At 39.6% G+C, this 115,343-nt stretch carries 106 protein-coding genes (1 of these 106 only partly in view); 45 read left to right on the top strand and 61 right to left on the bottom strand.

Annotated elements, in window-relative coordinates:
* Nucleotides 1-2,618, top strand: the 3' portion of a protein-coding gene (locus Q7657_RS05725; protein WP_107166225.1) for an AAA family ATPase. 298 nt of this gene lie to the left of the window's left edge; 2,618 of the gene's 2,916 nt are visible here — the last part of the coding sequence; its start codon lies beyond the left edge, outside the window; the stop codon is at nt 2,616-2,618.
* A 333-nt stretch (nt 2,619-2,951) separates the two neighbouring features.
* Here Q7657_RS05725 and Q7657_RS05720 read toward each other — a convergent pair whose 3' ends face one another.
* From Q7657_RS05720 to Q7657_RS05710, 3 genes are read right to left on the bottom strand one after another with little or no spacing between them, the layout of a single operon-like run.
* Nucleotides 2,952-3,575 (bottom strand): TPM domain-containing protein, encoded by a 624-nt coding sequence (locus Q7657_RS05720; protein WP_008989083.1) that lies wholly within the window; start codon nt 3,573-3,575, stop codon nt 2,952-2,954.
* A complete protein-coding gene (locus Q7657_RS05715) occupies nt 3,576-4,358 on the bottom strand; it encodes a TPM domain-containing protein (RefSeq protein ID WP_107166224.1) in 783 nt (260 codons plus the stop codon).
* The gene (locus tag Q7657_RS05710; protein ID WP_045065740.1) at nt 4,358-4,957 is read right to left on the bottom strand and encodes a LemA family protein; all 600 of its coding nucleotides are present in this window, start codon (nt 4,955-4,957) and stop codon (nt 4,358-4,360) included. Before Q7657_RS05710 ends, Q7657_RS05715 begins: the two co-directional genes overlap by 1 nt.
* Nucleotides 4,958-5,537: 580 nt before the next feature.
* On the opposite strand from Q7657_RS05710, the gene Q7657_RS05705 reads away from it, so the two are divergent.
* From Q7657_RS05705 to Q7657_RS05690, 4 genes are all read left to right on the top strand, one after another.
* Nucleotides 5,538-6,116, top strand: a complete 579-nt coding sequence (locus Q7657_RS05705) for a hypothetical protein (protein ID WP_107166223.1) — start codon at nt 5,538-5,540, stop codon at nt 6,114-6,116.
* Nucleotides 6,109-7,428 (top strand): DUF2135 domain-containing protein, encoded by a 1,320-nt coding sequence (locus Q7657_RS05700; RefSeq protein ID WP_258178262.1) that lies wholly within the window; start codon nt 6,109-6,111, stop codon nt 7,426-7,428. The genes Q7657_RS05705 and Q7657_RS05700 overlap by 8 nt, the downstream gene beginning before the upstream one ends.
* A 140-nt stretch (nt 7,429-7,568) precedes the next feature.
* Nucleotides 7,569-7,787 (top strand): hypothetical protein, encoded by a 219-nt coding sequence (locus tag Q7657_RS05695; RefSeq protein WP_053989263.1) that lies wholly within the window; start codon nt 7,569-7,571, stop codon nt 7,785-7,787.
* A 141-nt stretch (nt 7,788-7,928) separates the two neighbouring features.
* Nucleotides 7,929-8,960, top strand: coding sequence for a potassium channel family protein (locus Q7657_RS05690; protein ID WP_053989262.1), 1,032 nt, complete (start codon nt 7,929-7,931; stop codon nt 8,958-8,960).
* A gap of 323 nt (nt 8,961-9,283) precedes the next feature.
* Here Q7657_RS05690 and Q7657_RS05685 read toward each other — a convergent pair whose 3' ends face one another.
* On the bottom strand, nt 9,284-9,535 hold the full coding sequence (locus tag Q7657_RS05685) for a DUF2999 family protein (protein ID WP_053989261.1): 252 nt from the start codon (nt 9,533-9,535) through the stop codon (nt 9,284-9,286).
* Between the two features lie 221 nt (nt 9,536-9,756).
* On the opposite strand from Q7657_RS05685, the gene Q7657_RS05680 reads away from it, so the two are divergent.
* Nucleotides 9,757-10,191: a septal ring lytic transglycosylase RlpA family protein gene (locus Q7657_RS05680; RefSeq protein WP_107166222.1), complete on the top strand. Its 435-nt coding sequence runs from the start codon at nt 9,757-9,759 to the stop codon at nt 10,189-10,191.
* A gap of 44 nt (nt 10,192-10,235) precedes the next feature.
* Nucleotides 10,236-10,994: a hypothetical protein gene (locus tag Q7657_RS05675; protein WP_107166221.1), complete on the top strand. Its 759-nt coding sequence runs from the start codon at nt 10,236-10,238 to the stop codon at nt 10,992-10,994.
* 79 nt (nt 10,995-11,073) lie between these two features.
* On the opposite strand, the gene Q7657_RS05670 is transcribed toward Q7657_RS05675, so the two are convergent.
* The 3 genes from Q7657_RS05670 to Q7657_RS05660 all read right to left on the bottom strand — a co-directional run bounded on the left by Q7657_RS05670 (nt 11,074) and on the right by Q7657_RS05660 (nt 13,386).
* A complete protein-coding gene (locus Q7657_RS05670) occupies nt 11,074-11,865 on the bottom strand; it encodes a DUF2076 domain-containing protein (RefSeq protein WP_107166220.1) in 792 nt (263 codons plus the stop codon).
* 342 nt (nt 11,866-12,207) lie between these two features.
* Nucleotides 12,208-12,909 carry an HAD family hydrolase gene (locus Q7657_RS05665; protein ID WP_107166219.1) on the bottom strand — a complete coding sequence of 234 codons (702 nt, stop codon included), beginning with the start codon at nt 12,907-12,909 and terminating at the stop codon, nt 12,208-12,210.
* Nucleotides 12,910-13,062: 153 nt separating this feature from the next.
* Entirely contained in the window at nt 13,063-13,386 is a 324-nt protein-coding gene (locus Q7657_RS05660) for a hypothetical protein (RefSeq protein WP_107166218.1), read from the bottom strand.
* Between the two features lie 228 nt (nt 13,387-13,614).
* Here Q7657_RS05660 and Q7657_RS05655 point away from each other — a divergent pair, with 228 nt between their 5' ends.
* Nucleotides 13,615-15,354 (top strand): amidohydrolase, encoded by a 1,740-nt coding sequence (locus Q7657_RS05655; protein ID WP_107166217.1) that lies wholly within the window; start codon nt 13,615-13,617, stop codon nt 15,352-15,354.
* 73 nt (nt 15,355-15,427) lie between these two features.
* Here the strand turns inward: Q7657_RS05655 and Q7657_RS05650 are convergent, their stop codons facing one another.
* Entirely contained in the window at nt 15,428-15,919 is a 492-nt protein-coding gene (locus Q7657_RS05650; protein WP_053989254.1) for a hypothetical protein, read from the bottom strand.
* A gap of 455 nt (nt 15,920-16,374) precedes the next feature.
* On the opposite strand from Q7657_RS05650, the gene Q7657_RS05645 reads away from it, so the two are divergent.
* Nucleotides 16,375-16,662: a PepSY domain-containing protein gene (locus Q7657_RS05645; protein ID WP_237760348.1), complete on the top strand. Its 288-nt coding sequence runs from the start codon at nt 16,375-16,377 to the stop codon at nt 16,660-16,662.
* Nucleotides 16,663-16,719: 57 nt separating this feature from the next.
* On the opposite strand, the gene Q7657_RS05640 is transcribed toward Q7657_RS05645, so the two are convergent.
* The 4 genes from Q7657_RS05640 to Q7657_RS05625 all read right to left on the bottom strand — a co-directional run bounded on the left by Q7657_RS05640 (nt 16,720) and on the right by Q7657_RS05625 (nt 21,433).
* Nucleotides 16,720-16,905, bottom strand: a complete 186-nt coding sequence (locus tag Q7657_RS05640; RefSeq protein WP_053989252.1) for a hypothetical protein — start codon at nt 16,903-16,905, stop codon at nt 16,720-16,722.
* A 462-nt stretch (nt 16,906-17,367) separates the two neighbouring features.
* Nucleotides 17,368-18,609, bottom strand: coding sequence for a GGDEF domain-containing protein (locus tag Q7657_RS05635; RefSeq protein WP_107166216.1), 1,242 nt, complete (start codon nt 18,607-18,609; stop codon nt 17,368-17,370).
* Between the two features lie 146 nt (nt 18,610-18,755).
* A complete protein-coding gene (locus tag Q7657_RS05630) occupies nt 18,756-19,337 on the bottom strand; it encodes a DUF1415 domain-containing protein (RefSeq protein ID WP_181319856.1) in 582 nt (193 codons plus the stop codon).
* A gap of 71 nt (nt 19,338-19,408) precedes the next feature.
* On the bottom strand, nt 19,409-21,433 hold the full coding sequence (locus Q7657_RS05625) for an exoribonuclease II (protein ID WP_107166215.1): 2,025 nt from the start codon (nt 21,431-21,433) through the stop codon (nt 19,409-19,411).
* A gap of 742 nt (nt 21,434-22,175) precedes the next feature.
* On the opposite strand from Q7657_RS05625, the gene Q7657_RS05620 reads away from it, so the two are divergent.
* Nucleotides 22,176-24,038 carry a DEAD/DEAH box helicase gene (locus Q7657_RS05620; RefSeq protein WP_107166214.1) on the top strand — a complete coding sequence of 621 codons (1,863 nt, stop codon included), beginning with the start codon at nt 22,176-22,178 and terminating at the stop codon, nt 24,036-24,038.
* 432 nt (nt 24,039-24,470) lie between these two features.
* Entirely contained in the window at nt 24,471-33,272 is an 8,802-nt protein-coding gene (locus Q7657_RS05615) for a retention module-containing protein (RefSeq protein WP_107166213.1), read from the top strand.
* 79 nt (nt 33,273-33,351) lie between these two features.
* On the opposite strand, the gene Q7657_RS05610 is transcribed toward Q7657_RS05615, so the two are convergent.
* The gene (locus Q7657_RS05610) at nt 33,352-34,329 is read right to left on the bottom strand and encodes a GlxA family transcriptional regulator (RefSeq protein WP_107166212.1); all 978 of its coding nucleotides are present in this window, start codon (nt 34,327-34,329) and stop codon (nt 33,352-33,354) included.
* Nucleotides 34,330-34,485: 156 nt separating this feature from the next.
* Here Q7657_RS05610 and Q7657_RS05605 point away from each other — a divergent pair, with 156 nt between their 5' ends.
* Entirely contained in the window at nt 34,486-36,336 is a 1,851-nt protein-coding gene (locus Q7657_RS05605; RefSeq protein WP_107166211.1) for a beta-ketoacyl synthase, read from the top strand.
* Nucleotides 36,337-36,412: 76 nt separating this feature from the next.
* Nucleotides 36,413-37,435: an HAD family hydrolase gene (locus Q7657_RS05600; protein WP_258178261.1), complete on the top strand. Its 1,023-nt coding sequence runs from the start codon at nt 36,413-36,415 to the stop codon at nt 37,433-37,435.
* A 79-nt stretch (nt 37,436-37,514) separates the two neighbouring features.
* On the opposite strand, the gene Q7657_RS05595 is transcribed toward Q7657_RS05600, so the two are convergent.
* Nucleotides 37,515-38,813 (bottom strand): DEAD/DEAH box helicase, encoded by a 1,299-nt coding sequence (locus Q7657_RS05595; protein WP_107166210.1) that lies wholly within the window; start codon nt 38,811-38,813, stop codon nt 37,515-37,517.
* A gap of 337 nt (nt 38,814-39,150) precedes the next feature.
* Here Q7657_RS05595 and Q7657_RS05590 point away from each other — a divergent pair, with 337 nt between their 5' ends.
* A complete protein-coding gene (locus Q7657_RS05590) occupies nt 39,151-40,545 on the top strand; it encodes an EAL domain-containing protein (protein WP_107166343.1) in 1,395 nt (464 codons plus the stop codon).
* A 78-nt stretch (nt 40,546-40,623) separates the two neighbouring features.
* Here the strand turns inward: Q7657_RS05590 and Q7657_RS05585 are convergent, their stop codons facing one another.
* Nucleotides 40,624-42,270 carry an ABC-ATPase domain-containing protein gene (locus Q7657_RS05585; RefSeq protein ID WP_107166209.1) on the bottom strand — a complete coding sequence of 549 codons (1,647 nt, stop codon included), beginning with the start codon at nt 42,268-42,270 and terminating at the stop codon, nt 40,624-40,626.
* A gap of 236 nt (nt 42,271-42,506) precedes the next feature.
* Between Q7657_RS05585 and Q7657_RS05580 the strand changes: the two genes are divergently transcribed.
* Complete coding sequence (locus Q7657_RS05580; RefSeq protein WP_107166208.1) at nt 42,507-42,854, top strand: gamma-glutamylcyclotransferase family protein; 348 nt, start codon at nt 42,507-42,509, stop codon at nt 42,852-42,854.
* 74 nt (nt 42,855-42,928) lie between these two features.
* Here the strand turns inward: Q7657_RS05580 and Q7657_RS05575 are convergent, their stop codons facing one another.
* Together Q7657_RS05575 and Q7657_RS05570 are read right to left on the bottom strand one after the other, a co-directional pair.
* Nucleotides 42,929-43,306 (bottom strand): DUF2541 family protein, encoded by a 378-nt coding sequence (locus Q7657_RS05575; RefSeq protein WP_053989242.1) that lies wholly within the window; start codon nt 43,304-43,306, stop codon nt 42,929-42,931.
* 449 nt (nt 43,307-43,755) lie between these two features.
* Nucleotides 43,756-45,684, bottom strand: a complete 1,929-nt coding sequence (locus Q7657_RS05570; protein ID WP_107166207.1) for a S9 family peptidase — start codon at nt 45,682-45,684, stop codon at nt 43,756-43,758.
* A gap of 389 nt (nt 45,685-46,073) precedes the next feature.
* On the opposite strand from Q7657_RS05570, the gene Q7657_RS05565 reads away from it, so the two are divergent.
* The 3 genes from Q7657_RS05565 to Q7657_RS05555 all read left to right on the top strand — a co-directional run bounded on the left by Q7657_RS05565 (nt 46,074) and on the right by Q7657_RS05555 (nt 48,577).
* Entirely contained in the window at nt 46,074-46,559 is a 486-nt protein-coding gene (locus Q7657_RS05565; RefSeq protein ID WP_107166205.1) for a GNAT family N-acetyltransferase, read from the top strand.
* Between the two features lie 352 nt (nt 46,560-46,911).
* On the top strand, nt 46,912-47,808 hold the full coding sequence (locus Q7657_RS05560) for a phosphotransferase (RefSeq protein ID WP_053989239.1): 897 nt from the start codon (nt 46,912-46,914) through the stop codon (nt 47,806-47,808).
* Nucleotides 47,809-47,884: 76 nt separating this feature from the next.
* Nucleotides 47,885-48,577, top strand: coding sequence for a putative ATP-dependent zinc protease (locus tag Q7657_RS05555; protein ID WP_258178260.1), 693 nt, complete (start codon nt 47,885-47,887; stop codon nt 48,575-48,577).
* 89 nt (nt 48,578-48,666) lie between these two features.
* On the opposite strand, the gene Q7657_RS05550 is transcribed toward Q7657_RS05555, so the two are convergent.
* Nucleotides 48,667-49,479 (bottom strand): DUF2797 domain-containing protein, encoded by an 813-nt coding sequence (locus tag Q7657_RS05550; protein WP_107166204.1) that lies wholly within the window; start codon nt 49,477-49,479, stop codon nt 48,667-48,669.
* A gap of 272 nt (nt 49,480-49,751) precedes the next feature.
* On the opposite strand from Q7657_RS05550, the gene Q7657_RS05545 reads away from it, so the two are divergent.
* The 3 genes from Q7657_RS05545 (at nt 49,752) to Q7657_RS05535 (ending at nt 51,533) form a co-directional block, all read left to right on the top strand.
* Nucleotides 49,752-50,117: a DUF3703 domain-containing protein gene (locus Q7657_RS05545; protein ID WP_053989237.1), complete on the top strand. Its 366-nt coding sequence runs from the start codon at nt 49,752-49,754 to the stop codon at nt 50,115-50,117.
* Nucleotides 50,118-50,304: 187 nt separating this feature from the next.
* On the top strand, nt 50,305-50,994 hold the full coding sequence (locus Q7657_RS05540) for an SDR family oxidoreductase (protein ID WP_107166203.1): 690 nt from the start codon (nt 50,305-50,307) through the stop codon (nt 50,992-50,994).
* A gap of 29 nt (nt 50,995-51,023) precedes the next feature.
* The gene (locus Q7657_RS05535; protein ID WP_107166202.1) at nt 51,024-51,533 is read left to right on the top strand and encodes a GNAT family N-acetyltransferase; all 510 of its coding nucleotides are present in this window, start codon (nt 51,024-51,026) and stop codon (nt 51,531-51,533) included.
* 89 nt (nt 51,534-51,622) lie between these two features.
* Here the strand turns inward: Q7657_RS05535 and Q7657_RS05530 are convergent, their stop codons facing one another.
* From Q7657_RS05530 to Q7657_RS05505, 6 genes are all read right to left on the bottom strand, one after another.
* Nucleotides 51,623-51,955 (bottom strand): DMT family transporter, encoded by a 333-nt coding sequence (locus tag Q7657_RS05530; RefSeq protein WP_181319861.1) that lies wholly within the window; start codon nt 51,953-51,955, stop codon nt 51,623-51,625.
* Between the two features lie 149 nt (nt 51,956-52,104).
* Entirely contained in the window at nt 52,105-53,790 is a 1,686-nt protein-coding gene (locus Q7657_RS05525) for a bifunctional diguanylate cyclase/phosphodiesterase (RefSeq protein WP_107166201.1), read from the bottom strand.
* A 247-nt stretch (nt 53,791-54,037) separates the two neighbouring features.
* Nucleotides 54,038-54,970 (bottom strand): amino acid ABC transporter permease, encoded by a 933-nt coding sequence (locus Q7657_RS05520; protein ID WP_107166200.1) that lies wholly within the window; start codon nt 54,968-54,970, stop codon nt 54,038-54,040.
* A gap of 5 nt (nt 54,971-54,975) precedes the next feature.
* Nucleotides 54,976-55,788 carry a transporter substrate-binding domain-containing protein gene (locus Q7657_RS05515; protein WP_023934725.1) on the bottom strand — a complete coding sequence of 271 codons (813 nt, stop codon included), beginning with the start codon at nt 55,786-55,788 and terminating at the stop codon, nt 54,976-54,978.
* 28 nt (nt 55,789-55,816) lie between these two features.
* Complete coding sequence (locus Q7657_RS05510) at nt 55,817-56,635, bottom strand: amino acid ABC transporter permease (RefSeq protein WP_107166199.1); 819 nt, start codon at nt 56,633-56,635, stop codon at nt 55,817-55,819.
* 7 nt (nt 56,636-56,642) lie between these two features.
* Complete coding sequence (locus Q7657_RS05505) at nt 56,643-57,383, bottom strand: amino acid ABC transporter ATP-binding protein (protein ID WP_107166198.1); 741 nt, start codon at nt 57,381-57,383, stop codon at nt 56,643-56,645.
* 450 nt (nt 57,384-57,833) lie between these two features.
* Here Q7657_RS05505 and aroG point away from each other — a divergent pair, with 450 nt between their 5' ends.
* Nucleotides 57,834-58,886, top strand: coding sequence for a 3-deoxy-7-phosphoheptulonate synthase AroG (gene aroG / locus Q7657_RS05500; protein ID WP_053989228.1), 1,053 nt, complete (start codon nt 57,834-57,836; stop codon nt 58,884-58,886).
* 88 nt (nt 58,887-58,974) lie between these two features.
* Here the strand turns inward: aroG and Q7657_RS05495 are convergent, their stop codons facing one another.
* On the bottom strand, nt 58,975-59,163 hold the full coding sequence (locus Q7657_RS05495; RefSeq protein ID WP_008989514.1) for a hypothetical protein: 189 nt from the start codon (nt 59,161-59,163) through the stop codon (nt 58,975-58,977).
* A 294-nt stretch (nt 59,164-59,457) separates the two neighbouring features.
* Here Q7657_RS05495 and Q7657_RS05490 point away from each other — a divergent pair, with 294 nt between their 5' ends.
* On the top strand, nt 59,458-59,931 hold the full coding sequence (locus Q7657_RS05490; RefSeq protein ID WP_107166197.1) for a hypothetical protein: 474 nt from the start codon (nt 59,458-59,460) through the stop codon (nt 59,929-59,931).
* Between the two features lie 27 nt (nt 59,932-59,958).
* On the opposite strand, the gene Q7657_RS05485 is transcribed toward Q7657_RS05490, so the two are convergent.
* Entirely contained in the window at nt 59,959-61,398 is a 1,440-nt protein-coding gene (locus Q7657_RS05485; RefSeq protein WP_107166196.1) for a hypothetical protein, read from the bottom strand.
* 186 nt (nt 61,399-61,584) lie between these two features.
* On the opposite strand from Q7657_RS05485, the gene Q7657_RS05480 reads away from it, so the two are divergent.
* Both Q7657_RS05480 and Q7657_RS05475 read left to right on the top strand, forming a co-directional pair.
* Entirely contained in the window at nt 61,585-62,178 is a 594-nt protein-coding gene (locus Q7657_RS05480) for a rhomboid family intramembrane serine protease (protein WP_107166195.1), read from the top strand.
* A gap of 77 nt (nt 62,179-62,255) precedes the next feature.
* Nucleotides 62,256-62,588: a DUF1840 domain-containing protein gene (locus Q7657_RS05475; RefSeq protein WP_053989224.1), complete on the top strand. Its 333-nt coding sequence runs from the start codon at nt 62,256-62,258 to the stop codon at nt 62,586-62,588.
* Nucleotides 62,589-62,610: 22 nt separating this feature from the next.
* Here Q7657_RS05475 and Q7657_RS05470 read toward each other — a convergent pair whose 3' ends face one another.
* Nucleotides 62,611-63,228, bottom strand: a complete 618-nt coding sequence (locus Q7657_RS05470; RefSeq protein ID WP_107166194.1) for a DJ-1/PfpI family protein — start codon at nt 63,226-63,228, stop codon at nt 62,611-62,613.
* Between the two features lie 176 nt (nt 63,229-63,404).
* On the opposite strand from Q7657_RS05470, the gene Q7657_RS05465 reads away from it, so the two are divergent.
* A complete protein-coding gene (locus tag Q7657_RS05465) occupies nt 63,405-63,617 on the top strand; it encodes a DUF2986 domain-containing protein (RefSeq protein WP_053989452.1) in 213 nt (70 codons plus the stop codon).
* A 146-nt stretch (nt 63,618-63,763) separates the two neighbouring features.
* A complete protein-coding gene (locus Q7657_RS05460; protein WP_107166193.1) occupies nt 63,764-65,248 on the top strand; it encodes a DEAD/DEAH box helicase in 1,485 nt (494 codons plus the stop codon).
* A 139-nt stretch (nt 65,249-65,387) separates the two neighbouring features.
* On the opposite strand, the gene Q7657_RS05455 is transcribed toward Q7657_RS05460, so the two are convergent.
* Together Q7657_RS05455 and Q7657_RS05450 are read right to left on the bottom strand one after the other, a co-directional pair.
* A complete protein-coding gene (locus Q7657_RS05455) occupies nt 65,388-66,446 on the bottom strand; it encodes an endonuclease/exonuclease/phosphatase family protein (protein WP_107166192.1) in 1,059 nt (352 codons plus the stop codon).
* Between the two features lie 56 nt (nt 66,447-66,502).
* Nucleotides 66,503-67,147: a 3'-5' exonuclease gene (locus tag Q7657_RS05450; RefSeq protein WP_107166191.1), complete on the bottom strand. Its 645-nt coding sequence runs from the start codon at nt 67,145-67,147 to the stop codon at nt 66,503-66,505.
* A 222-nt stretch (nt 67,148-67,369) separates the two neighbouring features.
* Here Q7657_RS05450 and mrdA point away from each other — a divergent pair, with 222 nt between their 5' ends.
* Entirely contained in the window at nt 67,370-69,349 is a 1,980-nt protein-coding gene (gene mrdA / locus Q7657_RS05445; protein WP_053989219.1) for a penicillin-binding protein 2, read from the top strand.
* A gap of 103 nt (nt 69,350-69,452) precedes the next feature.
* Here mrdA and Q7657_RS05440 read toward each other — a convergent pair whose 3' ends face one another.
* The 3 genes from Q7657_RS05440 to Q7657_RS05430 all read right to left on the bottom strand — a co-directional run bounded on the left by Q7657_RS05440 (nt 69,453) and on the right by Q7657_RS05430 (nt 72,400).
* Nucleotides 69,453-71,183, bottom strand: coding sequence for an ATP-binding protein (locus tag Q7657_RS05440; RefSeq protein WP_107166190.1), 1,731 nt, complete (start codon nt 71,181-71,183; stop codon nt 69,453-69,455).
* A complete protein-coding gene (locus Q7657_RS05435; RefSeq protein ID WP_107166189.1) occupies nt 71,183-71,719 on the bottom strand; it encodes a heme NO-binding domain-containing protein in 537 nt (178 codons plus the stop codon). The genes Q7657_RS05440 and Q7657_RS05435 overlap by 1 nt, the downstream gene beginning before the upstream one ends.
* A gap of 159 nt (nt 71,720-71,878) precedes the next feature.
* Complete coding sequence (locus Q7657_RS05430) at nt 71,879-72,400, bottom strand: hypothetical protein (protein ID WP_107166188.1); 522 nt, start codon at nt 72,398-72,400, stop codon at nt 71,879-71,881.
* 301 nt (nt 72,401-72,701) lie between these two features.
* Here Q7657_RS05430 and Q7657_RS05425 point away from each other — a divergent pair, with 301 nt between their 5' ends.
* Entirely contained in the window at nt 72,702-73,145 is a 444-nt protein-coding gene (locus Q7657_RS05425; protein ID WP_107166187.1) for a lipoprotein, read from the top strand.
* 526 nt (nt 73,146-73,671) lie between these two features.
* On the opposite strand, the gene Q7657_RS05420 is transcribed toward Q7657_RS05425, so the two are convergent.
* On the bottom strand, nt 73,672-74,463 hold the full coding sequence (locus tag Q7657_RS05420) for a nitroreductase family protein (RefSeq protein ID WP_107166186.1): 792 nt from the start codon (nt 74,461-74,463) through the stop codon (nt 73,672-73,674).
* 186 nt (nt 74,464-74,649) lie between these two features.
* Here Q7657_RS05420 and Q7657_RS05415 point away from each other — a divergent pair, with 186 nt between their 5' ends.
* On the top strand, nt 74,650-75,618 hold the full coding sequence (locus Q7657_RS05415; RefSeq protein ID WP_107166185.1) for a nucleoside hydrolase: 969 nt from the start codon (nt 74,650-74,652) through the stop codon (nt 75,616-75,618).
* A gap of 149 nt (nt 75,619-75,767) precedes the next feature.
* Here the strand turns inward: Q7657_RS05415 and Q7657_RS05410 are convergent, their stop codons facing one another.
* Complete coding sequence (locus Q7657_RS05410) at nt 75,768-76,106, bottom strand: cytosolic protein (RefSeq protein WP_107166184.1); 339 nt, start codon at nt 76,104-76,106, stop codon at nt 75,768-75,770.
* Between the two features lie 590 nt (nt 76,107-76,696).
* On the opposite strand from Q7657_RS05410, the gene Q7657_RS05405 reads away from it, so the two are divergent.
* Together Q7657_RS05405 and Q7657_RS05400 are read left to right on the top strand one after the other, a co-directional pair.
* Nucleotides 76,697-77,041: an antibiotic biosynthesis monooxygenase family protein gene (locus Q7657_RS05405; RefSeq protein WP_009705215.1), complete on the top strand. Its 345-nt coding sequence runs from the start codon at nt 76,697-76,699 to the stop codon at nt 77,039-77,041.
* A 674-nt stretch (nt 77,042-77,715) separates the two neighbouring features.
* A complete protein-coding gene (locus Q7657_RS05400) occupies nt 77,716-78,366 on the top strand; it encodes a hypothetical protein (protein ID WP_107166182.1) in 651 nt (216 codons plus the stop codon).
* Between the two features lie 315 nt (nt 78,367-78,681).
* Here Q7657_RS05400 and Q7657_RS05395 read toward each other — a convergent pair whose 3' ends face one another.
* On the bottom strand, nt 78,682-79,698 hold the full coding sequence (locus Q7657_RS05395) for an IS110 family RNA-guided transposase (RefSeq protein WP_107167511.1): 1,017 nt from the start codon (nt 79,696-79,698) through the stop codon (nt 78,682-78,684).
* A 114-nt stretch (nt 79,699-79,812) separates the two neighbouring features.
* On the opposite strand from Q7657_RS05395, the gene Q7657_RS05390 reads away from it, so the two are divergent.
* From Q7657_RS05390 to Q7657_RS05375, 4 genes are all read left to right on the top strand, one after another.
* Nucleotides 79,813-80,472 (top strand): AbiU2 domain-containing protein, encoded by a 660-nt coding sequence (locus Q7657_RS05390; protein ID WP_146146405.1) that lies wholly within the window; start codon nt 79,813-79,815, stop codon nt 80,470-80,472.
* Nucleotides 80,473-80,969: 497 nt separating this feature from the next.
* Nucleotides 80,970-81,560 (top strand): SMI1/KNR4 family protein, encoded by a 591-nt coding sequence (locus Q7657_RS05385; RefSeq protein ID WP_107165911.1) that lies wholly within the window; start codon nt 80,970-80,972, stop codon nt 81,558-81,560.
* A gap of 115 nt (nt 81,561-81,675) precedes the next feature.
* Nucleotides 81,676-81,936, top strand: coding sequence for a hypothetical protein (locus tag Q7657_RS05380; RefSeq protein WP_107165910.1), 261 nt, complete (start codon nt 81,676-81,678; stop codon nt 81,934-81,936).
* Nucleotides 81,937-81,990: 54 nt separating this feature from the next.
* The gene (locus tag Q7657_RS05375; protein ID WP_107165909.1) at nt 81,991-82,455 is read left to right on the top strand and encodes an ASCH domain-containing protein; all 465 of its coding nucleotides are present in this window, start codon (nt 81,991-81,993) and stop codon (nt 82,453-82,455) included.
* Nucleotides 82,456-82,571: 116 nt separating this feature from the next.
* Here Q7657_RS05375 and Q7657_RS05370 read toward each other — a convergent pair whose 3' ends face one another.
* The 3 genes from Q7657_RS05370 to Q7657_RS05360 all read right to left on the bottom strand — a co-directional run bounded on the left by Q7657_RS05370 (nt 82,572) and on the right by Q7657_RS05360 (nt 85,622).
* Nucleotides 82,572-83,669, bottom strand: a complete 1,098-nt coding sequence (locus tag Q7657_RS05370) for a YdcF family protein (RefSeq protein WP_107165908.1) — start codon at nt 83,667-83,669, stop codon at nt 82,572-82,574.
* A 246-nt stretch (nt 83,670-83,915) separates the two neighbouring features.
* Entirely contained in the window at nt 83,916-84,605 is a 690-nt protein-coding gene (locus Q7657_RS05365) for a hypothetical protein (protein WP_107165907.1), read from the bottom strand.
* Between the two features lie 153 nt (nt 84,606-84,758).
* A complete protein-coding gene (locus tag Q7657_RS05360) occupies nt 84,759-85,622 on the bottom strand; it encodes a LysR family transcriptional regulator (protein WP_107165906.1) in 864 nt (287 codons plus the stop codon).
* 191 nt (nt 85,623-85,813) lie between these two features.
* On the opposite strand from Q7657_RS05360, the gene Q7657_RS05355 reads away from it, so the two are divergent.
* From Q7657_RS05355 to Q7657_RS05345, 3 genes are all read left to right on the top strand, one after another.
* The gene (locus Q7657_RS05355; RefSeq protein ID WP_498826470.1) at nt 85,814-86,407 is read left to right on the top strand and encodes a glutathione S-transferase family protein; all 594 of its coding nucleotides are present in this window, start codon (nt 85,814-85,816) and stop codon (nt 86,405-86,407) included.
* A gap of 97 nt (nt 86,408-86,504) precedes the next feature.
* Nucleotides 86,505-86,822, top strand: coding sequence for a divalent-cation tolerance protein CutA (gene cutA, locus Q7657_RS05350; protein WP_107165905.1), 318 nt, complete (start codon nt 86,505-86,507; stop codon nt 86,820-86,822).
* Nucleotides 86,823-87,086: 264 nt separating this feature from the next.
* The gene (locus Q7657_RS05345) at nt 87,087-88,109 is read left to right on the top strand and encodes a methylenetetrahydrofolate reductase (protein ID WP_061014062.1); all 1,023 of its coding nucleotides are present in this window, start codon (nt 87,087-87,089) and stop codon (nt 88,107-88,109) included.
* A gap of 120 nt (nt 88,110-88,229) precedes the next feature.
* Here Q7657_RS05345 and Q7657_RS05340 read toward each other — a convergent pair whose 3' ends face one another.
* The 3 genes from Q7657_RS05340 to Q7657_RS05330 form a co-directional block, all read right to left on the bottom strand.
* Complete coding sequence (locus Q7657_RS05340) at nt 88,230-88,529, bottom strand: hypothetical protein (RefSeq protein ID WP_008989477.1); 300 nt, start codon at nt 88,527-88,529, stop codon at nt 88,230-88,232.
* 152 nt (nt 88,530-88,681) lie between these two features.
* Nucleotides 88,682-90,154, bottom strand: a complete 1,473-nt coding sequence (locus Q7657_RS05335) for a DASS family sodium-coupled anion symporter (RefSeq protein ID WP_107165904.1) — start codon at nt 90,152-90,154, stop codon at nt 88,682-88,684.
* 119 nt (nt 90,155-90,273) lie between these two features.
* Nucleotides 90,274-91,149 carry a LysR family transcriptional regulator gene (locus Q7657_RS05330; protein WP_107165903.1) on the bottom strand — a complete coding sequence of 292 codons (876 nt, stop codon included), beginning with the start codon at nt 91,147-91,149 and terminating at the stop codon, nt 90,274-90,276.
* Nucleotides 91,150-91,252: 103 nt separating this feature from the next.
* Between Q7657_RS05330 and Q7657_RS05325 the strand changes: the two genes are divergently transcribed.
* Nucleotides 91,253-91,627: a YybH family protein gene (locus Q7657_RS05325; protein WP_107165902.1), complete on the top strand. Its 375-nt coding sequence runs from the start codon at nt 91,253-91,255 to the stop codon at nt 91,625-91,627.
* A gap of 91 nt (nt 91,628-91,718) precedes the next feature.
* On the opposite strand, the gene Q7657_RS05320 is transcribed toward Q7657_RS05325, so the two are convergent.
* From Q7657_RS05320 to Q7657_RS05305, 4 genes are all read right to left on the bottom strand, one after another.
* The gene (locus tag Q7657_RS05320; protein WP_107165901.1) at nt 91,719-93,335 is read right to left on the bottom strand and encodes a M91 family zinc metallopeptidase; all 1,617 of its coding nucleotides are present in this window, start codon (nt 93,333-93,335) and stop codon (nt 91,719-91,721) included.
* Nucleotides 93,336-93,337: 2 nt separating this feature from the next.
* A complete protein-coding gene (locus Q7657_RS05315) occupies nt 93,338-95,638 on the bottom strand; it encodes a hypothetical protein (protein WP_107165900.1) in 2,301 nt (766 codons plus the stop codon).
* Between the two features lie 435 nt (nt 95,639-96,073).
* Nucleotides 96,074-96,571 carry a cyclin-dependent kinase inhibitor 3 family protein gene (locus tag Q7657_RS05310; RefSeq protein ID WP_107165899.1) on the bottom strand — a complete coding sequence of 166 codons (498 nt, stop codon included), beginning with the start codon at nt 96,569-96,571 and terminating at the stop codon, nt 96,074-96,076.
* Between the two features lie 92 nt (nt 96,572-96,663).
* Nucleotides 96,664-97,530, bottom strand: a complete 867-nt coding sequence (locus Q7657_RS05305; RefSeq protein ID WP_107165898.1) for a lipase family protein — start codon at nt 97,528-97,530, stop codon at nt 96,664-96,666.
* 372 nt (nt 97,531-97,902) lie between these two features.
* Between Q7657_RS05305 and Q7657_RS05300 the strand changes: the two genes are divergently transcribed.
* Nucleotides 97,903-99,603 (top strand): SgrR family transcriptional regulator, encoded by a 1,701-nt coding sequence (locus Q7657_RS05300; protein ID WP_107165897.1) that lies wholly within the window; start codon nt 97,903-97,905, stop codon nt 99,601-99,603.
* A gap of 64 nt (nt 99,604-99,667) precedes the next feature.
* On the opposite strand, the gene Q7657_RS05295 is transcribed toward Q7657_RS05300, so the two are convergent.
* The 6 genes from Q7657_RS05295 to ltaE all read right to left on the bottom strand — a co-directional run bounded on the left by Q7657_RS05295 (nt 99,668) and on the right by ltaE (nt 104,214).
* On the bottom strand, nt 99,668-99,886 hold the full coding sequence (locus Q7657_RS05295) for a helix-turn-helix domain-containing protein (protein ID WP_008989466.1): 219 nt from the start codon (nt 99,884-99,886) through the stop codon (nt 99,668-99,670).
* A gap of 9 nt (nt 99,887-99,895) precedes the next feature.
* Nucleotides 99,896-100,444, bottom strand: coding sequence for a DUF2975 domain-containing protein (locus Q7657_RS05290; RefSeq protein WP_107165896.1), 549 nt, complete (start codon nt 100,442-100,444; stop codon nt 99,896-99,898).
* A gap of 201 nt (nt 100,445-100,645) precedes the next feature.
* Nucleotides 100,646-101,101 (bottom strand): DUF2753 family protein, encoded by a 456-nt coding sequence (locus tag Q7657_RS05285; protein WP_107165895.1) that lies wholly within the window; start codon nt 101,099-101,101, stop codon nt 100,646-100,648.
* Entirely contained in the window at nt 101,098-102,060 is a 963-nt protein-coding gene (locus Q7657_RS05280; RefSeq protein ID WP_023935165.1) for an ABC transporter ATP-binding protein, read from the bottom strand. The genes Q7657_RS05285 and Q7657_RS05280 overlap by 4 nt, the downstream gene beginning before the upstream one ends.
* Complete coding sequence (locus Q7657_RS05275; RefSeq protein WP_107165894.1) at nt 102,060-102,902, bottom strand: ABC transporter ATP-binding protein; 843 nt, start codon at nt 102,900-102,902, stop codon at nt 102,060-102,062. Before Q7657_RS05275 ends, Q7657_RS05280 begins: the two co-directional genes overlap by 1 nt.
* A gap of 304 nt (nt 102,903-103,206) precedes the next feature.
* Nucleotides 103,207-104,214, bottom strand: a complete 1,008-nt coding sequence (gene ltaE / locus Q7657_RS05270) for a low-specificity L-threonine aldolase (protein ID WP_107165892.1) — start codon at nt 104,212-104,214, stop codon at nt 103,207-103,209.
* Between the two features lie 244 nt (nt 104,215-104,458).
* Between ltaE and Q7657_RS05265 the strand changes: the two genes are divergently transcribed.
* Complete coding sequence (locus tag Q7657_RS05265; RefSeq protein ID WP_053989186.1) at nt 104,459-104,752, top strand: hypothetical protein; 294 nt, start codon at nt 104,459-104,461, stop codon at nt 104,750-104,752.
* A 91-nt stretch (nt 104,753-104,843) separates the two neighbouring features.
* Here Q7657_RS05265 and Q7657_RS05260 read toward each other — a convergent pair whose 3' ends face one another.
* The 3 genes from Q7657_RS05260 to Q7657_RS05250 are packed head-to-tail and all read right to left on the bottom strand — an operon-like array spanning nt 104,844 to nt 107,180.
* Nucleotides 104,844-106,184, bottom strand: a complete 1,341-nt coding sequence (locus Q7657_RS05260) for a sensor histidine kinase (RefSeq protein ID WP_107165891.1) — start codon at nt 106,182-106,184, stop codon at nt 104,844-104,846.
* A complete protein-coding gene (locus Q7657_RS05255) occupies nt 106,174-106,833 on the bottom strand; it encodes a response regulator transcription factor (protein ID WP_023935160.1) in 660 nt (219 codons plus the stop codon). Before Q7657_RS05255 ends, Q7657_RS05260 begins: the two co-directional genes overlap by 11 nt.
* Nucleotides 106,830-107,180 (bottom strand): PepSY domain-containing protein, encoded by a 351-nt coding sequence (locus tag Q7657_RS05250; protein ID WP_107165890.1) that lies wholly within the window; start codon nt 107,178-107,180, stop codon nt 106,830-106,832. Before Q7657_RS05250 ends, Q7657_RS05255 begins: the two co-directional genes overlap by 4 nt.
* 248 nt (nt 107,181-107,428) lie before the next feature.
* Here Q7657_RS05250 and Q7657_RS05245 point away from each other — a divergent pair, with 248 nt between their 5' ends.
* Complete coding sequence (locus Q7657_RS05245) at nt 107,429-107,755, top strand: peptidylprolyl isomerase (protein ID WP_045062305.1); 327 nt, start codon at nt 107,429-107,431, stop codon at nt 107,753-107,755.
* Nucleotides 107,756-107,921: 166 nt separating this feature from the next.
* A complete protein-coding gene (locus Q7657_RS05240; RefSeq protein WP_107165889.1) occupies nt 107,922-108,581 on the top strand; it encodes a tellurite resistance TerB family protein in 660 nt (219 codons plus the stop codon).
* 42 nt (nt 108,582-108,623) lie between these two features.
* Here Q7657_RS05240 and Q7657_RS05235 read toward each other — a convergent pair whose 3' ends face one another.
* The 4 genes from Q7657_RS05235 to Q7657_RS05220 all read right to left on the bottom strand — a co-directional run bounded on the left by Q7657_RS05235 (nt 108,624) and on the right by Q7657_RS05220 (nt 111,304).
* A complete protein-coding gene (locus Q7657_RS05235) occupies nt 108,624-109,121 on the bottom strand; it encodes an alpha/beta family hydrolase (RefSeq protein WP_107165888.1) in 498 nt (165 codons plus the stop codon).
* Between the two features lie 184 nt (nt 109,122-109,305).
* A complete protein-coding gene (locus Q7657_RS05230) occupies nt 109,306-109,623 on the bottom strand; it encodes a hypothetical protein (protein WP_053989181.1) in 318 nt (105 codons plus the stop codon).
* Nucleotides 109,624-109,775: 152 nt separating this feature from the next.
* Nucleotides 109,776-110,054: a hypothetical protein gene (locus tag Q7657_RS05225; protein ID WP_107165887.1), complete on the bottom strand. Its 279-nt coding sequence runs from the start codon at nt 110,052-110,054 to the stop codon at nt 109,776-109,778.
* Nucleotides 110,055-110,203: 149 nt separating this feature from the next.
* The gene (locus Q7657_RS05220; RefSeq protein ID WP_107165886.1) at nt 110,204-111,304 is read right to left on the bottom strand and encodes a hypothetical protein; all 1,101 of its coding nucleotides are present in this window, start codon (nt 111,302-111,304) and stop codon (nt 110,204-110,206) included.
* A 391-nt stretch (nt 111,305-111,695) separates the two neighbouring features.
* Here Q7657_RS05220 and Q7657_RS05215 point away from each other — a divergent pair, with 391 nt between their 5' ends.
* Complete coding sequence (locus tag Q7657_RS05215) at nt 111,696-111,974, top strand: hypothetical protein (RefSeq protein ID WP_053989178.1); 279 nt, start codon at nt 111,696-111,698, stop codon at nt 111,972-111,974.
* Nucleotides 111,975-111,976: 2 nt separating this feature from the next.
* Here the strand turns inward: Q7657_RS05215 and Q7657_RS05210 are convergent, their stop codons facing one another.
* From Q7657_RS05210 to Q7657_RS05200, 3 genes are read right to left on the bottom strand one after another with little or no spacing between them, the layout of a single operon-like run.
* Nucleotides 111,977-112,924 carry a hydroxymethylglutaryl-CoA lyase gene (locus Q7657_RS05210; RefSeq protein ID WP_107165885.1) on the bottom strand — a complete coding sequence of 316 codons (948 nt, stop codon included), beginning with the start codon at nt 112,922-112,924 and terminating at the stop codon, nt 111,977-111,979.
* Nucleotides 112,905-113,711, bottom strand: coding sequence for an enoyl-CoA hydratase-related protein (locus Q7657_RS05205; protein WP_498826413.1), 807 nt, complete (start codon nt 113,709-113,711; stop codon nt 112,905-112,907). Before Q7657_RS05205 ends, Q7657_RS05210 begins: the two co-directional genes overlap by 20 nt.
* Nucleotides 113,712-113,726: 15 nt before the next feature.
* Nucleotides 113,727-115,343 (bottom strand): carboxyl transferase domain-containing protein, encoded by a 1,617-nt coding sequence (locus tag Q7657_RS05200; protein ID WP_107165883.1) that lies wholly within the window; start codon nt 115,341-115,343, stop codon nt 113,727-113,729.

Raw genomic sequence — 115,343 nt, 5'->3', positions numbered from 1 at the left:
TAGAAAGTGGGAAGTTTATTCACAGAGAAACTAAGCCCAAAAATAATAGAAACCATGATTATTGTGAAGGAATCTTGAATGGTTCTATAAAGGATATTGGACGTTTTAGTAATAATATTCTTAGTCAAGGTACAATTAGCAAATTTTCATATGAAGCAAGTAGCGGTAGTCTTTTTCAATCGCTAATTAATAATAAAGGTAACTCAGAAGATGTTGAGATTTATGATAAGCTCAACTCAATTAAAAATAATATAGATAAATCCAACTCAGAGAAAAGAACTGAAATATCATATATAAAATCTCTAATATCTAAAGAAAATAAAGATATTACTTCACTTGAGAAAAATTTCATAGAGGATTCGGACTTTTATTACTCTGAAGAATACATTTTATTTAAGAATAATTTTAAGTTTTTTCAAGATATTTCTAAAAAGAATGTTAATGATTCTATTAGCTATCTGACAGAAATAAAAACATCATTTGAAAACCTAAAGTCAAAACTAATAGATTTTGATCTTGATGATTATAGAGGGCACTCTAAAGATTACTTTAATGCATCTAAAGTGATAGAACTAGAAAGTGAGCTTATAGATAAAAATGCGGAGTTTGAACGTTTTGAAAATCAATATATTAATATCTCTTCGAGAAAAGAATCATTAAATGAGTTTCTTTTGCCTGAAAATATTGAAAATATTAACATTAAAATATCAAAATATAATGAGCTGAAGCTTAATATTGGTGAGTGTAACTCCTATATTTATAAAATATCAAATCTGAATGATTTAGTTCATGATAAATTAAAGAGTATTAATTTATTAGACTTGAAAGAAAAAGATAAAAAACTATCTGCTTCAGAAGGATTGATTAAGGTACTATTTGGAAATGTTGATAATGATGAAATTACGCTTTTAGATGAAAAGCAGTTTATAAGTAAAATAAATGAGAAAATAAAATCTAAGTCTAGCTTACTTAGCTCTATCACAAAACAATCATTTATTACAGAAAACCAAGATCTTAAATATGTAGTAGAATTGAACAAAAAAACGTTTGATCTTGAGCAACTAAATATAAAGATAAAAGACTTATATAGTGAGAAGAAAAAAATAATTTCATTTGAAGAAAAACTTGGAATCATAAAAACTTATGTTATTGAAGTTATAAATGAAAGAGCCTTGAGTAGCTGTCCAGCCTGTGGAGCTAACTATGAAGAATCAAATAAACTCATAGAGTCGGTCAACAGTTTAAAAACTGACTCAAACCAACTCATTGATGGGGCGATAGAGACTCTTAATAAACAAAAACTAAAACTAGTTGCTGAAATTAAAAATTTAAACGATATTATCGACAATTTAGTTTCTGAGAAAAAACAAGGATTGAATAAAGAGATAGAGAAATTTAGGGAAAGAAAACAGCAAACATTGAATCTTTACTCTTGTTTGTCCGAACTTAACATCCAGTATACGCAAAGAAATATAGTTGGTTTGTTAAAAGAAATATCATTTATCAAAAAGTCTGTTGAAAGGCGATTATTTGTACTTTCTAGAAAAAAAGATAAATATGAGGGATGGTTTAGAAGGATTGGTTTTCAGTTGGCTGAAAAATCTAAAGAGTTATCTATATATGAGCGAGAACTTAATTTTTTAATAGTTAGTATCAAAACAAAATTTGATCTAAGTATCAATGAATTAATTATAATATCAAGTTCTTACCATGTTTGTCTTTTCGAATATAACGAATTGGCCGAAGAAGAAAATAAAGTAACAAATAATCTTAAATCTATTAAAAAACAGTTGGCAGAGCTAAATGAAAAAATCTCTAATTTGAAAGTTCGTGCAGGTTTTTCTAAAGACTTGATTATGAGGGATGTTATTGAATTGGCACAGAAAAATAAAAGGATTATTAGAGCTAATTATAACTATATAAATAATCAAATTGTATCCTATAGAACTAGGAATAATTTTATTTTTGTTGAACTCATAACTCGCATTGAACAAAAGTTATCGGCATTTTCAGCAAATCTTTTAACTTCACAAAACATAATAAACAAGAAAGAAAATGTTATCGAAAATAGAAAGCTATTGGAAGCTAAGAATAGAGAGTTGAGAGAAGGTATCTCAAAATTAGGAAAAGTTAACCTTGCATTAAATGATGCAATATCTTATTTCTCAGAATTGGCAAGTGATAGTATTAATAGTGATGTTCTTAATGATATGTTTATGTACATTGAACCTCACTTAAAATACGATGAAATATCATTTCGTGTTGACCTGAATGGTAATAATAAAGGTATTTATATTCAAGCTAGATCCAATTCTATGGATGATGACAATACACCTATTTATTATCTAAGTGAAGCTCAGATTAATATATTATCGATTTGTATTTTTCTTGCAGATCATGCGAGAGAGGTAGAGTCCTCTATCAATGCAATTGTAATCGATGATCCAGTTCAAAGTATGGATGATTTAAATAGCTATGCTTTGATAGATTTATGCAAAATATTTTCAAGACGATTTAAGAAGCAAATAATAGTAACTACTCATAATAGAAGTTTTTTCAATTTATTTAGAAACAAACTGCCTGAAGAGCGATATTCTACAAAGTTTATTAGTCTTTAATTTTGAAAGAGCCTGTAGTTGGCTCTTTTCTTAGTAAAAATAAAATAATATTTGCGCGTAACTCTTATAGTAAATGAGCATACCTAAAATTTAGCAATTATTAAATAATGTATTTTTTACAAACTTACTCAACATTATCACATGATAATTACTTAATTCATCTTTACTAATCAGAAATGTTATAAAGTTGTTTTGAAATACATAAGGTACTAATTTAATATTTTCATTGACGTGTTTCTTCCTCAAAATATCCTACATGCCCATGTACGCACAAATCATGGTAAAGAAAAAGGCGCTCAATGAGCGCCTTTATTATTATATATCGAGTGTAAATCAGGCTTCGCCAATGACCACTAAACAGTTAGGTAATTCGTTTTTAGCCTCTGTAAGTGGATAAGCATTCGCTAATAACTTACTCGATTGCTCTAAGCATTGCAGAAAGCCTTCGTAAGTTTTGCCATCACGCACATTATGGGTAAAGTCGGAGACAATCGAGCTCCATGCTTCATCGCTAATGTGTTCGCTAATGCCGTAATCAGTGATGATTTCAACATAATGCTCAGCTTCACAAACAAAGATCATCACACCTAAATGCTGCTTAGTACGGTGAATGCCGTTGGCAAGAAATTGCTCTCTTGCAACTAAGCTCGCACGACGATGTTTGACGGACTTTGGCACTAGGCGGTATTTAATCGCTGGTATTCTAAATAGCAAAGTAAAGACGATAAAGCCTGCTAATTGACACATTAGAATATCGTTTAGCTCTAACCAAAAAGGTGTGAAGTTGAGTAGGGCAGGGATAAATAATGCAATGATCGCCGCCCATAACGTCGGCACAAAGTAATAATCGTCAGCTTGGGTAGCCACAACGGTCATTAACTCGGCATCGGTTGTTTTCTCAATATCACCAATGGTTTGGCTAATGGTTTCTAGTTGTTCATTTGTAAATAGCTTCACTTACCATCCTCCTGATGCGCCGCCGCCACCAAAGCCGCCACCGCCACCACCAAAGCCGCCACCGCCACCACTAAAGCCGCCGCCGCTGCTGCTTCCACCACCGAAACCACCATTACCACCAGAGTGTGGGAAGTGATTTGATGAACCAAAGCCACCGCTACTAAAAACATCGCCATTACGACGGTAATAGCGTGAACGGTTACTACGACGTCGACTAAAGGCAATGATTTGAATAACAATCACAAACAGAATAAACAAGTAGAGATCGTACGGTGGTTGCTCTTCTTGAATAACGGGTTTGTATTCGCCTTTAATTGCACCAATGATGGCTAATGTGCCTTTTTCGATACCTTGGGCAAAGCGACCAGCTTTAAATTCAGGTTTGATTTCATGGTTAATGATGCTGATTGCGGTTGCGTCAGGCAATGCACCTTCTAAACCGTAACCGACTTCAATTCGGATTTTCTTGTCGTTATAAGCAACAATCAATAACACGCCATTGTCATGTTGCTTGGTGCCAATGCCCCATTTACGCCCCAGTTGATAACCGTAGTCAGCAATAGGGACGCCATTAGTAGAAGGAACAGTCACCACCACTACTTGGTTTGATGAGGTTTTTTCTTCATCAGCAAGCAGCTGTTCTAGCTGCTGCTTTTGCGTGGCATTGAGTATATGCGCTTCATCAACTACTCGACCCGTGAGTTTAGGAAACACGGGTTGAGCAAAGCTAGCATGGCTTATGAATAACAAGAGTCCGGCAAATAACAGGACTTTTTTCATCATTAGAAGGCTACCTTAGGTGCAACATCAGCATTTGGCGTAGTTGCTGAGAAGTTTGGTTTTGCTTTTAGATCGCTGTACATGATCCAGTGCCAAATACGACCAGGGAAGGTGCGGATTTCAGTATTGAATGCTTTTACGCTGTTGATGTAATCGCGACGTGCAACAGCAATACGGTTTTCTGTGCCTTCAAGTTGTGCTTGTAGGGCTACGAATTGCTCGTTTGCTTTTAGATCAGGGTAGCGCTCTGAAACTACCATTAAACGAGACAGCGCACTGCTTAGCTCGCCTTGGGCTGCTTCAAACTTCTTAAATGCTTCAGGGTTATTTAATGTCTCTGGTGTGACTTGCATAGAAGAGACTTTTGAACGCGCTTCAGTCACAGCAGTTAATGTGTCTTTTTCATGGCTTGCATAACCTTTCACGGTCGCAACAAGGTTAGGGATAAGATCTGCACGACGTTGGTAGTTATTTTCTACCTGTGCCCAGTCTGCGTTTACTTGCTCATCAAGTGTCGGGATGGTGTTGATACCACAACCGGTTAATTGAAGAAGTAGAGCAAGGCTAAATACCCATTTCAGCATTTTTGGAAATTTAAACATCAGTATCCCTTATGTTATGTACTGTTTCAGTGATATTTGCTTTGTTTATAGGTAATTGAACAATGCAAAATTGCACTATTCTATACATATTAAGCATAAATAAAACTAAACAAGTGTTATAAATATGTCATTGTTATTTTTAGTATAAAAAATGAAACATCAGCAATATTTATTATTAAGTTACGCTAGATAATGGTTAGTTTTGTTAGGAATGAGATAAATGAAAACAGCTCAAGAAGGGGAAAACTTGAGCTGTTTGGTTGAATTGAAACACTTAGTACGTATGAGCTGTTTTTAGACATCTCTCACATCAAACATAGTCAGCTAAAAACGCATTTACAAATTAAATTGGTTGGTTGACGTTTACTTTTCTTTCTCCAGATCTTATCAACGATATTCTATCCTTGTATTAGTGTTTTGTAGCATATATGAAGCATTTTCTTTTCTGTTCTTTTTCTATATTCATTTGGGCGGGGCGTCATTATTAAGTAGAAGTGTTGAAGCTATGCTGTGGCAGTGTTGTGGTGATCATCAATCATGGTCAGCTTTAGTGCTTCATGTGCTAGAAAAGGAGTCGAACGTGAAGAGTAAGTTGCTAATTATTCCCATCATTCTTCTATTGTCTGCATGTGGCGGTGGTGGGGGCGGTGATGGAGATACCAATACACCTGCTGCGGATAATCCTACAACACCTAATGAACAAACAGTGCCACAAGATGGAACACCATCTGAGCAATTAACTGCATTAGAGGAGTCTGGCAGTATTCCGAAATTGGAAAGAGAGCCAACCTTAACAGGTACTGATGCGGATTCTAATGGTATTAGAGATGATATTGATCAGTATATTGCTGATCATTACACCGGTGCTCAGCAAGTTGCCGCAGCCACACAAGCAGCAAAAGCATTTCAAGAAACTTTAATGGTGGATACCACCGATCCTGCGGCAGTAAAGAGTGCCAATAAAAAGCTATCAGAGGCTGATCACTGTATCTATCAGCAATTTGATGGCAGCAACAATACCCCACAGCCAGCACAAGTGTCCCAAGAGTTAGAAGCGATAACCACGAATACCAAGGAAAGACTGCTCGCTTATCTCGCTTTTGCTAAAGCCTTAGACGGAACGTCGTGGTCCATTCCAGAAGGAGATACTTGTGAATAGTCTTATGCATTATTTTAAATCAACCGCTTATCTTCTTCTTTCTGGTTGTTTACTCAGTTCTACAGTTCATGCTGATGAAAATCATGAGAATAATATTTGTCATAACACAGATGTTGTTATTGCGTTTTTCAATGGGGTGCAAACAACGCCAAGCGGTGCAAACCGTGGTAAAGAAGAATTAAAACGTATCCACGGTGACAAGTCAGAACAAGGTGACGATATTCGTTACGAAGTAATGTACAACTACACCAATGGGTTAGAAGACTTTGCTGAGACGTTTGAGCAGCGTCTACAGGAGCAAGAGCAGCTATTAAATGGTCGTTATGAGCTATTTTTTGAAGCATTACGTGGTGGCGGGACGTGGTGGCAAAATATCACTAATACCATTTCGTCTGCTTCTGATATTTTAGATGCGATAGCAGAGCGAGATAAAGCCGAGCTAATTCAGAAACTCTCATCCCTTTTAGGCGATCCACCATCGATTAATAATTACCAAGAGCATCAAGCCAAAATTGATAACTGGGTATTGAAAGGATTTAAATTACTCTACGTGGCACATTCACAAGGTAATTTATTCGTTAATGAAGCTTATCGCTATACCACCACGAAAGTGGATGCCGAATCTGTAAAAGTCGTTCATATCGCGCCTGCATCACCCATTGTTAATGGCCCACATACCTTGGCAAATTTAGATTTGGTGATTAATGGGTTACGTTTGGTAGGTAACGTCGTGGAAAATACTGATGATATTCCCGGTTACTTATTTAGACCTGCAGGGGTTAATGGCGGAAAAGATATTCTTGGTCATGGCTTGATTGAAATTTATATAAACCAAGGACTAGATATTGCCAATCGAGTGAAAACACACATTAACGACGCTTTAAATACCTTGGTTGCACCGACGGCAACCGCCTCTCAAGGTTTCTTTACCGCTCAACTAACATGGGATGGTACAGGTGATGTGGATTTACATGTTTATGAGCCTAATGGTTCACATGTTTATTATTCCGATTCAAACGGTGATTCTGGCTATTTAGATGTGGATAACACAACATCTTATGGCCCTGAGCATTACTTTGCATCATGTGAGTCCGATAAACTGCAAGTTGGTACTTATAAAGTTTCAGTGGCGAATTACTCGGATGCGGAAGGACGACGTGCGACGGTTCAAATTGACTCTTCACAAAATGGGGTATTAGGAACGAAAGAAGTCACGTTAGGTGCTGAAACGGGCGATGATCCTGCCTATGATCTGTTTAATGTGACAGTCTCTAAAGATGATCAGGGTAAGTACTCGGTTAATTTAAATTAGCTTTGTGGCTGTTGTGGTAACTACAAGGATGTAGTTACTGTTATTACACACTGTAATAGCAGTTATTTGATTGACTTATTTAACTGTGAATAGGAAAAATAGCTTAAGCTTAAATTATGTCATCAGTGCGAAGGAATGTGATGAGTAATTTGTATATTGAAGTGAAAGCAGAGTTAGAGCAAGGCACTGTTGTGAAGGTCGATTCCTCACTGGTTCCCCGTGTTGGCGAGGTAATTGATATATCAGGAGCCAGTAACTCTAAAGCCTTTGGTTTAGTGGTCGTGGTCGAAGTTTATTATAAAATCGTTCATAGCCATCTTGATGCATGGGTGATCGCTAAACGTATTAGTGGCCGATAAATTATTCATTGTTTCTATTTCTCCATCCTTGTTAGTCCATTTCATAAGTCTTAGTCAAAAAAGTCCTATTAATGAAAAAAGTTTTTTCCTCAAAGCACTACGCTTAAAGAAACAACTCATAATGTCATGCTTAGGTGTTGTATGGGGCTATGGTTATTTCTTCAACGATTTACAGTTAAATATTTTTCACGCTTAACTGGGCAAAATATTGTGGTACTGACTGGAATATATATTGCCTTAAGTTGGTTATTACTGTTTCTTGCTGGCGAGCATCAATTAAGCGACTCACTGTCGACGTTTTTCTATTACATCGTTGTGACGGCTTCCACGGTAGGCTATGGCGATCATTCCCCTGAATCGGCATTAGGTAAGTGGGTCGCTGCCTTATTTATTATCCCCGGTGGATTAGGTTTATTTGCCATTGTGGTTGGCAGAGTTGCGACTGTATTTGTCACTGTGTGGCGAAGAGGTTTATTGGGTAAAAGGAGTATCAAAATGGAGCAACATATTTTATTGCTTGGCTGGAATGAAAACAGAACTTTAAGCATGTTACGTATGTTGCTTCACGAAGAGCATGGGCGACGCACCATAGTGTTATGCTCGCGATCTGACATTGAAAACCCGATGCCTGATAAGATCGAATTTGTTCGAGTGAGTAGCTACACCAACGTAGAAGAAATGGCGAGAGCCAGTATTTCCAAAGCCAGTTGTATTATCGTTGATGCACTGCATGATGATATAACACTCACAGCAGCGTTATTTGCTGCAGGACAAAACCCTAATGCCCATTTACTGGCATATTTTGATGATGAAGGGTTAAGCCAGTTATTAAAGTTACACTGCCCGAATGCGGAATGTATTCCTTCTGTCGCCGTTGAAATGTTAGCAAAATCAGCGGTAGATCCAGGCTCAAGTATCTTGCATCAAGAGTTGTTAAGTACCGACAAGGGGATGACGCAATACGCAATTGATTATCCTCACTCACAACAATCGACTACATTTTCTGCATTATTTGAGCATTTTAAACATCGACATGATGCGATTTTGATCGCTTGCGATAGTGGACAAGGTATTCAGGTTAATCCACCGTTATCACTGTCTATTACACCTGAGACGCGGTTGTTTTATATTGCTGATGAACGTGTAAATAACATGACATGGCCTGATGTTTAGTTGACTCATTGTTGTGCAAGTAAGCTTATTCTTGGTGCTTTGCTAGCTATGAGATAATTAAATAACTAATGTTTGGTTTGTAACGTGTTGTTTATTAGGTTTATTTCTTATTTTTTCGATTTGGCATAGTCGCTGCATTAGTCTTAATGCACTTCCACTATAGATGTATGGCATTAGCGCTTATCTCTCCTCGGGGTAGGCGCTTTTTTTTATCTGTGGTGGTAATAGAAAAGAGAAATGGATAGTAAGCGTTTAGCTAATAAAATGCCGTTATAAAAACAGAATACTGTATTTAATAACGGCATTTTGTATGCGAGGAAAACTTATTGGTTCAGTTTTGCTTTTGCTTCTTCTACTTTAGCGAAATCTAAGCCTAATTCTTCAACCGCTTCTTTGATAAGGATTGGGTTCTGCATTACCTGCGCCATTAATGCTTGTAGCTTATCTTGTGGTAAGCCTAGCTGGCTAATTGTTGTCATTGCTGCAAGAGGATTTTGCGTCAACGTTAGGAAGATCTCGTTGATTTGCTCATCGCTGATATTGTTCTCTTTCAACAGTGCAATAATTGGGTTCATCACATTACCTTTCACAACTTAATAAAATAAGCGTTTAGTTTAGCATTTGGCACCATGAGAGTGTACTGAGAACTTTAATGACGCGATGAATTTAGCTTTGAATTTAATGAATTAAATTTCGAGTAAACATAATTGTGAGTTATAACTTTTACATTGCGCTTACATATCCGCAATCAAATGGTTATATGATTGCGTTTAATTGCTTCGCATAAGGATAAATAATGTTCACACCTAAATTGACACTTCAGCGATGGGCCATAGTTGGTACTTGTTTGTTGGCGGTAGTGAGTTGTGCGCAAACGAAAACGACAAGTTCACATAAGCTTCGTCCTGTACTGATAAAGCCGCAGAGCGTCAAGCAACAGCATGGTGAAGTTGGTAAAGCTTCATATTATGCGGACAAATATCAAGGACGTAAAACAGCTAGCGGGCAGCGTTATGACAAGAATAAACGTACAGCAGCCCACCGAACCTTGCCATTTGGTACGCGCGTAAAAGTGACTAATTTAGCCAATAACAAGAGTGTGATCGTGACGATTAATGATCGTGGTCCTTACTCAAAAGGGCGTGTTATCGATCTATCTCGTTCTGCTTTTAGTGCGATAGGTAAGACTTCATCTGGAATACTAAAAGTGAAGGTTGAGACGCTAAATTAAGCCATTTTAGTTTACCGCCATCACCATAACTTAAAGGATACAAAATGATTTTAGAAACACTGCACCATTCAGTTCAAACTGTTTTCGCCAATAAAGTGCGATTAGTGAAAGCCTTATTGATCCCGTTTGTTGTAACGTATTTCCTGCGTTCACTTAAGGTTTCAATGGCTGGTAGCGAACTGTATGAAGAGGTGCTGGTATTTGTATTAAATATTGCGATATTTCTTGTTTCTTCAATCATATGTATGAGAACTCAGCAGATCTTAGATAGCCATGGTAGCGATGATACGCGTTTTTCTCGTTGGCAAGGGATCAGCTTTGATGCTCAGCAACGTCGTTATAGTGCCTATTTGTTTTTAATGTTTGGATTATTGAATGCCATTTGGGCATTGTTTCAGATTGATTATGAATGGGTAAATAACGGAATTTTATATACGTTGTTTCTTGTGCTTGGTGTTGTGGGTTGGGTTATTTTTTCTCGTTTATCTTTTGTATTACCGGCAATTGCTGCTGGGAAAAAAGCTTCATTTCAAGACGCACTGACTATAACGAAAAATAAAAAGCTCTACGCTTTTGTCATCGCAGGCTTGTTACCAGTAGCCTTTTATATGCTGTTTATTGGCTTACCGATTTTCATGTTATTTGCTAATCCTAAGTTCGCCATGAGTCTGAAGTTTATTTACGTATTTATTTGGGGTCTTATTGTTATTGCGATCCCATTTATTATCGCAGCCATTGAAGGAACTGCTTATCGAGAGCTAACAGAGAACTCGGAAGCAACAGAATTAACGTCGATTGAATAAACTACTGCTGTAGGTTTGAATATGTAATAAAAAAAGAGCGCTATCAGCGCTCTTTTTTGGTTATCGTGTTATGACTTTTTTATAGGTCGTCATCAAAGTCGCCGAAGCCACTGTCATCACCACCTAAGAAGCTATCGTCACCGCCACCGAAGCCATTGTTAGCGTAGGTATCATCGTCGCCAAAGCCATTATCATCAGAGCCAAAGCCAGAATCACCGAAACCGCTTTGGTTATCATCAAAACCAGCGTTACCAAATCCACCTGTGTAATCAGAAGTGAAGTTGTTTGCTGTGTTATCAAGGAAGCTACCTTGATCATCAAACGCAGGGTTTGCTACATCATCAGTTGGTACTGATTGATCTGTTGATGTATCTGCTGCAGCTGTATCAGGTGTCGCGTCTTGTGTTGCATCAGCTGTAGGATCTGCGGCAGGCGCTGGATCAGCTGCTGCAGTTTCTGCTGGTTGATCGTGGTCAAATAGCATATTGCTGATCACGCTACCTGCAACCATACCTGCTGCTACACCCGCTGCTGTTTGCATGAAACCACCAAAAGCACTTGGTTGACGAACTGGTGGCTGTGGTGGTTGCGGAGCAGGACGAGAACCACCGAACATGCGGCTTAGTGAGCCACGGTTAGACTCTTCTTTGTAGTACTCAGCGTTCTTTTCTAGGTAATCGTTCTTTTCTTTAAGCTGTTTTAATGCCATTTCTTGCACAAGTACAGCTTGAGTTAATTTGTAGATAGCATCAGGTTGTGATGCGATTTCATCTGCAATGAATTTTTCAGCATCTGCATCTTTTTTGCTTTCTGGGCTTTGTTTGAGCTTAGTAGCAACGCTTTGAATAAGATCTTTTTCTTGTGGAGTCATGGTTTTTACCTTCTCAATACCCTATGTGCAGGGGGGAGCTTTAACTGCTTAGTTGATAATTATATTAATACAACACATCAACCTTGCTGTATAGGTTAGTCTATATTGCATTATTCTCATTATATTCTTGAACAATAGCTGAATAATGCCATATAAGACTTAAATTCAAATAGATTGCGCAGGTAATGTATTACTAAATCTGTAACACATCTAGTACCTGCTACAAGAATTAAATGTGATTATTGTTACTATCTGTAAATGCGGTCGGTAATGATTTTTATCAAGCGCGGTAATAATACGATTTTATGTTTTAGTTTTTAACTTTCTAATAAATAACAAAATTTACCGCAGAATATTATTATCATGTCGCCAATCCATGATCGTCCACTCATTCATTTGGGCATGTAATGCCAATGCAGGATCTGGGTTTACAGCAAAAGGTTTGTTCACGTGTTGTAATAGTGGTAGGTCATTAATGGAATCACTGTAACCATAACTGCTTCTAAATTGATTTGGATGATTATTGAGCCATGACTGTAATCGCTCGATTTTTCCTTGGCGGAAGCTGAGTACGCCATGAGTTTGCCCTGTGTAAACACCATTTATGGTTTCTAGGTTGATCGCAATACTGTTTTCTACTCCTAAATACTTAGCAATAGGTTGCACTAAATGTTCAGCAGAGGCTGAAATGATCAGAATTACGTCTCCTCGCTTTTTGTGCCATTCAATACGGGCTAAAGCATCGGGGTAAATAGCAGGAACAATCTCTGATGCGATGAATGATGACACAAGGCTTTCAATTTCCTGCTGAGTTTTTCCTACCATCGGTGCCAGTGTTGCTTGCATATAATCAGCCATGTCCAATTTACCTTGAGCATAAGCTTTCATCATTGCTTCTTCCTGCTGTTGCAACTCAGCACTGGCTAGATTGTGTTTAACCATGTAAGCGAGCCATAAACTGGCAGAGTCAGCAGCGATTAATGTTTCATCAAGATCGAAAATAGCTAAACAAGGGTGAATGTGACGCTGAGGGTTAAATGACAAATTGAATTCCTTTATCGGCTTTGTAAGTGAGGTGAAGAGTGAGAGTAGGAGGAGGAAATGACATTTTAGTGTCGCAATCATGTATTTTTTACTAATTCATGATCACGACAATAGGTAGAGATAAATGAGTCTGGTGATTCGCTGAGTTACTGATTAAAACAAGCTTTCTTGGATCAGTTTATTGTTGAGGTATTTGCATTGATGATGTTCTGGAGGTTGATCATCAAACTCTTTTTTCATCGTAAAAGGTGTACCTTTAGAAAAGTACCAAAAGTATTTTTCTAACTCTTTGTCAAAATGATCTTCATTACAGTGTGGTGCTGGTGCGAAGAAGGCTAACGTCACTGTTTTATTTTTACTTGAATGAATGAAACTACGCTCAAAACCATGAAAGCCGAACTCTTTATAATCAGGAGTCGGAAGTCCTCCTGGAACTAAGTGTGAAGGGATTGTGATCGTGACACTTGTCATACTCATCGCGTCAACTCCATTGATTATTGATGTTAAGTATACTCTACCGAAAAAAATTCAAGATCACTATATAAATAATCAATTGCTTAATTGGTATAAGTGGTTGATATAAATGAATTATTGTCAGGAAGAAGTAAAATTGTGATCGCCTTATCTAATTTGAATCGAAAAAGAGAATTTTTCTGCTACTAGTCTACAGTGGGCTTAAGGTTATTCTTCTATAGAAAAGGTATTATGAAATATTCAAAGCTTACATCATCAATCATGTTACTGCTTTCTGCGGCTTCTACTGCGGTATATGCATCATCTGATTCTGACTCTAAAACAACGATTTTCTATGGTGGTCCAATCATTACTATGGAAAAAGCACAACCGAGTGCTGAAGCTGTTGTGACTAGTGAGTTTGGTAAAATTGTTTATGTAGGCTCTGAAAAAGAGGCGCTAAAACAATACCCTGACTCTAAGAAAGTAGATTTAGACGATAAAGTGCTAATGCCGGGCTTTATTGAGCAACACGTACATCCATTCCTTGCTGCACTGACACTAAACATGCCTGTTATTGCACCGGAAGAATGGAAGTTACCTAATCAAACGTGGCCTGCCGTTACGAATCACGATGATTATATTGCAGCGTTAAAAGCACAAGAGAAAGCACTGAAAGATCCTAACGAAGTGCTATGGACATGGGGCTTTAATAACTTTTTTCATGGTAAGTTATCTCGTCAAGAATTAGATAAAATTTCAGACACTCGTCCTATTGGTGTGTGGCACCGTTCAGCGCATGAGTTTTATGTTAACTCGGCATTTATTAAAAAGTTTGGTCTAAATCAAGCTGATATTGATAAGTTAGGTAAAGAAGTTGCGGATCAGGCAAACCTTGAACAAGGTCACTTCTATGAAGGTGGTGCACTGATTTATTTATTACCTCGCATAGCACCTGAGTTAGCAAATAAAGAACGTTTTGAAGCGGGCCTAAAGCAAATGGTAACCATGTTGCATCAGAAAGGTGTAACGGCTTACAACGAGCCTGGCGCATTTATTCCTGACTATATGATTGATACATATCTAGATATTTTAGGTAATAAATCGACGCCAATGTATTCTTACTTTACTCCTGAAAGTAAAACACCGTTCATTGCTAAGGGTAAAGAGGGCGTATTACAAGAAGTTAAACGGATCACAACGACCTTACCTGAAGAAGGTAAAGTGCGTTACTTTGATGACCAAATCAAATTACTGTTTGATGGTGCAATTATTTCTCAGTTAATGAAAATGAAAGATGGTTATACCGATGGTCACCATGGTGAGTGGATTCAAACACCGGAAGATGTGGAAACTATCACTAAGATTTTCTGGGATAATGACTATCAAATCTTAGTACATGTGAATGGTGATGAAGGTGTTGAAAAACTGATTAAGATCCTAGAAAAACGTCAGGCTGAATACCCACGTAAAGATCACCGTTTTACTATTGTTCACTTTGCAAACTCAACTGACGAGCAAGTGGCTAAGCTGAAGAAGTTAGGTGCGATAATCAGTGTTAACCCATATTACGTAACTGGCTTTAGTGAAAAGTTTGGTGAGGTTGGTTTAGGTAAAGAGCGTGCACATGCCATGGTTCGTTTAGGCACCATTGAGAAAGAGGGGATCTCCGTATCTCTGCACTCCGATGCGCCAATGGCACCGTCGGATCCTCTATTGTTAGCATGGAGTGCGGCAACGCGTATTACCAATGAAGGAACCGTTGTTCGCCCTGATTTGGTGTTATCACGTGATGCAGCGTTACGTGGTATCACGATTGAAGCCGCATACTCTTGGGGCGAAGAAGACCGTCTAGGTAGTATTAAAACAGGTAAAGTGGCTAACTTTACTATCCTAGAGCAAGACCCGTATAAGGTAGATCTGAAGAAGCTAAAAGATATTCCAATTTACGGTACGGTTTTCGAAGGAAAAGTATTCCCAATTGATAAGTAATATCTGCCAATAAAACTAAAAACGCCTATGCAGCAATGCTGAATAGGCGTTTTTCTTTAGGTAGGAAAAGAGATTAGTCTTTAACCCATTGATCGTTTACTTTTTTCAAAGAAACGTCTTCAGAGATCGTATCAACCACTTGACCTGCTTTGAAGTTACCGTATTTTGCGCCGTAAGCAACAACCATAACTTCAGCTGATAGGTTGTTCTTCAAGCTGTTAAGCGCTGAACCTAAATCATCTTTAGTTTGGTTTGCCGCATTGTTTTCTTGTGCTGGCTGCTCGGCAACTTTGCGCATTGACGCTTTAAATTCATCTAAGCTCTTGGTTGCAACAAGATCATAAGTCACTTTCGCTTTATAGTCAGTTTTTGTATCAAGTAATACTTTGTCGATCTTTAAGTTTTTAACTTCAAATGGTGTTGTGTCAGCAGTTATACCAAGATTAGGCTGTTCGTATTGGCTTGATTGAACAACATTACTGATTGTTGATTCGTCTACTTTATCGCTACATCCTGCAAGAAGTAATGATGATGCAATGGCTGCCGCTAAAACAATCTTTTTCATTTATAACGCTCTTTAAACGATGAAATATGCCATATTTTATACCCCTTGTATGACAAAGGGGCAAGCCTGTACTTGCAAATCTTTCCTAATGCTAACAATTGAATAATAAGCTAGATACTTGTATTAACTTATTGCATCTATTCAATATTTTATTTTGTTACATCTTGGTTGATTCATGTTATATCTACTCATTAACGCATGTGGTTGAGCTACGGCGTTGATCAAATGCGGTTATTGTATACTTTTTACATTAGTATCGATTCTCTTAATCGAGAATTTCATTATTGATTAATTAGTTACACTTAAGTGAGATAAGAAGCGTTGTAAAGGTAGTGTAGGATTTACTTCTAAGTATGGTGTTTGGGCTAGGACTTGATAACAAGAACTAGTGCAAATCAGTTAGTTAAACGTAATTTATCAAGCATGATTTATTCGTTCATGCTGCGGTTCATGTAATGATGAAGAATATGAAATTGAAGTCTATTTTACTGTTGTGTAGCGCAACAAGTGTATTTTGTGCTTCACATGCTTTTGCTGATCCCATTGATGATGCACCAGAAGTGATAAGTGTTCCAAAGGCGATGAAAATTCTGGAAAAAGAAGGATATTACGATTTTCGTAAAATTAAAGTTGTGAGGGAATACAATGAGATTGCAGTTGATGCGAGAAATAAGGATGGGCATCGCGTTGAACTTGAATTGGATTTGTATACTGGTGAAGTGGTACAAGAACAATTAGATTAGCGATAAAAACGGCGACGAGATCATGAGATCGCACCGCCTGATTAATAAAGAGTGTGTTTAGTCGTGATCATCGTAATAAAAACGGCCTTCGAGTGAATAAGGATCGTTTTGATCATATAAATTATGGTGCCCACGTAATTTTTTGAGTTGTTTTTCGAGGGCTCTGGCCTGTTCGAAATGACCTTCCTGATAGGCAATCGATATTTTTTGCTCGATATCTTCAATTCTATCTTGGTTATTCATCTTCAGTCCTCCATCAAATCATTACTTATGCCACGATGAATGGCTGCTCATAGCAGCTGACTTTATAATTTTATACTAAAACCAGCATGTTCATCTGGGTATGGGGCATTTTTAGTGCTGTGAAGTAATAAATATGGCGATAAAAGTTGCTCTGAAAAGAGGGAGAGTTCCAGAATAAATACATATTATTCTGATGTTTGCATTTTTTAATGTAATGTAAAAATAATGTGATATATTTGATTTGTTGATGATTTTAATGTTTTTGATAGAGACATGAGTAAAAAATAGAAGATACGTCTTTAAGTGTTCCAATTAAAATTTCAATCATTTCACTCCTATTATGGTATTGACTAAAAGTGTGGCCGCTGATTATCAATATCGTTGTTATTCTCGTTACAAGCAGCTGTTTATCGCTTTGCATTAGTAACAAGCCCGAGTTGCTCGGGCTTTCTTATCTATCAACTAACAAGATTGTTGGACGCAGTTTCGTCCTGCATTTTTTGCTTCATATAAAGCATTATCAGCGAGCTTCAAGACATTTTCGGGCTCATGCTCGATATAATTCTCAGCAACTCCAATACTGACAGTTACCTTGACCGATTTGGATTTTTTACGTTGTCCACGTTCTTTCGTGCCAGCACGATCACTACTTGGTCGATTTTCTTGATCACGAATGATCATTTTATATTTGGCAATTTTTTCTCGTAACTCTTCTAGTAAAGGCAAACATTGTTCAATGGTTTTACCTTTAAATAAAATCGTGAATTCTTCGCCACCATAGCGGAATGCTTTACCACCACCATCTATTTCTTTTAAAAGGCTGGCAACAAGCTTTAGAACATCATCACCGGTTTCGTGGCCGTATTTATCATTAAACTTTTTAAAGTGATCGACATCGATCATCGCTAAGGTAAATGTTCTACCTAGATGTTTGAGTTCATTATCAAGTGCTCTACGTCCTGGAATTTCAGTCAGTTGATCAATAAAAGCAAGTTCATGGCTACAACTAATGATGTTAATTAATAGCAATAGAGCAACGATGCTAAAAGCAACGCTGGAGATAAAGGGATAGTGGAAAAAGGTAAAGGTGAGAAAGCTAAACAGTAAACAAATGAACACTGCTTGATCTGAGCTATGATTACGTTTCAGGATCGTAGAAGCACTGCTACACGTTAGCGCTAAATTTAATACTAATAAGATCAAAGGCAAAGGAGATAAATTGCGATAGGCAAATAGGTAGATATCCCACCAAGCTGTTAGATCTGAACTTTTGAAATGATAATAAACGAGTGCAGCCCAACCAATTTGTAGCAATAAAAAAACTGCAAATAATGCGCCAAAGCGAGAGAACAGGCGTTTGTCAGGCATGATATGTACTTGCAGAAGATTAAACGGTAGTAACCCTGCTAGTAAGCTGAAAACAAGTTTAATTTCGTCATTGGTGAGAGGAGATTGTAATTGGTTGATGATGATGGTGTATGCCACCAACATGATAAGAGCGACGAAACCAGTTCTACTTTGATTAAATGGCTGGCTAAGAAAGATAACAACAGAAAATAGAATGTAAGGGATATTAACAAGCAAATTTTGATAGTTTGCGAGTGTGGCAGTACAGAATGGTAAAGCAATGAGCATTAAGGTTGCAATCGTCAGCGGGATCAGCAACCGCATGCCAGCAGAACGAAAGTGTGAAAAAAAGAGCATGAATCTAAAACCTTAATTAAGAATAAATACGAATACCAGTGAGCTAATATAAGCTGAAAATCTATCGTATTTGTAATCTTCCATGAATGAGTAGCCGTTACAACCCGTTATTGTAGTTATATCGGCTACCACATCAATAACTTAAGTTACTGATCTTTATTTAAATAAGGAAACAGTGTTTTAATTTGCTCTTCGGTTAAATTTTCAACACATTCAATATTACGTTCAGGTATCGCTTCAGGATCTGGGTAATGCTTTAAGACTTTTTCCATACTATCTTCACGGATCAGGTGAAAAACAGGATACGGAGAGCGGTTAGTGAGGTTTTCTGCATCATCCGGTTCTGTTCCATAGAAGCAGTAATTAGGGTGGAAACTAGCAATTTGATAGACACCACTTTTACCTAATTGAACGACGAGCCCTTCAACAAGATCTAAGAACTGATTGTAATCATCAAATTCTTCAAACAGGTAAGGGGCAACGACTAAAGTGGTTTCTAATTCAGAAACTGGTGTTTCATCCAGCTCTTTCAGCTGGAGATAGATTGATTCTAGTAAATCATTTTCAGTTGTATCGGTACTAACAAATATTTTGATCTGCTTGTTACGTTGCGGTTTAGCGGCAAAAGGGCAGAGGTTGAGACCGATCACTACATCGTTTAACCATTGTTCAACGGCTTTTTCAATCTCGTTGATCTGTTGAGTATTCTGTTTTCTTGTTGAGTTCATGGACTGACTTTCCAATATTTTTATTATAAAAAAGGCCAGCAAAGGCTGGCCTTTTGAGAGGTTAATAACGATTATGCTTTAACTTCTTCTTTATTTTCTTCTGTAACAGATGCATCAGTATTCTCTGTCGCTTCTGGTGCAGGGAATTGCTTTACAGGTTTTGCAATTAGCTGGCGAGTTGCACTGCGAATTTCAGCCAATGTAACATCGAAAGTGTCACCTAGTTGGTACTCTTTCACACCATCAATCGTAATAATACCAAGCTCACCGCTACAGCTGATACGCTCTTTGTTATCTAAGATTAATGGGCTTGGAATAAACGCAGATGCACCGTTTTCAAGTAGACGTACACGCATACCTGCACGGTTGATATCAAATACTTCAGCGTTAAAAACTGTTGCATTTTTCACTGCATCTTTTAATAGACGCACATATAACCAATCAGACACGTCACGCTCTGCCATACGGTGATGACGACGGTGTAGTGCAATTTCATCACCCACATTATCATCAGGTTTTTGGCTTGGCTCATTACCTGTGATTAATGCTTTTAATAGGCGGTGGTTGATCATATCGCCGTACTTACGAATAGGTGATGTCCAAGTTGCGTAAACATCTAGACCCATTGCATAGTGAGGAGCAGGCGTATTGGCAACTTCACTGTAAGCTTGGAACTTACGTAGACGGTTATCTAGGTAAGTTGTATCAAGAGTATTTAACCAGCGACGTAGAGCACTGAATCCTTCTAGCTCAAGTAGCTGTTCTTTATCGAATGGTGCTTGAGCCTCTGTTAGGAATTCCATTGCAGTATCCAGTTTTTCTGGATTGAAACCGCTATGAACGTTAAACACACCTGTGCCGAATTTCTCTTGTAGCGCACGACCAGCACAAATGTTTGCAGTGATCATGGCTTCTTCGATCATACGGTTTGCTGTGCGACGTGCATCGGTATGAATGGCAATAACGTCGTTATCGTCGCTTAGTTCAAAGCGGTAATCTGGACGGTCTGGGAAGACAACTGCATTCTCTTTACGCCACTTGCTACGCGCATCAGCAAATGCATGTAGTGTACGAACTTGTGCTTCAATGATGTCGTTTGGTGCCCAGTTTTCAGTGCTACCGTTTTCAAGGAAATCAGACACATTATCGTAAGATAGACGACCTTGAGACTTAATCCATGCTGCGAAAAATTTGATGTTATCTTGGATAATGCCATCTTTATCGACAGTTACACGACAACAAATAGCTGGACGCTTTTCGTTTTCGATCAGTGAACATAGCTCATCACTGAGTTCACGGGGTAGCATTGGGATATTACGACCAGGTAGGTAGATAGTAAAACCACGTTCACGTGCTTCATCATCCATCTTATCGCCAACAGCAATGTAAGAGGTTGGGTCGGCAATCGCAATGGTGATATCAAAACTACCGTCATCATTAGCAACGGTGTAGATTGCATCATCCATATCTTTCGTTGATTCACCATCAATAGTGATAAACGGTAAATCAGTGAGATCTTGGCGCTCAAGACCTTCATCTAACATATTCCAGCTTTCTTGTGGTGCTGGCTCTGCGTTAGGAAGGTTGTGATGTGCAAGCGTTACCCACCAAGGTGCAATCTTATCGTTGCTATCGGTGATTTTTTCTTTGATATCGCAGAAGAAAGTCTTGTTGTTATCAACAAGAGGGTGGCGAGTTAGGTAAGCCACAACCCAGTCACCTTCTTTTAGTGACTCTGGATTTAGTCCTTTAACTGCTTTTGCTTTAATCGCTTCTTTTAACTGAGGATGATCAGGCACAACGTGCAGACGATCACGAATAAGTTTTACACGACCAATGAAACGAGTGATGGATTGTTCAATCAACTCTTGTGGCTCTGCCACTTCACGTTCTTTTTCTGTACGGATAACTGCCATAACACGGTCACCGTGCATGACATTTTTCATGTATGCAGGCGGAACGAAAAAGCTTTCTTTATTATCAGTTTCTAGAAAGCCAAAACCACGATCAGTCGCTTTGATATTACCTTCCTTTTTAGGAAGTGTTTCTTGAATTTGCTTTTTAAGCTGTGCTAACAGCGGATTATCTTGAAACATTATGCCTGGTCTCAGATTAGTAACGCTGACACTATACTTTTTTGGGTTGATAAAACCAATATTTGGCTAATGAAATTTTACGTTAACCTTGATAACAGGATAAGCCATTAGCAAATAGAAGAATGAAATTATCATGGTGAAGGGAGTTTTATGGTTATTCGAAAATATAAGAGAAAATGTAATAATATGAAAAAATAAGCTTTGTGATTAATAATCATGATAGATGAATGTTTTGCCGCATTTAGTATGTCGAAAGACTGTTTTGAAAAGTATTGAATTCTGTGTGCTATATTTATTTTTTATAAAATTCAATTGTTTATTGTGTTTTTATTAGTTAGGGTTCTAAAGTTGTAAATAGGCTGCATTTTCATCAATTATCAAAAAAATAAAATTAATAATAAGAAAAGGAAATACTAGGTAGGGGATTAGGAAGGGTACAATATAAAAACACTTTTATTGTAGTTTAACCTTAGTTTAATGCATGTATTGCAAGTGTTTACAATGACATAGTGAATATAAGCGTCGCTTTATAAAGCAGTGTGTTTGTCTGTTGCACTAATTGTTCAATAAATGGTTGCTTGGTCGGTGTTTTGTGACGTTCCTCAATTTTTTCTGGCTTTTTATCAAGTATTAGCGCACAATGCGTTCCCTATTAGTCGAGGCCCGTGCTTGAGGTTGCTGTTGCAGAACCCTTGGTAGCAAAGGGGCCCCGTTTTTAAGTTGATCATATATTGGGATCCCAATGCAAGAAACTGTTACAGAATTTCGCCAACTAGACTTGGCCGACACACTATTATCTGCACTAGACAACATGGGCTTTGTTGCTCCTACGCCTATTCAGGCTGCATCTATTCCTCTTCTATTAACAGGTGTTGATGCTTTAGGTAAAGCACAAACTGGTACAGGTAAAACAGCAGCTTTCTCACTTCCAGTTCTAAATAAAGTAAACCTATCTCAGCATAAACCTCAAGCAATTGTTATGGCTCCAACACGTGAGCTTGCGATTCAGGTTGCCGCTGAAATGAAAACGCTTGGTCAAAACATCCAAGGTCTTAAAGTTCTTGAGATCTACGGTGGTGCATCAATCGTTGATCAAATGCGCGCACTAAAAAATGGTGCACACATTGTAGTTGGTACTCCTGGTCGTGTTAAAGACCTTATCTCTCGTAAGCAACTTCACCTAGACGAAGTACACACTTTCGTTCTTGATGAAGCTGATGAAATGCTGAAGATGGGCTTCGTTGACGACGTAACTTGGATCATGGAACAAGCACCAGAAAGTGCACAGCGTGTACTATTCTCTGCAACTATGCCTCCAATCGTTAAAGAAATCGTTGACCGCTTCCTACGTAACCCTGAGCGTATTGACGTTGCTGGTGAAAACCGCACTGTTTCTAAAGTAGAGCAGCAGTTCTGGGTTGTTAAAGGCGTAGAGAAAGACGAAGCAATGAGCCGTCTTCTTGAAACCGAAGATACAGATGCTTCAATCGTATTCGTACGTACTCGTCAAGATACTGAGCGCCTAGCTGATTGGCTATGTTCTCGTGGCTTTAAAGCTGCGGCACTTCACGGTGATATTCCTCAGTCTCTACGTGAGCGTACTGTTGATCACATCAAACGCGGCGTGATTGATATCCTAGTTGCAACTGACGTTGTTGCTCGTGGTCTTGATGTGCCACGTATTACACACGTATTTAACTACGATATCCCATTTGATGTTGAATCATACATCCACCGTATCGGTCGTACAGGTCGTGCAGGACGTACAGGTAAAGCGATCCTACTAGTTCGCACTAACCAAATCCGTATGCTACGTACTATTGAGCGTGTAACTAAGTCTCGTATGGAAGAAATCCAACTTCCTCTACGCGATGTGGTTGCAGCAGCTCGTCTAAGCCGTTTAGGTGAAGAGTTACAAGCTCAGAAAGAACAAACTAACGTTGATGCATTCGTTGAGCTTGTTGAAAAACTACAAGAGTCAATTGAAGTTGATGCAGCAACACTAGCCGCTATGCTTCTTCAGCGTCAGCAAGGTAACCGTCCTTTATTCTACAAAGGTCCAGATCCAATGATCGCTGCTATTGAGCGTGAAGCACAACGTCGTGAGCGTCGTGGTAACGATCGCGACCGTGGCGAACGTCGTGATCGTGGCGAGCGTCGTTCATTCAACAGTGCTGACTGGGATACGTACCAGTTACAAGTTGGTCGTGAGCAAGGTGTTCAGGTTAAAGACATCGTAGGTGCTATCGCTAACGAGCTTGGCCTAAGCAAAGAGTTCATTGGTGCAATTAAACTTGCTCCAACGCATACTTTCGTTCAACTTCCTAAGAAGATGACTGCAGAAGTTTCAGCTCAGCTTAAGAAACTACGTATCCGTCAAAACGAAGTTAAAGCTGTAGTTGTTGAAGGTGAAGTACTTCGCGAACACCGTCCTCGTGGTGGCAACCGTGATAACAACCGTGGTGGTTACCGTGGTAACCGCGACAATAACCGCGGTGGTGAGCGTCGTTTCGACCGTAACCGTGGTAATGATAACCGTGGTGGTTACCGTGGTAATCGTGATGGTGCTCCTCGTGGTGACCGTAAGCCTCGCTCAGAAGCATAATCATTGCTGATAAGCTAGAATAAATAAAAGCCGAGTTTTTAACTCGGCTTTTTTGTATCTGAAGGAAATATAAGTTTATATATATCGTCTTTATTAAATAAAAAATCGATTATATTGCTTATTTATTTTCTCGTTTTTTTCAATTCAGATAATGTAACCAACTTTGCGTTTTAATGAATAGTGTTCGATAACTATTTAAATATCATTAATAATGCTTTTTTATTGAAACAATTCTATACATCTAATCGTTTATATGTGAATGGATAATTAATAAAAAATCATAAGATTATGATTTATAAGGATTTTGTCTGTTGTTTAGATTTTCGCTCATTATGTTTTGAATTATAAATTATCAGCATTTTATAAGGTGCCAATTAATTGACTGCTCTCTCCTCTTTGATACTGTCACGGTATCTAATATGAGGATATAAAATGAAAGTCATTTCTTTACTAGCTAATTGTTCAGTTGTTTCTGTAGATAGTAATATTTTAATTAAAAATTCAGAAGGACAAACAATTAAGCTTGAACCAGGGATGGAACTTCATAGTGGTGATATTTTGTTGCTGCCTGATGATTCTAATGTTGTATTACATTCGAATAATCAGTCTGTAAAAATTACAAATACTGACGGCTTTATTCAGCATGTTTCAACTGGTGCTGCAACTCAGAATGTTGCGATTTACCAGCAGTTCACATTTGATGGTGTAAACGAGCATCATCAACCTACTAATGCACAGGATAGTGTTATTTCAGATACCTCCGTTGATCCAGAGGTAGCTGCGCTACAACAAATCATTCTTGGCGACCAAGATCCGACAAAACAGTTTAAAGCGCCTTCTGCGGGTCCATCTACCATTACAAGTTCCTCTATTGATGGTTATGAGCTTATTGATTATGACAATGATCAAATGCTTGCAAAGGCTGGTTTTGATACTGCTTATATTCCAAGTGAACATCGTGATCGTCATGACGACTCATATCCTCAATTACATAAAGCATTAACTGCAGTAATTACTATCGACACTATTGCGCAAGATGACATTGTCGATGCCACTGAATCACACCAAAAACAAACCATCACAGGTACTGTGGGTGGTGATGTGAAGGTAGGTGATACGGTAGAAGTGACCCTTGATGGAAAATCACTGGGTACAGCTAAAGTAGTACAGGGTGTTCATGGCTTAGTGTGGTCACTGGATGGTGTCGATGGTAATACCTTATTAACAGCAGGTGTTGATAAGGTACAAGCATCTGTAACGATCGCAGATACTGTAGGCAATAGTGCTAGTGCACATACAACTCACGATTACTCGGTGAAAGTAGAAGCGGCGATCACGATTAATCCGATCACTGGCGATAACGTGATCACTCAAAAAGAAGGTCATGAGCCACAACTGCCTATCACAGGTACAGTGGGTAAAGACGTTGAACCGGGTGATACCGTTACAGTTACTGTCAATGGTCACCAATACACGACGACAGTCACGTCAGATAAGACGTGGACAGTCGAGGTGAAAGGCGACGATATTCTGAACGCTGATAAAGCGACAGCAACAGTCACCACCAGTTACGGTGTAGCACACGAAGCGACAGCAACGGCTGATGAACCTTACAAGGTTGATATTCAAGCGACCATCAAGATCACCAACATTGGTGGTGATGGCGTCATTAACAAAGAAGAATCCCACAGCAAAGTGCCAGTAACAGGTACGGTGGGTGGTGACGTTAAGCCGGGCGATACCGTAACGGTTCACATTGGTGGTCATGATTACACGACTAAAGTGGGTGGTGATAAGACGTGGACTGTTGGCGTAGATGGTTCAGATTTAGTTAATAATCCTAACCATGATGTTACAGCCAGCGTGACAACTGATGATGGTGCAGGTCATAGCACAACTGCAAACGATCATAAGCCATACGATGTGGATACGAGTATCAATGCCAGCATCACAATCGATACGATTGCCCATGATGATGTCGTGGATGCCACTGAATCACACCAAAAACAAACCATCACAGGTACTGTGGGTGGTGATGTGAAGGTAGGTGATACGGTTGAAGTGACCCTTGATGGTAAATCACTAGGCACAACTAAAGTCGTGCAAGGTGCGCATGGTTTAGTGTGGTCACTGGATGGTGTTGATGGTAATACGCTATTAACTGCACCCACCGATAAAGTGGAAGCAACGGTTTCGACTGAAGATAAAGCAGGTAATACGGCAACAGCTCATGCGACGCACGATTACTCTGTGAAAGTAGAAGCAGCGATCACCATTAATCCAATTACTGGCGATAACGTGATCACTCAAAAAGAAGGTCATGAGCCACAACTGCCTATCACAGGTACAGTGGGTAAAGACGTTGAACCGGGTGATACAGTTACGGTTACTGTTAATGGTCACCAATACACGACGACAGTTACGTCAGATAAGACGTGGACAGTGGACGTGAAAGGCGACGATGTTCTGCACGCAGATAAAGCGACAGCAACAGTCACTACCAGTTACGGTGTGGCACACGAAGCGACAGCAACGGCTGATGAACCTTACAAGGTTGATATTCAAGCGACCATCAAGATCACCAACATTGGTGGTGATAGCGTCATTAACAAAGAAGAATCTCACAGCAAAGTGCCTGTTACAGGTACTGTTGGTGGTGACGTTAAGCCGGGCGATACTGTAACGGTTCACATTGGTAGCCATGATTACACGACTAAAGTGGGTGGTGACAAGACGTGGACGGTGGATGTTGATGGCTCTGCATTGGTTGAAAACAAAGGTCATGATGTGACTGCTAGCGTGACAACCAGCGATGAAGCAGGTCACCACGCTAGTGCCCATGATGATAAGTCATATGATGTGGATACGAGTATCAATGCCAGTATCACAATCGATACGATTGCCCATGATGATGTCGTGGATGCCACTGAATCTCACCAAAAACAAACCATCACAGGTACTGTGGGTGGTGATGTAAAGGTAGGTGATACGGTTGAAGTAACCCTTGATGGCAAATCACTAGGCACAACTAAAGTCGTGCAAGGTGCGCATGGGTTAGTGTGGTCACTGGATGGTGTTGATGGTAATACGCTATTAACGGCACCCACCGATAAAGTGGAAGCAACGGTTTCGACTGAAGATAAAGCGGGTAATACGGCAACAGCTCATGCGACGCACGATTACTCTGTGAAAGTAGAAGCGGCGATCACTATTAATCCAATTACTGGCGATAACGTGATCACTCAAAAAGAAGGTCATGAGCCACAACTGCCTATCACAGGTACAGTGGGTAAAGACGTTGAACCGGGTGATACAGTTACGGTTACTGTTAATGGTCACCAATACACGACGACAGTTACGTCAGATAAGACGTGGACAGTGGACGTGAAAGGCGACGATGTTCTGCACGCGGATAAAGCGACAGCAACAGTCACCACCAGTTACGGTGTGGCACACGAAGCGACAGCAACGGCTGATGAACCTTACAAGGTTGATATTCAAGCGACCATCAAGATCACCAACATTGGTGGTGATGGCGTCATTAACAAAGAAGAATCCCACAGCAAAGTGCCCGTAACAGGTACAGTGGGTGGTGACGTTAAGCCGGGCGATACCGTAACGGTTCACATTGGTAGCCATGATTACACGACTAAAGTGGGTGGTGACAAGACGTGGACGGTGGATGTTGATGGTTCTGCATTGGTTGAAAACAAAGGTCATGATGTTACAGCCAGCGTGACAACCAGCGATGAAGCAGGTCACCACGCTAGTGCGCATGATGATAAGCCATATGATATCGATACCACGATTAATGCCAGCATCACAATCGATACGATTGCCCATGATGATGTGGTGGATGCTACAGAATCTCACCAAAAACAAACCATCACAGGTACTGTGGGTGGCGATGTGAAGGTAGGTGATACGGTTGAGGTCACTCTTGATGGAAAATCACTAGGCACAACCAAAGTCGTGCAAGGTGCGCATGGGTTAGTGTGGTCACTGGATGGTGTTGATGGTAATACGCTATTAACTGCAGGAGTGGACAAAGTAGAAGCGTCTGTAACGGCAGAAGATAAAGCAGGTAACACGGCAACAGCTCATACAACGCACGATTACTCTGTGAAAGTAGAAGCAGCGATCACCATTAATCCGATCACTGGCGATAACGTGATCACCCAAAAAGAAGGTCATGAGCCTCAATTGCCTATCACAGGTACGGTAGGTAAAGACGTTGAGCCGGGTGATACGGTTACGGTTACTGTCAATGGTCACCAATACACGACGACAGTCACGTCAGATAAGACGTGGACAGTTGATGTGAAAGGCGACGATATTCTGCACGCGGATAAAGCGACAGCAACAGTCACCACCAGTTACGGTGTACCACATGAAGCAACGGCAACCACTGAAGAGCATTATTCTGTAGGTATCGAAGCGACCATCAAGATCACCAACATTGGTGGTGATGGCGTCATTAACAAAGAAGAATCCCACAGCAAAGTGCCTGTTACAGGTACAGTGGGTGGTGACGTTAAGCCGGGCGATACCGTAACGGTTCACATTGGTAGCCATGATTACACAACCAAAGTGGGTGGCGATAAGACGTGGACGGTGGATGTTGATGGCTCTGCATTGGTTGAAAACAAAGGTCATGATGTGACTGCTAGCGTGACAACCAGCGATGAAGCAGGTCACCACGCTAGTGCCCATGACGATAAGCCATATGATATCGATACCACGATTAATGCCAGCATCACTATTGATACGATTGCCCATGATGATGTCGTGGATGCAACTGAATCTCACCAAAAACAAACCATCACAGGTACTGTGGGTGGTGATGTGAAGGTAGGTGATACGGTTGAAGTGACCCTTGATGGCAAATCACTAGGCACAACCAAAGTTGTGCAAGGTGCGCATGGTTTAGTGTGGTCACTGGATGGTGTTGATGGTAATACGCTATTAACTGCACCAACCGATAAAGTGGAAGCAACGGTTTCGACTGAAGATAAAGCAGGTAATACGGCAACAGCTCATACAACGCACGATTACTCGGTGAAAGTAGAAGCAGCGATCACCATTAACCCGATCACTGGCGATAACGTGATCACCCAAAAAGAAGGTCATGAGCCACAACTACCTATCACAGGTACAGTGGGTAAAGACGTTGAACCGGGTGATACGGTTACAGTTACTGTTAATGGTCACCAATACACGACGACAGTCACGTCAGATAAGACGTGGACAGTCGATGTGAAAGGCGACGATATCCTGCACGCAGATAAAGCGACAGCAACAGTCACCACCAGTTACGGTGTACCACATGAAGCAACGGCAACCACTGAAGAGCATTATTCTGTAGGTATCGAAGCGACCATCAAGATCACGAATATTGGTGGTGATGGCGTTATCAACGAGAAAGAATCACACAGCAAAGTGCCTGTTACAGGTACGGTGGGTGGTGACGTTAAGCCGGGCGATACCGTAACGGTTCACATTGGTAGCCATGATTACACGACCAAAGTGGGTGGTGATAAAACGTGGACGGTGGATGTTGATGGCTCTGCATTGGTTGAAAACAAAGGTCATGATGTGACTGCTAGCGTGACAACCAGCGATGAAGCAGGTCACCACGCTAGTGCCCATGACGATAAGCCATACGATGTGGATACGAGTATCAATGCCAGCATCACTATTGATACGATTGCCCATGATGATGTCGTGGATGCCACTGAATCACACCAAAAACAAACCATCACAGGTACTGTGGGTGGTGATGTGAAGGTAGGTGATACGGTTGAAGTGACCCTTGATGGCAAATCACTAGGCACAACCAAAGTTGTGCAAGGTGCGCATGGTTTAGTGTGGTCACTGGATGGTGTTGATGGTAATACGCTATTAACTGCACCAACTGATAAAGTAGAAGCGTCTGTAACGACTGAAGATAAAGCGGGTAATACGGCAACAGCTCATGCGACGCACGATTACTCTGTGAAAGTAGAAGCAGCGATCACCATTAATCCGATCACTGGCGATAACGTGATCACCCAAAAAGAAGGTCATGAGCCACAACTGCCTATCACAGGTACTGTAGGTAAAGACGTTGAGCCGGGTGATACGGTTACGGTTACTGTCAATGGTCACCAATACACGACGACAGTCACGTCAGATAAGACGTGGACAGTTGATGTGAAAGGCGACGATATCCTGCACGCGGATAAAGCGACAGCAACAGTCACTACCAGTTACGGTGTGGCACACGAAGCGACAGCAACAGCTGATGAACCTTACAAGGTTGATATTCAAGCGACCATCAAGATCACCAACATTGGTGGTGATGGCGTCATTAACAAAGAAGAATCCCACAGCAAAGTGCCTGTTACAGGTACAGTGGGTGGTGACGTTAAGCCGGGCGATACCGTAACGGTTCACATTGGTAGCCATGATTACACAACCAAAGTGGGTGGCGATAAGACGTGGACGGTGGATGTTGATGGCTCTGCATTGGTTGAAAACAAAGGTCATGATGTGACTGCCAGTGTGACAACCAGCGATGAAGCAGGTCACCACGCTAGTGCCCATGACGATAAGCCATATGATATCGATACCACGATTAATGCCAGCATCACTATTGATACGATTGCCCATGATGATGTCGTGGATGCAACTGAATCTCACCAAAAACAAACCATCACAGGTACTGTGGGTGGTGATGTGAAGGTAGGTGATACGGTTGAAGTGACCCTTGATGGCAAATCACTAGGCACAACCAAAGTTGTGCAAGGTGCGCATGGTTTAGTGTGGTCACTGGATGGTGTTGATGGTAATACGCTATTAACTGCACCAACTGATAAAGTAGAAGCGTCTGTAACGGCAGAAGATAAAGCAGGTAATACGGCAACAGCTCATACAACGCACGATTACTCTGTGAAAGTAGAAGCAGCGATCACCATTAATCCAATTACTGGCGATAATGTAGTAACACAGAAAGAAGGTCACCAAGCACAGTTACCTATTACAGGTACTGTAGGCAAAGATGTACAGCCAGGTGACAGCGTTATTGTTACTATCAACAAGCATGAATATGAGACGAAAGTAAAAGCTGATAAAACATGGACTGTGAATGTTATTGGTGCTGATGTACTTCATGCCGATCAAGCAACAGCAACAGTAACAACAAATTACGGTGTAGCACACGAAGCAACAGCAACAGCGCATGAGTCTTACAAGGTGATTATTGATGCTAGCATTAAAATCACATCGATAGCTGATGACGATATTTTAACGCCAAATGAAGCGAAATCTGATCACGTAGCGATAGTAGGTGATGTTGGCCAAGATGTTGAGAATGGTGACAAGGTAAAGTTAACCGTTAATGGTCATGAATACGAAGGTGAAGCGAAAGATGGTCACTTTACTATTGATGTACTAGGTAAAGACTTACTTGATGATCCTGATCGTATTGTAGAAGCGAATGTTACTGCAATGGATGATGCTCATCATACGGCTTCAGCATCAACATCTCACCACTACCAAGTAGATGGTGTAGTAATACAAGGCGATAACGGTGATAACACCATTACAGGTACTAATGGATCTGACTTGTTAATTGGTGACTTAACGCCACCACAAGCTGAACAACAGCCTGTGAATGTCAACTATGTGATTGATATATCAGGTAGTATGTATTACGGTCGAATGCTGACACTTGATGCAGTGCATGGCCATGTTGCAAAAAGTTATGAAGTGTATGTGGATTCTAATTCAACATTAACGGCATCTGATGGTACTAAGTTATCAGATAGACCTGGCTGGGTTACAGTTACATACGATCAGTTAAAATCGGGTTTACAGTATGATGCTGGTACTCGTGGTGGTATCGATATTAAAGCATCTGATGGTGAATACTTTACTGCTAAGTTTGATTCATTACCTTATTTGATGGATATCGTTAGAAAGTCATACTTATCACTAACAGAAGACATTCTTCACAATTTTGATGATAAATCGAAGATTCAATTTAACATTGTGACGTTTAGTAATGCGGTAAGAGGTAATAAGACTTTCCATTATGATGAGTCGACACATCAATTTGTTAATAAACAAAATGTGACGATTGAAAATTACATTCATGACTTAACCGCAGGTGGTGGTACACAGTTTGAGTGGCCTCTTAAAGATGCTAGTGCACACATAACAGATAGTAGTAAGCGTAATGTCGTGTACTTTTTAAGTGATGGTAAGGATGAAGATAAGCTTAATACTGCAGGTATTCATTTCTTAAAAGGAACTGAGATTGTATCGATTGGTGTTGGTGCATCCGCAGATGCTAAGCAGATGGATGAAATCGCTCAATTAGGTACGGGTTATGATAAAAATAACCCTAACGCGCCAAGTTACTCCAAGGTAATCACCAATGGTTCAGAGTTGAATGATATCTTTCATAACATTGGCCTACATTTTACGCCTGGTAGTGACACGATGACCGGTGGTATGGATGATGATGTACTGATTGGTGATGCACTAAACCTTGATTGGATGCATCATGCAGGCATGTTAGATAACATTCATTTAGATCACGATGCAGCACAGAAACCAGCTGAAGTATTAAAAGCGTATTTACATGAAAAACTAGGCCGTGACGTTCATACTATCGATTTAGACCATTTCATTACAGAGAATGCAGATAAGTTTTTAGGTGGTCAGCATGGTGGTAACGACATTTTAAATGGTAATGGCGGTAACGACATTCTATTTGGTGACGGTGGTAACGATACCCTTAACGGTGGTGATGGCCATGACTTACTTCTCGGTGGTTATGGTAATGATATGCTATCTGGCGGTGACGGTGATGATATCTTAACTGGTGGTGCGGGCAGTGATTTATTCCTGTTTGATACTATTAGTAAAGATAAAGTATCGACTGATCACATCACTGATTTTAATGTCAAAGAAGATAAGCTAAACATTAGTGAGTTATTAGATAAGTATGAACACGCAAATAGTATTGATACGCTATTAAGCCATGTTAGTGCGAAGTTTGTTGATGATGACGCTAATGTTAAGAAAGATCTTGAACTGACAGTGAAGACTGTAAGTGGCAAAGAGCAGAATATTATTTTAGATAATGTTGATGTTAATGGCCTATCTCTAAGTGATAGCAGCAGTTCTCATGATATTGTTAAGTCATTGTATGATCATCATATCTTTACTATTGTGAATCACTCATAAGCTGTAATTTGTTGAGAAAAAAGCCTGTAACGATATATGGTTACAGGCTTTTTTATTATCTAGATTATGACTAATTGCTTTAAGCGTTATAGGTTTTGGCTTTGACCATATTTCGGTATTGACTAGGTGTGATATCAAACTCTTTTTTAAAGCGAGTCGAGAAGTGATAAGCATCTTTATAGCCCACTTGCTCAGAGACATCATTAATGGACATCCCAAAGTCTCGTAGCAGCTCTTTTGCAATTGCCATACGTGTTTTTTGCAAATATTGATGTGGTGCTAATCCAACTTGATCTTTGAATTTACGATTAAAGGTTCTTAATGGTAGTTGGCAGTGTTCTGCCATGCTTTTGGCTGTTATTGGCTTACTTAGATTTAGCCTGATCCAGTCTTGAGCAACCGCAATAGATTCATCAAACTGTACTTGTCCACCTATCTCATAAAAAGGTTGATGATCGGATTTACTGATCTCATGTCCGTAATGGGTTTCAATGATCTTAGCGATATTCTGACCAAAATTATTGGTAATGAAATACAGCACCATTTCTGTTTGTGAGTTGATACTTTCGGTGCAATACAGCCCATTAGCAGAGGTTATTGAGGCTTGTTTATTCAGTCTGATCTTAGGATATAGCTGTGAGAATTTATCGTAAAAATACCAATGTGTAGTGGCGGTTTGATCATCAAGTAAGCCCGTTTCAGCTAGCCAAGTGACACCTGTACCTGTGGCAATGATTTTTGCGCCACTTTGATATTGTTTGATCAGCCAGTTAGGGATCTCTGGATGTTTGCTCAGAGAGGCAAGAGGATTGCCCCACATAGGAGGCAAGATGATCACATCAAAAATATCTTCATTAGCAAATGTGATATCTGGCTGAATGCGAATACCTGCTGTTAGCTTAGGTGATGTCAGGCTTGGTGCGATGATTTTAATAACAAAAGGGTCCGCTTTTTGGCTTTTTCTATCTCTAAGGCTTGCGGCACTTGATAACATTTCAGCACTGAGGGAAATACCTGTGATCAAAGCGCGTTGATAGAGCACAAATCCAATTTTCATACCTTCCTCTTTGTGATCAATGTATTAGTTATCAAGATGATTAATTATTGATATGGCATAAATGTCAGTTATTTTGGCACAAATACAAGGTGATAAACAATATAATGCTGTTATCCTGAATTAAAACAGTGTTTAAATAAAAGTCAGGGATTTTAAATGGCAAAGTTACCGCTGATTGTTGGTTTAGGTGGCATTAATGCTGCGGGCCGTAGCTCAGGTTTTCATAGTTATAAACTAATGGTTGCTGATGTGCTTTCAGAGCAAGTAATGCAATCAACGTGGCAGGATTTAGCTGCACGTATGGGGCTTGATGTTCAAGATGGTATGACTGAGAACGTGATTGTGGCAATTAAAGCGGGCACGTTTGTACGTCGTATTGATTCATTCGATCCCGATAACCTGTTGTACCAATACAAAGCCAACTTAAATACTGACAACGACAAGATTTGCTTTACTTTGCGTAAGTCTAAACTACCGACAAAAATTCCAGCTAACTGGGAAGTGGTAGAAGAAGGTAGCAAAGTTCATATCACCGTTAACGGTAATCTTGATGCTTTGATTGAAGATCGTGTTGCTTTCCCTGTAACCAGCGGCGGTAATATTCCAGCTGGCTTCAATCCTGCCTCTTTGTATAACTCTCGTTTTCACCCTCGTGGCTTAAGTTTAACGATTTACGGTGCATCTGACGCGCTTAATTCTTTAGGTGTTGAGTGGGATGAAATTTTACGCCATATCAAGCCTGATGAAGTCTCTGTTTATGCTGGTAGTGGTTTAGCTCAGATTGATGATAACTCGCTAGGTGGAATGCTAGCCGCGCACCTTACTGGTGGGCGAGTTAGCTCTAAAATGATGGCGTTATCATTGGCTGAAATGCCTGCTGATTTTATCAATGGCTATGTCATTAACAGCGTCGGTACAACCGGTACCAACATGGGCGCATGTGCCACATTCTTATATAACCTTCGTCAAGGTATGTACGACATTCAATACGGAAAATCAAAAGTGGTGATTGTGGGTAATGCGGAAGCGCCAGTGATCCCTGAGATCATGGAAGGTTTCCGTGTTATGGGCGCACTTGCAGAAGATGCTCAGCTTAAAGCACTTGATAATAGCGATGTTGTTGATAATCGTCGTGCTTGCCGCCCATTCTCTGCAAATGCTGGCTTTACCATGGCAGAGTCAGCACAGTTTGTTGTGCTGATGGATGATGAATTAGCATTAAAACTTGGCGCAAACATTTACGGCTCAGTAGCTGATGTGTTTGTTAATGCTGATGCAAACAAGAAATCGATTTCAGCACCGGGTGTGGGTAACTATGTCACTGTGGCAAAAGCGACAGCACTGGCGAAAGCGATTTTAGGTGAAGAGGGCGTTAAGCAAACATTCGTTCAAGCCCATGGTACAGGTACCCCACAAAACCGTGTAACTGAAAGCCATATTCTGAATGAAGTAGCAAAAACCTTTAAGATTGATCATTGGCCTGTAACGGCAATTAAATCTTATGTCGGTCACTCAATGAGTGCAGCAGCAGGTGATCAGTTAGTAGCCTCGTTAGGTGTATGGCAACATGGCTGGATCCCGGGAATTAAAACCATCGATCATATTGCTGATGATGTTCATCATTCAAACCTAAATATCTTGATGGATCATCAGTTCGCTGGTGATAAAGGACTAGATTACAAAGCAGTGATCTTAAATGCGAAAGGCTTTGGCGGTAACAATGCGACTGGTCTAGTGTTATCTCCTGAGCAAACGTTAGCAATGCTTGGTGCAAAATACGGTGATGATGTGATCGCAAGTTATCATCAACGTAATCAAGCCGTATTAGATATTACAACTGCCAATGATAAAGCAGCCTGTCATGGTGATGAGAAAATTCGTTATTACTTTGGTGAAGCGGTGATGGATGAAAACTCTGTCACTATGACACAAGAGTCACTTCAGTTATCTGAGTTTGAGCAAGCAATTGAACTTAGTGCAGAAAATCCATATGCAGAGTATCGTTAATAGGTATATTTTCTAGCAATTATAGAGGGGTAAGTTATTATTTGACTTACCCCTTTTTTGTTTTTTGGATATTAATGTGAAAAGTAACAAAGTCATTATCGCGAGTTTTATGAGCGTGTGTTTATCGCTATTTTCATTTTCTGCCGTGAGTATGGAGTGTAATAGTGATGCGCAAGCACTGACGTTATGGGCGAAAAGTCAGCCTCGAACAGTGTTATTAAATTTTGTCGATAATGTGACGAACAAAGGCAGCAAAGATTATGTGAAGCCAAGTGATCGTATTGCTGTTATCGATAATGATGGCACGTTATGGTCTGAAAAGCCGACTTATACCCAGTTCTTATTCGCTTTTGATCAGATCAAAAAGAAAAGTGCGAAACATCCAGAGTGGAAGACTCAAACACCCTATAGTTGGGTTTTAGACAATAATACTGATGCGATCTTCAAAAAAGGGTGGGCAGCATTACTGCCAATTTTAGAAACATCACAATCTAATATGACACCTGAGCAGTACAACCAAGATGTGATTAATTGGCTGAAAACACATCAGTCCCCACGTTTTAAACGTCCATATACTGCGTTGGTATTCCAGCCGATGATTGAATTGATTGATTACCTGCATGCTCATCAATTCGATGTATTTATTGTTACAGGTGCTGGTAGTGCGTTTGTAAAACCTTGGAGTGAAGCGATTTATCATATTCCAGCGCAAAACGTGATTGGTACAACGTTTGGTTATACCTATAAAGATGGTGAACTAGAAAAGAATAACAAGTTGGTTTATATCAATGATGGGCCGCAAAAAGCGATCAATATTGAAACCATTATTGGTAAGCGCCCAATCCTTGCTGTTGGTAATTCAACAGGTGATAAAGCCATGTTGAAGTGGACGACATCGCAGAAAGGAGCAAGCCTTGGTATGTTAATTCACCATACAGATGCCAAACGTGAGTGGGCATACGGTGCGAACTCATTTGAAGGTAAGTTTACCCCTGCGTTAATGGATGCAGCGAAAGCTAATAAATGGCAGGTGGTTGATATGAAAAATGATTGGTGTCAGATCTACCCAACACCCGCACAACAGCGCACATTGCCATAGTCATTGTTGATCCTATTAGACTAAAACAACAAAGCCGAGCAAATTGCTCGGCTTTGATTTATTGGATTAGCTTTAAAGATTATTTCTTTAGAGAAGTGATCTTTGTTGCTTTGTTATTGATAGCTCGACGTAGACGTGCACGACGTTCAGCAGCAGATTGGTCTTGTGTTGGGTTATTCTTACGGCCTTCACGTTGGCTAAATGCTGGCTTGGAGTGCATACGATCTAGTAGTGCATCACGGCTCTTTGGCTCATAACCGATTAATTGAACACGGTGGATTCGTTGACCGATCAAGCGTTCAATTTGCACTAGTGTTAGCTCTTCTTCACGGCTAACAAAAGAAATCGCATTACCTTTTTGTCCCGCACGACCTGTACGACCAATACGGTGAACGTAGTCTTCTGCAAGGAAAGGCATGTCGTAGTTAACAACATACGGCAGGTTTTGGATATCAAGACCACGAGCAGCAACTTCGGTTGCTACCATTACACGCGCTTTACCTTCTTTGAACTCTTCTAGAGCACGACGACGCGCACTCTGTGCTTTATCACCGTGGCAAAGTACCGCTTTGATACCGTCGAGTTTAAGCTCTTTAACCAGTTGGTTAGCGGTTTCTTTGTAGTTAACGAAAACAAGAACTTGTCTCCAGTTCTTCTTACCGATTAATTCAGACAGTAATTCCGTTTTACGTTCTTCATCAACAGGGTAAACCACGTGAGATACGGTGTCAGCTGTACTGTTTTCAGGGGTTACCGTAATGCGTTGTGGTTTGTGAAGAATATCAGCAGCCAGTGCGTTCATTTGTGCAGAAGAGGTTGCAGAGAACAGCATGGTTTGAGGCTTAGTGCGGATATCGTCAAGGATCACACGAATAGCACCGATAAAGCCCATATCTAACATACGGTCTGCTTCATCAAAAACAAGGAATTCAAGGTTTGCTAGTGAAACATTGTTTAGTTCCATGTGCTCGATCAGACGACCCGGTGTAGCAACAAGAATATCAACACCTTGTTCTAGGCGTTTTTCTTGTGATGACATTTTTTTACCACCAAAAACAGCAGTACAAGTGATGCCTGTGTATTTAGTGTAGTCACTGATGTTGTTGGCAATTTGCTCTGCAAGTTCACGGGTTGGCGCAAGAATTAATGCACGAGCATTGAAACGGCTTTTTGACTTTGGTGTATCAATCAGCTTTTGAATAATAGGTAGTGAGAAAGCGGCAGTTTTGCCTGTACCTGTTTGTGCAAGTGCAAGGATATCTGCACCACGACGTGCTTGAGGGATTGCTTTTGCTTGCACTGGAGTCAGTTTTTCGTAACCGATTTCAGTTAACGCTTTAACTAAATCTTGAGAAAAACCCTGAGATAAGAATGACATGCTTTGTTCCTAAACTGTCGGCTAAAGCCGATTACATTCATAAACGTCGTTGCTTATGAATGTAATCATCTTGCCGTTAAAAATGGTCGCGTATTATAGTCGATTATAGGTTAATTCGCTATATCAACATAATACAGTAGATGTGGGTGCTAAAAATTGCTCTTATTGATAAATCTTATCGTCACGACAAGATTCTTTTAGTGTTCAATATATGCTTTACGAGTATCATTCGGTAACAAAATGAAAAAATAAGAATAAAATGCCAGTGTCAAAGAAAAGTATTACTAAAAAGCGTGTGCTCCTTATCATAAGTGCTGTAGTAACTCTATTTATATCAATGATTTATTGCTACTTTGCAGGAAATAATGTAAATGAGTCTGTTGCCTATAGGATTTATGATACGGTTCATAGCCCCGAAATAAAGGTTGTTCATAGTCACTATAGCCACACATCTTATGTTCAGCGTAAAGCGATACTTGAACAAATCGTCATCGAAAATAAAGATTTAAAAGGTATTTTCTATATTAAAGATGGCAAATATATTTATTCAGATCGTGACTGTGCCATTAATAAAAGTGCGGTAATCGATTTAGCCAATAAAGTTGATGAGTTTAAAAACAACGCGGTTTATTTCTATATCGATAAAAAAGACATCTATGGCTCACCTGCCTTTATTTATATGTTCAAGTTTGGTAGTGGATACTACCAGATGATTTTCTATAAAGAAGCGATTGCTATACCTGAAAGTTTATTCAGCGTAAAAGTGGTCAGCAACTTTGATGATGAAGTGTTATCAGGTGAGGAAAATATAGGTGTAAGACTTGCGAAGAGTAAACTGCATGCTGTAGGGGTTAGTGTGATTACAGGGATCACATTAAAGCATTTTCTATGTATCTACTTTGTGGTGTTTTTTCTTGTTACGCCTGTAATGCTATTACTGTTCGTTTTTATTGAAAAAATCGTCGGTCGTCAGAATAACTTTAATATTGATATTCGAGCAGGATTAAAAAATAAAGAGTTTATCCCTTATTACCAAGGTATTTATTCCGTAGATAAAGATAAGTTCGTTGGGGCGGAACTGCTTTGTCGTTGGAACTATAAGGGAGAGAAAATTCTGACACCTGCTAGCTTTATTAATATTCTTGAAGACAGTGGGAAGATTAATGCAGTGACACTAGGCTTATTGGAACAGCTGGCTCGTGATAAGATCTTGTTTGATAGCATTAATCCTGAGATGTATTTCTCCGTTAATATCACGATTAATATGCTGCTAGATCCTGAGTTTGTTGAAAGTGTTTTGCAATTCCTTGAGAAAAACCCACAGCTTGATGGTTGTTTAACGTTTGAGTTGACTGAGCGTGATAAACGCTTTGATTATATCTCTGAAGTTAAAGAAGCCATGTGTTTACTGCATCTTCACGGCATTCGTTGGGCATTGGATGATTTTGGTACAGGGTATTCAAATCTGCTAACGATGCACAAGTTACCGATTGATATTATCAAAGTGGATCGGATGTTTATTTCATCGAAAAATGACATTATCACTTATGATATTTTAAGAAAAATTGTTGATTTATTAAATACATGGAAGTTGCCTATCATTATGGAAGGTGTGGAGACTGAAGCTGAATTAGATAAAGTAAAACAGCTTTCGATAGATTTAGTCCAAGGATTTTATTTTAGTAAACCTATGGCGGCCAAAGCGTTTATTGAGCACTTAGGATCTAAATAATCATAGCTAAGTTATGGTATTAAAAAGCCCGCATAACAAGCGGGCTTTTATGTATTTGCTGATTGTATAAGAGATATGTTACTTAAACTCAGCCTTACGCATACGGTTTAGCACTGCCATTACCTCGATCACTCGTGGTTTAGACATTTCACCATACTTAGGCATCATTGCTGCCCAATCGTCGTGGAGCATGTTAGCAAACGCACGAGCTGGCATTTTTTCCCAACCTTTTAGCTGTGCAAGTTGGAACCATAGGTAACCAATCGCTAATAGCTGGCTTGAATGTGCAACTTGCTCTAATGCTTGAAGATCGACATATTCACGACCAAAGCGCAGTGATGTTTTATCTTTCACTTGAATACGGAATTTACCTTCTTCAAGTAGCGATTGTAGTGCGCTACGGTTCACTTGGCGTGTACGTGGACGTACGATCACTTCTGTACCTTCAGCCTTACGACGAGTAGGGTGAGAGGCAACAACTTCACGGGCTTTTTCTGTTACATCCACAGCTTCGTAGTTGTGCATTTGAATAACCGTATCAGCAACATCAAGGTAGTCACCAGAGCCGCCCATTACTAGCATCACTGAGATATCATGTTGATCGCGTAGTAGAGAAATACGGTCGACAAGTGGTGTAATTGGCTCATCATCTTTACAGATCAGCGCCTGCATACGTTCATCACGGATCATAAAGTTAGAAGCAGATGTATCTTCATCGATTAATAATGCTTCTGCACCGGCTTCGATAGATTCTTGTAACCAAGATGCTTGTGAAGTTGAGCCTGATGCATTTTGGCTAGTGAATGCAGTTGTGTCTTTACCCATAGGTAAGTTACTGATGTATGGTGATAAATCAACGTTGTGTACACAGCGTCCATCTTCAGCACGGATCTTAGCAGCATTGTAATTTGTTACGATGTATTCACGACCATCACCTGGAATGTGATCGTAAACTGAGCGTTCAATGGCACTTAATAGGGTTGATTTACCGTGGAAGCCACCACCCACAATCAGCGTGATACCTTCAGGAATACCCATACCACGGATCTTACCTTTGTGTGGTGCTTCAAGCTCAACAGCAAGGTTTTCTGGGCTCATAAACGGCACAGCATTTGGTAGTGGTAAATCACTGTTACCTGCAAGACGAGGAAGTACACTACCGTCAGCAACGAAAGCTAATAGTTTGTGCTCTTTTAATTGCGCACGTAAGGCAACCTGATCTTCTGCTGCTTCACAGTGTGCTTTAAGCTCGTCCATCGGTAATTCACGTGCAATTGTTGAACGACGGATCATCTTTGGCAGGTGGAAAGTCAGCAGATTCATGGTGCGTTTCGCAATGATCGTACGACCATCTGCAGGTAGGTTTACGCGAAAACGTAATTCGATACCTTCATCATCAAACATTACCGCAGTACGATCTAAGATCACTTGTCCTGGCATGTCGATTAAAACTGCGTTGTCTTGCTGTGACAGATCAGCGAAGAAACGTGCGATGAAGTCACGTGCTGCACGTTGGTATACTGGTGATTTTTCACGAAGCCATTCAAGATCTGTTAATGACCATGCACGACGAGCGCGAACACGAGAAGCTGGCGCAAAAGGATCCGTTTGAACGGTATCAATAAAGAAGTCGTAATCAACGAAGTGGTATTCACCACGTAGGCTGGTGTAACTACGGTAATTATGACGGTCAATTTTATGGAGTTTGGCTTCGAGTAATTGCATATCGCCTCGATATCGTTCGTTATGGTGCATGCACCGAGAATCTAGTGTGTTCGGGGGCTGGATATTACACTAAAGTCCGATAGTTAGCATGTAAACTTTAAACGGGATCACAAAAAATCACACTCATTAACAGTGCTATTGTGAAAGGGGCTGTTGTTTAATCATTATATTTTAGTCAATAGCTTGCAAAATATTGATGCTGACTATTTTGGATAAACAAACAGGGGAGGAAACCGATGAAGGAAACTCTGAATCAATTATTTGTTTATGGCACATTAGCGCCTGATCAATCTAATGCTTATGTTCTATCAGATCTAAAAGGGACGTGGCAGAAAGCTTATGCGGTTGGTTTTGTTTATCCAAACGGTAAGGGAGCAACCATTGGTTATCCTGCTTTTGTACCGCAAGCACACGGTGAGAAAGTGCAAGGCTTGTTATTTCGCTCTGAGGAATTAGAGGATCATTGGCCTCGAATTGATGATTTTGAAGGTGAAGGCTATGATCGTGTGATGATCACTGTTTTACTTGAAGATGGCACAGAGCAACAAGCATTTGTTTACCGATTAAGTCCAAGTGAAATTTAAGTAGATTGAGTTTTTATTGATATAAAAAGAGCGTTCACCATTGATTGATTAACGCTCTTTTTAACGGATTAAGTTTATTTACGACCGTAAACTCTAATACCTGCGCTTCCATCTTCTGCACGGCCATGTACTTGAATATCAGTTACACAGCGCTCATAAGAGAAACGACGCCAATCCGTTCTTTCATTTTTATCTAGCTTTCGCTGGAATTGAAATACGCGTGATGAACCATTTTGAAATTTGAAAACAACTTTTGACAAAAATACATCACGTTCAGCTTTGATCTGAATTGATTTTGCATTACGGCAAAGAGGAACAGGGATCTTGGCGTTGTTATTTTTCGCTTCAAGAAGAATAGTGCGGCCTAATGTGAAGGTATCCGCAGCTGCTGTTGTTGAAAATGTCATTGCTGACAGGATCATTGCTGCAGCCATTGTAGCTTTTAGTTTCATAAAGAAATCTCATAATAAAAAACTGCAGCAATTATAATGATGTTCACTTCAATTAGAGAAAAGCTAGGTTGTAACTATTTGTAATTTATTTACTCAGAATATATGTGAACAAATCGGGATAAAATTGGATTTTAATTGTTGATATTTACATTAAAAATATGACTTTTGAATTAATCATGTTTTTAAAGGTGAACGTGAGGTGAATAAAGCATTATTCAATGGAGAAGTACGGTGTAATTGACATTACCATGACGATAACTGGAGCAGAACATGATCGTTTGTGTGAGTACGGGTACGGAAGTTATGTTTTCATGAACGTTTGATTAAGAAGAAATATTAAAACATTTTAAATTTAAAATAAGGGGACACAGATCTGATTGTCTATTTTGTTGTTACCGTTAATAAGTAATGCCACCTACACTTAGATGGCATTCTCAGATGATTGATGGTTAACCTGCGGATCGTCCCCCAAGGCACTGGCTTAAGAAATTATCGACTTTTCTAGCGAGTTTCTTTGTTTGAGTTGGTGTGCCGTAATGGTGACCAGTATTATTCATTTCCCAATATTGAATGTCTTTTCCTGCTTTTTTGGCTGCTTCAACAAAACGACGAGATTGCTCTGGAATAACAACAGCATCATCTTCACCTTGGATGACCAGTAGTGGCGCTTTCATATTATTAACGAAATTAATCGGTGATTGCTGTGCACGTTGTTGTTTCATTTTAGGATCATTGAAATCACCAATGTAGTTCTGCCAAATATCTTCATGTCGCTTCCATGGCTCAGGAAAGTTATTAACCATCAACTCAAGATCAGACATGCCAAAAATATCTACGCCACATGCAAACTTATCAGGTGTAAGCGTCATACCAACAAGCGTAGCGTAACCACCATAGCTGGCCCCCATGATTGCTACGTTATTAGGATCGCTGATCCCTTGCTCTACAGCCCAATTGATACCATCAATTAGATCGTTATGCATCGCTTTTGAAAACTCCCCATAGCCAGCTGAAATAAAATCGTAACCATAACCGGCAGAGCCTCTGAAATTAACTTGAATAACGGCATAGCCACGGTTGGCAAGTAATTGTGCTTCGGTATTGAAGCCCCAATAGTCGCGAGCATGAGGTCCGCCATGAACAAGTAAAACCGTTGGGAGCTGTTTGGCTTCTATGCTATTTGGCAGGGTTAAATAGCCATTAATGTTTAATCCATCACGGCTAGTAAATTGAATCGGTTTTTGGTGTGCAAGGTACTGGGTGTAATAGTACGACTTACTTTGTGAAAGAAGTTCTTTTTTATCAGTGACTGTATCGTAAAGATAAATCTTAAAGCCCTGATCGTTATATTGGCTTAAGGTGAATTTTTCATTTTGACTATCACGACTAAAGATCAGAACACTGCTTTTACCTTTACTGTAGAACTTATCGAGTATTTTTTGATAAGCAGGGTGGAACGCTTTTGCCTCTTGGTAATCAGGGGAGCTAAAAGCAATAGCTGGATTTAAGTTGTTATCAGCATAGTATAAATCGACATCAACACGATCATTAGCATAAAGGGTAGTTATATCGTTTATTGTTAAATCTAACTTAAGTAACTGGATCTTATCTGTGTTGTTGTTGGCTAATATAGAAAGAGTATTTTTCTTATGGTTAAGCATCGCATGAGAAACTTTGCCATTTTCGCCAGCATCAAATAAGAGTTTACCTGTACTTAATTGATATATTTCCTTCTCATCTTTTATATAGGCAAAGACGGATCCATTTTTAACGCTGTTATTAACAATAAAGCCATCGATAGCTAACTTATCGTCGATCTCAAATAACAAGGTTTCTTGTTTCGTTTTGATGTTAAGGCGATAAAGGTTAAAGGCTTTTGGGTCAGTACCGTTATGTCTAACGATGATATTGTCAGGATCATTTTTTAGGATATCGACGACATAAACCTGATTGTTGCCATCATAAAATGGTTTGATCTGGCGTGTTGGATGCTCTGTATCTAAAAAGAATATTTTAGACTTCATATCATCGAAATGGGGAACATAGATTAAATTTCGGCTATCTGGCATCCATTCAAAAAAAGAAATCCAACCATCAAACTTGCCTGTTTCGCCTGTCTCTAAATGTTTAAAATGAAGTGCAGTGTAAGGATTTCCATTATTATCAAAGCTGTCTTTCAACCACGCTAACTTTTTACCATCAGGGGATATTTGGTAAGAGTGGGTACCGTTTGTTGTCGTCGTAAGATCTTTAAAATCAAGTAACATGGGTAGTGTTTGGTTTGCAAGGGATTGGTGAGTCGCTTCTTTAGGTTGTACACACCCAGTAATTAATAAAAGAATAGCTATTTTTACGTATAGTTTTTTTATTAACGTCATTGTTATACCGATCCCACTGAATTAATTGTATTTATTTTAAATATATTGTGATAACAATTAAGTCACATCTGGTTTTTATTAAATATGCGATCGAGTTAATTAATATACTTATACCCAAGTGACTTCAAGATACCTGATTCAGAGCGAAGTCACTGAGTTGAATTCAAGGAAGGCAACGAAGCGGAATAGCGAGCTCTTTCCAAGTTGTCTGACGCAAGAAGTCGGCTCAGTGACACGCTCCCAAAGGGCGAGCGTCCTTAGCTCTCAGACTTTGTTAACAATTCTCAATGTAGAACCACTATATCTACGAATCGTTGCCGCGCCTGAGAACTAAGGCCATCTCGCTGAACATAGCATCTTGAAGTTACTTGGGTATATAAGGGTGCGAGATGATCGAAATTAAGCCTTTTACCAACCGAGATGAAAATGCAGTTAAGCGGATTGTTGTACCTGAATCGCAAGTGAGATTTGCATCAACTGCTGAGGATTTCATTGCGAGCGCCACTGAAACTATGCATCTTTATGTGATTTATTATCACGGGGAGATCATTGGCTTTTTTAAACTAGACATTGCTTATTCCGAACAAATGAAATTTTGTCCAATCAATACGCTTGGCTTACGTACTTTTGTGATTAGTCAACCTTATCAAGGTAAAGGGATAGGAACGGCAGTCATTAAAAGGATACTGCACTACACCGCAGTACATTACGCTAGATATGATGCCATATATTTAACTGTTAATTGCAAGAACCCTGCTGCGAAACGTTGCTATGAGAAAAGTGGATTTCAATTAACAGGAGCTCTCTTTCTTGAAGGAGATTTTGGTCCACAAGAGGTTATGCTTGCTTATAATCATCACGATTTGAAAAGTTGAGATTAAATCTTATTAAGCTTTAAAGGAATATTCTGTATTTTGTCACATTCCTTTTAATGTATGGTGTTTTATTTTGCATTTAAGTGTGATTTAAATCATGCTTTTTATTTATCGCTAAAAAAGAGTTTTATTCACTGGTTTTTAACTGGTATAGCGCAAGTAACCTCTGAAAAAAATCAAATGTAACCAAAAGTAAAACATTTTAAGTTTTTTTTACCCTTGATACTGGTCATATTCGCTGTTCTGTTGCATTCTTAACTCATAATAAAGATTAAAAAGCTAATAAAACCAGAGTGTTATGCTTTAAAGGTATTTATTGGTAACAGTTGCTAGATAGTCCAAGGTATCGAATATGAATAAAGCTCAGCTCAAAAATATTGCTGAAAAATCTTTTTTTGCAATGTTCCGTAAAAAAGCTGATGTATGTGATATTCAGGAAACCTTTTATGGTTGGGTTGTATTTCTTGCCACAGGGAAGGCAAAGATTGTTGTTAAGTTTTCACGTGAAGTCGGTCGTATTAGTAAAGAAGTGGAATGTTTACAGAAATTACGCTCAATTGTGAGCTGTCCTGTACCACAGATTTACTTATTCGGTCGTGAAGAAGGGTATGACTATATCGTGCTAGATTGGCTCGAAGGTCGTCCTGCTAATGAATTGCCAAATGATAAATTTGCAATTGAGACATTCCGTGAAGACTACACAGATATTTTAATCGCATTACATGAGCACAATCACCCTCAAGGTTTTGAACTGACCAATGGTAAGTTTGATGGTGATTTTAACAATGCTTTTGATGACTGGATGCTAGGGGTTTATAAATACCTATCATGCTCAGTATCGCCTTTTAGCGCTCAACTAAAAGATAAATACACTGAGCTATGGGAACGTCGTCGAGAAATTCTAGCGCCAATTGCCAATGAATCATCGTCTTTTGTACATGATGATTGCCATCTCGCAAATGTGTTATTTGATCCGAAAACGTTCAAAGTAGCAGGGCTGCTTGATCCTTGCGACAGTGGTTTTAAACACCGTGAAATGGATGTGATCCACCTGTTTGACGTACGTGGTGATACGCATATTGCTGAACGTTATATTGAAAAGCGTCAACTTGATGATGGTTTTGAAGCTCGTCGCCATTTCTTTAGTTTATGGGACGATGCTAAACATAGCCGTAATATGGGCTGGTATGATGAAAACTGGTTAATGCAGAAGTTTAATAAGTTTGAATCAGCCGTTCGTATGCAGTAATTAGTTGCCTGTTTTCTATTGTAAGTATTATGTTTTGTAAGGTAGGGGTATAAAAGAATAGCGAGAAGAGGTGCTTATGATGCATATAGTAAGTGGGATTTCGTTCTTTTTGTTTGCTGGTGGTGTACCAGTGGAGCTCGATCAAAGGACTACTCATCATGCTATAGCTACAAGCACAGTTTCGGAATATTCTTTTATTCCCATTACCCCACAGAAATTCTTTGATGATAGCGCACAGACTGAACATCATATTATCTCATATCCAACACAATCATCTTTTATCTCCAACATCTCCAATTCTGTTATTGCTCCGTCATTAATATTGGCTCATAACCAAATTCATTCAGCCAAATCAGGCATGGCAAAAGAAACTGCTGAAGGTCTATATGTAGTAGGGCGCCATGAATGGATATTACTCGGTACATCGAAAGAGTATTTCTCCGCTTATGTCGATCAAGGATCTAAAAACTCGCGAATAGGTGTTAGTGAATTAGTCGAGTTTGAACGAGAGGGGAAAGATTGGGTGAAGTTTATATTGCAGGGTAAAGAATATAAACATGCGATCAGTGAATGGGTGAAAGACAGTAAAAAAAGCGATAAACCACTACCTGCGATTAAGTTACGCACTAAGCTCGGTGATATCAATGAAGAGATTGAATATGTTTTGATTAATGGCGGTAATGGGATTGTGTTAGGTGAAAATTTCTTGCGTGATCTGGCGGTTCAAAATACTCAATATGATTATATTCAAGGCAGAGTTAAACAATAAAAGCGAAGTTTACGTAGTCATACATTCTACCGAAAGTACGCTAGGTATGAGTTCGCTTTTAATTGTTATCTTACTGATCGCCTATGCTATTACGCTTCAGCAATCACTTCGTAGCTAGTGAACTTACGAATGTTAATTACACCCGTGTCAAAGATAAGGTATTGGCCTTTAATACCTTGCAAAATACCTTCAACCACAGGCTCTTTATCAAAATTATGTGAACTAATTTTGGTTGGGAACGCATCAACTGGGAATTGAATATCAACAATATTGTTATCTAAGAATTCAATTGCATCTTCGCCATATTCAGCGGTGATTTCAGCCAACTTGGCTTTTACTTCTGGCAGCAGTGTTGCAGCCTGTTCAATCAGATTGATCTCTACATTGTCACCTTTCAGCATTGCTCGCCAATTGGTTTTATCAGCCACTAATTCAGCAATTGCCACTTCGACTAAACCTGAGATCTGACGAGTTTTTACTTTTAGGATCGCTAAGGCTTGCGTTGCACCTTGATCAATCCAACGAGTTGGTAATTGAGTGTGACGAGTGATACCTACTTTAAGACCTGAAGTATTTGATAGGTACACGTAGTGCGGCACCATACAATTTTCCTCGCCCCATTGTGGTTCACGACAGGTACCTTTTGCGTAATGGCAAGTCTCAGGCTTCATGATACACATATCGCAAGAGGCAAGCTTTTTCATACAAGGGAAACAATGGCCTTGTGAATAGCTCTTCTTGGTTTTCTTGCCACATGATTGACAGAAAATATTGCCTGTGTGAGTCAGTTTAAGGTGCTTTCCGATCAACGGGTTAAGATGAAGCTGTTGATCGCCAATAGGAAGATGATAGTCAACAACATCATTTAAAGTTGACTTCATTTTACTTAGTGTTCCTTGCATACAGTGCTCATTGCTTTGTTTTTATAGTGTTGTGATTCTAGCAGGAGTGAGTGATGAGTGGGGATAAATCTCAATATCATTGTAAGGAAATGAGGAAGCATTGTGGGTTAGGCAGTGATGACGATCAACATTGATTGTGGAATTTAGGTAACAATGCATGAAAACAGGCTAAAACAGTGATAATGCCCTAGAGGATGAGGATTTGGGCTGATTTATTTAGCTTGTTGATCTAGTGTCAAAAGGTTATTCAAGCATCGACCATGGAGGGAATAATGCTTAACCGATTTTCTAAAAATATATCTTATGCGGTGTTAAAAGAACTGTCTTTAGCACGAAAAGCCAGACGCAATAAAGATGTGTTATTAGAGTTCTCGCATTTAGAAAATGCCCATGTATTAGGGCAAAACTCAACCTATTGGCATACTAAAGTGCACTGTCACATGCTCTATTGGGCTAGACGTAATAGTGATAGCCATGAGTTAAGAGGGCAATTGCTACGTGTGTTTGGAGCTTTTACTAAAACTGCGATAGGGTTGGTGCCTGAGGGAAATACAGGCGGTAGCAACATAAGCCCATTTAAGCCATTACCGATTTCAGCGATTCATCAGCAAAAGATCATGCGTGCAAAACAGGTCTGATAGCTAACGTATAGGTATCGTTTAGTAATGACAATCAATCAGTAAAACGCCGATAACTGAGTATGTTATTGGCGTTTTGTCTTTTTATTTAATAGTTGTTCAGGCGTATACAGCGTGTATATTGGTTATATAATCAGCGAGATGTAAGTATCTCCAATAAATAGAGTTGGCTAATTAAGGGGGTGAAATGAAAAGAAATGTCATGATCACGGGGGCAAACCGAGGTATTGGATTAAGCCTTGTTGAGCAATACTTAATCCAAGGCTGGGCTGTTCATGCCACAGTTCGAAATTTAGATTCAGCGTTAGCCCTTGAGCAATTAGCGGCTAAATATACCGATTTAATGATTCATGTTTTGGATGTAACTGATTACGAGCAAATGGAGCATTTAGCTGCACAATTACCGGTATTGGATGTATTAATTAACAATGCTGGTTATTACGGGCCTAAAGGGTACGGTTTTGGTAACACCGATGTGAATGAGTGGCGTAAGGTCTTTGAAATCAACACTATCGCACCACTAAAGCTGGTTGAGAGCCTCTACCCGCTATTGAAAAAGGGTCAAACAAAGAAGATCGCTTGCTTATCATCAAAAGTAGGTAGCATGACAGAAAATACCTCAGGTGGCGGCTATATTTATCGCTCTTCAAAGGCCGCATTAAATTCAGTGGTAAAAAGTTTAAGTAACGATCTGCGTGAAGAGGGTTTTACGGTATTAGCGTTACATCCTGGTTGGGTTCAAACTGAGATGGGCGGGCCGAATGCACTTATTGATACGGCAACATCTGCGCAAGGGTTATATGCGGTCATAGAGCAAAGTTCACCAATTCAGAGTGGTGAGTTTATTAACTACGATGGTAGTTGTATCGCGTGGTAATTAGCAATTAATTGAAAAGGGAGTGTGCAATGGAAAATGTCATTATTCGTCATAGTGAACAAACTGATATTGACGGTGTTAAAGCCATTTACGAATCAGAAGTAGCCTATGGTGGCACACTCCAACTCCCATTTCCTTCGCTCGAACGTTGGACATCACGCTTAACAAATTTGCCGCAAGGGTGTTACAGCCTTGTGGCTGAGTATGACGGTGAAATTATCGGTCAATTAGGTTTATCGGTTTGTGATAATCAGCGTCGTAAACATGTGGCTAGTTTTGGTATGGGAGTAAAAGAAGCGTATCAAGGGAAAGGTGTCGGTAGTCAATTATTGCAAGCTGCATTAATGCTTACTGATAAATGGTTGAATGTTCAACGCCTTGAATTAGAAGTGTATACAGATAATGTTGCTGCTATCAAACTGTATCAAAAACATGGTTTTCAGATTGAAGGTGAAGCGAAACATTATGCGTTTAGGAATGGTGAATATGCAAATGTTTATCATATGGCTCGGTTACGTACCTATACTGAAAACACTTGATCATATAAGAGCGGTATAACGAGTGTTCTAGATGACAAAAAGGCAGCGATAAGGCTGCCTTGTTGTTTCTGTTATTTTAGAACCTTGGATTAGTGACCCACTGTTTTTGATAGTAGGTTTACAATCAGTACTCCAACAATAATAAAGCCGATCCCCACGATGGCCGGTAAATCTAAACGTTGGCCATAAATGAAGAAGCTAATCGTTGCCACAAGCACAATACCAGCACCGCTCCAAATTGCGTACACAATCCCAACAGGCATGGTTTTTACTGTTACAGACAGCAAGAAGAAGGCAACACCATAACCTACAAGCACCACGATACTTGGTACAAGCTTGGTGAATTGCTCTGCCTTAGGAATAAATGATGTTGCAATAACTTCAAAAATGATCGCAATAGATAAGGCTAAAAGTGGTGGCATAGAGGTCAGTAGTTTAAACATTGCGTGTTTCTTCTATCAATTAAGAGGTGCGCATTTTGAGCTAAATAAAGCGATTAACCAAGTACTATTTAGGCAAATGATTATTACTGTACTGTAACAATTGCAATATAAATAACTTATCTATTACATCAATGGATGTTTTGTTTGTTATGTTTTTGTTTGTACATGAGTCGATCTGCCATAATAATGGCTTTTTGATAATCATTGTCGATGGCGGTTATGCCATAAGACATGGAAACTAAGTGATCGGTTTTAGATTTTATCTCAGCATTCGCGTTGGTAATTTTCTTTTCAAATTTTTCAAAACAATGAATATTTGAAAAGATAAGAAACTCATCGCCACCAAGGCGGATCACAATATCGTCATAATTAAAGTGTTTTTGAATAATATCTGCCACGATTTTTAAAATGTGGTCACCTTTTTCATGACCATAGTTATCATTGATATACTTAAAGTTGTTTAGATCCACAAAGGCAATATGTTGATAATTATTTAAATTATCTGATAAGTGATCACGGGTTAAGCAAGAGGTTAATGAATCAATTTTCTCGAACTTCGTTTCACTTTTATCATAGACATTCGTCACAATAAAAACGCTCTCACCACAAATGACTTTATTTCTTTGAGTAACAAATGTTTTTTCCACACCATCGATGATAACAACTTCTTCTTTTGATAGAACGATGTTATCTGAATTGATTAATTCTAGATCAGCATTTAAGCAGTTATCGTATGCGGGAAGCTTTTGCTTTACATCTTCAGCAGATAAGCCAACTAAATCTAAATTACAGAATTCGATATGTTTTTTATTATTAAAGATAACATTACCATTGATATCTCGAATAACAACCATACAATCTGCATTATTAATAATGGCATTAGCAAGGAAATTACCGATATCAAATGACATATTTGAGTGATGGTAAAATGCAGAAATAAAGTTAGATGCGATATCTTTATTACTTTGCTGATAGTTAATATTTAATGTATTAAATGGATCTAGTTTTAACAGATTATCAATATTACTATAATTATCTTCACAAATGGTGTTATATATCTTTTGCTCTACTTTATTGTAAAAGGTTGATATATCTTCTAGGTTCTTAAATCGATAATCAGTTTGTGTATTTTCTTTTACATCTGCTATATTTTTCGGTTTCGAGTAGTAATAGCCTTGATGGAGGAAATTAATTTTATACTTCTTTTCAATATTTCTAATAAGAAGTAAATTTTTCTCGCTTTCAATACCTTCGATAACAATTAAGCTATTGGTTAGCGAGGAAATATCACTAACAATACTTTCTAGTAACTTATACGAGAAGAAGCTGTTTTCGATTTTATTAGTCAGTAACTTATCGATTTTTACATAGTCAAAATCGATGCTTAGCAGCATATCAGTATTTGAATAGCCCTTACCATAATCATCCAAGGCAATCTTTAAGCCATTTTGTTGTAGAAGTTGGCAGTTAGCCCGCATCTTATCGATGTTCTCTACGTTATCGTGCTCAGTGATTTCAAGGTAGAAATACTTAAAATCTTCTTTGATAGAAAGTAGGAAATCAATAAAATCATCATTGATTAAACTTGTTGATGATATGTTAATGCTAACGTAAATCTGTTTATTATTATCTTTAATATCTGCTAGTACATGATTAATTACATTTGAATCGAAATAACCTTTATTAACAAAGGTTTGAACAAAGTTTTCAATATTAACGTTTTTATCTGGTAGACGTAGTAATGCTTCGTATGCCACTTCTTTGTTTTTATAGAAAATGGGTTGGTACTGAAAGTATTTAGAATTTAAAAACATTTATTGAGTCCACATACAATGCATGAGTGTGTTTATATGATCATATAGGCCTATAGAGGTTAAGGAGCTATGTTAAGACTGATCAAATAAGTCGTGTCAATATTTTGACATGAACGGTGTATTTTAAAAAGGAATAAGCCTGATTTTTTACTTAACAATAACGATTTGGTTGAATATCTAAATTTTTTGGTTGTTTAATAAAATATCAGTTGATTTATAAACGGGATAAACCAACTGATAAATTTGATTAGGAAAGGTGACGTAAGCTACGTTTTTCTAATTGGCTAAATAACAGAGATAAGGAAAGACAAAGTACAAGGTATATCGCGCCAACTAACAGCCATATTTCAAAAATCAATCCTGAAGAGTTGGCTATTTCACTGCCAACAAAAGTCATTTCTTGGATTGAGATCAGTGAAATAATGGATGAATCTTTGACGATAGAAATGAACTGTCCGGCAAGGGCTGGAACAATACCAGCTATCGCTTGTGGAAAGATCACATAACGAAAACGATCCCATTTTGATAGCCCCAGAGAGTCTGCCGCTTCCCATTGTCCTTTCGCAATGGCATCAATGCCAGAACGTATCACTTCAGCAATATAGGCTGCGGCTATTAGCCCGATACATAAAATGCCTGAAAACAGGTTTTCCCATAATTGCGCATCCCCAAAGAGAAAATACTGTAATCGGTTTTCATGACCGTGATAATTACGGAATAAATCATCTAAGCCAAGCAGTGGTACTAATTGACTAGAAATAAAGAAATAGAAAATAAAAACAAAGACTAAAGGCGGAATATTACGTACAAGCTGAATATATGCATTAGCCGGCACACGGAAGAATACCAGTGAAGAACGACGACCAAGTGCAAGTAATAAACCAAACACTGCAGCAAAAACCATGCCCCATAAACTAAGGCGAATAGTGCTGATCACACCTTGAAAGAAATAGGGAAGTTCACCATTTCGACCCGGTGTAAAAACTAAATCAAAAGCTTTGTGCCATTGCCAATGGTAATTAATGCCAATGGATGAACGATAATATAGCCAGCCTAAAAAGCATCCTACAATTGCTAGTAAGACGTAATCGAGCAATTTGAGCTGTGGTAAAGAAAATCTTGCAGCCGAACGATTAGTCGGCTGCGAAGACGTTTTCTTTGCTGTTGAGCAAGAAGACATAATGATTATTGACCTTCTGCCACTTGGCTTTGCCAATCTACGGTCGTGAACCAGTAGTCATAACGCTCTTGTAGCCAACCATCTTGGGTTCGAAGCAAGATCCAGTTATTGAAGAAATTCAATAAATTGAAGTCTCCTTGGCGAATAGCAAAACCTTCTGAACCTTGGCTTAGACGCTCTTTGAAAGGAATAAATAGCTTATCTTTATATTGCAGTGCCATTTGCTCAGGTTTGGGTGTAGAAGCCAGTACTGCTTGTGCATTGCCATTTAATACTTCTTGGAATGCTTGTGATTCATCATCGAATTGACGAAGTTTAGCCTTAGGGAAGTATTTCTTCGCTGTCTGAACTGTTACCGCCCCACGACGAACCGCTAATGTCACACTGCGTTTGTTGTAATCAGCAATAGTGAGCTTATCGCCAGCAAGCTCTTTACTTGCCGCAAGTTGAATGCCTGAGTGTGAATAAGGAGTGGTGAAAAGAACACTCAGATTACGTTGTGGAGTGATAGACATGCCACCGATGATAACGTCAAATTTGCCCGCTAATAGGGCAGGGATAATACCGTCCCACGCTGTTGGAATAAACTCCACTTTAACGCCAGCATCTTTTGCTACACGCTTAGCGACATCGACTTCAAAGCCAATCAGTTCACCTTGTTTATCACGCATCGCCCAAGGTACAAAAGTGGATAAACCAACACGTAAAGTACCGCGTTCCTTTATTTGCTCTAATGTGCCTTTCTCGGCGGCAAACGCATGATTTACACTGAACAAAAGAGTGAATGCAGTAAGTAAAACTGCAAATATTCGCTTCATCTTTCTGTCTCCATATCGTTAACAATAGTTAATGTGTTGGTGTTGCTAATTTATGTTCGAGTAATGTAGCCAGTGCAGATAGCAGTAAAGTGATGCATAAATACATTGCGGCTATTGTGAACCAAATTTCAAATGGCATTGCTGTATCAGCAACGATGTCTCGACCTTGAGTGGTTAAATCGAAGATCGCCATGATGCTGACAATCGAAGAGTTTTTTACCAGTGAGACGGCTTCATTGGTCAATGGCGGTAAGATCCGACGTAGCATTTGCGGCAAAATGATGTAGCGATAACTATCTATTTTGCTCAATCCTAGACTTTCAGCAGCTTCAAACTGTCCCTTAGGAATATTGATCAAACCTGCGCGGAAGATTTCAGCGGTGTAAGCGCCTTGAAATAAAGATAAGGCTAAAACTGCGGTGGTAAATCGCTCTAGTCCCAGCATGGGACCAAAGACAAAATAGAGTAGGTAGATTTGTACTAATAATGGCGTGTTACGAATTAACTCTATATAACCACGGGCTAATCCACGTCCAACTACAGAATGTGAAACACGCAGCAAAGCGGTGATTAGGCCAAAAAGCACAGTAAAGATCAGACTGATAGCTGAGATCTTTAATGTGATCAGTAAGCCATCAATAAGCTCGGCTGAAAACCATTCACCATCTTCTTTAAAGAAAAAATATTGTGGAACACGATACCATTGCCAATGGTAGTTCATGGCATCAGCACCACTATTGAGTAACCACATAATGGCGACAGCGATCACGCTGATTTGCAACAGCCCACTAATAACAGGCTTTAAGATTTTCCACATCGGTGATATTGACTGAGGTTTCGTTGTCATAACCGCCTCAGTAGCTCAGAATTTTAGTTAAAAAGCTTTGGGTGCGTTGCTGCTCAGGCGTATCAAAGAGTTTTGCTGGTGGCGCAATTTCTACAATCTCACCCTCATCCATAAAGACAACGCGATCAGCCACTTTACGCGCGAACCCCATTTCATGGGTGACGCAGATCATGGTGATACCTTCATCTGCTAACTCTTTCATTACATCAAGCACTTCATGGATCATTTCAGGATCGAGCGCAGAGGTTGGTTCATCGAACAACAGAATATCTGGCTTCATACATAATGAACGAGCAATTGCGACACGCTGCTGCTGACCACCAGAGAGCTGACCGGGAAACTTATCGGCTTGATGCGCAATATGAACCCGTTCAAGGTATTGCATTGCTAAGTTTTCAGCTTCTGCTTTGGACATACCTAACGCACGACGAGGGGCTAGGGTCAGGTTGTCTAATACCGTCATATGAGGGAAAAGATTAAAATGTTGAAACACCATTCCGACCTTACCACGAATGGTTTTCAGGCTTTTTGGTTCGAGTGTTTTTCCGGTAACAGTGATTTCCCCTGAGTCGTAGTGCTCAAGGCCATTAATACAGCGAATTAAGGTTGATTTACCAGAGCCAGAAGGGCCACAGATCACTAAGCGTTCACCTTTGTGTATGGTGAGATTAATGTCTTTTAATGCGTGGAAATCGCCATACCATTTATTCACATGGTTAAATGTTATTATTTCGTCTTTAGCCAACAAGACGTACCTCAACTGATAAATTAATAGCTTTTCATAATATGAAGGAAAGACCAACCTATTACAGCAATAGCTTTAACCGATTAAAATTAATAATTATTTCAATATTATATAACAATGAACCTTAAATGCTGATAAGTCATCATTTAGTTTGATAAGTGTGGATTATGTGAATGAATATTACTCACTCTTTTCTCAAAATGAGAGGTTGGTATAACATAAAAGTATTTGTTTTATATCTGTATTAGGGTAATAAAACGTATTTTGTTATGATTTATTGAACACAATAGTATTATTGATGATGTAAATTGGTTAAAAAATGTCGACTTTTATGTCAATAACCCATTGCACTAGAAGGGTTAAGGCGATAAGTTAACAACGACTATTTGGAGAAAATACACTACATCAATTTGACCGACATGGACGTAGTGTAGCGATACGGGAAGTATAAGCATGCATAAAACAGATGATGTCCGCATTAGCGAGATCAAAGAACTATTACCACCAGTAGCAATATTAGAAAAATTTCCAGCAACAGAAAGTGCTTCTGAAACGGTATATCAAGCCCGAAATGCCATTCATAATATCTTAAACGATGAAGATGACCGTCTTCTTGTGATTGTTGGCCCTTGTTCAATCCACGATACAAAAGCAGCCATTGAGTATGGTCAGCGTTTGAAGGAACTGCGTGATGAATTAAGTGCTGATCTTGAAATTGTTATGCGCGTTTACTTTGAAAAGCCACGTACGACTGTTGGCTGGAAAGGTTTGATTAACGACCCTTACATGGATAACAGTTTCCAACTCAATGATGGTTTGCGTATTGGTCGTAAGCTGCTACTTGATTTAACTGATTCGGGTTTGCCAACAGCAGGCGAATTTTTAGATATGATCACACCACAGTACATGGGTGATTTGATCAGTTGGGGCGCGATTGGCGCACGTACAACTGAATCTCAAGTTCACCGTGAATTAGCATCAGGTCTTTCTTGTCCTGTTGGCTTTAAAAACGGTACTGACGGTAACATCAAGATTGCAACAGATGCAGTAGGTTCAGCAAGCGCACCGCACCATTTCTTATCTGTAACTAAGTATGGTCATTCTGCGATTGTTGCAACAGCAGGTAACGAAGATTGCCATATTATTCTGCGTGGTGGTAAAGCACCTAACTACAGTGCTGAAGATGTTAAAGCAGTGACTGATCAGCTAGAGAAAGCAGGTCATCGTTCTAAAGTGATGATCGACTTTAGCCATGCAAACAGCCTAAAGAAATTTGAGAATCAGCCAATTGTTTCTCAAGATGTAGGTGAGCAGATCGCTAGCGGTAATAAGTCTATTTTTGGTGTGATGATTGAAAGCCATTTGGTAGAAGGTCGTCAAGATATCGTTGATGGTGTAGAGCCAACTTACGGTCAAAGTATTACTGATGCTTGTATTGGTTGGGCTGATACTGAAAAAGTGTTGCGTCAACTAGCGTCAGACGTACAAAAGCGTCGCCAAGCATAACGTAAACATTATAATTCAAGTAAAACCGACGTTATCACAGCGTCGGTTTTTTTATGGCTTCGATTTCAATCGTGTAAAGAGATATGGGCTATTTTTCGTTTTGATGTCGGTAACCGTCGTTAAATTCAATATCAAACTCTTCATCATATTGATGCTTATCTAATAAGCTTTGGCAGTGTGGAAATTGGCAATAAATCGGATATTTCTTATGTAAGCCATTTTCAATAAATGCATCCAGAATGCTATGTGTATCTGCAATAAGTGTTTTATCTTCCATAGGATTACCTCAAACAAATATATGCAACTATGTTACCGATCCCTATATGAAGAATGTAGCGCATACGTCGTTTAAAAGTGTCTTATAGATAAGAATTATCCCTCTTATGTATATTGTTTATTATAGCAACGATGACGAATGTACACATTTAATGCCAGAAAATTCGTGAATAGCCATAAGATAAATTTTATAAAAATTAATTGTTTATCAGAAATTCTGCTATAACCATATGTGTGAAAACATTATTCTGTTGCTAGATTTCCCAAGTTATTAGAACAATAAAAGGTGGGATATATGAAAAGTGTGGGTTCTTATATGTTGAAGGTTTGCCTTCTATCCGCTGTAGGTGTGGTATCCAGTGTTGGAGCTGCTGAAGATTCGGTTGCACCCGCTAAATTTGTGAATGCAATTGAGAGTGATGTACAACTAGTGCAGCATAAAGGGTTAGCGATTTATCATCCAACCTTGGGGTTTGTTAACTATGAAACCATACTTTGTGGAGCCAAGGACGAAACAGAGCAAGCATTTCATCAGCTAGTAGTATCGGTGTGCAATGAGCAACAAGGAAAAATGTATAGAAATTGGTGTATAGATAAGCAGAAAAATACACCTTTGTTTTATGCTGAACTTGATGGCGGTGTATCACGGTGCCAAGAGGGAGAATATGCCTCGATTGTTCATGTTTTAGAAGCTCTTCCATCAATAAAGATTAGTGCAAAGCAAAGAAATAATTGGCTTCAAGTCGCTAGATCTTTTGGTTATCAATAAATGTAGCAAGATATTGATTGTTTACGTTTACGCGTAATTAAACCATTTCTGCTTTAGGTTATGTTCAATAACTTCGGTTAAGCCGTGATCTTTCGTCTTAACATGATCTGTTTTATGCGTAATGACTTTTGGCAAACGCTCAGATTCGGTTGGTTGATAAATAATGCTGCATGAAGGATCCACACTAAAAAATAACGAGTAATGGCTATCTTTAATATTAGGAATTATATATTTACCGTTTTGACTGACTGAAATAATGTAATCTTTTGGATAACTTGCAACAATTTTATGGGCATATTCAGCAGTGAAAGAGTCCACAACCTGCGGATTGTGGTAAAGATCTGAAAACGGAGTGAGGGGATCACTCAGCCCTAGGTTTTCTGATGTGAACGTATGATTAAGCAGCTTACTAAAAGCGATAGAATGAACATCAATTTTGTTGTTTTCGTCGACGAGTGCTTTATCAATGACGGTGAGTTTCTCTTCTTTTAATTTTGCTAACTGCTGTTCTAAAGCAAGGCTTGATGGGCATTTACGCTGACATAAGGTTTGTCTGTAAGCATAGTTATTTTGTACATTGATCAACTGAGAACGTAAGTTGTTGGCAAAATAATGAGTGTTATTTTTTGTATCATAGAAACCATTTAAATAGGTCATAGCGCGCCAAACTTTCACTGCTTCAGTTTGAATAATATTAATCACCTGTTCTTTATTATTTGGCGTAATATAGCTAACTAAACTGTCAAGATTAATATAGGTGCAGTATTTTGCATTTTGTATATTTAAAAGCTCATAGTCACCCCAAAAACGCTCACAGTCTGGAGTCAGTTTTTTCTTAAGGTCGAATTTAAGATTATCATTAATATTAAAAGCGACAACAGGGTCTTTAACAACATTATTTAATGCATTGTAAAGCGAATTTTTACTATTAAAGAAAACGTGTTGTTGAACTTGTATTTGCTTATTTATTTCAGCAATTTTGTTTAAATAATATTCATTGGAGTGAGATAAAACGGCTAATTTTTTCTCATGCTCATTAATTTCAGCATTATAACGTCGCTCTGTTTTATCAATAGAGCGCTGGAGTGTTTGAGCGTACGCATGAATACGGAATAAATTAGTTCGGTAGGTGCGTTTTGCTTGTTCTAACTCTTTAATAAAGGGTTGAGCTTCAGTTAATTGAGTACCTTTTAATAGTGATAGCAATTCATTGATATTACAAAGGTAGTCCGGAGACAGTAACCAGTCACTTTTGAGTAGTGTATGCGATAACCGCTGAATTTGGTTAAATGTTTGCGGTATCGTTAATGGATTATTTTTCTCTGTAATAATAAAGCCATGAATATCATTCGCTTTAATTTCATTAGGCGAAAGCGAAAATGATTCAAAATCAACTTTTCTTTCCATATCACATGCAGTAGTCGATGCGATGAGTGAGATTAATGCAATATAACGAAATTTATTCATGATTCTTGGTTATCAAGTTATAAAACGCTGCTATTTTACTTTGAACAATTATGTTCTGAAAGTGCATGTATAAACTTTGTGAGCTTTTTCTCTTAAAATCATAAATAAGACATTTATCTATAATATGATGAGTAAGATTAAGTTATTACCATGTTTTGTTTGTAATTAATATGTAGTATCGGTGTTATGTTTGATTTTAAAATAGGGTGGAAAGAGGTATTTTTAGTTATACTTTCAGTGTGGGTTATCTCATTTATCGCTTATATAATTAATCATATTTTTAATGGGGCTTTAAATCATTATGGTTTATTACCTCGTCATGTAAGCCATGTTACAAATATCGTGATTTATCCTTTCATTCATGGCTCGTGGTCACATTTATTCTTTAATTTATCGTCTTTTACACTCTTGGCATTAGGAGTTGGTTTCAGTGGTGTTGCACGGTTACTGAATGTGATCATACTTTGTTGGTTGTTAGGTAGCCTTAGCGTGTGGTTATTTGGTCGGATCAGTTATCACGTTGGGCTTAGTGGTATTATCTACGGGCTTTGGGGTTACTTATTGATATATGGCCTAGTACTAAGGAGCTTATTGTCACTGGGCATTACGTTTCTTGTTTTGTTGTATTTTAGTTCAATGATATGGGGCGTTTTACCCATGAACTATCAGGTCAGTTTTGAAAGCCATTTGTTTGGGGCAATTGCTGGTGGCTTTGTTGGTTATTTTTTAGGGAAAAAGGACGCTGCAAAGTTAAATTGCCATTTTGATGAGCAACCCTGAGCTAACAAAGTGGTCTAATAATATGTTCAACATCTGATGTTATTCAGGGCCATAATAAGAGAGAAAGGGAGTGATTTATGCTGATTACATTTCGTAGTAAAGGAAGTCATGACGTTACGATGTTTGGTGATATTGCTCAGCAGCTTATTCATATGATGGGATTTTGCGAGACTGTGCCAGGGGCAATACGTGAAGAGGATATCGCACAGGCATTGCGTAATTTAAATCATCAAATCGATATGATGAAACAACAAAACAAGCAGGGCGATGTTGAACAGCCTAATCCTTTAGACGCAGATTTAGATGAAGGTGAGTTCGAGCCTGAGATTTGTTTATCAGTGCGTGCTTTACCAATCATTGGTTTGTTAGAATCGGCGATCCAAAATCATAGCTACGTGATGTGGGAATAACAGCTGCATCTTATCAATAAAGCTAACGTACAATATGTAAAGGCGCAAAAGGATCATCATCGGGATCATTTTGCCATAGATATTCAGCTTCAATTGCTACTTTGCGTGCCACACTATCGCCAAGTTGATACCCAATCACAGCTAACGCCATATCAATACCTGATGAACCGCCAGAGGCAGTAAAAATATTACTGTCTCGTACCCACCTCGCAGATGACTGCCATTCCACGTTATGGCCTAGTTTTTGAACCCAATGAAATTGTTTCTTATTGGTTGTGGCGCGTCGGTAATTCAATAATCCTGAGGTCGCTAGCAAAGCTGCGCCAGTAGACACTGAACAAATTAATGTTTGCTTAGGTGCAAAACGTTTCAGCCAAAACAGGGTTAGAGGATCATGAATGATCGCTTGCAAGCCGGAGCCTCCGGGGATCAGTAAAATATCTGACTGAAATTTATCGTTGAAACTGTATTGAGGCTCAATGTGTATATGCTGATGGCTGATCACAGTTGTACCTGTTTGCGATACTGTTTGCAGCGTATAAAACTCAGGGAGTAGAGCAAACATCTGTAATGGGCCAAACGCATCGAGTAATTGAAAACGATCAAATAAAAATAATGTCACTGTTTGTGGAGTCTGCATTTTTATTTCCTATTTTCTACCTCTTAAGGATTAGCATAGCTAACTGATTTCTTCGTATTTACTCGTTATTGAGATGGTTTTCGCTGCTGTTCTATGGATAAAGCTTGTTATTCCACGCTGAACCATTACAATCAGCGCCTTGTTTAAAAATGATGAAAATATCAGCTGGCGCGACTATGAACAGAAAGAAGAAAATTAACGAAACGCTTAAAAAAAGAATGAAGAAGGCAAACGCGAAATTACATAAGAGTAATAAGCCTCGCTACATTTCTAAAGCGGAGCGTGCCAAGTTAGAAGCAGAAGCGGCATTGCAAGAAACGCAAGCAGCTGAAGCTGCGACAACACCATCAGAAACAGAAACTATGAGTACGGAAACAAGCGTTTCTTAATTACGTGCTCGTTGGTACTTTTTGGACAGGGAAGGTAGCAGCTACCTTCCCTGTTTTATTCTTGTTGAACAGTACATTGTTCAAATGCTGATGCATGATCAGCACAATTATCGCCATAGTGGCGTTGTATATAAAAGAGAGATGCTATGAGTTTTGCCTCTTTAGGCCTATCTACCCCAATTCTTGATGCTGTAGCGAAACAAGGCTACGAAAAACCATCCCCAATTCAGGAACAAGCGATCCCAGCGATTCTTGAAGGTAAAGATGTCATGGCGGCAGCACAAACGGGTACAGGCAAAACCGCAGGTTTTACGTTACCTTTGCTAGAGCGTTTAGCGGGTGGACGTCCTGCTCGTCCTAATCATGTTCGTGCGCTGGTGTTAACACCAACACGTGAGCTTGCGGCACAGGTAGGCGAGAGTGTGGCAACTTACGGTAAAAACTTACGTATTAGCTCTGCTGTCGTATTTGGTGGAGTAAAAGTTAACCCACAAATGATGCGTATGCGTAAAGGAGCGGATGTACTGGTTGCTACACCGGGACGTTTAATGGATTTACACAGCCAAAATGCAGTGAAGTTTCGTGATATCGAAGTGCTAGTGCTTGATGAAGCTGATCGCATGTTAGATATGGGCTTCATTCGTGATATTCGTAAGATCTTAGCGTTACTACCAAAAGAGCGTCAGAACCTGCTTTTCTCTGCAACATTTTCTGATGAAATCCGTGAACTTGCGAAAGGGCTTGTGAACAATCCTGTTGAGATTGACGTAAACCCACGTAACCAAACAGCACGTACCGTTAAGCAGTGGATTTGCCCAGTTGATAAGAAGAAAAAACCAAACTTATTAACGAAGTTACTAAGCGAGCGTAACTGGAAGCAAGTGCTGGTTTTCACTAAAACTAAACACGGTGCAAACAAATTATCTGCCCACCTAGAAAGTCGTGGTATTACCGCAGCAGCTATTCATGGTAACAAGAGCCAAGGCGCACGTACTAAAGCGTTAGCGAACTTTAAATCAGGTGAAATTCGTGTATTAGTAGCAACAGATATTGCGGCACGTGGTTTAGATATTGATCAACTACCGCAAGTAGTTAACTTTGATTTACCACATGTTGCAGAAGACTACGTGCACCGTATCGGTCGTACAGGTCGTGCGGGTTGTGAAGGTGAAGCGATTTCATTGGTATCAGCTGATGAGTTTAAAGAGTTGGCTGCGATTGAGCGTTTAACACAGCAAGTGCTAGAGCGTGAAATTGTAGACGGTTTTAAACCAACAAATGCATTGCCAGCATCTAAGCTAGACACACGTCCAATTAAGCCGAAAAAACCGAAGAAGCCAAAGAAAGATAAGCCATTCACGCCACGTGAAGGTACTGTGGCATCTGAAACGCGAACAGGTAGCAACCAAGCGAAGCGCAAGCCAGCATCTCGTCGTCCACAAGGACAAGGCACTGATGCGAAAGAGCAAGGTAATAAACCAGCTCGCAGTAAACCGCGTAATTCTGATGCAAAGCCAAAGTCATCTGACAGTAAGCCTCGTCGTCGTTACAACGATGAAAAGCCACGCTCAGATGATCGTCGTCGTGCACCGCAACGTAATCGTAAGCCTAAAGCAGCAGCGACAGCGTAATACGGTTAACGTGCTTTAGCTAAAAGCTCAGTATTAATGAAGAAAACGATTGATAGCTAATAACAGTATCAATCGTTTTTTGTATTTGCAGTATACGAAGTACCCGTAATGGAAGAAGTGTGGTATGTGTATTAAGCGTTTATTGTCGAAGTGACAATGTCACGGTAGGGATCGCGTGATCGGTGCTGTAGCCATCAATATCAAAATACGAATCGACTAAATGCTTATCTTCCGTGTGATAGTCACTCACCTCAAACAGTGAGCCCAAATAGCCCGCATTAAATTCCTGTGATAGCAAAATATAATCTAATACTGAGCCTTTACCATTGTAATAATGGGTCGCAGGACGTGGCTGTGATTCATTGCCACTAACAGAAGTAAACAGCTTCCAGCCATCATACAAACAGTAAAAATGGATTAAACGTTCAATTTCACTATCTGACATACCAAACACACTTGTTGCGACGAGTTGCTCTAAACAACTGCTTGATAGCGTATCGTTAAAGTCGCCAAACAAGATCATGGGATATTGCGTTTGCTCACGACGTTTCACCATGGCTAATTGTAATAATGCCGCTTCTGATCCTCGCTGCATAGCAGAGCCCCAATTGCCGAGACGTTGACGAATAAAGCCTGATAATGCGGTATCTGCTGGGGTGATTGTCTCTGGTAACGGCTCATCAAACAACGAACGCTTAGATTTAAGGTGAGTCACATAGCAATCTGTCGCACCAATATGTGGAATATCAATCGTGGCACGTAGTGGCTTGCGGCTAAAAGCAAAGGTATTCCAGCCCATTAACTGTGCTGCTTCATTGTCAGCTTCAACGGCACAGGCTTCTAAAATCGGGAACTTCGATGCAATTGCTACCACGGGGCTACGATAGATGAAATCGCCTTCTACAATGGGAGTATCAATGGTGGCAAAGTGAGGGTAGCCAGCCTCAAGCAATAAGGCTTTCAAGTTATCAATACTAAATACTTCTTGAAAACCAATGATATCCGGTTGCTGTGCATTAAGCGTAGCTACAATCCAACGTTGCTTTTTCTGCCATTGCTCTAAGCTATAAATATTTTCAAAGTCATAGTACGCATCAGGCGGAGCAAGATAGTTTAGCAAGTTAAAACTCGCGACTTTTATTTTTGACTGAGCGATAGGCGTAGATGATGAAAGTGGTAGATCAGTCTGTGGCAACATCGAATTCTCAGTATCGTAATAAAATGAATAGCAAGTATTACAGTGTAACCTAATAATTAACAGTAGCTGCTAAGTAAAGCTGCAATCTTTGCTTTAGGTGTTTTTGCTAACTTCATCATCAATGCAAATGGAATGGTTTTAATGCCATATTGCTGTTTAATATCGTCAAGCATTACAAGCCATAATCGTGCAGTCATTTCTGAGTCAGCTAACGCACGGTGGAAAACACCATTATGGTAGATATTTTTATAATCGACTAATGTTCCTAATTTATGGTTAGGCGCATCTTGATATAAACGACGTGCGATCAGCATAGAGCAGGTAAACGTACCACCATAGTGACGGTTAATTTGCTCCAACTCGGCATCTAAAAAACGTTGATCGAAAGAAGCGTTATGCGCAACTAAATTGGCATCACCAATAAAATCAGCAAACTCATTCATCACTACCTCACAAGAGGGCGCAGTACGGAGCATGTTATTACTGATCCCCGTGTAGCCTTCAATAAAACTACTGACACGAAAACCCGGATTCATGAGTTGTTGAAATTGACCAACAATTTCACCGTTTTGTAGTTTTACTGCACCAATTTCAATAGCGCGATCCCCTTGGTTTGGAGATAAACCGGTCGTTTCGAAGTCGAGAATAACAACATTATCAGCAGCGCAAGAAAGGCCATTGGCTGAGTGAGAAAGGGTCATGGTAAAGCCTGTTACAAAGAGAAGAGCTTCATTTTAGCGACCGAAGAGAGCTTGTAAACTGCGAAAAGTGAATTTATTAGTGGGAGTAAGGTCAAATTATCGTCAAACAGCTATCGTGTTATTACATTCTACCGATAGATCGAGCATTATACGAGATAGGTATAAATAAAATTCGTTATATCAACGAGTGCATCTAGCCATTGAGATCTCATTAAGCATTCTATGAAGAAAGAAAGAAGTCAGTTTCGCGATCATGATGCCGAAGCATCATTGTTTAATCGCCGTGCAGTCGTTTCATTTATTGGGATAATTATCTTATCGTGTGTACTCATTGGTAACCTGTACCATTTGGAAGTACAAGACTACAAAAAGTATCAAGCTCGCTCGAATGATAACAGTATTAAAGTGATCCCAATCGCGCCAACCCGAGGCCGTATTTACGATCGAAATGGGATCATTCTTGCTGAAAATGTACCTGTGTATTCACTTGAAGTGATCCCAGATAAAGTGGCGAATTTGCCAGAAACATTAGCCGGGCTGAAAACCTTGCTCGGGGTGACTGACGATGAAATCGCAGCTTTCATGAAAGATAAAAAGCATACTCGTCCGTTTAAGCCAGTTACTTTGATCGACCAAATGACGGAAAAGCAGGTTGCTGAGTTCTCGGTTAATGAATTTCACTACCCAGGCGTGGATGTTGATGCGCACTTTGAGCGTTATTACCCATATGGTTCAGCGCTGACTCATACCTTAGGTTATGTGGCAAAAATTAATGACCATGACATAGAATCACTAAAAAAGCAGGGTATTTACAATAACTACAAAGCTACACGTACCATAGGTAAGCTAGGTATCGAGCGTTACTATGAAGACTTATTACATGGTCAATCTGGCTATGAAGAAGTCGAGAAAAATAGCCATGGTCGTATTATTCGTACACTTAAATATGTACCGCCTATTTCGGGTAAAGACATTAAGTTAACTATTGACTTAAATCTGCAGCTTTATGCAAACAAGTTACTAACTCAAGAAGTGAAAGATCCGAAAACGGGTAAAATGGTAACGAAAACGCGTCGTGGTGCAATTGTGGTGTTAGATCCACGAGATGACTCAGTGTTAGCGATGGTTTCAAGTCCAAGTTACGATCCAAACTTGTTTGTTCACGGTATTTCATCAAAAGAGTACAGCAAACTATTAAATAGCCCAGCACACCCACTGGTTAACCGTACGACGCTAGGTGTGTACCCACCGGGCTCTACAGTGAAACCACAAATTGCAGTCGCAGCGTTAGCAACAGGGGTGATCACGCCAAATACTGTACGTAACTTTCCGGGCTGGTGGAAAATTCCAAACAGTAACAGCCGTAAGTTCCGCGATGATGTTCGTTGGGGACACGGTAGCGTTAACGTCTACAAAGCTATTGAACAATCAGTAGATACCTTCTTCTACCAAGTGGCTTATGACATGGGTATTGATCGTTTATCAACGTGGATGAATAAGTTTGGTTATGGTGAATTAACCGGAATTGATATCCGTGAAGAGACATCCGGTAACATGCCAACACGTGAATGGAAACAAAAGCATGTTAAACAGCCTTGGTATCAAGGTGATACGATCCCAATTGGTATCGGTCAGGGTTATTGGACAGCAACACCAATGCAAATTGCTAAAGCAACATCAGTCGTTGCGAACTCAGGTGTCGTGCATCGTCCTCACTTACTGTATTCGATTATCGACGGTAAAAATGAGAATATCGTGAAGTTTAAAGACTTCCCGAAAGTTGAGCCTGTACCTGAGCAAGATTGGAAAATTGCCCAAGAAGGTATGCATTTAGTAACCACCAAAGGTACGGCACGTAAAGAGTTCCAAAACCTTGGTTATGAAGCAGCAGGTAAAACCGGTACGAGTCAGGTTTACACCATGTCTGATAACGAAAACTACGATGCTAACGAAGTTGCTGAACATCTACGTGACCACGCCTTGTTTACGGGATATGCACCGTTTAATCATCCGCAAGTATTGGTATCAACCATTCTTGAACACGGAGGTTGGGGACGTAATGCCGCACCGATAGCTCGTAAGATCATGGATTATGTTTTGGTAAAACCGACACTACATCCTGACGCTCAAAAGCAAGATGGTGATGATAAATCGGCAACACCTGTGGATGTCAGTAAAACAGCAGAAGTAAAAACAAGTTAATGATTTGAAATTATCATCAACGAATCAAAAGGTCACTTCGGTGGCCTTTTTGTTATCTATTTATATCTTTTCTCTAGTTTGTGTTTGTGCCGTATTTCTTCATTTACTCGATGGAAGCCCCCCAAATTGTCAGGATGTCATGAAGCTCAGAGGCAAGATAGGGCTTACATAAAATATCGTTCATACCGGCATCAATACAGGCATCACGTTCAGCACTTGTTGTTCCTGCTGTTAAAGCAATAATTGGTTTATCGTAGCTATTCTTACGTAGCGCTTTAGTGGCGGTATAACCATCCATAACGGGCATTCGACAATCCATGAGAACAATATCAAACGATTCTGTATCAAGGAGCTCAATCGCTTGCAGACCATTATCGACAATCACAGGGTCTATTTTGACTTTATTGAGCATTAATTGAATGATCATTTGATTGGTTTTTAGATCTTCAACTACCAAGACTTTTAAATGCTTGAGTGGGATCTTCTTCGGTTGTTTTTTCTCTAAATGAAAACCAGTGGTTTGGCTTATTACTAACGGCAAAGACACATAAAAACACGCACCTCGCCCCAATGAGCTTTCCACCCGAATAGAGCCACCCATTTGCTTGCAAAGTTGTTTACAGATCACTAAGCCTAACCCTGTGCCTTCATGGCTACGTTTACTGGTGATATCAACTTGGCTAAATGGTTTAAATAGTTTGTGTTGGTCGGCTTGCTCTATTCCACAACCACTATCTCTGACAGAAAATTGTAGCTTGTTATCTTCCCACCACAGCTTGGCATGAACAAAACCATCACTAGTAAACTTAATCGCATTTGAAATTAAATTAACGAAAATTTGTTTGATCCGATCTTCATCCCCAATCAAAGCAGTAGGCAAATCTGGTGAATAGTAAATATTGAAATCGAGTCTTTTCTCATTGGCTCTATGAATGAAAATATCTTCGAGTTTAGTTGCGAGTAAATGGCTATCAAAAGGTTTTTCAATTAACTCCAGCATATCAGCATTGATTTTGCTGTAGTCGAGCAAATCGTTAATGATCGCCCGTAATAACTCGCCAGAGTGATTTAACGTCGTTAATAGTTTTAATTGATGATTATCAAGAGAGGTATCGTGTAATAGCTCGGCAGAGCCTAATAAACCATTTAATGGGGTACGTAACTCATGGTTGATCATGGCAAGAAAATCACGGGTAGATTGTTCTGATTCTTCTGCTCGTTTTTTGGCATTGATCGCTTGGTGAAACGTAATTAACCGCCCAATCGCTGAACGGAGTAATTCACAAAACAGTGCCATCTGCTTTTGAATGGCATTGAGCCTTTCTTCAGAAGAGATGATCCTCACAGCAAATACCCCAATATTGCCAGAAGGGGTGTGCAGGTTATTCCATAGAATATGCTTATCACATTCCCAATAAATATCAGTCGTATCAAGAGTAACCGGAGGCAACCATTCTTGCATACGTCCACTGCTGTATTTACCTGAAATAGTAATTTCATCGGTAGGGTAGACAGAGAGATAACACCCAGTGATATAGTTGCCATCAACTAAACTGTCTAGCAACTTTTGAATGTTTTCAGCGGTCGCACTTTCTTTTAAAAACAGCCGAGCATAGCTGAGCAGTAAATTTTCCATTCTGTTTTGGTACGCTAACAGTTCAGAATCGAATTTTGCTTGCAGCTTTAACTTCTCTAAAGAATCATTAAGCATCTGATTAGTGTTATAAAGCTCGTGGCTTTTCGCTTCTAATAGCTTTTCTGCCACTAAACGTGCTCCATGCTCTCGTTCGAGTTTACGTTGTAATAATTCAATATGTTTTTCATGATCAATCATCAATTATTACTCAACAATAAATGAAACCGGACATGATTCTTCTGATCTGTCGGCTCTAACGTAATCTCAATGGCTTGGTTAAAATAATCGGCACAGCCTTTCAATAAACCAAGACAAACATAGCCCATACAACGAGCAGAGTGGTAATCCATCGTCATCGTCGTTTCTGTTTCATTGGCAAATTCAAAACTTGGCGGGGTGGTATCAGGGTAGAGCTTTTTAACTTCTTGATGAATATAGGTTTCGACGCTACGAATAAAATCAAACGTATTAGAATCTACAAAGTGATAGTTGGGTAGCAGTTGTAATAGGCGAGGGAACACCGCGCGACCAAAAGTCTGTTGCAATTGTTCGGCAGAAACACCAGTGACTTTACTTAGGCAGATAATTAACTTAACTAAGCGTTGGTGTTCATAACTACCAACTGCAGTATATGCACCAGAATCCCCTGCTAGATCTAGCATAGATTGGCACACTTCAAGATCGAATGTGTTTTCGACAATATCGATAAATTCAGTAAAAATGATTCCTTTCATACTCGTCACCAGATGATCAAAATATATTTATATTTTATTGAAAATATAGAACATTATTTAGTATGGCAGAGAATGAAATTTCGTCAAAAACAGAAAGCGAGTAGTGGAAGGCGGAAAGTAATAACGAAGCCTATTGCAGAATAAGCCTCGCCATTGCCATTATTTTTGTAACGTGACCGATTGGGAGGTTTGCTGTGCGGTATGAACCAAATAGTTTTCCATCTCTTCCATCAGTTGATCTTGATTTGGCAAAGGTAGAGCATAAATATCTGACACAAGGCTGTGATGCTCACCTTCTTCTGAATGATTAAAGATCATGCCACAAGCTGCAGGCTTACCTTTAAAGAACCCTACATAAAGCGTGGCTTCTGCATCAGGCTCGAACATAATTTGCGTTAAATACTCAACAATTGCTTCTTTTTCATCGTCATTTTGCCATTGGCTGGCACGTACTAATGAGTAACGGATAGTAAGGGGATGGCAATCAACAGGGTAAAAAGACAGAGAAGGATCTGAAGAAGTAACAGGAGTATCGACAACGTGTGCGGTTAACTCAGTTTGGGACAGTTGATACAGATTTAATCCCTTCTCACTTAACGGTGTTGGAAATTCAGCATCAGTAATATGGCTTGCCATCCAAGCATTTTTTAAAGTAATCAGTTTTTCTGTAATAACTAGCATAGATTCGCTTCTTTTATTTAACTAACTACACCTTAACCTAAATACGCGAGAGAAGGTATGTAAAATCTAGTAAGTGATTAAAAATTAAACGCTTATGTAAGTGAGATGTCAGTATTCTCTTAGCTAACCGAGATTTGACCAATTTCAGATACTTTTTGCATCTATATTAGATAAGGTTAGACCCACAAGTGACTTGAAATAGCGTTATCTTATTATTTCCAAGCGTTAATGCGACTTGGGTATAAGTGTTTGTACCGTGGCTAGGGGAAATGATGCGGTACATCAATCTAGGAATGAGAAAATGAAAAAACTACTATTAGCGACTTCAATTGTTCTACTACTGGCTGGCTGTAATGATAAAGCGCCTGAAGAACAACAAACAGAAGCGGCACCAGCAGCAACGCAAACCGTAGCAGCAGAACAAACACAAGCACCTGAAGCGCAACAACTGCCTGAGTGGATTTCTGGCGATAAAGTAGAATCACCACTTAATAACATTGTAGTCGGTGATAAGTCATACAAAGCGATGTCTTACTGTATGCCAAATAACTGTGCGGGTGATTTCATGATCACACTAACAGGCCAAGATAAAAAAGAATATTCCATGGTTGTGCATGTGAAAGACACCGATGGCGCAATCACTAAGCCTAGCAAATACGCAACTTACCAGTACATTGGTAACCCAAGTGACGACATGAAAGGCTTACTACAGCAAGCACTATTACAGAACCCTAACTGGAAATAATCCCGTTAGTATTTTGTAAATACGTAGCTAACACAAAAAACGTGCCTAATTTTGTTAGGCACGTTTTTTATTTTCATAATAAAGCATTACTGCTCAAGCCTCATAGAAGACAAGTTCATTGTTATGAATATGATATCTGTAAGCGAGGACGTTTACACAAGAGGCAATCTTCGGTGTATGGTCGTGTAAATAGGTTTCTGTACCTAAGGTAAACAAAACAAAGAATGATCGTATAACTGTTACAAGATGTGTATAAGCGATAAATTTAATTGTTTTGATAATGTAAGTTTGGATAACCCCTAATTTATTCCCAAAAAGCATTAAGACGATGAAATTATTAATACTAGTATCTTGTTTACTACTAACGGCTTGTAGCGTGTCATCCAAAGCAGGATCGCCAAAATGTATTCCACTTCCAATGAGTGTTTATTGTGGTAATAGCTAGTTATTATTGTGATCAGAGAAATAGAAGCTAGGTATAAATGGCGGAAGGCTAATTCGTTCCGCCACATTTTTATTAAGAGGATCAGTGTTTAATAATCACTTCGCTATTATCAACACGATGGCGGTCGCCATAAATGCCATCTTCAGCGCGAGGACCACAGCCAATAATCATGGTGATCTCATCTTTCGGGTTTAAGCCAAGCAGGGCTTTTGCTCGCTTAGAATCAAAACCTTCCATCGGACAGGTATCGTAACCTTCCGCACGCATAGCCGTCATAAAGGTCATTGCAGCAAGGGAAGTGCTTTTGTGTAAACACACACGTAAATCTGCTTTACTCACTTCACGTACCATCGGCTTTTTACGCCCCAAATATGCCACAATCACCTTACGAATTGCGCCCATAATGCCTAAACGATCATTACGGTAAACAAACGGGATCAGTTTTTCATAATACTTTACAGCACGTTTAGACGTTGCATCTTCACGCCCAGCAAACGCTTCACGAATTTGTGCGGCATTGCGTTTAGCACGTTCTTTCCATTTATAAGGTGTCGTGGTGATAACAATTAACTCACGGGCGGTTTTTGCTGCGTTTTGCCCCATACATAGCTGTGCGAGTTGTTCACGCTTATCATCGCTTACCACGCGGTGGAATTGCCACAATTGCATATTAGAGCTATTTGGCGACAGCGTTGCTAATTCTAATGCACGTTGTACCGCATCATGATCAAAATCCGCCCCTGCATCATATTTACGTACTGAACGACGGCTATGCACTAAATCCGCATAGTGTTCAGCTGCGGATGCTGTTGGTAACGGTGATGTGGCTTGCGGTTCAGACACAGTGCGTTCTTTTTCAGGGGTATCAATCATGCTGTAAACAACCTACTCAATAAGAAAATAGCTGTGCGTATTTCTACCTGTTATTGAGATGTTAAGCAAGTAAGTTCATGTATGAAAAACGATAGCTTAGAACCTCACCATGAGAGTAAAGTCACTTTTATCAGTATGATTTATAGGTATCGTTTCCTTCTTTCAGTTATTTAATTGGAAGGTGATATGGCAAAGAAAATCATCCTAGATACAGATCCGGGTATCGACGATGCGATGGCAATCCTATTTGCCGAAGCGCATCCAGATATTGACCTTATAGGGATCACCACTGTTTATGGTAATGCGACGATAGACAATGGCACTCACAATGCGCTCTATTTGAAGCAGAAATTCAGTATGAAGGCAGTCGTCGCGAAAGGTACGGATAAGCCCTTAATCAGAGATCCTGTTGGAGCAACAGTGGTGGTGCATGGTGAATCAGGTTTTGGGGATGTGACAGCACCTAACTCACTCGATGTTAAAGCAATTGAAAAGCCCGCTTATCAGTTCATTATTGACAGTGTTCGAGCAAACCCTGGCGAGATCACTCTTGTGGCTGTCGGCCCTCTAACTAATCTTGCTCTTGCACTTAAAGCTGCGCCTGACATTGTCGATTTGGTAAAAGAAGTGGTCGTGATGGGTGGTGCGTTCGGTGAAAATGATCACAGAGGAAATGTAACACCCTTTGCAGAAGCAAATATTCATGATGATCCTCATGCTGCTGATAAGGTGTTTACCGCATCATGGCCAGTTGTCATTATTGGGCTTGATGTGACGGAAGAGAGCTTTTTTACCAGCCAAGACCTTGATGAGTTACGAGATGACGCAGGCGAGGTAGGGCAATTTATCTGGGACATCAGCCGTTATTACTTAAGGTTTTATTCTCAAAAAGTAGGAATGGATAGTTGTCATGTTCATGATCCATCAGCCATTGCTTATGTTATCCAACCTTCGCTTTTTAAAACGCGTCGTGGTCCGGTAAGGGTTGTTACAGATGGACCCGCGGAAGGGATGACTATTCAGAAAGTGGATCAACGCAACTATATGAATGATGAGTGGAGCTTATTTCCAGCACAACAGGTTGGCGTACAAGTCGATAATAAAACGCTACTCTCACTCTACAGAGAGACAATAGTACAGTATTCACAGCAGTAAAGTGGCTTCCTGTCGCACACAGAACGCAAGGTGCGGCAGGACAATCCTTTATACCCAAGCATCTTGAAGTTACTTAGGTATATATAATTACCCTGCAATAGTGTAGATATACTCAAAGAAACAGTCTTATTTCAACTAACTGAATAATTTCAGTTTATTTGGGTAATCAAGGTTTGCTCGTCATCCACAAACGCCACAAAGCCACCATGATAAATAAACACACGACCACGCCCTTCAACTATGCAGGCAAGCTGTGGGTTTAAATCATCCTTGTTATTTGGGCTTTGAAACGTGCCTGTATCGGTAATTACGCCGTTGAGTGTCGGCAAATATCCATAAGTACGCTTGGCTTGATCAATCAGGCTCAACTCGCTGGTGGTTGAGAAACAAGCGGGGATATTACCTGCTTCTTCGATAAACATAGTTTTAAATTCTTCAAAAGCTGTAATCACCAGCCAGTCGATGTCGTTAACACGATGGATAAACATAGATTTTCTCGGTAGTTCTGATGTGAGGATTCTATCATTTTCAAACACTAATTCTATGTTATTTCCAGATATCTATGAGCGAATTTGAAATATGTTTTACCCATAATTTGTTCGATCAAATATTCATTCATATTGTATGAATGTGGTTTTGGATTGGTTTTATTTTCTGTATATATGAACAGTTATAATGAAAATCGTAAATTTTGCCGCTTAAGGTTCGTTTTTAATCAGAAAATTTTCTTAATTATCTCAGCAGGTGTTTTTAACGTATTGATATTAAATAGCCAATTTTGTTGTTTGTGTATTTAATCCGACGGACAAAATACCATTCTTACTTTTACCAAAGGAAATATATCGATTGAATGTGATTTTTTGCGACTAACACTATGAAACCTAGTGTTTTTATTTAGTAAAATGTTGAATATTTACAGTATTAATAAAGCGTAAAAGTAAGAATGCTTATTAATATACTGTTATGTGAATGGTGAAAAATCACAGAATCTAATCTCTAACTTCTTGCTATAACTCATATTTACAGCAGCTCAAATTCGGTAAAATGCTCGATTATATTAGTCGTAGTCTTGTGAGTTATGATCGCAGTAATTTTTGAAGTACAGGTAGCAGAGGGTAAAACTTCTGAATATCTAGATATTGCAAGCGAACTAAAACCGCTGCTATCAGATATTGATGGTTTTATCTCAATCGAACGTTTCCAAAGTCTAACAAATGACAGCAAGGTTCTATCTTTGTCATTTTGGCGTGACGAAGAAGCAATTCAAGAATGGCGCAATCTAGAATCTCATCGATTTGCTCAATTAAAAGGTCGTAGTGGTGTTTTTGAAAGCTACAGACTCAGAGTTGCAGGTGTCATCAGAGATTATGGCATGGACATACGTTCAGAAGCCCCAAAAGACAGTATCGACGCACACGGCTAAAATTCACATAACAAACTGTTCAAGAGGGATTCGCAACGCGTGGCATTTTCACTATGCGTTGGTTTTGGTGTTTAAGGTGGTTTGCGGCGGCTTCTGTATTGCGTTGCTCACCCCTTAACAGGGCGTTAGCTGTTAAAATGGAACGAGCTTATGTAAGGCCATTTTGACTCTTTGCTAAAATATGCGTGGCACTCCGAAGATTTGGTCAGGTAGCTTGAAAATCACTAACTTCGCAAGAGAATTAACCTATTCTAACGGCAGTGCAATTTTTCAAATAGCCACTGGACGACTAGAAACTTACTAATAAGGTTAATTATGAAATTTATTGTCCCTTTCTTATTTGCCTATCTTGGGTCAAAGCTGATTTTTAGTTTCTTCAACTTTAGTTATAACTTTATTTCAGACTCATTTGATTTAACAAATCTCCTCATAGACATTGGTGTATTTGCGGTGCTCTGGGTACTCGCTGAGTTAAGCTACAAAAAGTTTACCGAAAGAAGTCGTATGACAAACAGCTAACAAACTGCTCAAGACGGACTATCAACGCTCGGCGAATTCAGTTCAGGTTTGGTACAGTGTTTACGGTGGTTTGTTTGGGTGTAGTGGTTGCGTTGCTAGCCACTTAGCAGGGCGTTATAACGCTCAAAATAGTTCTGTGAAAATAGGAGTGGTTTGTGAATAATAATTTTACTATATCTGACATCTACGATGTGTTTAAGAAAAAAAGTTGTTTCTTATATCACGGTGTAGGGAATGGTATGGGGGCTGGTGCCAATACTAATATTGATCCATTGCAGCATCTAAAAAATGCGTTATCGACAAACTACGAATTGTGTTGTTCGACGATCTCAAGTGGTGATTCGTTTTATACAAAAAATTACTTTGGAGAACTTGGATTTATACTTAAAATTAAACATCCAGATTCGATAACTTATGTTTGTCCTAATGATGCGGGCTCAAGCAAAACTGCAAATAATCGTAGGCACACTACTCATGGTATTTCTCAGCCTATAGGGTTAAGTGATGTTGAAGACTCGATTACAAATCGAGGAATAAGTTACCCTAATCTTCCAGGTACAGCATGGAACGAATGGGGCGTTGAGAATTATGATGTGTTTGGGCTTTTCATAGATACGGGCTTGCCATTTAGCTTTTTTATTAATAATCAGATAGTAACAATTGGTCTGAATAATATAGAAAATGCATTTCCTGATATGAATATTTACGCAAGAGATCATGTTGGTGACTTGCGACAGGTATTTTATTGCCCTAAGAATCACATTTCTTGGGGAAGTAGTATTACTATTTCGAATATCTACCCATAGCGTTATAACAAAGCATTTAAGAGTGATTCGCAACGCTTGGCGTTTTCGCTTCGCTCAAGTATAGCCAAGCGCCGCTCACATATATGGTCTCCCTCTGTTTTGCAAGCCAGCAGTTTGATCAAAAGTGCAGGTTAACTACCATATATACGGCCTGTTAAATCGGCTTGTGCCTTGGCCAAGATGAGGCAGTCGAACACGAAGTCCTAATCACCTTATCGACTTTAAAAGCCAGTGTGAGCAGAAGGTTTTCATCGTGTAGGATTTTATCCTGATATTCATCTAACTACGTACTTTGCAAAGGTTGGTGATTGTTGTTTATGCTGGTTTATATTCCTCGCTTTTACTGATTACCGCCCAAGCTATCCGCATTAATTTATTGGCTAAAGCGACAGCCGCACGGTTTGCGCCTCGTCGCTTTTCAATATCTACAGCCCATAAGCTTAGTTTATCTGATTTAAATTTGGCTCGTCTTAAAGCCGCTCTTGCGCCATGAACAAGTAAGGAACGAATATAGGTATTGCCTTGCTTAGTGATACCAAGCAGCGTGGTTTTACCACCTGTAGAATTCTGCTTGGGTACAAGACCCATGGCTGCGGAAGCATCTCTTCCTGTTTTAAATTGTTGTCCAGAACCCATCCAAACAGCAACAGCTTGGCTAGTTAAAGGGCCAAATCCAGGGATTGAAGTAAGTAGTTTGGCATTAGCAAAATGCTGAATGGTGTGATTTAGCTTGTTATCAAACCAGCTTACTTGCTCGTTGATATAATTATATCTTTCATGTTGATGGTAAATGAGTTCTCGCAACATCGATGAAAGTTGATTCTCAGCATCTTCAAGGATACTTGGTATGGCTTTACCAAATGCTGTTTTTCCTTTTGGAATAATGATGCCATATTCCGATAAAAGTCCTCTAACTTGATTAATAAGACGAGTTCTTTCAGTGATAAGAAGCTTGCGCATTTTAATGACCGATTGAATATCTTGTTGCTCGATAGATTTATGCGGTACGGGATGATGTCTTTGATAAAGCGTTATTTCAGCGATAGCCTCGGCATCGTTGTAATCGTTCTTTTGTTTATGACGCTGGTTTTTTACATGTTGTGGTGGAAAGAGCATAACTTGATGCCCAAGTTTGGAAAATTCTCTAGCCCAATAATGTGCAGAGGAACAAGCTTCCATCGAGATGGTGCATTCATTTTGTTGTGCGATATAGTTTAGAAGCTTACTTCGAGGTAATTTTTTACGGCTAATATTCTTTCCTTTATGATTGATTTCAAAAAGAAAGAAAATACTTTTTGCTAAGTCGATACCGATGATTTTATTCTGAGCCATGGTCTTTACCTGCACATTGATTGAATATATCAAGCATGGCTCAAGACCATGCGAAGAGGTAGAGGGAGACCATCTCATCACCTTAATGCGGCGTTATGCCTCATGGAGAAAACTTTGACTAGCAATGATAAATCAGACGTTTCAATATATGCATCTTATGATGACTTCTGCAAAGCAAATAATTTGCCTTTGCCAAAGCGAGTAGAATTTGATCGATCCAAAGTAAATCAGCAAGAGCTCTCAGTGCTCAAGAAATACTTTACGGATTTGTGTACTGATTTAACGTTGTATAGCGAGCTATTTACTTCGCAAGAATCAGTAGATGTGTTGAATAAGTTCAACTCATTGGTGTTCTCACGAATTCAAAAAGCTTACATAGAAAAACTATGCCTAAGTATCGCTTGCTTATTTGATCCTGCTGAAACGAGGAAAAATAAAAACTTGTCACTAGCACGTATTGTGAAGCAGTGTGATTGCCCAGAGTTAAATGACAAGCTAGAGAAGTTGAATGAGCTTTACGTATCTACTGGTATCAAGCAGTGGAGACAAAAGTTGTTGGCTCATAATGATCTAAGGACATTGATGGGTACAAAACCTCTTAACCTACAGTTTGGGCACGAAGATATAGAGAATATTATGGAGCTTATTCAAGAAATCTTTGACGATATATCGGACCCGACAGTCTATACAGACATTAGAATTGTTTTGCCTTATGACAAAAATGGTGGTGCCTTCATAAGGAAGCTCCAGTACTTGTTGGAAGATGAGGCATAACAAATAAGGATATGTGTCAACAAATAAGGATATGTGTCGCGCAGCCGACACCTATCCGAAGTGTTGGACAAGCCCAAGCCACCTTATATAAGTAAATATTGGAAATAGCATGAAGGGTGATGACAAAAAGTAGTCGAGCGTTATCCTTGGTGTGAACCAATAACTTTAACACTCTGATTTATAGTAAAATCCTCTTTAGTTCTGCAGCGTGAAAGCCATTATCCTTATTATTGAACGTCGGTTATTTGGGTCGAAATCTTCCCGTTAATTGCATGACATGTTGGCAGCAGGGGCAAAAATTCTTTCCTTTATGATTGATTTCAAAAAGAAAGGAAATACCTTTTGCTAAGTCGATACCGATGATTTTATTCTGAGCCATGGTCTTTACCTGTACATTGATTGAATACATCAAGCATGGTTCAAGATCATGCTAGGAGGTAGCGGGAGGCCATCTCATCATCGTTATGCGGCGTTAGAACTAGGGAGGGTTATTAAATATGAAAACAGTACATCAGCTTCTCAACGAGCTTTGTGATTGTTTTGAAAGAAAAGGACACTTGGTAACTTCGTCATTATTAGCACCTTTAACTGAACAGGAACTTGAAGCTAAATGTTCAAGCTGGTTTCCAACTAAAATTCCAACTGCTATTAAAGATCTCTACACGTGGAAAGGTGGGCAGGAACATGACGGGTGGGAAGAAGAGTACCCATTTTGGTTTCGAGATATGAGCTTTATCAGCCTTGAACAGGCAGAGACTGAATATAGATCTATGAACCAATTTTATGGTGTTGATAACACATTAGAACATGATGGCGTTCTATTAAAAGACTGCTTCCCATTTGCTGCTTTCAATGGTGGTTGGTTTGTAATTCCTGCAAGTAAACACAAGTGGTCTAATAGTTTTGATGAACCAGTTATATGTGTTTTTCAAGGCATAGATTTGTATTATCACTCGATTGATAAAATGGTTAAAACGGCAATTGAATGTGTTCAATATCCAACGTGGACAACTGAAGACCCAGATACCCCTGAGGATGTAGAAATGAAAATATGGAAAAAATACAATCCAGGTATATTCGGAGAATAGTTCTAAGTCATCAAATTGGGCTTCAAATACACGGTATTCTCGCTTCGCTCAAGTATAGCCGTATGCTTTTCGTCGTTTATGTATACGGCTCTTAAAATAACAAAGGAATCTCGCAATGGATAATGTCGAGCATCAATTGTATTGCGGTAGTTGTGGGAAAGTTACACGACATAAACGTCAAGTTTTAGTTGAAAATCATCAAGTTCAAAAGGCTAAAAGTGGTTTTATTGCAGGTGTTAAGCGGTTTCTCAACCTATGTTTCGGAGAACCTTTAGAAAAGGGAATGTTAGATAAAAGCGAGTACATTTGCTCCATCTGTGGGGCAGTGTTCGATAAATCTAAGGATATACCAGATTTTACTGGTTATGATGATTAGTTGCTCTCACCCTTAAGAAAGCATTTATTTCTAATCAAATTTAGAGTCAACATCATGGATGAAAGAAGTAGAACCTACCTAGATCTTTATCTTAAATCGTTACCTAATGAAGTGGCATCAAACTATACATCATTTAGCTCAGACTATTTCTGTGCAGATGAATACAATGCAAATATATGTGCTGACTTAATTCTTCGTGATGAAAAACGAGCATCATGTAGCTTAGATTATTGGTACAGCGAAAAAGGTGAATTGTTGCCAGAAGTCGGTCATCTTCAAGTCGTGACCAATTGGGATGGTGTGCCAATTTGTATTATAGAAATCACCTCAGTCACTAAGTGTAAATACAGTGAAGTAACACCTGAGTTTGCAGCGTTAGAGGGGGAAGGAGACAAGACGCTAACGTGGTGGCGAAAAGCACATTGGAACTTCTTTTCAAAAGAGTGCATTGAATTAGAAATATCGCCATCAGAAGATATGTTATTGGTACTCGAGCGTTTTAAAGTTGTGTACAAATAAAGATATAACACTCTGTTTAATATCGAGTTATTTATACTTTCCTGAATGAACACTAAAAGCGATGCCACATAAGCTGCGGCATCGCTTTTATCTTTTATATCTTAAAAAGTTTAACCCTAACGCGACTCCAACGGATACGAACGGTAACTCCACATGCCGTAAGTACGCAGTGCATCACGGTAAATACCTAACAATTCACTATCACTTGGCGTTGCTAACTCTTTAAGTGGTTTATCTGGGTAACTGACCGTATCAAAGGTGATGTTTTGTGGGCCTGTCTGCCAGCTTGCGATTTCAAACAAAGTTTGACCACGACGAACATGGCTTGCTGAGCTAATAATAGTAGCGTGTTTAATGTGATGACGTGCTAACGCATAGCTACTAAATAGGGCATTATCAACGGTGCTGGTGGCGTAGTTCTCTTCAATAATACGATCTTTGCTAATGCCTTTTTCAATAAGCCAATCCGCCATTAGCTTACCTTCGGTTTTATGGTTCATTGGCACACCACCTGTTAATACGATTAACGCATCAGGGTTGGCTTTTGCCATAGCAAGGGTTGTTTCAAGACGTTCTACTAAGATTGGATGCATCGAACCATCAGGGTTTAGAGCATAACCTAAGGTGATGATTGCGCCTTTGTCGTCTAATTTGCCTTTAGCTGCTTTCTCTTTCAGTGGGGTTGCCACGATGCGATCAACGGTTGTGAAAATACGCTCAATATCTGCTGCTTTGCCCGGGTTTAATTTGGTTAATGTTGCCATGTGTTTGGCCGATTCAGCTTGATTGCCTTTGAAACGTTGCCAAACCGCAAGGTAGGCATGTAAATCGACATCATCAGGTGCAACCGAAAGAGCTTGTTGGAAAAGTGAAATGGCTCGGTCTGCATTCTTGTTGTAGATCTGTGCATTGGCAGCAGAGATCAGTAAATCGGTACGGTATGGCTCTAGTTGGTAGGCTTCAAGTAATCGGTTCGTTACGATTTCCATATTGCTTGGCATTTTGGCGGTAAAACCTGCATGGGAAACACGTGCCGGAGATTTAAATGCGGTTACTGCATCATTTAATAGTTGATCGACAACTTGACGCTTAGTGACGAATTGCGAGTAATCGGTAGAAGATTTAATGGTCGCGTCGTTAGCTGCAAAAGAATATGGTGCAGCGGTGAGTGCTAATACGCTACAAAGGGCTAGGGCAATTAAGTTGTTTTTCATCGAGATATCCAGAGGTTATTGCTGTTTATTGTTATATAAATGAATTTTTATTCTATTTTTAATCAGTATATAAACTGTGAAAAATATCCCGTTTTGTAACCTTTTGTTTTATCAATATTTGTTAGTGTGATTTATCTCATGTAATTGGTTTTTCACCGTTGATTATTGCGGTGCTTGCTTTTTACCGATGGTAATTACAAAAGCCCTGCTGTTCAGGGCTTTGATTGTTTTATGTGTTGCTAAAGGTTATTCCGTTAACGGCAGCACTACTTCCCCTGTGGTACTGGTCGTCCAATCAAAGGTTTTACCGTCTTTACCTGATAGTTTCGCGCTGCCGCCTGCAAGCCAGCTATGTTGATTGTTAGTATCTTCTTCATAGCTAAATGGGGTAGATGAAATAGATTCCATCGTCCAGTAGGTGACATCTATGGTTTTGTCATCACGGAAGAAACCTCTAAAAGTAGCTGTGTGGGTGTCGGTTGTTTCATCTTCTGTGAAGTGAATAGCGTTATCGTCTTCTAAGCGGTAGTTCAATGTGCCATCACTGATACTGGCAGCATGGAATTTCACATTGTCTTTGGTTTGGATTTTAAAGGTGCTTTTTGCGGTACGTGTTACTACCAGTTCACCACTGTTTAAAGAGAGGCTGGTGTATTGCGCTTGGCTGGCGCTGTCTTTGTAGTTGGCGATATTACAGTTAAAGCCGGTGAGAGCCATATCAGGATTTCGTTCAGATTCGGCATCAAAACATTGGCCTGCAATGTAAATAAGGACGGTGTTAATGTCGGTTGAAACTTGCGCGTAATGTTGTTTATCTTGGGTTGATAAAGCATCAATGTCTAACCCTATGGTGTCGACCACCACATCTTCAGCATCGTTTGAACCACACCCTATCAATAATGCCGATATGAACGCTAATAGGCTCCATTTTTTCATAGCATATTCCTGTTGTTATAGGTAAAAGATCTCCACAAAATTGTTCAGATCTCGGAAGTTATATTTTTGAGATTAGCTAAGGCTGGATGCGTTGATTGTCTTGAAAGTAATACTTTTATTAAGATTGTTTGCACGTCACAACATTGCGAGTGTTTAGCACTTTTCTGTCGTAAATTGTTCGCTTTGATAACGATCGATAATGCGGTGAATACTCTCTGAGCTGAGTAATAAATGCGGTTTACTAGGTAGTGATAACACGATATCGACCACGGGTAAGTTTGGTAAATGTGGGGCGGTGAGTTCGATTAAATCACTTGGCATGCTACATCTAGCCATAGCGGATATTGCTAATCCTTGGTGTACCATGCCTTTGTTAGCGGTGGCACTGCTGCAACAGCTGATCAGTTGGTAATGTCGATTACGTTTAATAAATCCTTCAATGGCGGCATCGTGAAATTTACAATCACGTTGAAATAACACGATAGGTAATGGCTGCTGATTAACGAGATCATGATCTGGCGATCCTACCCATATACCTTTATCGGTTTGTAGAAAGTAACCTTCTTGAGAATTGGGTGAACGGGTAACAATGGCGAGATCAAGGCGGTTACTATCGAGTAAATTCTTTAACCGTACACTGGGCGCACAGGTGATTTGTAAGCTGATATGGGGATGTTCTTGGCGAATTAGTGCCACGATACGAGGTAAAATTGATTCAGCATAATCGTCAGGGCAACCGAGCTGAATGGTTTGCTGTGGCAGCTTGTTTTTTAGCTCTAATAAGGCTTCATCATGTGTGGCGATGATTTGGCTGGCATGAGCAGCTAAACGTTGCCCGTCTTCGGTTAATACCAACATTCGTCCATCTTTGGTAAATAGTTGGGTATTAAGCTCTTCTTCGAGCTTTTTCATCTGCATACTGATTGCAGATTGGGAACGAAAACTTTGTTTAGCAACGCGAGTAAAACTGCCTGTTTCGACAAATGCTAAAAAGCTTCTTAATGCTTCAATATCCATATACATCCTTCCGTTTATCAATAAAAACATAGCGTTAAAATGAGACTATAACAAGAAGTAAATACTTCAATAATATTGATAGTTGGTATTTATATTTTGCGATAGTCGAATTGCCATTTGCTGTTTAGAGTAAATTTAGTGTTCGAGCAATAAATTGCTTAGTTGAGCTAAATATAAATCAAGGAGTGAATATGGTTGTCTATGGGGATTTACAGTCGGGAAACTGTTTGAAAGTGAAATTGCTTTTGTCACTGCTGGGTATTGAGCATCAGTGGCAACACATCAATATTTTGGAGAACGAAACCCATACACCTGAATTTTTAGCGCTAAATCCTAATGGCAAAATTCCAGTTGTGGTGTTGGATGATGGTCGGGTGTTGTATGAGTCTAATGCGGTTTTAAGTTATTTCGCAGAAGATACACCGTACTTACCGCAAGACAGTTTTCTAAAAGCCAAAGTCTTTCAATGGTTGTTCTTCGAGCAGTATTCGCATGAGCCTTATATTGCGGTAGCGCGTTACATTCAAGTCTATTTGGGGATGCCAGCAGACAGAGTCGAACAGTATGAAGCGTTACATGCAAAAGGGTATCAAGCCTTGGATGTGATGGAGCAGCAATTAGCACAAACACCGTATCTTGTTGGTGACGCTGTCACAATAGCGGATGTTGTTTTGTATGCTTACACCCATGTTGCATATGAGGGGGGTTATGATTTACGTGGCTACCCACACATTAAGCGTTGGCTAAAAGCTGTCGGGCAATTATGTGCAACTATCGTTCTATAAATGCTTTTAACCCCCATTCGGTAACGGCATTTTTAACCCATGCTTGCATTGGTGTTATGATAATCAAATAACAATAATATGATGTGAGTATGGAAATATGACTGAACAATATTGTGTGGTGATGACCACGTTTGCCAATCCGTCTGTGGGTAAAACCATTATCGATGAGTTGATCAATCAGCGTTTAGCGGCTTGTGTGCAAGTAATGCCGATCCAGTCTTATTATCACTGGCAAGGTGAGGTGAATTGCGATCAAGAACATCAGGTGATGATCAAAACTAAAACGGCACTGTTTGAGCAGGTAAAAGCGACAATTTTACAATTTCACGATTACGAAACCCCTGAAATTATCCAATTACCGATCACCAATGGATTAGGTGACTACCTTGCTTGGATCGATAAAGAATGTCGTTAATTTAATCACTTATATAAAATCAGTGACTTTTCTTTGATTTATCTAAAGGGTTTAGGTAAAACTAAAGCATATATTGTGTTGCAGATTTGATAAAAACTAATGGCTTAGGCTTTATGCAGCTCGAAAAATGGGCGAGATAAATCATAAAGGTAAGCTGCAACGCACAAGGATGAGATAAACCTCAGCAGAGATTGGCTGAGGTTTGAGACAAATTAAGCAGTAGAGCCAGATCAACTTACTGCGATAACAGGGAAGTGGTAATTTATGTCGGATCAATACCTATCATCACAAGAATCTGAACTGCGTGTACGTTATAACGACATTACACGTGGCGTTTATTTCATTGGCACAACGCCACCTAAAACCAGCACACCACTTGAAGATGTGGAAGGCATTGCTGATCGCCTTGTAGATCGTATTTGTGATTTAGCCATTGATGGTTTGATTGTTTACGATATTCAAGATGAAGCTTCACGTACTAATAAGCCACGTCCGTTCCCATTTAAGTCTACCCATGATCCGCGTCATTACTCATCGCTGTTAAATAAGAAAACAGATAAGCCTGTGATCACTTATAAGAGTGTGGTGCAGTCGGAAACTGAAGAGTTTGATGCGTGGCTAAATGAAGCGTGGGATGAATACCGTGTTCGTGACATGGTGCTTGTGGGTAGCCCGTCAGCGAAAAATGAGGTGTCGTTACCATTATCAGCGGCTTACCAAACCTTGGCGGATAACCGTAATAACTTCTTTACTGGCGGCATTATGATTGCTGAACGTCATGCTAAGAAAGGTAATGAGCATGAGCGTTTAATTGAAAAGTATAAGCAAGGTTGTAATTTCTTTATTTCTCAAGCGATTTACGACACCCAAGCGACCATTGATATCCTGACTCGCTATGCGATCGAGTGTAAAGAGCAAGGCTTAAAACCACAGCGTATTATCTTAACTTTCTCACCTTGTGGCAGTGCGAAAACACTGGAGTTTATTGAGTGGCTAGGGGTGAGCGTTCCTGAAGCAACCAGTTTACGTATTCTAAATGCAGAAAACCCACTGCATGAGTCGATTAAGATGTGTTGTAACAGCTTAAATCAGATCTTAGATGCGGTAGTGGAGTATGACTTACCGTTGGGCTTGAACATTGAAAGTTTAACTAACCGTAAAGAAGAAATTGATGGTTCGATTCTGCTGTACAAGCTGCTACGTTCTTCAATGGATAGTCACTTAGCAAAACATGAATTCCGTGTGTTAAAACGTAAAGCTCGCGCAAATAAACAAGCATCGATTTAACTTGTTTTAGTGAGAAAGCGTAATTAGCTAAATAAAGCGTTAAAAATGGCTACCGAGTTTAAAGAGCGGTAGCCATTTTTGTATCTGTTCTGTTTTCAATTCTCTTTGGAGAGAATGCCGTTAAGGTTTAGGAATTTGACAATTCTTCTCGCTGGCAGGCTCACAACCACCAGTACATAAAATATCACCCATTTGGTTTTTGATCGCAAAGCCACCATCTTGCTTAGAACATTGATAGTTACCTTGTTGATCTTCGATACATTGCCCTTTACCACACAGTGGGTTGCCAAGTTTATCCGCATAAATATGGCCAAAAGGTGGTGGGCAAACATAGTCACCTAAGGTTGTTTTTAGACAGTAGCTGGCACTCCATGAGGAGGCAGAGAATAGCAGTAATATCGATAATAGTAGAGTTCTCACAATCCATTCCTTTTTCTGCTTATTTGACGCTGTAACGTGCTGTAGCGCTCGATAGTCTTAGACAATTGTTCAAATTATAATGAAAAAAATGGCTACCATCTGGGTAGCCATTGTTATTATTTATTAGTGTTTCGTGAACGGGAATAGTTCAATTACATTAAGCCGAGTACCGACCACCAAGCTAAACCTGAAGCCATAAAGATGATTGCACCACCGATGGAAATCACCAAGCCGATCTTCATCCACTCTTTATCATTATGGTACTGATAGCCCATTAATAACGGGTTACGAGCGTGGCTGTAAGTGGTTAGGTTACAACCGATATTGGTAATACCCGCAACGGCGAGAATCGCAATTAATGGGTTCACACCTAATGCCATGAGAGAGCCGATGATAACAGGACCTAATGCCACCACTTTGGCTGTACCTGAAGCAAAGAAGTAAGCAGTTAACAGGTAAAAACTCATCATCACAATCAGAATTAATGTCGGGCCTGCGTTACCCATGCTGCTACTGATCATGTCTGATACGCCATGACCAACCCAACCAGTAAAGCCTAAGGTTTTTAGCTGGCTTGCCATACCCATTAATACCGCGAACCAAATTAAGGTATCCCAAGCGCCTTTCTCGGCTTTAACGTCGTTCCAATTTAAAACGCCAAGCACCAGTAGGGCAGATAAACCAATAAATGCAGCTGTGGTTGAGTGAAGGCTTAAGGCTTTACCGCCTACCCACATCACAATCAAACCAATGAATACGGCAATCAATTTCCATTCTGCTTGTGTCACTTTGCCCATTTTCTTTAATTCGGCACGGGCAAATTTTGGTGCTTCTGGGGTTTGTTTTGTTTCTGGGTTAATAAACTTGTACAGCACGAATGGGATGGTTAGCAGTAGCGTAAGTGCAGGAATTAATAAGTACATTGCCCAGTGGGTGAATGTCATTGTGATCCCAGCAACTGAGCTGGCAATACCCACCAATGCTAAGTTACCTGCAAAGCCTGTTTGAAAACCGACAGCTGATGCATCGTTCATTGCACTAACAGACGAGATCAAGTATTTACCTAACTTGGTGTCGTCTTTGTTGATGGTTTTGGCTAATGAATCGGCAATGGGAGAAACAATCGCAGAGCGTGCAGTATTACTTGGTGTCGCAGGGGCAATCAAGAAATCCGCAACCCCTAAACAATAAGCAATACGCAGCGATGACTGACCAAATAAGCTTAACAATACCAATGCAATACGACGACCTAAGCCTGTTTTAGCAAAGGCTCTGGCGATCATAAAGGCAATCACGATTAGCCAAATCAGGACATTATTAAAGTTGCTGGTGGCAGCCATAATCGCGGCTTTTGCTGAGGTTTCACCGCCAGCATGTAGCACGGCATAAACAGAAACGGAAATAACGGCAACAGCACCAGTAGGGAGTACGTTTGCGACAATGGCAGCAATGGTGGCAATGAAGATGATGGCGGTGTGGTAAGCAGCGAGTGAAAGCCCCGAAGGTGGAGCAAATTGCCAAGCGATAATACTTAAAAGAATGATAGCAAGAGAGGGTATGAGTTTTATCGCTAATAGCGGTTCTTTTGGAGTGGCTATAGCTGAAGATTGTTTCGCGTGTTCCATACTAAGCTCAACAGTAATTTTATTATGCCTTTATGGTATTTTAAAAGCGATTGTTTGCCTATGATCTGGATCACTGGTTATTCCCTCTGAATATATTTATTTTGGTGATATTAAATATGTCAGATATTTTCTGATAATTGTTTCTCTAATGCCGCAATACACAGTGTTACAGCCAGTGGTGCACTTTTATTAAAAGGGCTTAGCGCATAGATCGTATTGCTGGATAAACTCATATTTAGTGGTAGAGGAACAATAGTATTTTCCTGATGTGATCTGATTTGAGATAAATAAAAATCAGGAATAATACCAATCCCAGCTCCGGCTTTTATTAACGCCACGCAACTGTGAAAAGAGTTGGTTGTACAGTGCGCTTCTGTTTCATAAATCATAGTTTCCCCATTGGTTGCAGTGAATACGTGCTTAATGTGTTTGCCTTGCCATTGATTAGCTATGTAGGGTAATTGCTGAATATCGGTTGTGTTTAATTGCGCTGAACCACACAGTACGTCTTTAAATTCACCGAGTCGTTTTTGCTTAAGATTGCTGTCTTGCGATTGTCCCACGCGGATCGCTAAATCAATATCGTATTTCATGAGGTTAACGTGCTGATCATCGCTGATAAGCTCTGGTTTTAACTTTGGGTATTGCTTCATTAAATCGGCAATGACAGGAGACACCAAGGTATCCATCAAAGCATTCGGTGCGGTAATACAAAGCCTGCCTTGGGGCTCTGTTTGCATTTCTTGGGCTTGATCCCACGCAATATCAGCAATGGTATTGATTTCACGACAGCTTTGATAAAACACTTCGCCTGCCTGAGTTAGGGTATGGCGACGAGTTGTTCTTTTAAGCAACGTAATACCAAGTTCTTGTTCTAATGCTTTTAGATGCTGGCTGACAACGGATTTGGATAAATTAAGCTTATCGGCTGCTGCCGATACTGAGCCTGCCTCTACGATGTGAGCAAAGATCGACATTTGTCTTAGTTTGTTCATAATTGTTCTCTTTTATTAAACAGTCATTTCTATTATCTCTGTTTTTCGAAATAAGTGATATGGGTAATCTAGTTATCAAATCACTAAATAAACGGAGTAAATGATGGTTGATAATAATGTACTTGAAGCATGTAAAGCTGGACTTCAAGCGTGGCAAAACGCATTTAATCGTCAGGATGCAAAAGGCTGTGCAGAGCAATATAACGAGGCGTGTGTGATGGAAGCGCGTCCGTTTGGTATTTTTGAAGGTAGAGATGCGATTGAAAACTTCTGGCAAGGTATTATTGACCAAGGCTTTAATGATGTTAATTACACGGACGTGACTTGGGATCCCGCTGGTGATAATGGTTTTATTTTGTCAGCAAAATGGACCATGAATAAAGCATTTGGTGTGGTACATAAAGAGCTTTGGGCGATGCAAAGTGATGGTAGTGCTAAGCTTGTTTCTGATTGCTTTGAAGTGCAAGGTGAGCGTTAAAACACGCAGTGATTGGCGATAATAATAAAAAGATAATGCCATAAAAATAACGCAGCAACAGGTTCACTGTCGCTGCGTTTTTTAATTACGGTTATTGAATATTACAAATGTTGAGTTTTCTTTGACTGCCAGCCCCTAGCATTGTGACATTCTCTTTTTCATTTACTTGCCGCCATGCAGTTTGTTCTTTAGGTGTCAGATCGGAAGGACGATAATCCAAGTTGGAATAACGAGAAATCATGACTTGTTTATCTAAATCTTGCGAAAGGTTATTGATAACATCCGTTGTGACTTCTCCATCAGAATATGCCATTACGAGTATGTCATTGTGCTCCTCTAGGGCTTGGTTAAGCTGGTTATGAGTTTGTGCTTCATATTGAACGTCTTGGTATTCAATCGGGGACTGTGCTTTCTTGCCTGATAATGCACGGTATAGTTTTTGTGATTTACGCCTTTTTAGTGAGCCAACAGGCGTTTCATTTGCTGCACTGTAGACATTTATCACTTTAATATCATTTTGAGCGGCATATTTGAGAACCGATGATTGGTTACCTAGTCCGCGTCGGGTAACCGTAGGTGAGTTTGATAAACTGCGTGATAGCCGCTGCTCTGTGGGATCAATAAGTACAATAGCGGGTTGCTTTCCTTCACTGAGTGATTGCTTTAATGCTCGTTTTACTTCGATATGTGCCTGTTTGCCTTCCAAGGTGTCCCAACTAGGTTCACTTAACCGATAGGATGCAGGTCTTACATCAACAGGGTAAGGATGATATTGATATTGTTCTGCAGGCCAATAAGTATTGCGTTTCTTTGCCCCTAAATCATCAGCAAGATGATATTCGCTTACTACTTGTTCATTGGTTAGGAAGGTTTTAGGTTTTTCTTGTCCTAATTTTTTCCAGTCGTAATAAATTTTCTCTCTTGCATTAATGGCACGAAGACGTACCTCACTGATATTAGTGTCAGCAGGGCGTCCATTTTGCGCATTATTGTAATGGGCGATACCTGTTGTTTGGTATTCCGCATTGGCAATGCTGTACTCTGTAATGGCTTGATGTTCAGGATGACGATGAATTAAGTGAACATTGCCTTGTGGCATTGCACCAGAGGAATAATCACGCGCATGGATCAATTCATGCCCTAAAGCGACAGCTTGATCAAAAGGGCTATTAACACCTGGGATATTGACAACTTCTGTGGTTGAAAAGAATACGGTATTAGATAACCCCTTTCCGTTAGATTGCCTTTGTAGCGCTTCTGCTATTTGTTCTGGTTCTGAAAACTCCGAGGCTTTAGTTTCAAATAATCGTCCTTGGCTTTCTGGCTCTCGAATAACGGTTGCGACTGTTGTTTTTGAACTATCAACGCCGACAGTGTATTCAATCAGTGGGCTAACAGCGTCGTCTGGTGCATTAATTGGCGTATAAGTCCCAATTTGACGCAGTATTTCTCGACCTGAATTCGACATTTGAAGTTTACGTATTAGCAGTTTGATATCAGCAAGATAGGCATCATTTTTCGTTTGAACATAGAGGTTTTTTGATACTCGATAGAGAAGACCATACTGATGTGAGTTATAGCCTAAAATGACTTTTACACCATCGGGTGCATCATAAAAGTTTCCCATAAAATGTTGCCCATTGGCAAAGCTGAAATGGGTATAAAACAAACCAAGTAAGAGATAAGTGAATTGGGTTTTACGAGTCATGATTATGCAGATTCCTCTAATGTGATTTGCAGATCGATCCATTGTTCAAGTTCGTTCAATAGCCATTCATTTATATGTGGGAGAAGCGGGAATTTATCTTGTTGCACAATAGCCCCAAGTTGTTGAATAGCAACGGCTAAATTACCTTGCTGTAACGTTGGCTTTATTGCCGCTAATGTTTGCCATAACGGATCATTTATGACGTTGGAGTGTTGCTGCTCTAATGCCGCAGTGTGATGAGCTAACAAATAGCTTTCATGGAGAGGAGAGAGACGAGTCACGAACAATTGATTGGATTGTTCTTGGTTGTTGGCTAATAACCCAATGTTGCTCTCTGATTGTTGGTGTTGCGCAATTTGTGCGAATACAGCGAGATCACCTAAAAGGTAGTGTAGCTCGTTTGCATTTTGGGTTTCGCTAACCAGTTGCATGATGTATTCAACGGCATCTTGTTCTGTAATGGGATATTTTGAGTTAGCTTGATGCAATATTTGATCAAAAATATCAGCCATGATGGGCGAGTGAAAACGTAAATATTTGGCTGGGTAAAGGTTTGGAAACGGCACTGTGTAGTAAAGATCACGCACATAGGCCGCAGAGATAGTTTGCTCAAAAATAGGCTTAATGTAATCGATAAAGACAAAATATTGGGTTAAGTTGCTAATAGCCCCTCCGTACGGTTTTTCTGTCAAAATATATTCGTACCAGCGACTCAATTGATACCAATTTTTTTGCTCTGCTGGATCGGTATTGTCTATTCCTTTTGTCGTCAAATAGTCGTGATAGGGTGTTTGAAAAGGAGGCACATCGAGGTTAGGTAATAGACTAATTAATGATTGGAAAATGTCATTCGCATTGTGACCAGAAACATAAGCTTGCGCTAATAGATTCAGGTTATGTTTGAGTAAACCTTTTGGCCAACCGCGCTTTAATCTGACATAAATAATTTGCTCTACTGTGAGTTTAGGCGTGTAGTGAAGTACCTTGGCAAGTTCAGGATCTTTTTTAATATGATAGGTATCGTAGATAGCGCCACTGTCTTTACAGGCATCGAGAGAGTCCTGAATACCACCAGGGTAGACTGAAGGCACTCCCCAACATTCACGGGCTGGTTGCACTTCAAAAGTTGCAGTATTCAACTGCTCTTCTGAGAGGTAATCAATATTCCAGTATGCTTTGGCATATTCTCGAAGGCCACTTTTTCGCGCTTGGTCTAACAGGTAAGAACGATTGATGCTGGCATGGTTACGTATGTTTTGAACGTGGTGTTTAGCTCTGGCAATGATGGTATTAAGTATTTGATCACGATGTTGCACAAGTCGTTGTTGAACGATGGCAACCAAACGTTGTTTCGCGTTAAATATATTAGCGCTTAAGCGGTGGTTTTCCGCATTGTTGAGGTTGTCGATTAATTGATTAATCCGTATTGGACCTGCATTTTTTATACAATTAACAATGTGCTGATGAGTCGCTTGTGCTGGTTGGCATAAGGGCTGATGTAGAGTGGTATTTTCTGAGACATGACCAAGAGTTTTAAGTAATTCCAGATCCATTCTAGCCATTTTTTTCGCTAGTTGACGGTCATATGCTGCTGCAATGCGTCGATACTCGGTATCGCCAATCAGTAATAGTTGATCAACATACATTGATATAGTGAGATCTAAATATTGGTCATATTTATTAAGCAAGTTGATAGCATCTTCTTTTCTATGATGTAACTGAGTAAATTCCGCACTGAAATTTGAGAAAACATAGTGTTTTTGTTGCTCAAACTCTTCAACTTTTTGTTTTGCAGAGAAATACTTAATGTCATTGGAAAGGGCGTTTAATTCATCACCGACTAACGGCAAAATAGAGAATATCGCAGCGGTTTTGTCTAAATTAGTTGCAGATTCTTCGCTAAAGGTTTCAACAACATTATTTAGCCATGCGCCAACAGCCACTGCATCGCCAATTGGGCCTAAGACTTCCATTGTGGTTGAGGCCGCATTCCCTAATTTACTTAATATTGCTTCACCACTCGCGGTATTTTCTATTTGTGAAGGTACATTATTTAAAGCAGATGTTGTTTTTGGCCATGCTGCTTTAAATGTATCACTATGGCTATCATGTTCTAATTCTCCTAAAGTGGAGCCAAATTGTGGTTCATGATAGATTTGATTGTTGAGTCGGGTAATGTTGCGGGCGGTATTAATATCTTCAAAGGATTGGGTATCTTGAATATTATCTCCAAAACATAAAGCATAGCTGATGGGGCTTATTAATATATTAATTAAGCCTAGTGTTACAATCATAACTTTCATGGTGATTTTTATTATCCGTTATTTTATATAAATTAGAATGGAAATTAACAAGGCGAGCATAATATGTCTTTCAAATATTATTCGCAAATAAAAGAAATAATTTCGCAATAAATAAAGTGTTGATAAGTAAGCGATAATTTATTTTAAGTTGTTAGTGCTTGGTTGTGTTTAAATTAATTATTATATGTCTGCCTCTTATTTTTTGAATTTTAATGGGATATTTTGTTTCTGGTGTTTGTTATAGTTGGTGTTGCTGTTTTTAAAATTGACTTTAATTTATAAAACCTATCGGTATAAATAAATTTTGCGGAAGTATTAATAATACGAGTTTGACTTTTTTAAATATTTTTAAAAACTATTGGTTATTTATCTGTTCTACGGCTTTTAACTAAAATGTCACCAGATAGAATGGTGACATCTTAAATAAAGATAATATTATTTTTCTGCAATACGACGAATATATTCAGCTTGAACATCTTTGGTAAAGGCGTTCGGTCTTAGTGCTTGAACTTGAGTGATGACATCGTCAAGCTGCCACTGTTTTTCTAATAACAGGTGAGCTGCCAGTAATCCTGTTCGACCAGAACCGCCCATGCAATGAAGTGCGACTTTTTCACCATTATCTAATGCTTGATGAAGTGCAGGAGAGATTGCATCCCAATGCGGCTGAAAGCTTTCATCTGGTGCACAATCATCTTCAATTGGGGTATTGAACCATTTAAGTCCGACTTGCTGAACAACCAGTGGTAATGCACCCACACTCTTTGCTTCCATTTCCTTCATGCTTAATGCTGTGACAACAATAGTGACACCTTGTGCTTTTAGTTGATCAATGCTTTCAACTAATGGCGTGCCTTTTGTTCCTGGACAAGGAGTGAGTACCAATCCTGCTGAATTATTGCTTATTGGTAATTCCCATGTTGGATGTGTCATGCGGTATTTCCTTATTGTCTTTTCCATTTCTAAACAGTTATACACCGCAATTATGACATATATGCCTATTCATATGTATTGGTTTGTTTATCTCAGTGCTTATCAAAAAAGTCTTTATTACGTATGTATTTTTGCATGAAGTGATAGCTGAAAGGGCGCATGATCCAGCTAATAATCGAGCGTGATAACCTGATAATTGTGGGGATGTTTTGATAAATCTTACCGTTGTGTAACCAGAGCATTTGCCCAACATGCCAGTGCATAAATGGAATGGCAGGTAAAAAGGTCACAATATCTAAATCACAGCATATTCGATAGGTTTGGTGGCCAAGCGGGTAGTGTTTTTTAAAGCTCCAAAAGCCAGTGGCAGGTTGTCCAAAAGTAACCACACGTTTTATGGCTTGAGGGAAGTGTTGATAAAGATAATCAGCACTGAGTACTGCCATAGCACCACCAGAGGAGTGTCCGGTTAAACTGATATGTTTGCCGGATGCGATTAAAGGCGCAACAATGTGCTGGATTTGCTTAATGATATTGCTATTGGCGGCATGTTGGCGATAGTGAGGTAGCTGAGTGGCTTGAAATATATCAGCTTTTTGACTGTCGCTAAGATCAGGATGACATTGATGAAAAGCGTAATTTCGATGAATACTCTTTTGGTTGATCAAATAGTGATAGCCCCAATGAACGTAATACGGTTTGTTTGCAGTGACGACTTTTTTAGGAAAACAGGCAAGGTTTAGCAACCAGTCCCAGATATTTTGTGAGCCTTTAAATACCAAAACCACTTCATTACTTTCTCCCCATAAGATACGAATAATAGGTCGTCCCCAGCGATCGATGATTTCTTCTCTGCCTTCAGGTAAAAAACCGTATTGGGTATGATCAAAGTCGTCAGGATAGGCAAGGTGGCACAAAATCGCATATTGCTCGTATTGATAACGTTTTAGCTTTTTCATAATGCGCTTTGATTGGAGAAGTTAAGATCAGGATAAACAAGGTATTTATCAATCTAATGACAGTCATTGTGATAACTCAACCAAGATAAATAGTCTTAAGAACGGTCGTGTGAAAGGAAGTCGTCCAGCCTACAACACATCATGAAATAGGCCGGACTGAAATTAATGAGCACTCAGGAGACAGGCATGTTTTGGGGGAAACAGCCAATCAATGTTCATTAATGCTACAAAGAGATTTGTAGACTTAGTCGAATGTTTAGCACAACTCACACTCTTAATAGCGCATGCACTGTATTCATATCGACAGGATTATTTTTACGCTAAAATGAGGAAATTAAAAGAGAACAGTATAAGAAATAAGGTTTCCTCTTTATGAGTGGTCAGCGTTTAAAATTACAGTTCCAGCGCCTTTATAACCATTTCTCAGGCAAGACGACAGAAACGAACCTGCAAGATATCTCTGAAGTTTTATTTTGTACCCGACGTAATGTGCGTATGGTGATCAATAAAATGGTTGAGAAAGGGTGGATTGATTGGCAACCATCAGTAGGGCGTGGCAAGCAATCTCGCTTAGTATTTAATAGTACTGACAGTGAGTTACAGTTTATGCAAGCGCGTAAACTGGTGGCTGACGGTAAGTTAGAAACCGCTTTGTCTGTACTCAATAATAACGCTGAAAAATTAGTGCAGTTGATCCAAGAACAAATGGGTATTAGCCATGTTCATGGTCGTCAAATTGTGCGTTTACCTTATTACCGTAACCTTGGGAATTTGAACCCGCTCAAACCGCTACGTCGCTCTGAGCAGCATTTGATCCGCCAAATTTTCAGTGGATTAACCCAATTTAATGAGGAAAAAGGGGAAGTCGAAGCCGATATTGCTCATGCATGGGAGATGATTTCAACGCGTCATTGGCGTTTTCACATTCGTCCTGCTATTCGTTTTCACGACGGGCGGATGTTGGAAAGTGAAGACATCGTTAAAACCTTTGAGCGAGTTAAACAGCAATCTCTGTTTAAGCATATTGATTCAGTGATTTCTCCGTTTGCTAACACGATTGATTTTTATCTTAAACGTGATGATCACCATCTTCCTGAATTGCTGACGAATATTAATGCGGTGATCCAACCTGCTGACGATCAAAAGCGTTCTGATGCTGATGTTTTTCCTATTGGTACTGGTCCTTACAAAGTCACTGTTAATGATAAGCAACGTTTAAAGCTAGAAGCCTTTGATATGTATTTTGGGTTTCGGGCGTTAACTGATGTGGTTGAGATCTGGATTTTATCGGGGTTCTCTGCTTTTTATTTAAAGCCAACATTAGAGTTAGAACAAAAGCAAAGTGCTTCTGTTTCTGAACAATTGAGCTTAGATCAAGGTTGTAATTACCTGTTATTAAACCGCAATAAAGGTTTAGCTCAGCAACAAATTTGGCTCGATTATTTTAAATCTCGTTTAAATAGCCTAAACCTGATGCGAGCGTTAGATCTTAGTAAAGTAGTTGATTTTAAACTGATTAATGCCTACGGGTTATTACCGGGTTGGATCTGCGATTGTCATTACACTCATAATGTGGACATACCGACAACCAAACGTGCCGTGACGTTAGCTTATCAGCAGGAACACCCTATCTATCCTTATCTAGCTGATCTTATTGAAGATATTTTGGCGAAAGATGGAATTAAGCTGAAAGTGATCGAAATGGCTTCTTGCGAGATCATGACAGGTAAGCAAGCAGATAAGATAGATATTTGGCTCAACGGGATGAGTTTAGGCAGTAATCGAAGTGATGCGATCTTACCTTGGCTATATAACTTTGAGCAGATAGAGCGTGCGATGCCTGAATCTGAATTTGCCCAGTTAGATGTGATGGTGGATAACTGGCGAATGAATATTACTCCGACATTTCCATTAGGATCTATTCAGCATTTGCTGGTTAATTCAGGTCAAGTCTTGCCGTTATTTCATGCTTGGTTAGGGGTAGACGACAGTGGTCAATTAGAAGGGATGGCATCAAATAAATTAGGCTGGTTTGATTTTAAATCGGTATGGGTAAAGCCAAGAACATACTGATTCAAAGTTACTTGGGTATAAAAACAAAAAGGAAGTAGAGCGATGGCTTTACTTCCTTTTTTTGTTATTCATCTTTGGGGTTTTCTTCAAATTCAAGAATGTCACCCGGTTGGCAATCCAATAACTCACAGAGTTTATCTAACGTTGAAAAGCGTACTGCTTTTGCTTTGCCATTTTTTAGAATTGATAAGTTAGCTTCTGTCATTTCCATAGCTTGAGCTAATGCTTTAAGTCGCATTTTCCGCTTTGCCATCATGACATCTAAGTTAATGCGTATTGTCATCGTTGGCTCTTAAATTGTGTAGTTTTGCTCATCAGCTAATTGATAACCTTCTTTCATTACCCAAGAGATAATTAAGACAATGAATCCTAATACGATAGTGAGGAAATCAAAGCCAATAAAGCTGATCGTTATCATACGTTGTCCCGGTGGATTATTAAATGTCAAAATCAATGACATGATTGGTTCGTACAAAAGACCACCACCGACCCAGTAAAAAATGCAATAACCTAACTTTTGGTAACTCTGTGCATTCTCTAGGGTAAAGATATTGTTCTGCTCATAGTTTTTAAAGAGCTTAATAAGCACAGTCAGAGCATACATGATGATTGTGCAATACAGTAACGACGCCGCCATTGCGAGTAATCGGGTAGTTAAGGTTAAAGGGGCTTGCGTTAAATCAGCAATATCAAATGAAAGGTTAAAAATACCGGTGTTGCTAATGAAGTTGTATGGGGTATTGGTGGTTAACCAGAAATAAATAACCATCAATGGTGTAAGCACTAAGAAAGTTTGGAAGAGTTTTCGAACCTTTCGGCTGTGTTTTTCAATGTTAGACATATTAGCTCCTTAGTTGATGACGAGATAATATGCTGGCAATTCAAATTGAGCAATAAAAAATTATCGTTTTTCGATAATTAAATTAATTGCTAGTTATAAGCGAAACGATATTTAATAACTATCTAAGGACTTGATATGTGAAATAAGGAGCGAGCCTAAATAAATAGACTCGCTTTGGGATTTATCATTAGGCTTTTACTGTTACTGTGAGTACTTTAAATTCAAATGCTGCTGTGACTCCATAAAGGCAACATGCAGATTGATCAGTTGTACGCTTTCTTGCTGCCATTGTGGATCGGACTGATGCTGGCAAAACTCCACCATAGCGACAATGATCCGATCAAGCTTCTTTAAGCTCCAACGTTTTAATTCTGCGCTGTAACTTTGTTTGCAAACAATGGCTTGTAGCTTGGCATACGAGAGTTGAATATAGCCAAAAGCTTGTTCGTTATAACCTTGGTGTTGATAGTATTTGGTTAAACGAAAACAAGCATCAAGCCAATAGGCAAGGGCTTCACTGCCAGTTTCTGTATCAAGTTCATCCATCATGCTTTGAGGTGTTTGTTGGATTACCGAGATTAAATCTGAAAAGTCATGGCTGTGATTGGGTTGGTACCAGCTTTTTATGGATTCTAACCAGCAGTGAAGTTCTGTCATGCGATTTTATCCTTTTGCAGTGCGGCTATTTCAGCTTCATCCCAGTTTGCAACAAAGTGATTGTCAGCCACTTGGCGATGTCCTGCGACCGATTTAAGACTGATGGCGCGGATCTTATCGGCACTTTGTGAATAGTCAGGCTCTGAATCAACTAACTTATTAAAGGGTAGATCAGGATCGGGCACAGCGGAAATCAATAACTTGGTATAAGGGTGTTGTGGGTTACGCAAAATAGAGCGAGTGTCTCCCCATTCCACAATACGACCACGGTACATAACTGCGGTTTCTTCCGCGATATAATGTGCGGTAGCTAAGTCGTGAGTGATATAGAGAAAACCAATGCCGATTTTCTCTTTCATCTCTTTCATTAGGTTCAACACGCCTAATCGAATAGAAACATCCAGCATCGAGGTTGGCTCATCGGCTAGTATTATTTCAGCGCCAACACCAATCGCACGTGCGAGATTCACACGCTGGCGTTGACCACCACTGAGCTGGTGGGGGTATTTATCAAGATCTTCAATGGGTAACTCCACCAATTCCATTAGCTCATTCAAACGCTTTTCTATTGCGTCTTTACCCTTTACTTGTTTATGAATTAATAGTGGGCGAGTGAGGTGATGGCGAATAGTATGAGTTGGATTTAACGATCCAAATGGGTCTTGGAACACCATTTGTACCTTGCCACGATAATTTAAAATATCACGACGCTTATTGATGGTATCAACGTTCTCGCCTTTAAATAAAATTTCACCTTCAGTGACGCCATGGACTTTGGTGATCAGTTTGGCGCAGGTACTTTTACCACAGCCTGATTCACCTACAAGGGCAAGGGTACGTCCTTTGTAGAGTTTAAAACTGATGCTATCAAGGGCGCGGAATATCTCGGTTGAACCAAAACCACCACCGGCAGTGAACTCTTTCACCACATTATTTAATTCAATAACTGGTTGTTCCATTATGATAATTCCTCTGCTGTGATGTGTACGTGTGGTGCTTCTTCATGAATATTCGGGAATGATGCCCATAACTTTTGAGTGTATGGATGCTGTGGATTGTTACGAATTTCACGGGCTTGGTTTACTTCTACAATCTTGCCGTGACGCATGACCGCAATGCGATCACAAAGTTGGCTCATTAGCGCAAGATCGTGGGTAATAAACAGCACAGAGAAATCAAACTCTTTACGTAACTGATAGATTTGCTGCAGGATTTCACGTTGAACAACCACATCTAATGCCGTGGTCGGTTCATCCATGATGATAAGTTTTGGATTTAAACATAAGGCAATGGCAATCACTAAACGTTGTCGCATGCCACCACTAAACTGGTGTGGGTATTCTGATAAACGTTCGCGGGGAATATTGACCAAATCAAGCAATTTTTCTGCACGTTCTTTGGCTTGTTCATTAGTGTAGCCAAGGTGATGACGCATAACATCAGCAAACTGCTCTTGAATAGGAAGAACAGGGTTGAGTGAGTTCATGGCACTTTGGAATACCATGGCAATGTCTTTCCAACGGATCACACCCATTTGCTGTTCAGTTAACGAGACAAGCTCTTTATCATTGTATTTTATGCTGCCGTTAGTGATTAATGCGGGCGGCTTATGTAAACGGTTAATGGCGAAAGCGATAGTGCTTTTACCACAACCTGATTCGCCTGCTAGCCCGAAAATTTCACTTTTACCAATATCAAAACTCACTGATTTTACGGCTTTGAAATCACCATTATCGGTAATATAAGTGACCTCAAGATCACGGACTTTGAGTATTGGATCGGAATGAAACGCTTGTTCCATGGTGCTCTCCCTGCAAGATAATAAATCTATATGATAATGAAATTAATTATCATTAATATTTAATGTAAGCTAAATGAGAGCAGGTTGGCTTGCAAAGGATCAGATCAAAGAAGGTGAGTTAGGTATCAAAAAAATATGTAATTACGTAAATAGGTTACTCTATACGTTTTAAACTGATTTCAATCTGTTGGGGGAATACTGGGTGGGCGTTAGGGGGAAAGGAAGGTTATCATTCTGCGTTATTGTTTAAGATAGCGTCGGCTTGTCTCTGTTGTTTATTATAAGAAAAGCCGACGGTATTTAGTTACAGTGTCGCTTTTAATACCGTAATAAAGCGATCAATGTCTTCTTTACTGATATTTAAGTGGGTGACAAAACGCATTGGGTTGCCAGCTGAGATCAAAATGCCTTGTTGTTTTAATTGTTCAACTAATGCTGTTTGATCGATAGATTCATCAACTTTTGCAAATAAAATATTGGTTTGAATACGCGCAAGGTTTACCGCAAAACCTTCGACATTATTGAGCTGCTCTGCAAGGTATTTCGCATTAGTATGATCATCAACTAAACGTGCTGTATTTTCAGTCAGGGCGATTTTACCAGCGGCAGCTAAAATACCTGCCTGACGCATGCCACCACCTAACACTTTACGCCAGCGACGTGCACGCGCAATCAGTGCCTTATCACCAAGTAGTAAAGATCCCACTGGCGCACCAAGTCCTTTTGATAAACAGATAGTAAAGGAATCGAAGTATTTAACGATCTCACAAATATCTATATTCAATGCTGCTGCTGCGTTATAAATACGAGCGCCATCAAGATGAAGCTTTAAACCGTGTTGGTTAACAAACTCACGTGCTTGCTGAATGTATTCTAGTGGTAGGACTTTGCCGTTAATGGTGTTTTCAAGGCTAAGTAGCTTGGTACGAGCAAAGTGAGGATCGATAGGTTTAATGGCTGCGCTAAGTTTGGTTAAGGGTAAAGTACCATCAGGCTCATTTTCAATCGGCTGAGGTTGAATTGAACCTAAAACAGCCGCACCGCCACCTTCGAACTTGTAGTTATGTGCTTGCTGCCCACATAAATATTCATCACCACGTTCACAGTGTGCCATTAAGCCAAGCAAGTTAGCTTGAGTGCCTGAGCTACAAAATAGTGCCGCTTCAAAGCCATGACGCTCGGCAGCATATTGTTCTAGATCGTTAACGGTTGGATCGTCACCATAAACATCATCCCCGACAGGGGCATTGGCTATTGCTTGGCGCATGGTTGTTGACGGGCGAGTTACAGTATCAGAGCGAAAATCTATCATTTATTATTAGCTTCCTGTTGCGTTTTTTTTAATATATCACCGTGTAGTATTTGCTTTCTATAGTAGTTACATCTTGTTATTAAGCATCTGATAGCGTTATGTTTAAAACGCATTTAATGACATTTTGATTTATACGAGATTCTCACAAAATATATTGTGTAAACCATCTACACTTAAAGGGTCGGTTGTTTATTGTACAGTTGTTGAAGTGACTCAGAGTAGGCCACACTAGGAGGACGATGTGATGTTAGTGGAACAACGAGACTTTACCTTGCTAGGTAAAAAGCAGCGGCATGCTCATATTAGTGTGATCCCCACGGGAAAGTTACGCGTTAACATTCTTGAGGAGAACGCAGAGCAAGAGGCTGAGTTTTCGCAATTATGGTTTAGCAAAACCGGAACTAAAACATTATTAGTCTGCCGAGATGAATCAAAAGTCAATTGGCAGTTAGATCTTAGCAACAAAGACGCGAAAGAGCTTGAACACCTGATTGAATCTGCGCAGGAAGATTATGAAATCTTAATGCGTGATTTATAACTATCATCAAATCCTGGTGTATGGTTTGGTGGGTCAATTTGATTTTGCGAAATGAGTGTGTTTAACCCTGCCAGTAACTAGCAGGGTTTTTTCAATTTCGAGGGGAAGGTAAAATTAGACTTGCCTTTAATCCACCACGTTGGCTTCGGCTTAAGATCAAATCACCACGGTAGCTGTGAGCCAATTCATTAACAATGTTAAGTCCTAGCCCTGTACCTGGGGTACTTTCATCTAAACGCACACCACGTTTGAGCACTTGTTTACATTTCTCTTCGGCAATACCGATACCATCATCTTCAATAACAAGGGTCACTTCTTGTTTATTCTTATTCGGTTCTTGGTAAACACGAATTAAAGAGTTTGCCCATTTGTAACTGTTTTCGATTAAGTTACCGATCATTTCATCTAGATCGCTACTTTCAACCGCTACCATCACATCACTTTCGAGTTCATTCACTAAAATGATGTCACGATTGGCATACACTTTGTCCATTGCCAATGATATAGCATCAACACGGCTAGAAACCGCAGTTTTAGCAGCTAAAATATTGACCGCACCAGCCATACGTGAGCGACCTAAATGATAGTCAATATGCTGTTGTAACTGTTCTAGCGCAGGTACAAGTTTCGCTTTAGTTGACTCATCAAGCAGTGCTACTTCATTGTTCAAAATCGCAATGGGTGTTTTTAATGCATGCGACAAGTTACCAGAGTGATTCCGAGCTCGTAGTAGTAACTCTTGATAGTGAAACAGCAGAGCATTCAAATCATCAATAACAGGCTGAATTTCTACTGGGTACAGCCCTGTTAGTTCTGTCGATTTCCCTTCACGTACCAATTTTAAATTACGGCGCAGTTTACGTAGAGGCCATAATGACCAACTTACTTGCAGTGTCGTTAACGCTAAAATACCAATCGCCATGATGGTTAAGATCAACCATAAACCACGGGTTAATTGTTGCAGCGTTTTAAGTAAGCGATCTTGGTTAACCGCAACAGAAAGCTCAACCGGATAATCACTGTCAGGCAATAAGAACTTACGTTTAACAACAATTAGCGATTGATTATTTGGCCCATGATAACCATCGTCATTGCTACCTGAAATCGTGGTATCCCACAGAGAACGAGAACGCAGATGTTGGTTATTGAGCTTTAGCGACCAATACAAACCACTGTAAGGGGAGTTAAAGCGTGGATTTGATAGTCGACCATCAAGGTAAACTCGTCCATGGGCATCAATATCAACTAATGCCGTAATTTGATCTAAGTAAAGGTATAGCTGGGTTTTTTCTTGTTCAATAAGGTAGTTTTTAATGAAACTCGGAACAAGATAGCCAGCCGTTAAGATAATCGCCATGAGCCAAATTGCAGCGGCACTTAATAGGCGATTACGAATACTCGGCTGACCTTTCTTACGTTTGTTAGCTAGCATTGATCCGGTATCCAAGACCACGAACAGTCTTAATGACATCATTGCCGATCTTACGACGAATACGGCCAATAAAGACTTCAATGGTATTTGAGTCGCGATCAAAATCTTGTTTATAGATATGCTCAACCAACTCAGTACGAGAAATCACTTTATCAGTGTTGTGCATTAAATAAGATAATACTTTGAATTCAAGCGCAGTAAGATCGACTAACTGACCTTGCCACGTCACTTTAGAGGTACGGGTATCAAGGCTTAAATCACCAGCTTGAATTACAGGGGAGGCGTTACCGGTAGAACGACGAAGTTGCGCACGTACACGTGCAACTAATTCAACCATTTGGAAAGGTTTGGTAAGGTAATCATCAGCACCCGCGTTTAAGCCATCAACTCGCTGAGTTAACTCATTACGGGCACTTAAAATTACCACTGGGCAGTTAACGTTCTCTTCACGGATCCCTTTTAAAACCGTAATACCGTCTAATTTAGGTAAGCCTAAGTCGAGAACAATGGCATCCCAAGGTTCAGACGTTGCACGGTATAGCGCATCGATACCATCACACGATAGCTCTGCTACCCAACCACTTTGTTCTAACCCTGCGATAATTTGTTCGCCAAGGGTTACTTCATCTTCTACAACAAGAATTTTCATTTTGGAGCCTTGATGACATTTTCTAAATGTCGTCCTTTTATTTGTAACATTTGCAAGGATTGAGCTTGATATTCAACTTTTATTATATTGTTTTCACTATCAATCAGTTTTAGTTCATAGATCCACTCACCATTATCTTCGTTGAGCTCTACTTTAATTATGCGTGCAGATAACTGTTGTGAAACTTTATGTTGAAGCGCTGAATAAGGCTTTATAAGCCCTTTTTCTACGGCTGTCATTACATCATCGTGATGTTCATCGTCGCTAACGCTAGGAGCAGCAATAGCTGCAAAGGTTAACGAACCGAGAAGTCCGATTATATATAAATATCTATGACGTATTTTCATATTTATAACTGTAACGTAGCAAGCATGAATGGAAAGTGAATGACAGCCATTATGATAACGTTGTAAACAGGGGTAAGTCGTTAAATATTTAGGCTTTTATTGTAAAACTATGATCCAGTTATAGCTGTCTAATTATCCAGCTCTAGAAGTGTTGATGTTTTATTCAATTTTGGTGAATGGCTTGCTAGTTGGGCGTATTTGTCGCAAAATCTCGCGCCATAAAGAGTAATCGAAACAGGTAACGCACCATGGCTTCTAGCGCACACGCACTTCATATTTTGGTTAAACACAAAGAATTGGCTGACGACATTCTAGAGCAGCTAAAAAAAGGTGCAAAATTTCAAGATCTCGCTAAGAAACACTCAACGTGTCCATCAGGAAAGAAAGGCGGTGATTTAGGTGAATTCCGCAAAGGTGCAATGGTACCGCAGTTTGATAAAGCAGTATTTTCTGGCAAAGCAATCAGCACTAGCCAAGCGTTAAAAATGAAGAACAACAATCTACGAGGTTTGATCCCAGAGCCGGTCAAAACTAAGTTTGGTTGGCATGTAATCAAAGTGCTATACGTATTGTAATAGAATCGAAATATAAGAGAGCCTGTTGGCTCTCTTTTTATTTGTAATCCAGTATTATGAATAAGCCATTATCATTGAGCTGTTTACACTCATTTACGTTTCAGCCCTATATAAACGTAGCTATTTTTCATAGTATCAAGTTATGCCCTTGTTACGGAGAATGCCGATGAAAGGTTTATTTGATCAACTTATCAATCAAGCTAGTAATTATATGGAGAAGGGGAAGTCAGCTTCTGGTTCAAGTTCTGCTGATTTATTAAAAGGGGCGACGGCTGGTGGTTTAGTCGGTGCTTTATTAGGAAATAAGAAAACCCGTAAATTAGCAAAGAAATACGGTGGTAAAGCTGCGGTGATTGGTGGTACTGCCGTCATTGGTACTGTTGCATATCAAGCCTATAAAAAGTGGTCACAAGAATCTTCCCATGCGTCTAATGTTGCAATGGAAAGTCAGCCTGCTAGCCAACAAGCAACCATGCTTAAGACTAATCAAGATCTGTTAGTACAGGCGATGATATTTGCAGCGAAATCAGATGGTCATATTGATGAGCAAGAGAAAGCAACGATAACACAGTGGATGTTAGATAACGGAATCAATCACGATATTGAAAATGTGATTGTACGTTGGCTAAATGCGCCATTAGATCCACAAATGTTAGCTAAACAGGTCACTGGACTAGAACAAGCATCAGAAGTGTATTTAGTAACCTTATTAGCTATCGATGTTGATCATTTCTTAGAACGCGCTTATCTAGATGCGCTAGCACAATCGCTGCAATTACCATCAGGTTTGGTAAAACGGATTGAAGAGCAAGCGAGCCAGATGTAATTTTAATGAGCGAGATGATTAGCTAGCTCGCCCATGTTCTATTTACTGTTCCCAGTCTTTAATGATTTGTGCAATTTGGTGGGTATCTTTGTATTGATGATGCTCGCCAGCCACTTCAATACATGTCACGTTATCACTATTTCCAAGTAATGTTTTTAGTTCGTTGAAGCTACCAAAGGGATCACTGGTTTCTTGGATAACTAAAGTTGGCGTTGTTGTTTGGGTTAAAGCGGTGAGTTTTTTCTTATCATCGTCATCATATAAAGATAAGGCGACACCAATAAAGATTAAGCGATCCCAAGTGATGTTTGGTTGGGCGTTTAAGGCAATTAATGTTCCGATTGATTTGGTGATCAGGATATCGTAATGCCCGTTAGGTAGGTGTTCGATTTCTGTTTTGATATCAAATTCTTGATTGTTATCCCATGCGCTAAATTTATGTAGTGTAGCTGGTTGGTCGTTCCAATCAAGGTTATCAATAATTTGTTTTAGCCAAAGTTCTGTTGCTGGCATTTTGCCGGGAATTGCTAAGATATTCATCTGCGCCTCATTGGGTATATCTGTCTTGAATAGGCAGAATGCGAACTTATATATCAATAAATAATACGCTGATTTTTGATGATAAATAGTGTGATTAGAGACGTTTTGTGGGAACAGAGATTGAAGAAAAGGCATTGGAATTGGGGTTGAAAGGGGCGTATTGGTCACGCCCCTAAAGCAGGAATTAGTGAGTTTGACCTGCTGGCATTGTGCTATTGATTTTTACTGGACCAAGACCAACAACACAACGGCGATAACCCATTTCCCAACCTTTTAGGTAAGCGGCTTGGCTTACTTTGTCGTAGCTATCAACGATTTCTTTAGTTGGTAGAAACTGTGCTTTCATCGCATCTTTACAGCCGTCATCGTAGCCTTTTTTTTCTACTGGAGCTGTATTTTGCTTAACTACTTTAGTGATCACCTGAGGTTCAGGTGGTGGCGTTTGTGTTGCACAAGCTGAAGTCAATAAAGCAAGACCGGCTAAAGCTAAAATCTTTTTCATAATATTCTCATTTATATAATCACACACTTTTCAAGTAGTTGCAGAAAAGTGTATGTGTCCTTGTTAGAGTTATATTATAACAAAATACTCAATAAGAATAAAATAAGTCGAATTGTGATGCTCTGTGCATATTTTATAAATGATGATTAGAATTAGCGCAAATTGACAATAATTTCTTGTGATGTACGGGTATCACTCCAATTAAGCAGTTGTGAATAAAAGTGTTTAAGTGTGATGAGGTATAAGCTAATTAGGCTAAAACAACTGATAGCAGTAATACCTTGTTCAAAGTGATGTCCACCAGATAGCAATAAGATAACGCCGATGGTTACGCCAATGGATGAGAGCATTAACCATAGTGGGTAGCTAAGTGTGAAGAACTGATAAAAGTTGAACAGTATAGAGAAGATCATTTTCTTAAGATGAAACATAATACACCCCCAAACCAATATGTTTATTAATTGTTAAATTATGGCAATTAATCGAGTGGTTAAACTAGTAGGGGATATTTTTGTGCAACTGTTCATATTTTGATGATAACGATGAAGCAAGTGGACTGCTTCATCGTTATGTGGGTGAGTTAGTCTTGTGATTCTGGCGTGGTTGGTTTTGGAATATAACGACCTAGACGATCAATCTTTCTGTTTTTCGAGAAGAACATTTCCAATTCAATCATGATCCCCGGGTTAGGGTGGTAGTTGTATTCTCGAGGAAACTCGAGCTGTGGGCGTACACCTAAGTAAAGCCAATGCTTGTAAATACGCTTATTCCATGTTGCTGATACCCAATAGTTAGTGATTTCTTTATCTTCACCGGTATCTGCACTCACACCTGTTGAGTATTCAAAAAGAACCTTGTCATTGTAACGATGGAATATCTCAAATTGTTGTAGTAATTCCCATTTGTCATCTTCTTTTAAATATTGCGCACTGGTTGTCGTTTTGAAGATCTTTGATTCTTCAGGGTTTAGTGCGTAATAACCACTTAGCTTACTAAGTGAGCCAAGCCCTTTTGAATGGTAATAAAAGAATTGTTGCTCTAACTGAGATGTCCAATTTTCACTGATGGGATCGACACGAGTAAAACGAGCTTTGGTAAACGGATCGAGCGGCAGTTTTAATTTAATACCGATATCAAAATCAGTGTGCCAGTTACCAAACTGAGTATCTTGAAGGCGGAATGCACCAACAGTATCACCAGATGTGTTTTTACTGCCTGTTGTAATTCCACGTTGCTTACTTTCAAGACTATCAAAGTCACTTGGTTCGGAGTCGATGATCAGTTTCCAGTCTCGCTTGACGTGGGGTAAATCAAGTTTGAAGTAGACTTTAAATTCGTTATCTAACTTGCCACGGTAGGAGTAAATTGAGCGATTACGGATCCGTAAGTAACTGCGGTTTACTAGATCTGACTCGTCTTCATCTTTGGCTAGGCTTTCATCAAGGTATTCACCAATGTTGTGAACAGTCTCAGTTAAGCTTTGATGAGAGTTATCAACCCAATCAGCAAAGGAGTTATGTTGTTCTGCATCACTGACAGATTGTTCGCTAACAGTTTGGGGTGATTCGCTATTTGCAACGGTATTTTGCTCTGCTTGACTAATACTAGGGATAATCGAGAGGAAGCAAACGGGTAAATATAATTGCTTTTGCAATGTTTTAAAGGGGATTAACGATTTCAAAGTATTCAAGCTTCCTTTCTGAATTCAGTACCTTAGATCCAAATGTTGTGAGAATCCAGATATTACTTTATTACTGATAGAGGCGCTCTTAATGTGATTATAGTGTGCCAATAAAAACAATTGTCTCAGTTGTTATATATTTATCACTAAATCATCATCTGAATATTGTGTAACCACACTATACTGAAAAGGATTTTGTGATTACCAGCCTCCGAAATAGGATATTATTGTTGTGCTGAGTATATCAATCGCTTTTGAGTTGTATGGGTTATGGTTACTGTATTTTGTGACTTGCCTTTAAAATATTTACTATTAGATTTAGATATAAATGACGATTTTTAATAGATCTGTTATTGCAAGTATATGAAACCGAATGCAATCGAGGGAGTATATGGATAGTTCAGAGCTAGATAGCATCAAGCGGGATATGTCGGTTAAAGTGCACGATATTTTTGATAACTTTGAAGAAAATAATAATCGATTACCCACGATGGAAGAATTTAGAAGTATTTTCCATGACTGTGCTGATAATTATTTAGGTCCTTTAGATCAACAAGTTGTCGATGGTATTAATGCTAATTTGGAGCGTCAACGAATTCGTGAACAGCAACTGTGGGATGCGGTGAACGAGTTGGAATCTGAAGAGCGAATGCGAAGAGACGCAGAATAAGATTATTGGGGATGCGCCATTGCAATACCTACTTTGGTGTGTGAGCGTATCCCTAATTGATGACAAAAACGATGACCGATGGCGGTCATTTTTTTTAGATCAACACCTGTTTCAATTCCTAGCTCTTGGCACAAATAGAGTACATCTTCTGTGGCTACATTGCCGCTAGCGCCTGGCGCATAAGGACATCCTCCTAATCCTGCCACACTGCTATCAATAGTGGTAATTTCCATCAGCAAAGCTTGGTAAATATTCGCTAAGGCTTGCCCGTAACTGTCGTGAAAATGTACCGCAATGGCTGTTGCTGCGATCTGCTTTTGCATTTCTTCTAGTAAGTAAGCCACCCGTAATGGTGTGCCTGTGCCGATGGTGTCACCTAACGAGACTTGATAACAGCCCATATCAATCAAGGTTTGCGCAATGCTGGTGACTTGTGCTGTAGACGTTTTTCCTTCATAAGGGCAATCCATTACGCAGGAAAGGTAGGCGCGAATAGGGATCAAATGCTGGTGGGCAACAGTGATAACAGGTTCAAAGCGTTTGATACTTTCGCTAATACTGGCGTTGATGTTTTTTTGGGTAAAGGTTTCCGAACAAGAGGTAAAAATTGCAATCTCATTAGCATTTACATTGATAGCTGCTTCTAGTCCTTTAAGATTTGGCGTTAATGCGGAATAACAAACCTGAGGTTGCCTGCTTATTTGTGACATGACTAAGCTTGAATCTGCCATGGTGGGGATCATTTTCGGTGAGACAAAGGCGCCTGATTCGATATGGCGTAATCCAGTTTCACTGAGCGCATTAATTAACTCAATTTTTAGCGTTGTCGCTTTATTGCCAAGTGAGGCGAGGTGAGGCTCATTTTGTAAGCCATCACGAGGTCCTACCTCAAATATCGTCACCTGTTTCGGTAGTTTTTCTTTGAGTTGATTAGTGATCTTTGTCGTCATGGCGAATACTCCAGCTTGGCTGTGATTGCTCAAAAAAGGCTTGTATGCCTTCTTGTGCTTCTGGGGTACAACGAATGTGAGCAATTAAGTCACTGGTATAAGTAATAAGTGTTTGGTCGATAGTTTTGTTTTCGCACTGTTGGCATAGCTGTTTGATAGTGCGTAAAGCGTTCGGGCTGTTATTGAGTAATACATTAATGATCTGCTGTGTTTGCTGCTTGATATCGTCACTAATTAAATGAACAATCCCCAATGTTTGCGCTGTCGTTGCTGTGATTAATTCAGTAGTGAGCATGTAGCGTTGTGCTTGTCTTACTCCCATCGCTCGGCAGACATAGGGCGCAATGGTTGCAGGTACTAACCCTAGTTTAGCTTCGCTTAAACAGAATTTTGCTTGTGGAGTGGCAATACTAATGTCACAACAGCAGATCAAACCGAGTGCGCCACCAAAAGCAGATCCTTGAACAATGGCTATGGTTGGCGCTGGAAAGCGATATAGCCTATCGAGTAATGCGGCAAGTTGTGCTGCATCTTGTTTATTCTCAGCCTCTGTTTTTAATGCCATGCTTTTCATCCAGTTAAGATCAGCACCTGATGAAAAGTGTTTGCCGTTAGCATTGAGTATTAAGCAGCGAATGTTGTTTTGTGTTTTAAGTTGATCAAGTGCTGTGAGGAGCGCTGTGATCATCTCGGGATCAAACGCGTTGGATTTCTCTGCTCGATTTAAAGTGAGTGTAGCAACACCCGTTTTAGAAACAGAAACTAATACAGTGGGCTGTGTATTCATATGATGACCTCAGCACTACATGCGAAATATCCCAAACTGGGTGTCGGGGATCGGTAAGTGATGCACTATGGCTAATGCTTGTGCTAATACTTTGCGGGTATCTTTAGGATCGATAATGCCGTCATCCCACAGTCGAGCACTGGCATAATAAGGATGACCTTGCTCTTCGTATAAATCTAAAATCGGTTGTTTAAGCGCGTGTTCATCTTCTGTTGTCCAAGGTTTGTTTTCACGCTTGCGAATAGCTTGTGTGACTTGAGATAAAACAGCGGCCGCTTGCTCACCACCCATTACTGAAATTCGTGCATTAGGCCACATCCATAACAAGGTGGGATCATAAGCGCGTCCGCACATGCCGTAATTACCCGCACCATATGAGCCACCGATGATCACGGTGAACTTAGGCACATTGGCACAGGCAACGGACATCACCATTTTTGCTCCATGTTTGGCAATGCCTTCCGCTTCAACTCTTTTCCCTACCATGAACCCAGTAATATTTTGCAAAAACAATAGCGGAATTTTACGTTTGCAGCATAACTCAACAAAGTGCGCACCTTTTTGGGCTGATTCTGAAAATAGAATGCCGTTATTGGCAATGATCCCAATTGGATAGCCATCAATGTTGCCAAAACCACATACAAGAGTATTACCAAACATAGCTTTGAATTCGTCAAAGTGAGAATCATCAACTAAACGTGCGATAACTTCTTTTATATCAAATGGAATACGGACATTAGTGCCGACAATGCCGTAAAGATCGTCGATTGGGTATTTAGGTGAATAAGTATTTAAATTTGGCGATGTTTGTGATGAACAGTTAGATGAATAATGACAACTAGCAATGGCTTCACGAGCAAGATCTAACGCATGTTTTTCATCATTGGCGTAATAATCAGCAAGTCCTGATTTTTTACAATGAACGTCAGCACCACCTAGTTCTTGTGCTGTGACTTCTTCGCCTGTTGCGGCTTTAACAAGGGGAGGGCCTGCTAAATAAATGGTGGCTTGATCTTTGACCATGATGGAAACATCCGCCATAGCAGGTATATAAGCGCCACCTGCGGTACATAGCCCCATCACCACTGCTATTTGTGGAATACCTTTGGCTGACATTTGCGCTTGGTTGAAAAAGATACGCCCGAAGTGATCGCGATCGGCAAAAACGTCGGCTTGGTAGGGTAAATTCGCACCACCAGAATCGACTAAGTAAATACATGGAAGCTGGCATTTTTCGGCAATTTCTTGTGCTCTAAGGTGTTTTTTAACAGTGAGAGGGAAATAGGTGCCGCCTTTAACGGAAGGATCATTGGCAATGATCATGCAAGCTTGCTGGTGGACATAACCAATCCCAGCGACAACCCCAGCGCAAGGCACAGGTTCTTTATAGACATTCAATGCGGCATAAGGCGCAATCTCAAGCCAAGTTGAATTACTATCGAGTAGTTGTTTGATTCTCTCTCTGACCGCTTGTTTGCCTTGTTTCTGCTGATGTTCCTGTGCGTTTGTACCACCACCTTGTTTGATGTTGGTCAGTTGCAAGTTTAAGTCATCCACCAGTTGCTGCATGTTGGCTTGATTGTTGATAAACAACTGGCTGGAAGTGTCTATTTTTGAAGTGAGCTGTGCCAT

The sequence above is a fragment of the Candidatus Photobacterium acropomis genome (genome assembly GCF_030685555.1).
GTDB classification, from domain to species: Bacteria; Pseudomonadota; Gammaproteobacteria; order Enterobacterales; family Vibrionaceae; genus Photobacterium; species Photobacterium lucens.
The sequence above is the reverse complement of the archived record's forward strand: the minus strand, read 5'-3'. Positions and strand labels throughout refer to the sequence as shown.

Bases quoted from the DNA above. Each gene is read 5' to 3' on its own strand.
- Q7657_RS05385 (WP_107165911.1), top strand. From the start codon at position 80,970: ATGAAAACAGTACATCAGCTTCTCAACGAGCTTTGTGATTGTTTTGAA.
- Q7657_RS05460 (WP_107166193.1), top strand. From the start codon at position 63,764: ATGAGTTTTGCCTCTTTAGGCCTATCTACCCCAATTCTTGATGCTGTA.
- Q7657_RS05470 (WP_107166194.1), bottom strand. From the start codon at position 63,228: ATGCAGACTCCACAAACAGTGACATTATTTTTATTTGATCGTTTTCAA.
- Q7657_RS05330 (WP_107165903.1), bottom strand. From the start codon at position 91,149: ATGAACAAACTAAGACAAATGTCGATCTTTGCTCACATCGTAGAGGCA.
- Q7657_RS05235 (WP_107165888.1), bottom strand. From the start codon at position 109,121: ATGAATATCTTAGCAATTCCCGGCAAAATGCCAGCAACAGAACTTTGG.
- Q7657_RS05265 (WP_053989186.1), top strand. From the start codon at position 104,459: ATGTTAGTGGAACAACGAGACTTTACCTTGCTAGGTAAAAAGCAGCGG.
- Q7657_RS05240 (WP_107165889.1), top strand. From the start codon at position 107,922: ATGAAAGGTTTATTTGATCAACTTATCAATCAAGCTAGTAATTATATG.
- Q7657_RS05450 (WP_107166191.1), bottom strand. From the start codon at position 67,147: ATGACCCTTTCTCACTCAGCCAATGGCCTTTCTTGCGCTGCTGATAAT.
- Q7657_RS05555 (WP_258178260.1), top strand. From the start codon at position 47,885: ATGATGCATATAGTAAGTGGGATTTCGTTCTTTTTGTTTGCTGGTGGT.
- Q7657_RS05325 (WP_107165902.1), top strand. From the start codon at position 91,253: ATGGTTGATAATAATGTACTTGAAGCATGTAAAGCTGGACTTCAAGCG.
- Q7657_RS05275 (WP_107165894.1), bottom strand. From the start codon at position 102,902: ATGGAACAAGCGTTTCATTCCGATCCAATACTCAAAGTCCGTGATCTT.
- Q7657_RS05640 (WP_053989252.1), bottom strand. From the start codon at position 16,905: ATGAATAACCAAGATAGAATTGAAGATATCGAGCAAAAAATATCGATT.
- Q7657_RS05660 (WP_107166218.1), bottom strand. From the start codon at position 13,386: ATGAGTATGACAAGTGTCACGATCACAATCCCTTCACACTTAGTTCCA.
- Q7657_RS05535 (WP_107166202.1), top strand. From the start codon at position 51,024: ATGGAAAATGTCATTATTCGTCATAGTGAACAAACTGATATTGACGGT.
- Q7657_RS05605 (WP_107166211.1), top strand. From the start codon at position 34,486: ATGGCAAAGTTACCGCTGATTGTTGGTTTAGGTGGCATTAATGCTGCG.
- Q7657_RS05230 (WP_053989181.1), bottom strand. From the start codon at position 109,623: ATGAAAAAGATTTTAGCTTTAGCCGGTCTTGCTTTATTGACTTCAGCT.
- Q7657_RS05570 (WP_107166207.1), bottom strand. From the start codon at position 45,684: ATGACGTTAATAAAAAAACTATACGTAAAAATAGCTATTCTTTTATTA.
- Q7657_RS05435 (WP_107166189.1), bottom strand. From the start codon at position 71,719: ATGAAAGGAATCATTTTTACTGAATTTATCGATATTGTCGAAAACACA.
- cutA (WP_107165905.1), top strand. From the start codon at position 86,505: ATGACTGAACAATATTGTGTGGTGATGACCACGTTTGCCAATCCGTCT.
- Q7657_RS05490 (WP_107166197.1), top strand. From the start codon at position 59,458: ATGAAAAGTGTGGGTTCTTATATGTTGAAGGTTTGCCTTCTATCCGCT.
- Q7657_RS05425 (WP_107166187.1), top strand. From the start codon at position 72,702: ATGAAAAAACTACTATTAGCGACTTCAATTGTTCTACTACTGGCTGGC.
- Q7657_RS05620 (WP_107166214.1), top strand. From the start codon at position 22,176: ATGCAAGAAACTGTTACAGAATTTCGCCAACTAGACTTGGCCGACACA.
- Q7657_RS05310 (WP_107165899.1), bottom strand. From the start codon at position 96,571: ATGACACATCCAACATGGGAATTACCAATAAGCAATAATTCAGCAGGA.
- Q7657_RS05540 (WP_107166203.1), top strand. From the start codon at position 50,305: ATGAAAAGAAATGTCATGATCACGGGGGCAAACCGAGGTATTGGATTA.
- Q7657_RS05420 (WP_107166186.1), bottom strand. From the start codon at position 74,463: ATGATTGATACCCCTGAAAAAGAACGCACTGTGTCTGAACCGCAAGCC.
- Q7657_RS05595 (WP_107166210.1), bottom strand. From the start codon at position 38,813: ATGTCATTCTTATCTCAGGGTTTTTCTCAAGATTTAGTTAAAGCGTTA.
- Q7657_RS05260 (WP_107165891.1), bottom strand. From the start codon at position 106,184: ATGCTAGCTAACAAACGTAAGAAAGGTCAGCCGAGTATTCGTAATCGC.
- Q7657_RS05615 (WP_107166213.1), top strand. From the start codon at position 24,471: ATGAAAGTCATTTCTTTACTAGCTAATTGTTCAGTTGTTTCTGTAGAT.
- Q7657_RS05455 (WP_107166192.1), bottom strand. From the start codon at position 66,446: ATGTTGCCACAGACTGATCTACCACTTTCATCATCTACGCCTATCGCT.
- Q7657_RS05300 (WP_107165897.1), top strand. From the start codon at position 97,903: ATGAGTGGTCAGCGTTTAAAATTACAGTTCCAGCGCCTTTATAACCAT.
- Q7657_RS05525 (WP_107166201.1), bottom strand. From the start codon at position 53,790: ATGTTTTTAAATTCTAAATACTTTCAGTACCAACCCATTTTCTATAAA.
- Q7657_RS05405 (WP_009705215.1), top strand. From the start codon at position 76,697: ATGATCGCAGTAATTTTTGAAGTACAGGTAGCAGAGGGTAAAACTTCT.
- Q7657_RS05375 (WP_107165909.1), top strand. From the start codon at position 81,991: ATGGATGAAAGAAGTAGAACCTACCTAGATCTTTATCTTAAATCGTTA.
- Q7657_RS05475 (WP_053989224.1), top strand. From the start codon at position 62,256: ATGCTGATTACATTTCGTAGTAAAGGAAGTCATGACGTTACGATGTTT.
- Q7657_RS05575 (WP_053989242.1), bottom strand. From the start codon at position 43,306: ATGAAACTAAAAGCTACAATGGCTGCAGCAATGATCCTGTCAGCAATG.
- Q7657_RS05245 (WP_045062305.1), top strand. From the start codon at position 107,429: ATGGCTTCTAGCGCACACGCACTTCATATTTTGGTTAAACACAAAGAA.
- Q7657_RS05495 (WP_008989514.1), bottom strand. From the start codon at position 59,163: ATGGAAGATAAAACACTTATTGCAGATACACATAGCATTCTGGATGCA.
- Q7657_RS05335 (WP_107165904.1), bottom strand. From the start codon at position 90,154: ATGGAACACGCGAAACAATCTTCAGCTATAGCCACTCCAAAAGAACCG.
- Q7657_RS05610 (WP_107166212.1), bottom strand. From the start codon at position 34,329: ATGAAAATTGGATTTGTGCTCTATCAACGCGCTTTGATCACAGGTATT.
- Q7657_RS05320 (WP_107165901.1), bottom strand. From the start codon at position 93,335: ATGACTCGTAAAACCCAATTCACTTATCTCTTACTTGGTTTGTTTTAT.
- ltaE (WP_107165892.1), bottom strand. From the start codon at position 104,214: ATGATAGATTTTCGCTCTGATACTGTAACTCGCCCGTCAACAACCATG.
- Q7657_RS05295 (WP_008989466.1), bottom strand. From the start codon at position 99,886: ATGACAATACGCATTAACTTAGATGTCATGATGGCAAAGCGGAAAATG.
- Q7657_RS05480 (WP_107166195.1), top strand. From the start codon at position 61,585: ATGTTTGATTTTAAAATAGGGTGGAAAGAGGTATTTTTAGTTATACTT.
- Q7657_RS05515 (WP_023934725.1), bottom strand. From the start codon at position 55,788: ATGAAGCGAATATTTGCAGTTTTACTTACTGCATTCACTCTTTTGTTC.
- Q7657_RS05315 (WP_107165900.1), bottom strand. From the start codon at position 95,638: ATGAAAGTTATGATTGTAACACTAGGCTTAATTAATATATTAATAAGC.
- Q7657_RS05205 (WP_498826413.1), bottom strand. From the start codon at position 113,711: ATGAATACACAGCCCACTGTATTAGTTTCTGTTTCTAAAACGGGTGTT.
- Q7657_RS05695 (WP_053989263.1), top strand. From the start codon at position 7,569: ATGAGTAATTTGTATATTGAAGTGAAAGCAGAGTTAGAGCAAGGCACT.
- Q7657_RS05200 (WP_107165883.1), bottom strand. From the start codon at position 115,343: ATGGCACAGCTCACTTCAAAAATAGACACTTCCAGCCAGTTGTTTATC.
- Q7657_RS05440 (WP_107166190.1), bottom strand. From the start codon at position 71,183: ATGATTGATCATGAAAAACATATTGAATTATTACAACGTAAACTCGAA.
- Q7657_RS05635 (WP_107166216.1), bottom strand. From the start codon at position 18,609: ATGCTCTTTTTTTCACACTTTCGTTCTGCTGGCATGCGGTTGCTGATC.
- Q7657_RS05530 (WP_181319861.1), bottom strand. From the start codon at position 51,955: ATGCCACCACTTTTAGCCTTATCTATTGCGATCATTTTTGAAGTTATT.
- Q7657_RS05415 (WP_107166185.1), top strand. From the start codon at position 74,650: ATGGCAAAGAAAATCATCCTAGATACAGATCCGGGTATCGACGATGCG.
- Q7657_RS05585 (WP_107166209.1), bottom strand. From the start codon at position 42,270: ATGCAATTACTCGAAGCCAAACTCCATAAAATTGACCGTCATAATTAC.
- Q7657_RS05645 (WP_237760348.1), top strand. From the start codon at position 16,375: ATGATGAAGAATATGAAATTGAAGTCTATTTTACTGTTGTGTAGCGCA.
- Q7657_RS05255 (WP_023935160.1), bottom strand. From the start codon at position 106,833: ATGAAAATTCTTGTTGTAGAAGATGAAGTAACCCTTGGCGAACAAATT.
- Q7657_RS05510 (WP_107166199.1), bottom strand. From the start codon at position 56,635: ATGACAACGAAACCTCAGTCAATATCACCGATGTGGAAAATCTTAAAG.
- Q7657_RS05560 (WP_053989239.1), top strand. From the start codon at position 46,912: ATGAATAAAGCTCAGCTCAAAAATATTGCTGAAAAATCTTTTTTTGCA.
- Q7657_RS05630 (WP_181319856.1), bottom strand. From the start codon at position 19,337: ATGAACTCAACAAGAAAACAGAATACTCAACAGATCAACGAGATTGAA.
- Q7657_RS05545 (WP_053989237.1), top strand. From the start codon at position 49,752: ATGCTTAACCGATTTTCTAAAAATATATCTTATGCGGTGTTAAAAGAA.
- Q7657_RS05685 (WP_053989261.1), bottom strand. From the start codon at position 9,535: ATGAACCCAATTATTGCACTGTTGAAAGAGAACAATATCAGCGATGAG.
- Q7657_RS05550 (WP_107166204.1), bottom strand. From the start codon at position 49,479: ATGCAAGGAACACTAAGTAAAATGAAGTCAACTTTAAATGATGTTGTT.
- Q7657_RS05250 (WP_107165890.1), bottom strand. From the start codon at position 107,180: ATGAAAATACGTCATAGATATTTATATATAATCGGACTTCTCGGTTCG.
- Q7657_RS05715 (WP_107166224.1), bottom strand. From the start codon at position 4,358: ATGATGAAAAAAGTCCTGTTATTTGCCGGACTCTTGTTATTCATAAGC.
- Q7657_RS05465 (WP_053989452.1), top strand. From the start codon at position 63,405: ATGAACAGAAAGAAGAAAATTAACGAAACGCTTAAAAAAAGAATGAAG.
- Q7657_RS05670 (WP_107166220.1), bottom strand. From the start codon at position 11,865: ATGACTCCACAAGAAAAAGATCTTATTCAAAGCGTTGCTACTAAGCTC.
- Q7657_RS05430 (WP_107166188.1), bottom strand. From the start codon at position 72,400: ATGCTAGTTATTACAGAAAAACTGATTACTTTAAAAAATGCTTGGATG.
- Q7657_RS05290 (WP_107165896.1), bottom strand. From the start codon at position 100,444: ATGTCTAACATTGAAAAACACAGCCGAAAGGTTCGAAAACTCTTCCAA.
- Q7657_RS05650 (WP_053989254.1), bottom strand. From the start codon at position 15,919: ATGAAAAAGATTGTTTTAGCGGCAGCCATTGCATCATCATTACTTCTT.
- Q7657_RS05410 (WP_107166184.1), bottom strand. From the start codon at position 76,106: ATGTTTATCCATCGTGTTAACGACATCGACTGGCTGGTGATTACAGCT.
- Q7657_RS05590 (WP_107166343.1), top strand. From the start codon at position 39,151: ATGATTTATTGCTACTTTGCAGGAAATAATGTAAATGAGTCTGTTGCC.
- Q7657_RS05370 (WP_107165908.1), bottom strand. From the start codon at position 83,669: ATGAAAAACAACTTAATTGCCCTAGCCCTTTGTAGCGTATTAGCACTC.
- Q7657_RS05225 (WP_107165887.1), bottom strand. From the start codon at position 110,054: ATGTTTCATCTTAAGAAAATGATCTTCTCTATACTGTTCAACTTTTAT.
- Q7657_RS05690 (WP_053989262.1), top strand. From the start codon at position 7,929: ATGGGGCTATGGTTATTTCTTCAACGATTTACAGTTAAATATTTTTCA.
- Q7657_RS05305 (WP_107165898.1), bottom strand. From the start codon at position 97,530: ATGAAAAAGCTAAAACGTTATCAATACGAGCAATATGCGATTTTGTGC.
- Q7657_RS05625 (WP_107166215.1), bottom strand. From the start codon at position 21,433: ATGTTTCAAGATAATCCGCTGTTAGCACAGCTTAAAAAGCAAATTCAA.
- Q7657_RS05345 (WP_061014062.1), top strand. From the start codon at position 87,087: ATGTCGGATCAATACCTATCATCACAAGAATCTGAACTGCGTGTACGT.
- Q7657_RS05680 (WP_107166222.1), top strand. From the start codon at position 9,757: ATGTTCACACCTAAATTGACACTTCAGCGATGGGCCATAGTTGGTACT.
- Q7657_RS05210 (WP_107165885.1), bottom strand. From the start codon at position 112,924: ATGACGACAAAGATCACTAATCAACTCAAAGAAAAACTACCGAAACAG.
- Q7657_RS05485 (WP_107166196.1), bottom strand. From the start codon at position 61,398: ATGAATAAATTTCGTTATATTGCATTAATCTCACTCATCGCATCGACT.
- Q7657_RS05365 (WP_107165907.1), bottom strand. From the start codon at position 84,605: ATGAAAAAATGGAGCCTATTAGCGTTCATATCGGCATTATTGATAGGG.
- Q7657_RS05215 (WP_053989178.1), top strand. From the start codon at position 111,696: ATGGATAGTTCAGAGCTAGATAGCATCAAGCGGGATATGTCGGTTAAA.
- Q7657_RS05710 (WP_045065740.1), bottom strand. From the start codon at position 4,957: ATGTTTAAATTTCCAAAAATGCTGAAATGGGTATTTAGCCTTGCTCTA.
- Q7657_RS05655 (WP_107166217.1), top strand. From the start codon at position 13,615: ATGAAATATTCAAAGCTTACATCATCAATCATGTTACTGCTTTCTGCG.
- Q7657_RS05520 (WP_107166200.1), bottom strand. From the start codon at position 54,970: ATGTCTTCTTGCTCAACAGCAAAGAAAACGTCTTCGCAGCCGACTAAT.
- Q7657_RS05360 (WP_107165906.1), bottom strand. From the start codon at position 85,622: ATGGATATTGAAGCATTAAGAAGCTTTTTAGCATTTGTCGAAACAGGC.
- Q7657_RS05355 (WP_498826470.1), top strand. From the start codon at position 85,814: ATGGTTGTCTATGGGGATTTACAGTCGGGAAACTGTTTGAAAGTGAAA.
- Q7657_RS05380 (WP_107165910.1), top strand. From the start codon at position 81,676: ATGGATAATGTCGAGCATCAATTGTATTGCGGTAGTTGTGGGAAAGTT.
- Q7657_RS05565 (WP_107166205.1), top strand. From the start codon at position 46,074: ATGATCGAAATTAAGCCTTTTACCAACCGAGATGAAAATGCAGTTAAG.
- Q7657_RS05280 (WP_023935165.1), bottom strand. From the start codon at position 102,060: ATGGAACAACCAGTTATTGAATTAAATAATGTGGTGAAAGAGTTCACT.
- mrdA (WP_053989219.1), top strand. From the start codon at position 67,370: ATGAAGAAAGAAAGAAGTCAGTTTCGCGATCATGATGCCGAAGCATCA.
- Q7657_RS05395 (WP_107167511.1), bottom strand. From the start codon at position 79,698: ATGGCTCAGAATAAAATCATCGGTATCGACTTAGCAAAAAGTATTTTC.
- Q7657_RS05580 (WP_107166208.1), top strand. From the start codon at position 42,507: ATGAAGGAAACTCTGAATCAATTATTTGTTTATGGCACATTAGCGCCT.
- Q7657_RS05285 (WP_107165895.1), bottom strand. From the start codon at position 101,101: ATGACAGAACTTCACTGCTGGTTAGAATCCATAAAAAGCTGGTACCAA.
- aroG (WP_053989228.1), top strand. From the start codon at position 57,834: ATGCATAAAACAGATGATGTCCGCATTAGCGAGATCAAAGAACTATTA.
- Q7657_RS05675 (WP_107166221.1), top strand. From the start codon at position 10,236: ATGATTTTAGAAACACTGCACCATTCAGTTCAAACTGTTTTCGCCAAT.